This window comes from Aurantibacter crassamenti, from assembly GCF_016811105.1.
In the GTDB taxonomy this organism is placed as follows: domain Bacteria; phylum Bacteroidota; class Bacteroidia; order Flavobacteriales; family Flavobacteriaceae; genus Aurantibacter_A; species Aurantibacter_A crassamenti.
Genome location: NZ_JAFBGM010000002.1, coordinates 288,358 through 403,700, shown reverse-complemented (window position 1 = coordinate 403,700; position 115,343 = coordinate 288,358). Strand labels below are relative to the sequence as shown.

The window sequence follows — 115,343 nt, the reverse complement described above, 5'->3', positions numbered from 1 at the left end:
GGATGTGAAGGTGTGATTAATCATATTCCTGAATATAGTAACTTGTATCTATATTCAATAGTTGTGCGTAAGCTGAAAAAAAAATATGGTACCAATTCAAGAACAAGGAGAAAAAAGTGGAATAGGTTATTCCTATAAACAGTTTTTAAAACGATTTTTTGAAATTTGCGAAAAGCATTTAAGCGATAATCGAGCGAAATCTTTTGCTTTTATATTTTACGAATTTCACAATCAGCAAATACGCGATATTTTTAAAAATCGTGGTGGATTTACCAGATTAGACAGACTTTCCGGAAAAGATTTGTCCGTTTTCTATATTGACTCTGAGAACAAAAGACTTGTCCAAGAATTTAACGAAATATTTTTAGGAGCATTTGAAATACAAGATAAAACAACTTTACCTTGTGTTGTATTTTTCAAAATGGAAGATAGCGATGTTGAAGATGTTCAAATAGTTGAACTATCTGAACCAGACAGAATGTTTGCATTTGAAGAATTATTTTCATCAATCGAAGATTATTTAAAAGATAGCCAAAAAATTATTACGCCAAAAAGAAATATACTACCAGAATTAGTTAAAAAAGCAAAAAAAATTGGAGTGGAACAACTGATGAAAGTAATAATACAGCAAGGTCTAAAAAAAGCTCTCGATATTGATTAATAAACAACTCATCATTAAAACTGAACAAACCGAATGGGATTTTGGAAATGAAATTCTATACAAAATGTGTCAACAGAATTTTGAACACAAACGGATTGACATAATTGTTGGTAAAGTAATATTAATTGGAAGAGCATACGCAGCCGCAATTGAGAGGCGGAAAAATAAAACAGAAGAAAACAACAACTTTTATATCGACAAAGTTGCACCAATGATTAAAAACTCAAAATTGGACGTTTTTATAGGTGAATTAAAATTGGAAACTGAAGTGAACGAAAAAAATATTGCAGATATTCTAAAACTTCACTTGTATTTAACCGAATTGATTAAAGAAATTACCGAACAGAATAAACGTTCTTTTTGCTCAAAATATTTACATTTCCATTTACCCAATCTGTTCTTTATTTACGACACAAGAGCAGTGAAGGGAATCCGCCTATTGAAAACAAAATTGCCGAGAAAGCATAAAACGGAATTGGGCGCTAATGGAATTGATAAAGAGTACGCAACATTTTTTTACAAATGCTACGAACAGAAAAAATTACTGGAAAAGGAATACAGCGGAATGTTATCGATTAGACATTTTGACAATATTTTAATGAAAGTTGTGGAATTTAGAGCGGAAAAGTCTACGCGCAAATATAAATATAAAACATAGCTAATATAGGCTTTCCAAGAGGTTTTTACCTATTTGCTATGACCGCCAAATTTTTAAATTAGGCTTTTTAAGAAATTTAAGATAAAAAGAAAAATTAAAAAATTTGGCTCGTGTATAATCCGAAAAGTTAGCGTCTATTTACACGCTACGTTTCATATTTGAGACCGCTAGGTGCAAGCTAAAGCAACATCACTAATTGAGATAAAAATTATTCTTTAAAGTAAATAAATGGAAAAACTTGAATTACATTATTACTTATCGGAAAAAAGCCATTCAATGGACGCCTTTGTCAAGAATAAAGCAGAAGCTGAATTATTAAAGGTTTTTAAAGAGATTTCTGATATTTTGGAACTCGATTTGAGTTTCGAAATTGAAGCCTTAACCGAAGGCGGTATTAAGGAGTTCATTAAAATCCTAAAAAAGAAAAAAACTAAAAAGCAAATTACCAAAATACTGGCTGTTATCGGAGTTATCTTTTCTGGTGTTTTAACAAATATTATTTCCGACCAATTAACCAAGAACCCAGAACTTGAAAAATCCCAACTAGAGGAGTCTCAACTTAATATTAAAAAACTAAAGAGAGACTTAGAAAAAGAGGATATTTCAGAAGCAGAAAGCACAATAATTATTGAGAATTTAACAATCCTAATATCAAATACTGATAAAATTAGATTTCATCGTTCAAATTTCTATTCTAACTTATTAAAAGAAAATAAAATTGAACAGATTAGTACAACTGAATTAGATGAAAACAATGTTCCTCTTTCAAAAGAGAAAAAAGTTTTGCGAGAGGATTTTAATAAATTCATCGTTCATAAAGTAAAAATTGATTCAGAGTTTGTTGAAGACGCTAATATTGAAATAGTTTCACCCGTTCTCAAAAGCGGAAAAATAAAATGGAGAGGATATTATGATACAAAACCAATTAGTTTCAATCTATTAGATTCAGATTTCAAAAATTCAGTCTTAAACCGTGAGGTAAGTTTTCAAAACGGAACATCAATTAAATGTTTGTTGGAATTTGAAAAGGAAATGGATGATGAAGGAAATATTAAAATAACCGAAATAAATGTTTTTGATGTAACTAATGTATTTGAAGGCGAAACAACAATTATAACAAAAAGAGGAAAAGAAATAATCGAAGAGAAAAAGCAAATCAAATTGGATTTCGGAACGAACGAAGAATAAAGCCTGCACATAACAACGTGTATAAAACATAGCTATTAAGGGCTTTTTGAGAGGTTTATATGTATTTGAGAAGACCGCAAAATTTTTAAATTTGGCTTTTAAAATAGAAAAGATAAAAACAAAAGATAAAAATTCGGCTCTGTGTTAATCCGAAAAGTCAGCGTCTTTTTACACGCTATATTTCATACACCAGACCATTATCCAAAACCAACCACCAACCAAAAATCATCCCTTCCTAAACTCGCCAGGTGCTACGCCCACCCGCTTTTTAAACAAGCGACTAAAATAGGCAGGGTCGTTAAAATTCAAAAAGTAAGCTACTTCTGCTATGGAGTATGAGGTGTTTAAAAGGTATTTTTTGGCCTCGTTTATGGTAAAATCTTGCACCACTTTAAGGGCAGATTTTCCGGTTACGGTATGGCAAACACGGTTAAGGTGGGTTTGGGTAATGCCTAGGGCATCGGCAAATTTCTTTATACTCAACAGGTTCTGCGCATGTTGTCGTATCAATTCTTGAAATTGCTGATAATACGCCAAGTTTTTATTATTAGAAAGTAAGGCATCTGCCGTATTTCTGAATTTTTCACGAAAAAGCGCTAGATACACCAATTCAAAATACCTTCTTAAAGCTAAAAGTTTTTCTGGAGCATCATCAAAAATTTCATTTTGTATTTTGTCTTTAAGATACCGCACATCAGAAAAAGTAGTGGTGTTCTCTAAAAAGGAAAAACAGTTCAATTGGTTACTCTGCTTTTTAATACTGGCTTTATCCTGTAAAAGTGTGTCATAAAAAGATACGGAGAGGGTAATGACCTCCCCAACAATAGAAGGCTCAAAATGAAACCCATGTAATACGTTGGCAGGTACCGTAACCACACAGGGAGCAGCAAGTTCAATACGGTTACCTTCAGAAAGTAAAACACCGCTACCTACTTCTATGACAAACAACTGCACCAAATCTGTATGAATATGCTCGGCAATCTCCCACTCGTAAATTTTACTGCGATCCTCTAAGGGTTCAATATGTATAAAGTCGGTCACCAAAGGCTGTTGATGCTCGCCGTATAAGCCTTGGTATCTTAATATTTCATTCATTAATGTATATTTTAAACAAGTTTAATATAAACCTAAAAATATCATAAATAACTATAATAAAGCATTTTATAGCTATTAATTAGCATACGGACAAATATACGTATTAAATAAATGTTTATTCTGTACAAGTATAAATGGAATTTGTCCAACCTCATTTTGAAATATGCCTTTACCTTCGATGCAACAACCTTCAAATTGAAGCTATGAGTAATATTATTCAATCCGGATTTGATAAAGAGATTCAACCCAGTTATTTGTACGAGGGTTATAAATCAACAATAATTAGAGCACCTACCAAACCCTTAGTGATGCCTAAAAAATCGGAACTAAGCCTAACAGGGCCTGTGTTTAAAGATTTTAAATTAGGCGTATTAGACCATGACCTAACCAAGAATGCGGTTAAAAACGGAGAACCTCTTGGGGAGCGTATTGTGGTTCATGGTAAGGTGACCAATGAAAAAGGACACCCTATTCCATATACCTTACTTGAAATCTGGCAAGCCAATTCATCGGGACGCTATATTCATAAAGCAGACCAACACGATGCGCCATTAGACCCAAATTTTTCAGGTGCGGGTCGCTGTATGACCGATGCTGAAGGAAACTACAAATTCTACACCATCAAACCCGGAGCGTACTCTTGGGGAAACCACCCAAATGCATGGCGTCCTAACCATATTCATTTTTCCCTTTTTGGCGGAGATATTACTAGTCGTTTGATTACGCAAATGTATTTTCCTGGTGACCCATTACTAGAATTTGACCCTATGGTGCAATCCATTCCTTTAAAAGGAAGGGATTTGCTAATTTCAAAATTTGACCTTGCTTTAACAGAGCCTGATTTTGCGCTTGGGTATCGTTTTGATATTGTTTTACGTGGCCATAATGCCACTCCATTTGAAAATCTTTAGACCAATATAGCCATGGATAAAAAACACTTACAAACCCCATCACAGACCATAGGTCCATTTTTTGCATACGGGCTCACACCAACCCAATACGATTATGAATTCAAATCTTGGGTAGATAATAATATGGTTGCAGATATAGATGCACCAGAAACAATAGAAATTTCAGGTACCGTATTCGATGGCGAAGGGCAAGCTATTGATGATGCTATGGTAGAATTATGGCAAGATGATGGCGAGCATAAATTATACGGAAGATTTGGTACGGGTACTGAAGAAAACAACCGTTTTATATTTAAAACAATAAAGCCAAAATCAGTTAATGGTCAAGCCCCATTTATCAATGTAATTCTGTTTATGCGAGGTCAGTTATTACATACCTATACACGTATTTATTTCGCTGATGAAAGCAGTTTGAATGCATCTGATAAAGTTTTAAATTCAGTTGATGCAAAAAGAAGAAACACCCTAATTGCTGAAAAAGTGGGACAAAAATATAGCATTGACATTCATATGCAAGGCCAAAAAGAAACGGTCTTTTTTGACCTTTAATTTAAATCATTGCAATGTCATTATATTCCGAAACATTTTATGCCCGTGAATTGTCTGAGTTGTTTTCAGATAGAAATGCTATTGCGCAACTATTAAAAGTTGAAGCGGCACTAGCTATGGCACAAGGCGAAGTTGGTATTATTCCTGAATCTGCAGCGAAAATTATTTCAGATTGTTGTGTTGTAGATGCAATTGACCAAATCTCCTTGAAGAACGATATTGTTTTGGGCGGAAATGCTGCCATCCCTTTGGTTAAACAACTGACAAAGGTTATTAAAAATCAAGATTTTGAAGCATCAAAACATGTGCATTTAGGAGCAACTAGCCAAGATATTATTGATACTGCCACCATACTTACAATTAAAGAATATGTAGTATGGTTAGATAAGAAATTGAATTCTTTACAGGATGCGTTACTTTCCTTAACCAAAGAACATGTGCAAACCTTAATGATGGGTAGAACCCTTTTGCAGCAAGCTAAACCCATGACCTTTGGCGTGAAGACTGCCGGCTGGTTAGAAAGCATCGCTCGAAGCAAAAATAGACTTTCAGAATTGAAAGACCGTCTTTTTTGTATTCAACTCGGAGGCGCTGTAGGTTGTGGCAATGATTCGATTACCGCTGAAGTACAAGAAGCATTTGCGAAAAAGCTTGACTTAAATCAATCGTTCCCCTGGCAATCACAACGAGATTCGTTAGTTGAATTCGCTTCCTTTTTAGGAATGCTATCTGCAAGTATGGGAAAAATAGCAAAAGATATTTCCCTGTTAATGCAGACTGAAGTTGCTGAAGTTTTTGAAGGTGCCGCAGAAGGTAAAGGTGGTTCTAGTACTATGCCACATAAACGAAATCCTGTTGGTTGCGCACTTATTCTTAGCAATGCCATTCGTACTCCCGGTTTAGTGGCTACAATGCTATCGGCAATGCCTCAAGAGCATGAACGTTCTGCCGGATTATGGCATGCGGAATGGGAAACACTTACCCAATTGATGAATTTGACGAGCGGTTCTTTAGTCAAATCTGTTGATTTAATCAGCAATTTAGAAGTGGACAAAGAACGTATGCTTCAAAATATCGAAATCACAAACGGACTCATTTATGCCGAAAAAGTATCCTTGCATTTATCAAAATCTTTAGGAAAAATGCAAGCGCATGAGTCGGTAAAAAAAGCATGTACTATAGCTATACAAAAGCAAAAACATTTAAAGGATGTGGTGTTAGAAATGCATTCGCAAATTGAAAATATTGAGGAATTATTCAAGCCAGAAAATGCTATTGGCAATAGTGTTTCTTGGGTAGAAACCATATTAAAAAAGTATTCATAAGGGTATGAAAACAAATTATAAAATTCAAGGGACACAAAATAGTCCGGTGCTGATGTTCTCCAACTCTTTAGGAGCCGACTTAACCATGTGGGATGAGCTTGTACCTCATTTATTGCCCTATTTCAGGGTCCTGCAATATGATACAAGAGGACATGGACAAAGTGAAATTACTGAAGGTCCGTATACCATAGAAATGCTCGGCCAAGATGTTATCGACCTATTGGATGATTTAAGCATAGAAAAGGTTTCTTTCTGCGGATTATCTATGGGCGGGTTAATCGGACAATGGTTGGGAATCAATCATCCTGAAAGATTGCACAAGCTTATTATCAGCAATACCGACTCCAAAATTGGCACTGTGGAAGGTTGGGATGAGCGTGTTATAACCATTAATGAACAAGGGATGCAGTCCATTGTAGTTGGCACTATGGAAAAATGGTTTACGACGAGTTATCATAAAACGAATCCATCCCGCGTAGCGGAAATGACCAACATATTTTTAGCGAACAGAACAGCAGGGTACACCGCCTGTTGCGCGGCAATTGGCAATGCTAATTTTAGGGCTACCATAAAAACAATTTCTTCAGAAACTTTAATCATTACAGGCGATGAAGATGCTGTTACCAATGTAGCTCAGGCACAAGTGATGCAAAAAGAAATAGCAGGTGCAAAACTAAAAGTGTTTCATGCCAGACACTTACCGAGCACAGAACTACCTGCCAAATACGCAGAAGCGCTTATTAATTTTATAGTTGGCGAAGACACTTTTGATAGAGGAATGCATGTGCGCCGTACTGTTTTAGGCAATGCTCATGTAGATAAAGCAAACGGCAACAAAAATGAGTTCAATACTGATTTTCAAGAATTTATTTCACATTATGCATGGGGAGAAATTTGGACAAGACCCGGTTTACCAAAACATAGTCGCAGTTTAATAACTCTAGCCATGTTAATTCCTTTGAATAAAAAGGCCGAGTTTAAAATGCATGTTAAAGCCGCTTTTAATAACGGAGTTACAATTGATGAAATCAAAGAAGTGATATTGCAATCAGGTATCTACTGCGGTTTACCCGCAGCCAATGATGCGCTGCATTCTGCAGAAGAAGTATTTGAAAATTTAGGCTTGGGATATAAGTAGTATGATAAGCATCAAAACACAAGTCGGAATTATAGGTGCAGGGCCATCAGGTATGGTTTTGGCCAACTGGTTGAAAAAACACGGAATCTCGGCGGTAGTTTTGGAATTGCGCTCTAGAGCATATGTAGAAGGAAGAGTACGTGCTGGCTTGGTAGAACAGAATACCAAAGATATCTTGAAAGAATTAGGTCTTGATGCTCGAATGAAAAAAGAAGGTATTGTTCATGATGGCGTATACCTAAGTTTTGATGAAGAGCGTATTCATATTCCTTTTGGGGAGTTAACCAGGGGAAGAACCATAACAATTTATGGTCAGCAGGAAATTACCAAAGACCTTACGGATGCTTGGTTGCAAGAGGGCGGAGAACTACACTTTGAAACCAGGGCGACCAAAATAATAGATTTTGATACGAAGCGTCCTAAAATACATTTTGAAAAAGACGGCGAAGAAGGCATTCTGGAATGCGATTTTGTGGTGGCCTGTGATGGTTTTCATGGAATTGGACGTAAGACCTTGCCAAAGAAAAGTTTCCAGTCCTATGATATTACCTATCCGTTCAGCTGGTTGGGAATATTAGCAAATGTAGCGCCTTCAACAGACGAATTGATTTATGCCTATCATGAAAATGGTTTTGCCTTACATAGTTTACGTTCGGAGACCGTAAGCAGATTATATGTTCAAGTAGACAATAATGAATCGGTCGATAATTGGTCCGACGACCGTATCTGGAGTGAACTTTCCAAACGTTTGGCGACCCCAGGGTTTGAACTTGAAGAAGGTCCTATTTTTGAAAAAAGCATTACCCCAATGCGCAGCCATATGATTGATAGTTTACGAAGTGGGAGATTATTATTGGCTGGCGATGCTGCACATATAGTTCCACCAACAGGGGGTAAAGGCATGAATTTGGCCATTGCCGATGTTAAGCATATGGTTGACACCTTTGTGGCCTATTATACAACGAATTCTGAAACGTTACTCGACACCTATACCAATGATGCCCTTCGTAGAATTTGGAGAGCGCAGGATTTTTCGAATTTCATGACGAAGCTATTTCACAAACAAGATGCTCATGGGTCATTTAGCTATCGCTTACAAAAAGCAAAATTTGATTATCTAAAAGTATCTAGAGCATATAAAACCACCATAGCAGAGAACTATGTAGGGCTACCGTTTGAATCGTTTAAAAATTAAATATCAATGAAAACAGTTCCAATAATAAGTGCTGAAAAAGCGGCAAGTTTAGTAAAAGATGGCGACATCATTTTAGGGGGTGGCTTTGGTATGACGGGTAACCCAGTGAATATCATTCATGAATTGGCAAAGACCAAGACCAAAGACCTCACCTTTATTGCAAACAATGTAGGCGAACCTAATATGGGCGGTGGTCGCTTGTTGAACAATGGTCAATTAAAGAAAATGATTGGCTCTTTTTTCACTTCGAATAGAGAAGCCGTTTTAGCGGCACAAGAAGGTCGTGTGGAATATGAATTATTGCCTCAAGGAACTTTGGCAGAAGCTATACGGGCAGGTGGTGCAGGTATTGGCGGATTTTATACGCCCACATCGGCAGGAACCTTAATCGCTGAAGGACGAGAAACTAAAATGCTTAATGGAAAAGAGCAAGTTTTTATAGAAGGTATTAGAGGAAATGTAGCCATCATAAGAGCTTGGAAAGCAGATACGGCAGGAAATCTGCAATACCGCATGACGGAACAAAATTTCAATAGAGCCATGGCAACAGCTGCTGATATTGTAATTGCCGAAGTGCAAGAAATTGTTCCTAATGGGGAAATTGACCCTAATGAGATTCATACTCCAGGTTGTTTTGTAGACTATTTGGTGGAGCGAAAACTAACGGAAGAAGATTTGGGTTCATCAGCATCGGTAGGTTCGTCAAAAGTAATTGATGAAAAACGAATGAATATGGCCAAACGTGCGTTTGCGGAATTAGAAAAAGGCGATGTGGTGAATCTTGGAATTGGCATCCCAACTTTAGTAGCCGATTTGATAAAACCAGAAGACGGCATCATTCTACATACCGAAAACGGAATGCTCGGTGTAGGTCCCGAACCAAAAGATGGTGGCGGCGCTATGTATTATCCTGTAAATGCAGGTAAAGTACCCGTTACGGCGTTGCCTGGAAGCAGTTATTTTGATAGTGCCGATAGTTTTGCCATGATTCGTGGCGGGCATATTGATGTGGCCATTATGGGCGGATTGGAAGTAGATGCGCAAGGAAATCTGGCCAACTGGTCCGTACCCGGAAAACCTTTATTAGGTGTAGGTGGTGCTATGGATTTAGCATCGGGCGCCAAAAAATTAATTATTACATTACGTCATACGGATAGAGACGGCGGTTCAAAAGTAGTTGAAAATTGCACGTTGCCCATTACCGATTTTAACTGTGTAGATATGTTGATTACGGAATTGGCCGTGTTCAAATTTATTGACGGACAGTTGACCCTTATAAAAATTTTACCAGGTAGTACACTGGAGGAGGTCCGTGAAAAAACCGAAGCCAAATTTGTAGAACAGTTACAGTAGAAAAATGAAAGAAGCATATATAGTTGACGCAATAAGAACCCCAATAGGAAGTTTTAGAGGTGCTTTGGCACAAGTGAGAGCAGATGATATGGCGGCAATTCCCATCAAGGCCTTACTCGAAAAATATCCGAATCTACCCAAAGATGCGATTGATGATGTTATACTAGGGTGCCATAATCAAGCAGGTGAGGATAATAGAAATGTAGCCCGTATGGCCTTGCTATTGGCGGGGCTTCCCTATAGTGTACCCGGCGAAACCGTAAACAGATTATGTTCGTCAGGAATGTCAACGGTAGTACAAGCTAATAGAGCTATTAAAGCTGGTGACGGTGACGTCTTTATCGCTGGTGGTTTGGAACATATGTCTCGTGGTCCATTGGTAATTTCAAAATCAACTGTTGCTTTTGGGAATGATTCCAAAATGGAAGATTCTAGTTTTGGTTGGCGCTTTGTCAATAAGAAACTGCACGAAATGTACGGCACCGATGCCATGGGAATCACCGCCGAAAATCTTGCCGAAATGTTTAGCATAAGCCGAGAGGACCAAGATTTATTTGCCTATAATTCTCAAATGAAAGCTACCAAAGCTCAGCAAAATGGAATTTTGGGGGAAGAGATTTGTCCGGTAGAAATTCCACAACGAAAAGGAGATGCAGTCATCGTAGCGCAAGATGAATTTATAAGACCGAGTACAACCTTAGAAAAACTAGCCACCTTAAAAACTGTCTTCAAAAAAGACGGAACAGTTACAGCAGGCAATGCATCTGGACTAAATGACGGGGCAGCGGCCATGTTAGTCGTTTCAGAAGATGCCTTGAAAAAATACAATCTCACACCAAAAGCTAGAATAGTAGCTTCGGCTGTAGTGGGTGTAGAACCAAAAATAATGGGTATTGGTCCTGTGTACGCCACAAGAAAAGTCTTGGCAAAAGCAGGCTTGGAATTAAAGGACATGGATGTACTGGAATTCAACGAAGCCTTTTCCGCTCAAGCATTAGCCTGTACACGCGAGTTAGGCTTGGCAGATAATGACCCAAGAATAAACCCTAACGGCGGGGCAATTGCTATTGGTCATCCATTGGGCATGTCTGGTACACGAATACTTCAAGCGGCAACGAACGAATTAGTTCGCTCCGGAGGAAAATATGGTTTGGCTACCATGTGTGTGGGTGTAGGTATGGGATATGCTACTATTATTGAGAATGTAAATCAATAATATTTTGGGCTTTAAAAAATCTAAGCGAAAAAAAAGTTAGAAGTAATACCGTAAAAATCATTTTATGCAAATCAAAAAATTAAATTCAATAACAACCATCTTGGCTATATCATTACTATTAGGCAGCTGTGGAGAAAAATTTACATCCGTAGAAAAAGATGGTTTTGTTCAGGTTTCAAATACCGACGGAAGCACCTTAGGCTATCATCCGGAATCTGGAGTCAAAATATTAACCGTTGACAGATATGCTTTTAAAGATTTAAATCAAAACGGAACTTTAGATGCCTATGAAGATTGGCGTTTGCCTGTAAATGAGCGTGCTCAAGATTTGGCTAAGCAAATGAGTCTAGAAGATATTGCTGGTTTGATGTTGTACAGTTCGCATCAATCAATTCCTTCTGGAAGTCGCGGTTATGGCTCATCCATGTACAACGGAAAACCCTTTGAAGAAAGTGGCGCTGCAGCCAGCGATTTATCTGACGGACAAAAGAAATTTTTGACGGACGACCATTTACGTCATGTACTCATCACCTCTGTAAAAGACCCAGCAACTGCAGCACAATGGAACAATAATGCACAGTCTTTAGCAGAAGGAATGTATTTAGGAATTCCAATAAATAATAGTTCAGACCCACGTCATGGTAGTGATTCATATGCAGAATTTAATGCTGGTGCTGGTGGTGACATTTCGATGTGGCCGGGCACATTAGGAATAGCCGCAACTTTTGACCCAACTTTGATGAAACAGTTCGGAGAAATCGCATCAAAAGAATATAGAGCATTAGGTATTTCTACCGCATTATCTCCTCAAATAGATTTAGCTACAGAACCGCGTTGGAGTCGTTTTGATGGCACAATGGGTGAAGACCCTGACTTGGCTGCAGATTTAGCAAAAGCCTATGTTGATGGCTTTCAATCTACCGATGGTGGTGACTGGGGGATGGAAAGCGTAAATGCCATGGTAAAACATTGGCCTGGTGGTGGCCCAGAAGAAGGTGGTCGTGATGGTCACTTTGGTTATGGTGCTTATGCGGTATATCCGGGTAAGAATATTAAAGACCACATGAAACCTTTCGTAGAAGGCGCGTTTAAGCTAGATGGACCAACAAAAATGGCTTCGGCCGTAATGCCTTATTATACCATTTCTTCAGGCGAAGGTGAAAAGGTTGCCAATGGCTATAACAAGTATTTAATCACAGAGGTACTAAGAGGAAACTATGGTTACGAAGGAGTTTTGTGTACCGATTGGGGTATTACCAGAGACATGTCCGCTGTTCATAAATTTGAGGGGAAGCCTTTTGGTGTTGAACATTTATCTGAAGCGGCACGTCACTATAAAGCGATTGAAGCAGGAATGGACCAATTTGGTGGCAATAATGATATGGGTCCGGTTTTGGAGGCTTATAAGTTGGGTGTTGCTGAAAGGGGCGAAGAAGCCATGCGTGCTCGTTTTGAAGAATCAGCTGTTCGTTTGTTGACCAATATTTTTAGAGTAGGTCTTTTTGAAAATCCGTATTTAGATGTTGCAGAAACAAAAGCCATCGTAGGGAATAGCGAATTCATGAAAGCTGGTTTTGATGCACAATTACGTTCTGTAGTGCTATTGAAAAACCATGGAAACATTCTTCCACTAAAAGCGAAGCAAAAAGTATATGTGCCACAACGTTATATTGCACCGAGTACGAATTGGTGGGGAATGACTTCCGAAGAGAAAATGGAATATCCGTTTAACATGGAAGTAGTTGCTAAATATTTTGATATAGTTGATACTCCAGAAGAAGCAGATTTTGCTTTGGTGGGCGTTCAAAGTCCAGATGGTGGTGTTGGTTATGATGTTTCTGATTTAGAAAAAGGAGGCAATGGATATATGCCTATAAGCTTGCAATATGATACGTATACTGCTGATACGGCTCGTGAAGTAAGTTTAGCTGGTGGTAGCGATTTAGAAGATTTTACCAATAGAACTTACAAAGGAAAAACGGTAAACACAAATAATACTACGGATATGAAATTGGTAAATGACACCAAAGCTAAAATGGGAGACAAACCTGTAATTATATCTATAAAAGTTGGGAAGCCTATGATATTTTCAGAAATTGAAAAAAGTGCTTCGGCTATTGTAGTTCATATGGGCGTACAAGACCAAGCTTTGATGGAAATCATTACTGGAGCTACGGAACCTTCTGCATTACTCCCTTTTCAAATGCCAGCTGATATGCTGACTGTAGAAGCACAATTTGAAGATGTACCACGCGATATGAAACCATATACAGATGCAGATGGAAACGTTTATGATTTTGCTTTCGGATTAAACTGGAAAGGAAAAATTGAAGACGAGAGGGTGAAAAATTATAAATAGACTAAACCCTTTACTTAATTACGCGTCAAAATAAAACAACGTTTAACCAATATGTACATCATGCTTAAAAAAATCTTAATAGGGTTAGGAATTATACTAATTGTAATTCAGTTCATCTGGCCAGATAAGAACGAATCGAATGATCTTACTCATGACATTTCAACGAAGTATAATGTGCCTAGCGATGTAAACCATCTCATGCAGGTTTCTTGTAATGACTGCCATTCTAATAAAACCGAGTACCCTTGGTATTCAAACATACAACCAGTTGCTTGGTGGCTCGACCATCATGTCGATGATGGTAAGAAACATTTGAACTTTTCGGAGTTTACCCAACTTCCGTTATTTGTTCAAAACCATAAATTTGATGAAATCATCGAAATGGTAGAAGATAAAGAAATGCCATTGCCTTCATACACCAATTTTGGCCTTCATTCAGAAGCGAACCTTTCAGATGAGCAACGTAATAAAATCATGGATTGGGCAAAGGCACAGATGAATTTTCTAAAGGAAACCTATCCTGCCGATAGTCTTAAATTCCCCAAGCGTGATAATCGTGTGCCTAGAGGACAATAACAATAGTTCTATAAAACGAAGGTTTTATAGAACATAATTCAAATTACTAAGTCCAAATAAATCTATGTTCAAAGAAGGGCAATAGCACCCCATTTAGCACCCGAAAAAACAAAGCCCCGTAAACATTAGTTTACGGGGCTTTTTGCGGCGGAAGAGGATTACTCATACTTTCGTGATCCCAGTTAGAAATCCTGGGCAAGCATAGCAACCCACATCGCCAGAAAAAGGCGATGCTTGGTTTTTTGTTTATTTCCACTTCTTTCAAGCCTAATGGCTTGAGAAGTTCCAACAAACAAAAAACCCATAACTTTCGTTATGGGTTTCCTTTTGCGGAGGAAGAGGGATTCGAACCCCCGGAGGTGTGACCCTCGCCAGTTTTCAAGACTGGTGCATTCGACCACTCTGCCATTCCTCCAATAGCGGTTGCAAATATAACAACCTTTTTCAATTAGATAAAAGGTTGTTTCAGTTTATTTCTACTAATGTTGCTAATTTTTTTATCCTCAAAAACAGCATTAGCCATTTATTAGGTCTATATGCTTGGTTTCTAGACGAGAACTGAATCTATATCGGGGTTTTTAGCTAAGGTGAAATAAAATGTGCTACCCTGATTTTTTTGAGATTCTACCCATATTCGACCTTTGTGCATTTCAATAATTTTCTGACAATGCGCTAAACCAATACCTGTGCCTTGATATTCTTTATTAGTGTGTAAGCGTTTAAAGATGGAAAATATTTTAGATTGATGTTCTGGTGCAATACCTATTCCGTTGTCTTTTACACCAAATTTCCAAAAGTTTTGATCATCTTCATAAAATATTTCAACAATAGGTTTGACACCTTTTTTTTGAAATTTCATGGCATTATTTATTAAGTTTTGAAATAATAGCCTAAGTGCTGTTTTGTATCCATTAATGTTTGGTAGTTCATTAAAGATTAGATCAGTATTGGTGTCTTTAATTAGTTCAGATAAATCAGTTTGTACTCCTAAAATTAATTCATCACAATTAATTGTCTCTAAAGATTTGTCATTTCCTAATCGACTATAATCCATTAAATCTTTAACTAAAAATTGCATTCGGCTGGTAGCCTCAGAAATAAAACGAAGACTATGTTCACCTGTATCATCTAACTGACCTTTATATTGCTCTGTAAGTATTTTTGAAAAACTACTAATGGTTCTGAGCGGTTCTTGTAAATCATGAGAAGCTATATAGACAAATTGTTCTAATTCTTTGTTTTTACTATTAATGTTTTCAAAACTCCTACTTAACGAATTGGCCATGTTATTAAAATTGTCCCCAAGTTCATTCAGCTCATCTTTTCCATTTAAAGTTACTCTATGTTCGTAATCTCCTTTACTAATTCTTTTTGCACCATCTTGTAATATCTTAATTGGTTTAACAATTGAATGTATTGTTTTAAAGGCTACTAGTACACTAATTAAAATGGCAACGGTACTCGATATAACAATAATTTTGTTAAGATTGATTAATTGCCGATTAAGTTCTGTTTTTTTAGTTTTGCTTTCTAGATTAAAATTTATCTGCAGGGCAGATACTAAATGGTCAATTTCACTAAACTGTAAGGCTATTTTGTCTTTTAATAATGTTGATGAAACATTTAGTTTTTCAATTTTCGCATAATCGTTATTTGTTTGGAGAATAATAAACATATCCTTCACATTAATTATGGCATTATCTGAGGTGCTAATTATTTTGCTAAAAGATGAGAATTCTGGATCATCCGGAGGAAATGTTGCAATAAGATCAAATGCCCTATTGTTTAGATGTGGCAATTCAACCTCTGTTATAACTTTCATACGGTTGGTTATTTTATCGCTTTTGGTCGATGAAATTTTATTGAGAGCTATTAAGAACAATTCATTATTGAAAGTGCGATATTCATGCAGAATCTCAAGAGCTGGCTCTATTCTAAAATCAATTACTTCTTGTATTGTTTCAGACTTTTTTGAATATTGAGACTTAAGTACCATCACTAATAAGAGTACTGTTATAGTTGTACCGAATGCAAGTATTAATTTACTTTTTATTGTATTCAAATCATCTAATAATTAACGCCTTACCTGTTCTAAATTACCTTTAGACTCGTATCGGTATAGTGAGAAATAGATACCCTTAGAAGATCTATTTTCAGAGATTAATATATTTCCACAGATTCCTTGGTAGTACCTAACGTTTTTCATTTTATTACGTAACCAATCAGAAAATGCCGGATATTCATTTTGCTTAACTTGAAAGTTTCGCAATTCATTAAGTACTAGATTCATTGCATCATAGGCTTGCATAGCCGGCCAGATGGATGTTGGCCGCTCATGATACATGTTATAGTATTGTTCTATAAATTTGTTGGCTAATACAAAATTGCCATCTGCAGGGGTGAAAAAACTGCATTCTGTTCCAATTATAGCACCTTCAGAATTATCGTAAAAAGCGGGGTCAAGTAAAACAGTAGATCCAAAAAATGGAGCAGTAATTTCTAAATCACGTGCCTGCTTCATAGCATAACCTAATTCTTTATATCCGAAGAAGACATAAGCATCGAAACCTTCTGCTTTATATTCGGCCATTTCTTCAGTGAAATCAACTTCACCTATATTTACAGTAACTACTTCATATTCTACATTCGCTTTCTTCAATATATCAATAGCAGCGTTGGTAGCCCGAGTCATATAATCATTAGGGTATTGCATAAAGAGTACTTTCTTTAACCCTAATTCAATAATTCTTATTGCAATTATTCCATTAGCTTCTTCTGTTTTTTTTGCAATTCTAAACGTGTTTTCATTTGTTGTTGAGAGTAAATCATCACTATTTAATGGGTTTACTACAATTACACCATCTTTTAATATTTCATTTTGTACCGCCATTGTGCCGTCGGTATTACTAATAAATAAGACCTTTATGTTGTGTTCTTCTTTCAATTTATGGTAAGCAGGAATAGCATTTTCTTTAAGCCATTGGTCATCTTCAATGAATAAATTTATTTGAGGTTCATTTTTTAATTTATTGGCATTGTATTGACTTACAGCTAGTTTCATTGCATTAGAAGGCCCTATACCCAAATCTGTTGCTCTGGTAGTTAAAGGGCCAATAAAGCCAATATTAACTACTTCTTTTGCAGGACCTTGACAGCCCATACCAATGAATGTTAATAGTACGATACAGAGCCATTTTGACTCAATACTAATATCGATTTCGAATTTGTTTGATAAATAATTTTTTATGCCCATAGCCCCCAACTTTAATAATTAATGAATAACATTAAAAAACAATTTTATATTCTAGTCCATACCCTAATCCGTAATTTTCATCCGAAAGAAAGTCATTGATTCTAAACTCTAAAATAGCGTAAAGCTGATTAATTAATCGAAACCCTAATTGATGTTCACTTACATACTTAAATACAACACCGCCATTGTCTAAATAGCTAAAATTCTGATCAATGAACCCGCCTAAATAAAGCCTGTTCTTAAATGTTTTGGGGGAAATATTTATACGATACACATGTTCTATAATTGACATGTATTTTGTTTTTGCGTTTCTTCTAAATTGAATGAACATTGGGTTTATAGAATAGCTCATATTCAACTTTTTAAAAAATGAACTTAATTTTTTTATAGACTGTAGACGAGCACGAAGACCAAATCTAAAATCATCATTGTCAGCACCATTTCGCATAACATATTGTAATGTTACATCTAGAGGTGAAGTTTTACTTAAACTATATCTTAAATTATGCTCAGCATAATTTGTTTCAAAATCAAAAGATTGCTTACCACTTTTGTAATTGGTGAGTGAAAAATATTGAAACCTGTTCACGTTTGCTAATATGTTGTACGTTAGTACACTAAACTCTCTAGTATCATAATAACCATTGAAGTCTACAAACCCAGTTATTTTGGGTTTTTCAATGGTATTTTGTGCAGAAAGTGAAAAGTTAATCACTATCAGAATAAGGAAATTAATCCAATAAGATTTTTGCATTTATGGTTGGTTAGTACGCTATAAAGAAGCAAAAGATTACAGAATATGTTACTGTAACGCAAAAAATGTAAGAATATTCTTTATTAATGAAGTTTTATGAATACTTATATAAATAGGTTTTGCATTTAGTTATGCCCTTTTATTTTTAGAGCTTATTTTTACCGTATGGAAGAATGGTTTCATTATCCTTTGTTGATATTCGTCGGTTTTATTGTTGGTTTTATAAATACAGTAGCTGGCGGAGGATCACTTATTACATTGCCTGTGCTTATATTTTTAGGGTTGCCACCAAGTGTAGCCAACGGAACAAACCGAGTGGCTGTAGTTGTTCAGAATTTTATGGGAGGCGCAGGATTTAAAAGTAAAGGAGTCTCTACGTACCCATTTAATATTTATTTAGGAATTTCAGCTTTGTTTGGCGCTATTTTAGGTGCCTATATTGCTGTTGATATTAAGGGCGATACATTTAATAAAATATTAGCCATTATCATGATGATAGTGGTTCTCATCATCATTTTTAAGCCGAAACTAAAGACTGAAGATTTGTACGAGAAAATTACAGGTAAACAGCTGTGGCTTGGTATTATAGCATTTTTTTTCTTCGGAATTTATGGTGGATTTATTAATGCGGGACTAGGCTTTATAATTATCTTATTTTTACACTATGTAAATCAGTTAACCCTTGTAAAAGCTAACGCTACCAAAGTTGTTGTTGTATTAATATATTCGCTAGCAGCTTTAGTAGTATTTGTTTTGAATGATAAAGTAATTTGGTTGGTAGGGCTTGTGCTGGCAATAGGTACCGGTTCTGGGGCATGGTTTGCTAGTCGATTTTCAGTGAAAAAAGGAGATGAATTTATTAAGAGCTTTTTGGTAATTATGGTAGTCATAATGGCCATTAAACTTTGGTTTTTTACCTAAAGGATGATTACTTATTTGAAATAGCAATGATCTTTTTCCATTAAGCGATAAGCATATTTAGAGTTATGAAAGATATTATTGAACATATGAAATGGCGTTATGCTGTTAAGAAATTCGATTCTGATAGAATTCTATCCAAAGAAAAAATCGATAAACTTAAAGAAGCTTTTAATCTTACAGCAACTTCTTACGGACTACAACCTATTAGCTTGCTAATTGTAAAGAATAAAGAACTGCAGAATGAGCTAATGACTTATTCGTATCATCAACCACAAGTTGTTCAGGCATCGCATATTTTGGTTTTTTGCATTAAAGACACCGTTGATGCCAATTACATTTCTAAATATTTTGAGCAAATAAAAAAGGTGCGTGAGGTGAGTGATGAAATACTTGAGCCTTTTAAAAATGATTTGCTTGATAGTTTTTCTAAAAAGGATATTGAGCAGATTAAAAAATGGAGTACTAATCAAGCCTATTTAGCCATGGGAAACCTATTGACAGTTTGTGCTGTTGAAAGAATTGATTCTTGCCCTATGGAAGGTTTTCAACCCGAAGCCTATGATAAGTTACTGAATCTTAAAGAAGAAGGACTTACATCAGTTTTAGCTATGCCCATTGGTTATAGAGCAGATGATGATATTTTTGCTGGTTTTAAAAAAGTCAGGAAAGATATGGCTGAAAGTGTCATTGAAATAGATTAATTTCCCAAAATTCTAGTAACAAAAATTATATTTATACATGCCGGGATTCGAATTTTTTGGTGATGCAGAACGAAAACAAGTAGAAGCAGTTTTAGATACTGGCGTATTAATGCGTTACGGATTTGATGGCATGCGCCAAGGCAATTATAAGGCAATAGAATTAGAGAAAGCTTTAGCCAAGCGTATGCAAAGCAAGCATGCACAATTGGTAAGTAGTGGTACTGCCGCAATAACAATTGCATTGGCCAGTGCTGGTGTTGGTGCTGGTGATGAAGTTATAATTCCCACTTTTACATTTGTTGCAAGTTTTGAAGCAGTTTTAGCTTTGGGTGCAATACCAATTTTAGCAGATGTTGATGATACGTTGACTTTGAATGCTGAGGCGGTTGAACGCGCGATAACTAACAAAACAAAAGCCGTTATGCCTGTGCATATGTGTGGGTCTATGGCAGATTTACGGGCGTTGAAAGCTATTTGTAATTCACATGATTTAATATTATTAGAAGATGCCTGCCAAGCGATTGGTGGTAGTTTTGAAGGTATTCCTTTAGGTGCTTATGGTGATTTAGGTGCTTTTTCTTTTGATTATGTTAAAACCATTACTTGTGGAGAAGGTGGGGCTGTTGTAACTAATAACGCTACCTATTTGAAAAATGCTGACCATTATTCTGATCATGGTCACGATCATATCGGCAACGATAGGGGAGCAGAAGCACATCCATTCTTAGGTTATAATTATCGTATTTCAGAATTGAATGCAGCTGTTGGGGTAGCACAAATAGCTAGATTAGACGAGTTTATTGCTATTCAAAAGAAAAATTATTCCATTTTAAGAGAAGCCTTAGAAACAATTCCTGAAGTTGTATTTCGTACAGTACCAGAAGGTGGTGTTGAAAATTATTCATTTCTCAGTTTCTTTTTGCCTTCAGAAGAAATGGCCGTGAAAACGCACTCAGCCTTAGCTGAAGCTTCAGTTGATGCTTGTTTTTATTGGTATTATAACAATTGGCACTATTATAAAAAATGGGAGCATTTAACAGAAAGAAAATCTTTAGGTAAATTGCCACAGGAAGTTTTAGACGGATTACAAGATTTCACTAAAACTGATTTTTCGAAATCTGATCAGTGGGTTTCTAGAAATATTTCCTGTTTAATTAAATTGTCTTGGACTGAATTAGAAGTATATGAGCGGGCACAGAAAATGGTTGCAACTATAAAAAATCTACTATAAATTAATTAAATTCAACTAAATATAAACATTATATGAAACTAAAAGTTATAAGTATTTGCGTTTTTACATTAGTATTTTCTTTTGCTGCCTTAGCGCAAGATGGTTATTCAAGTACACCTCCTGAGGTGTCACCAATGCCCATGAAACCTGAAATGACTGAAATTTGGGAACCTGAAGTTGAAGTAATAACTCCAGCTAAAACTTTAGGCGATGCACCATCTGATGCCATCATTTTATTCGATGGTTCAAATTTAGATCAATGGGTGAGTCAAAAAGATGCTACAAAGCCAGCACCTTGGAAAATAGTTAACGGTGATCATTTTGAAGTTGCTCCAGGTACTGGTGGTATAATGACCAAAATGAAATTTGGAGATGTTCAATTGCACATAGAATTTAGTGCTCCTGATAAAGTAGAAAGTGAAAGCCAAGGTAGGGGAAATAGTGGTCTCTTTTTACAAAACAGATATGAGTTGCAAATTTTAGATTCGTACCAAAATAGAACGTACAGAAATGGTCAGGCAGCTAGTATTTATAAAGATGAAGCGCCCTTGGTAAATGCTATGCGTAGTCCATTAGAATGGAATACCTATGACGTTATTTATACTGCACCAAGGTTTAAAGCTGATGGTCGATTAGATTCTAAAGCAAGAATTACTGTTTTGCATAACGGAGTTCTAGTTCAGAATAACACAGTAATTAATGGTAATACTTTTTATATCGGTTTGCATCATTATCCAGAAGCGCATGGTGATGACGTAATCGCATTACAAGATCACGGTAATAAAACGCAGTTCAGAAATATCTGGCTAAGAAAATTGTAAAGTACAATTCTTAAAAAAAGTAAAAAGGTCTAAAATTTTAATTTTAGACCTTTTTTATTTTATAGTGCTGCTCTGTAATGCAGTTAAACCCTGTATTAAACAGTTACTTCTTAATAAGAAACATATTCTACAATTTCAAGGCCATAGCCTACCATACCAACTCTTTTAACTTGTGAGGAATTGCTAAGTAACTTGATTTTTGAAATATTTAAATCATGCAATATTTGAGCACCTACGCCGAAATCTTTAGCATCCATATCAATTTTAGGAGCTTTAAAAATGCCTTTTTCCTGTAAATCTTTTAGTTCAGATAATCGGTTTAAAAGATTTAATGATTTTGGTTCTTGATTTATGAATACAAAAGCACCTTTATCTGCCTTATTAATTGCCGAAAACATTGCTTCAAGCTGCTCATCTGGGTTGTTTGTGAGCGTACCTAAAATATCATTATTGATTAAGGTAGAATTTATACGTGTTAACACTTCTTCGTTTTTATCCCATGTGCCTTTAGTAAGTGCAATATGTACTTGGTCATTCGTAGTTTGTTTATAGGCACGTAATCTGAAATCACCAAATCGGGTGGTGATATTAAAATCTTCTTTTTTCTCAATAAGACTATCATGCTCCATTCTGTAAGCAATCAAATCTTCAATAGAAACAATCTTAAGATTTAGTTTTTCAGCAACTTTCATCAATTGTGGTAATCGAGCCATGCTACCATCTTCGTTCATTATTTCAACAATAATGCCAGCAGGTTTGAGGCCAGCAAGCCTTGCGAAATCAATGGCAGCTTCTGTATGACCAGTTCTTCGCAATACTCCACCTTCTTTTGCAACTAGCGGAAAGATATGACCTGGTCTGGCCAAATCATGTGGTTTGGTGTCATTATTTACAAGCGCCAATACTGTTTTAGCGCGATCAGATGCCGAAATTCCAGTAGTTACACCTTGACCACGTAAATCTACAGAAACTGTAAAGGCGGTCTCTAATGGATCTGAATTATGCGTAACCATCATTGGTAAACCTAATTCTTTACATCTACCTTCTGTTAAAGGCGCACATATGAGTCCTTTACCACTAGTAGCCATAAAATTTATAAGCTGTGGTGTTACCAATTCTGCCGCAGCAATAAAATCACCTTCATTTTCACGATTTTCATCATCTACTACAATTATTACTTCGCCATTTTTAACAGCCTCAATAGCAGATTCAATGGTGTCTAGCTTTATTTTTTTAACGGTACTTGTACTCATGCGTTTTCTATTTCTTTCTTCTTTCGAAACAATTTTTTAAAATAATCAATGGCGTTTCCAAAGTTCATCATTCCTTTATCGGCTGTGGCTCTTTTAGTTAGAAAAATACCTAAAGGCAACATTATCATTGTAGATAACCAGGCCCCTAATATAGGGTGAATATTACTCTTCTTAGCGTAATTCTCGGCAAAAACACCCAGAAAATAATAGACCAGAAACAGCAATACTGCAATCACTAAGGGTAAACCAATACCTCCTTTTCTAATAATGGCGCCCAAAGGTGCACCAACAAAAAAGAGAATAATACATGATAATGCTAAAGCAAATTTCTTATGTAAAGAGAGTATATGCCTATTATAGATTTCATATCTTTTATCAAGCTCTTCTTTTTTACCTTTAATTGAAGAGATAACATTGGTAATATTGTTTTTTGCAGAAGTGTATAATTGTATTTGTTGCCACTCATTAAAAAGCCCAATAACGTTTGCTGTTGTTTTAATTGAATCGGCAATGACCTTAACTAAATCATCGGGTTGTCGCAACAGATTGGTAGAATCTGCTTTAATTAACTTTTCGTTCAAGTTGATTTTAACGGTATCTTTTTTTATGAACGGAAATGCGCCTGCTCTATGACTGATGTTTTTTGAAAAAGCACGTACAATTTTTAAATTATCATTTCTTAGTGAATCGATATCTTTGGTTAATCGACCAACACTTTTCATCTTATCCGTACTAATTCCACCTTCAGCCTCTAAATCTTCACCACCTAATTCTGGGGCTTCAATATTCATTCTGTAAATTTCGAATTCGGTTTTTAGAAATGGATGTTTTAATTTGTCTCTACTATCTTTTACCTCTACATCTTCATAATGATTACCATCTCGCAATACCAATTGTATAACTTCAGAATCTTCACTACTGATCAATTCACCAGTTTTTGCTTTGATAACTGTCTTATTTATTTGTGTGGCCGTTTTTTGATGAATAATAACATTATTTAAAAACCGATCTTTTTCGCCGTGTTTACTATCGACTTTAATGCTCATGCCCTCAAAATCACTAAAAACACCTTCTTCTATTGCTGCGGCGGGTTTTACCTTAGCAATATTTCTTCTCATGTTGTAGATTTTTTGTTCTGAAGCAGGTATTACGCTATTTGCAAAATAGAATGTTACGCCACCTAAGAATGTTACAAAAACAATGAGACTAAGCATTGAACGTTGCAAAGAGATACCTGAAGCTTTCATGGCAGCAAATTCATAGTTCTCTGCAAAACTTCCGAACGTTAAAATGGAGGATAGTAATACTGTAAGCGGAAGTACCTTTTCAGTAAGACTTGGCATCATGTAGAGAAAAAACTTGCTTATAATAGCAATGTCAAGTCCTTTTCCGGCAAAATCATCAATGAAAAGCCATATCGCCTGAAAGATGAAAATAAACATCAATATGACGAATGAGCTAAAAAAATTATAGAGAAACCTCGATAGAATGTATTGGTCTAGAATTCGCAATTTACCAGGGTTAGATTAAGAACTCAAGACAAGTTCAATACTAGTTTTTAATGATGTAATATCCATCTGCTTCGTACTTGCCTTCGTCAAAGGTAAATAAGGTTTCTGACAATGGCAGATTCGTTTTAAAAGAATTAACAGTTATAGTGGTTTTGGTGCCATTTTTACCAGTCATTATCAATTTTTGAATATGTTTGGTTTCAACATCAATGCCCAATAATTGCGATTCTATTTCAGAATTGGTATCAATCGGAGTGAGTTTTATGAATTGAATTTTTCGACCTTGTACATTTTGCTCAATATCCCATGAATAGGTTTGACCTTGTTTGTAAAATGTAAGTAGCTCTGAAGGGGAGAAGGCATTTGGGTCATCAGATTTGTCTTCAATGGTTACTTCTTCATTTTCTGGAACAACGGTATATACTTTTGCTCCGTCATAAAGTTGTTTTGCACCAAAAAAGTTGGCAACATATTTTTCACCCTTCAAAGTAACATCACCACGTGTTTCTTGGTTGATATCAGCCTCGGCGTTGTTCAGCGTATATTTGAAATCTACAGCTATATTATCATAGCTTTTTACCTTGTTATAGACTTCATCAAGTAAGGTTTTAGCTTTACCAGCATTTTGTGCTGATGCTATTGTTGAAATCGTAATAAGTATTAAAAATAAAAATTTCTTCATTTTTATTGATTTATTCGTTCTTTAACATTTCATCAAGGGCAATTAAATCTGATACATAGACTTGTCTTGCCTTACTTCCTTCAAATGGACCTACTATTCCGGCTGCTTCGAGTTGGTCGATAATTCTACCCGCTCGGTTATAGCCTAATTTCAATTTTCTTTGTATTAATGATGCTGAACCTTGTTGTGCAGTAACAATAACTACTGCTGCGTCTTTAAACATAGCATCACGATCAGCTTTATCATACTCAAGACTCGTGCCAGAGTCTTCACCAACATACTCAGGTAATTCATGTGCATGCGGATAAGCTCTCTGAGATCCAATAAATTCAGTAATTTTCGCAACTTCTGGTGTGTCAACAAATGCACACTGTATACGCGTTACATCATTGCCTTGTGTAAATAACATGTCACCCCGCCCAATCAATTGATCTGCACCTTGTGCATCTAAAATAGTTCTAGAGTCAATTTTTGAAGCTACCCTAAACGCAATACGTGCAGGGAAGTTAGCTTTGATAATACCTGTAATTACATTTACTGATGGTCTTTGTGTGGCAATAATCAAGTGAATACCAATAGCTCTCGCTAATTGTGCTAAACGGGCTACTGGAGTTTCTACTTCTTTACCAGCAGTCATAATTAAATCTGCAAACTCATCAATTACAACAACTATATAAGGTAAAAACTTATGCCCGTCATTCGGATTAAGCTTTCTGGACTTAAACTTAACATTGTATTCTTTAATGTTTCGAACCATTGCTGTTTTAAGCAGTTCGTACCGATTATCCATTTCTATACAAAGTGAATTCAAAGTATGAATTACTTTGGTGTTATCTGTGATTATTGCTTCTGCAGAATCTGGAAGTTTCGCCAAGAAATGACGCTCAATTTTATTGTAAAGGGTTAATTCTACTTTTTTAGGATCGACAAGAATAAATTTAACCTCAGCCGGATGCTTTTTATACAAGAGTGAAGTTAAAACAGCATTCAATCCTACAGATTTACCTTGCCCAGTAGCACCTGCCATTAGCATGTGTGGCATTTTAGCTAAATCGACAACAAAAGTCTCATTACTAATTGTTTTACCAAAGGCTATTGGTAATTCCATTTCAGCTTTTTGAAATTTGCTTGCTGCAATTACTGAACGCATTGATACAACAGTGGCATTTTTGTTTGGTACTTCTATGCCAATTGTTCCTTTACCTGGTATTGGTGCTATAATACGTATACCCAATGCTGCTAGTGAAAGTGCAATATCGTCTTCTAAATTTTTAATCTTCGAAATACGTACACCAGCCTCTGGTACAATTTCATAAAGTGTAACCGTAGGCCCTATGGTTGCCTTTATTTGAGCAATTCCAATTTTATAATTACGAAGCGTTTCAACAATTTTTATTTTGTTTTCTTCAAGCTCTTCTTGATTTATAGTAATACTACCTGAAACGCCATGCTGTTCTAATAAATCAATGGTAGGAAATTTGTAGTTACCTAATTCTAAGGTTGGGTCAAATTCACCAAAATCTTCAACTAGCTTATCCGCTATATTATCAGTTTCTTCTTGTTCAACAATAACCTTTGTTACCTCCATATCAAGAACTTCCTCCTCTTCAACCGGGGTAACTATAGGCATCTCAAGATCTAAGTCTTCCTCAATTTTTGGAATATCTTTTTTGTGGGTATAGGTGTCGACAATTATTGGTTCAATCTTTTCAGGAGTTAGTAATATCTCGTCACTAGCGTCTTCAATCTCACTTTCTGATTTCGGTGTTTTCTTAAATTCAGAAGCAATTGATTTGCTTTTACTGTTTATATAGTTACCGATGCCCTCTGGTGAAAATTTAAAAAGACGAACCATGATAAATACTAATCCAAATAACAATAAAAGAATAACTCCAATTTTGCCAGTATAATCTTGTAGAAAATCATTCATTTCATAGCCTACCATGCCGCCTAGTAATGGACGTTCTATTGCAAAGAAACCGAGACCAATTGAAATCCATATCATGAAAACTAAGCCCCATATCCATTTTTTCCAAAGTCCTTTTTTCTCTAGACTTAAAAATAAATAGAGTCCTGAAACACATAACAATCCAATAAGAATAAAAGATGCTAAACCAAAACCTTTGTACATCACAAAGTGACTTATACTTGCACCAAACTTTCTAAGTAGATTTTCAGCTTCAGCGTTACGGTCGCCAAATTGATTCAGTAGGCTTTGATCAAATTGCCATGTGAAATAAAACGACGCGAAACTAAAGAATAACGCAATGCTAAGTAGAATTAAGAGGCTACCTAGAATGATTTGATTCTGTTTCGAAGGCTTTAATGAAATCTTTTTCTTGGGGGCGGAAGTACTCTTGGTTTTTCTTCTGACCGTCTTCTTTTTTGCCATTAATTCAGGTTGTATTCGTCACAAAAGTACAAATAACCTTTGTTTTAAGATATTTTATATCAAGTGCTTTTTTGTCAATTTTATTTAAGAACGAATTATTGAGATCCAGTTGATTCTTCTGCACTCAAGTGACCATCGATAATACGGTTCATATAATCTTGTTCAAAACCACGTGCCATTTGTTCAATTTGTTGCATATTTTCTGTGGGTTCTGATTTTAAATTGTTTGTTAAACCTTTATCGCTTATATCATAAAAACCAAGCGTATTATCATTTGTAAACACACCAATAAGGCTGTCACGCATAAACATCATATTAGAGCCATTATGTGTAATTGCATACGGTTTTTGAATGCTGTCACTAACTAAACTTCTTCCCCAACTTCTGAAAGGTTTGTTATAACCTGTGAGATCCATTAAAGTCGGAAATATATCTATCTGCATGGCTAAATCATTATTTGAACCAAGTAAATCTCCTTTAGGAGAATAGAATAATATAGGTACTGCAAATCGATTTACCATTTTTAAATATTCGTCATAATAAATCTGGTTGGTGTGATCTGCTGTAATTACAAAAATCGTATTCTCATACCACGATTCTTTTGCTGCAGCTTCAAAAAATGTTTTCAAAGCATGATCAGTATAACCAATACACTTATGCATAGCTACATGCCCTTCAGGAAATTTACCTTCATATTTTTCAGGAATAATATATGGTGTATGAGAGGTGACTGTGAAAACAGTGCCCATAAATGGTTCTTGTTTTTTTGATAATTCCTCGTTTACATAGCCTAGAAAGGGTTCATCCCAAATACCCCAAATTCCGTCATAATCAGCATCATTATTGTATTCGGTTTTTCCATAATAATGATCAAAACCTAAAATATTGGCATAGCCAGAAAATCCCATGGATCCGTTGGGTGCACCATGAAAAAATGAGGTGTCATACCCCATTTCATTGAGGTTTGAAATCAAAGATTGCGTTTTTTGCGTAGCATAAGGTGAAGAAGTATATGCTGTTTTAAATGAAGGAATGCCTGCTAAAATGGAAGACATTGCATGAATTGATTTTCTACCATTGGTATATGCATTGGTAAAAATAAGACTGTGTTGCGCTAACGAGTCGATGAATGGCGTATACCCAACATAATTTTCAATACCCATTTCTTTATTGAAACTACCAACGTATTCTCTACTAACACTTTCTAAAATAATTAATACAATGTTAGGCTTTTGGCTAACCTCACGGGGGTACTCTTTAATAGGATGAAAGGCTTTTTGAATTATGGCTTCAGAAATGCCGCTTTTTTTCTCAAAATTATTATTACCAAAGGTTCTGATGATGCTAAAGGGAGTGTTTAATACAATATTGGCATGTTCGGGCATTTCTACATGTCTACTTGCATCAATTAATGTGATGGGCCGTGTACTATGTTTAAAATCGCCACGAATTCCGCCTATAATGAGCACGCCAATAAGTAGAAAAGCAAAAATTGAAAAAGAAAAGTATCTGGCGCTATTATAATCTTGTTGTTTGACTATCTGTACACGCTTATATAATTTTATCCATAGAAAAGTACATATACCGAAGAGTAGAAATATGTGCCAATAATCGCCTACAAATGAAAATAGTAAACCTGACTTATTAGGTTCATTGTTTATTGATTCTAATGAAGCTACCGAAGCTCGCGCAAAAGTGAATCGATAATATGCAAAATCAATAAAATTTGTGGCGAAGGCTATTAAATTTGGAAAGAAATAAACCCAAAAAAGTAATTTCTGAAATTTTGGTAACGTATTGATAATTAGCGGTAATACGCTAAGAAGTATAAAGAGAAGATTGGTGTAAAGTATTGCCGTTGTATCAAAAGTTAAACCTAATACACACAATTTTAAAAAACTGCCAATAGAATCTATTGCTACTAAATCTTGATTATAAATGTAAAATAAAATTCGCGCTATGAAATAGAAGAAATAGGCTAACAATAGGCGATAGGCCAAAATCTTATATTCGTTTATGCGAAAAGATTTATCCATAATTGATTACTGTCAAAAAAGGTGATTTAAAATAACCTTAAACTATCTTAGGAAGGTAGATTATTAAACCTACTATAACGGCGCCTATAGAAACTAGCATTACGGCTCCGGCAGAAACATCTTTGATAAATCCGATTTTTGAATTAAAATCAGGGTGTATGAAATCGCAGATTTTTTCAATTGCAGTGTTGGCACCTTCAACACCCATAACCATGGCAATTGCAAGCACCTGAAGTATCCATTCTATCCTTGATATTTCAAAATAAAATCCAAGTGCGGTCATAACAATTGCAAGAAACAATTGAATCTTTATACTTGCTTCTGTACGAATCAAAAGTAGTGCGCCTCGCATAGCGAAGCCCACACTTTTAATTCTATTTACTGCAAATGATTCTTTAGGCATTATTCAGTGCGTTGATTGCAGCAGCATAATCAGGTTCATCAACAGTTTCAGCAACTTGTTGCGAATGAATTACAGTACCACTTTCATCTAAAACTACTATTGCTCTAGAGTGCAACGCTTGTAACGGACCATCAACAAATTCAACATTATAGGCTTTACCAAAGTTACCGTCTCTAAAATCAGATAGTAGCTCTACTTTATCAATTCCTTCAGCTCCGCAAAAACGAGCTTGAGCAAATGGTAAATCTTTTGATATACAAAGTACTATTGTATTATCTAGAGCGGCTGCTTGTTCATTGAATTTTCTAACAGATGTAGCACAGGTACCTGTATCAACACTTGGAAAAATATTCAAAACGACTTTTTTACCTGAATAATCAGCTAATGATGCAGTTGATAAATCATTTTTTGTTAATGAAAAATTAGGAGCACTGCTACCTGAAGTAGGTAATTCGCCTATGGTATTAATTGTATTACCCTTTAGTGTTACTGAAGCCATTTATGTGGATTTTAATTTTTTGTGAAATTAAAAAATATTAAGGGAATCTAAGGTCTTCTTAAAAATAAAAGCCCAGCTTAAAATGCTAGGCTTAATTCTATCAATATAAATGTTGATAATTTCTATTTATCAATAGCACCCATTACACGTTGCATGAAATCATTGAGGGCTTCCTTTTTAGGTTTCCCTTCCTTTACAGATTTATGAACTTCCAAGGCTCCATACATATTTGAAATAAGCTCACCAATTACATCAAGTTCTTCATCTTTAAGCGAACTTAGCTCAGTAAGATCTTCTAAAGTTTCTATGGTTTCAACTAAATAATCTTCATCGTTATTTTCAATGAAATTAGTTAAATGCTTAATTACTGGTAACTTCATGTATCAGTTCTTTTAAAACGTCATATTTATTGGTTTGCACCTGATTCTTTAATTCTCCTTTAGTAAAAGCAGCAAAAGTAGGCAGGTTGTCTACATTAGCCATTTTTCTAGACTCTGGAAATTTCTCGGCATCTACAAGTACAAAAGTAATAGCCTCATTTATGGATGCTTCTTTCTTGAATTTCGGTTTCATTATTCTGCAATTTCCGCACCAACCTGCAGAATATTGAACAACTACATTGTTGTGCTTTGAAACGATTTCTTGTAAATTATCTTGTTCTAGTTCTAATACCATTTTTTGCTATTATATAGAATTGTCACCAGCAATAAACTGGTGACAATTACTAGTTGTTTCAATTTAATTTTGGTGTTCTGCTAAGTAGTTAGCAACTCCATTTCTGTCAGCTGTCATTGCTTCTTTACCTTCTTCCCAGTTGGCAGGGCAAACTTCACCTTTAACTTGAACATGCGTATATGCATCAACCAAACGAATAAACTCGTTTACATTTCTGCCTAAGGGCATGTGATTTACACCTTCATGAAAAACGGTTCCTTCTTCATCAATAAGGTATGTAGCTCTATAGGTTACATTATCGCCTTCTACTTCAACTACACCAGTTTCTTCATTATAATTTTCCTCAGAAATATCTAAGATGCCTAATGTAGTAGCCAAATTTCTATTGCTATCAGCTAATAGGGGGTACGTAACACCTTCAATACCGCCATTATCTTTTTCAGTATTTAACCATGCGAAATGAACTTCAGCAGTATCACAAGAAGCACCGATAACAACCGTGTTTCTTTTTTCAAACTCACCTAAAGCTGCTTGAAAAGCATGTAATTCAGTTGGACAAACAAAAGTGAAATCTTTTGGGTACCAAAAAAGCAATACTTTTTTCTTGTTTTTTTGAGCCTCTTCTAACACATTTAATTTAAAAGTGTCACCTAACTCGTTCATTGCGTTTACTGCTAAATTTGGAAATTTTTTACCTACGATACTCATGTATAATAATTTATTGAATGTTAATTTCTAAGCACAAAATTATTTGATTCTGTTCTTAAATTATAGCATTTGCATTCAAAAAATCGATGGGTTGATAAGGTTTTTAGATGCTTACTAGAAGTTGTTTAATTATTGTAAAATTCGCAAAAATGAAGATCGTTTTATATCGAATTTTTAAAATAACACAAGAATTTTAAGAGGAACGAAATTGATGCAATTATTTGAAATATCGAATAAATTTTATTTTGAAATTTTTGATACTAACATGCGGATTTTAATATTAAAAGCAGCAAAAAGAAGGGTCATTATAGGGCTTAGCCAGTTAAAAATAGCGTAAATAAAATATTCACCCACTCCTACACCAAGTACGCTTGATTGATATGCTCCACAGGTATTCCATGGAATTAGCACTGAAGTTACTGTGCCTGAATCTTCTAAAGTTCTACTTAAGTTTTCAGGTGCCAAGCCTTTATCTGCATATGCTTTTTTAAACATTTTACCCGGTATAACTAATGCTAAGTATTGATCACTTGCAATTATGTTTAGACCTAAACAACTTAGCACTGTACTGGCAAAAAGTCCAAAAACAGTTGTAGCTACTGCTAAAAGAGCTTTAGTGATTTTTGATAAGGCACCAATACCGTCCATAATGCCACCAAATACCATGGCGCAACAAATGAGATAGATTGTCCATAACATGCCTGCCATGCCGCCAGAACTGAAAAGTTCATTTAACTTTAAATTGTCTGTTGTAATTTGAATATCCGTAAAAATCGCATTCATCAAGGTTGTGATTTCTGAGTCAGAATGTTGCATCAATATTTCGGTTTGAAAAATCATAGCAAATACAGCAGCTAAACCCACACCAACGCCTAATGCAATCAACGGTTTTGTTTTGAATAAAATTAATATGATAACAAGAGTTGGTACAATGAAGAGATACGGAGTGATATTAAAAGTAGTATCAATTGTAGCAAGTAAGTCGTTCACGTTAGCTGTTCCTGTTGTAGGTATGTTCATACTTAAGATTGTAAAAACTATTAGCGTGATGATAATAGAAGGTACAGTAGTGATTGTCATATAACGTATGTGCGTAAATAAATCAGTGCCTGCCATTGCTGGTGCAAGATTTGTAGTGTCGCTTAATGGTGACATTTTATCTCCAAAATAGGCCCCTGAAATTACAGCGCCAGCAATCATGCCAGGGGGTATGCCTAATGCTGTACCTATTCCAACTAGTGCTATTCCTACTGTTGCAGAGGTTGTCCATGAACTTCCTGTTGCAATAGATATGAGGGCAGCAATTATAACCGATGCAGGTAAAAATATTGAGGGACTTAAAACTTTCAATCCGTAATAAACCATGGCAGGTATTATACCACTAACAAGCCAAGTGCCTGCTAATGCACCTACTAAAAACAAAATCATGATGGGTAGAAAAACGCTTCTTAAGTTTTCCCATATTTCAGAAAGCATTGTTTGAATTTTCACTTTATTAAAAAAGCCAACAATTGCTGCGATAGCACCTCCGAATAATAAAATATATTGATTTGAATACTCACCTAAAACTTCTCCGCCTGCATAGAAAATATTATAAGCTAGCATTAGCATTAAAAACACAACCGGAATAAAAGCTTCCCAAATATTTAATTCTTTGTTTTCAACGATATGTTCATCTTCACGATGTTCTGAAAATTCTTGTTCACTCATATTTAAATGCAGTCTCTTCGTGTAATATTACGATTTTGGCCTTTTGCATGCAAACTTGTAATAGAATTGCGTTAGTACTTTAATAATGCCGTAAATAATAGTAATTTTGAAGTTCAATTAAAATACCAAATTATGAGTCAATACGATGTGGCCATTATCGGTTCTGGTCCAGGAGGTTATGTAGCAGCAATACGATGTGCACAATTAGGAATGAAAACTGCAATAATTGAAAAATATTCAACTTTAGGTGGCACCTGTTTAAATGTAGGGTGTATACCATCAAAGGCAATGCTAGATTCATCACATCATTATGAAGATGCGGTAAAGCATTTTGAAGATCATGGTATTGAGGTTTCTGGTGAAATTAAAGTGAACTTAGAAAAAATGATTGGCAGAAAACAAGCTGTTGTTGATCAAACTTGTTCTGGCGTTAAGTTCTTGATGGATAAAAATAAGATTGACGTTTATGAAGGTGTTGGTAGCTTTAAAGATGCTACACACATTGAAATAAAAGGTGCAAAAACAGAAACTATTGAAGCTAAGAATACCATTATAGCTACTGGTAGTAAGCCTTCAACCTTACCATTTATTAAAATAGATAAAGAACGAATTATAACTTCAACTGAAGCTTTAGAATTGAAAGAAATTCCGAAGCACATGATTGTTATTGGTGGTGGTGTAATAGGTTTAGAACTTGGTCAAGTATACAAAAGATTGGGTGCTGAAGTTACTGTAGTTGAATATATGGATCGCATTATTCCAACTATGGATGCCTCGCTTTCTAAAGAATTAATGAAAGTGTTGAAAAAACAAAAAGTGAAATTTGCACTTTCTCATAAAGTAAAATCTGTGGAGCGTAAGGGCAACGAGATTATAGTTAAGGCGGATGACAAAAAAGGACAAGAAGTTGAGTTTAAAGGCGATTATTGCCTGGTTTCCGTTGGTAGAAGACCGTATACTGATGGATTAAATGCTGAAGCTGCTGGAGTTAAAATTGACGAAAGAGGAAAAATTGAAGTTAATGATCATTTGCAAACGTCAGCTTCTAATATATATGCTATTGGTGATGTGATTAAAGGTGCGATGTTAGCGCATAAAGCTGAAGAAGAAGGAACTTTTGTTGCAGAAACATTAGCTGGACAAAAACCACATATCGATTACAATTTGATTCCTGGTGTAGTTTATACTTGGCCAGAGGTTGCAGCAGTTGGTAAAACTGAAGAAGAATTGAAAGAAGCTGGAGTGGAGTATAAAACAGGACAATTTCCGATGCGTGCTTTAGGACGTTCTCGTGCTAGTATGGATCTTGATGGTTTTGTGAAAATATTAGCTGATAAGAATACAGACGAGATTCTTGGATTTCATATGATAGGTGCAAGAGCTGCTGATTTAGTTGCGGAGGCCGTAGTAGCTATGGAATATCGAGCGAGTGCAGAAGATGTTTCTCGTATGTCTCATGCGCATCCAACATTTGCGGAAGCGATTAAAGAAGCTGCATTAGCTGCTACTGATGATAGAGCTTTGCATGTGTAGTAATACAAAAACACGTTCATAAAAAAAGGCTGTCTTTAAAAGACAGCCTTTTTTTAGTTTTTATGTGTCCCATCGCAATAGGGTGGGTTGCTGGTAAGTTTACAAGTGCATAAATGTGCTTTTTTGTCTTGTTCAACTTCAAATCGCATAGGTGGTGTTGCATTTTTACCTCTATGTGCTCCGTTACAAAAAGGTTGTGTTTCGCTATGGCCACAAGTACACCATGAATATTTTTTACCCGCTTCTAAATCGCACGCAATTGGTGCAAACTTTGTATCACTCATTTATTTTTTATCTAGTATGAAGGTTAAAAGTAGATTAAACTTTTTAAATCTCTTTTAATAATTGACTTTCGGTCTTGTAAAAAAAATATACCGAATCAATGGGTTCGAAACTTTTTTCTATTTGTCTTACCTTGGTTCTTTTTACGGGTTACTTAAAATAATGAATACCCAAATATTATTGATACGGTTCTATAATATGCCTCCCAATGTAAATAATCACTTAAAATATCTCTACTTGTTTGGTATCTTGCTTCTAAACTTAATTTAGAAAGTTTGTAACCAAAGCCGAAAGCTAGATTAGTTCTAGATTTAATATCCACCGATTCTAAGCTTGAACCATCAGCTCTAGTAAATTCAAAAGACGATTTTCTAGTTAAATCAGCTATAATGGATGCATTAAGAAATAGTTTCGATTTTTCACTTAAAAACATATAATGTCTGAGACCTACTGGAATTTCAATGGAGCTGTATTTTAATGCAGCTTTTAGTACACCACCCTGCACATTTCTTACATTTGTTTCTTTTTCACCTTTAAAATTTTGATATGTAGGTTCAATAGCAATTGCCCATTTATTTTTATTAAAAGGCAAAATATATTCAGCTTCCAATCCAATTCCAAACCCTGTTTTATTATTAAATGCCGTCGTTTTGGTATTATTGGCATTATTATCTGCTCGAAATGAAGAATTTCTTAAACGAGGCCGTATTGCTAAATTGAAAGCGTTTCGTTTTTGCTTTGTTTCGAAATTTTTGAATTCCGCATTATGGCATTCACTGTAATCAACAAAAAGTCGCACTAAATTATTTTTATCATAATCTATATTTTCAATTTTGTTTTTTTTAAAATTGGGGCATTTTAAATTATTCCACAATTGTTGCCTAAATGCATTGTTTTCAGCAATAATATACCAAAAGGGTTTATAAGATTTAAAAATTAATTGTTCAATATTAGAGTCTGCATTTGTATAAAAGTACCTTTTCAAGTTGCCATCTACATATTCATATAAATTTGATTTACCCTCAACTAATACTTTTAAAAAAAGTTCTTCTTCATTGAATATTGGGTTTTTGTCAGTGCTTAAATTATGAACGTCATTCATAGACCTATCGATATTTACAGTAGTTCTGACATATTTTGAAATACTGTCAATTCCAAACTCTTTTATTAATGGTATTGTAGCCCTTTGAGATTCACTATTTTCTGATAGTTTATATTCAAATTTGGTTGGATTATTTTTCCAATCAATATTTTTTATCAAACAAGTAGTTTTGTGATTTGCATTATCAATGTAATATCCTTTTTCAAAAGAAATTTGCGAATAGCCATTAAGACTTAAAATTGCTGTTATAAAAAAAAGTACGACTTGTTTTTTCATATTCTATTAAATCTTTGATAATTACCTAGTGGAGTAACGAGAAATAATAGTTAATAGTATTGTGTAAGCAGCTCGGTGTGAATTAATTATTTCATTAAACGAATGAACTAATTTATGTGATTCAATCTTCGGAATTTGGAATGTCTAATTCTTAGCGAAGCCTAATAGTTGTAGTATTTTGTTTAAAATGCGTTGAAGAAACAATACGGTACTTTCTATAAAATTCCAAAGATATTTTTTTGCTTGCGATAACTTTGATTTGATAACAACTTCATGTTTGTCATAGACTAAGGCTAAATAGGCACAAGCAATCATAAATAGAATTGCGCCAGAAATTGCAATAGCCGGACTCAATGAATGTTGATAAAAACGATAAAGTCCTAATCCTGTAAAACTTCCGTAGAGAATAATAAAATGAATTACATAAATAGACAAGGTATTTTGACCGATGCGTAATAATGTTTCATTCAATAACAATTCACGAATTGCCATAAATAGTGCAAATACAACGAGTACATCACCCAAACGAATGAAAAGATAATTATTTAATGAGATCGCATTGAAAAGTTGAATTTCCGTTTTATTATATAGTATATCAAATAAAGGAGATGACACGAATATTAGAAACAAACCAATCCCTACACAAAGTGCAATGGCTACAGCATATAATTTTTTATAATCTCTAAATCGATAAAAGAGTACAGATAAAAACCCTCCAAAATTAGCATAACCAAACCATGGAATTATTGTAAATACTGAACCATTGGCTCTGCTAAAATAATTTGATAGGGCCACAGGTAGCTGACTATAGTTTGCTGCTTTATATAAAGGTTCAAATGTAAAAAGTAGACAAGTTGTTAGTACCAATAATGTAGGTAAAATGAATTTTCTGCTTTTACTTGTCAATAAATAAATGGCAATAATACCTAGTATTGAAAGACCGATACAATGTAAAACGTCAATTAAAAAGAAAGAACTGTAAACTTTACCTTTAAATAATCCGAATAAATTTGAACGTAATAAATAACCAATAAATAGTAATTGAAATCCTCGTCGAACTCCTTTTTTAATACGTGGATTTTCAAAACCCTTTTGCGGAACTCGAATCAAAAGATATGTGAAAATAAAACCTGATACCGTAAAGAATACTGGGGCTGTGATTCCTCTAAAATATTTCCAAATACTGAAAGTGATATTTGAATTGTCGCGAAAAGCATCGGCTAAAAGTCCATCAATAAAATGACCTTGTAACATCATTAGTATCGCCCAAGCACGCATGGCATCAATAAAGTACAATCTGTTTTTATTCTTTTCCACAGAATAGATTTAATTCTTTACGGGTAATGTTTATTGACAGTTCGACTAAACTTTTCTTATCGTATAAAATTTACTCGAAATATTTTATAAGCAAAACTATATAAATTAGTTCATCTTTGTTTCTAATCAATTAATTTTGCATTAAGCAATAAAACGAAAATATGGCAACTATATTGGCCTTTGCAGGCAGTAACTCAAGTACTTCAGTGAATTATAAATTGGTGCAATACACGGTTTCCTTGCTAGAAAATCAAAATGTGCAACTTTTGAATTTAACAAATTATCCGTTTCCAATGTTTAGTGAAGATGTTGAAAAGGAAAAAGGTTTTTCAAATTCTCTTGTTGAGTTCAAAGGGTATATTGGTCAATCTGATGGACTTATTATTTCAGTAAACGAACATAATGGCAATGTTTCGGCTTATTTCAAAAACCTTACCGATTGGTTATCTCGATTAGATATTAAGTTTTTAGAAGGCAAGAAAGTACTGCTAATGAGTACTTCACCTGGTAAAAGAGGTGCAATAGGTGCTTTAACTGTTACCGAACAGATTCTTCCTCGTTTTGGTGCTGAAGTTGTGGCTACGTTTTCATTACCTAGTTTTTATGATAATTTAGATGCCGACAATGGTATTGTGGATGCTGATTTGGCAACTGCGCATGCGCAGGCATTAAATCAATTTATAGAAAGTATTTAGGACTAGGCTCTTAGACTTTTGGTAACTTTGGCATTATGTTAGCCAACTTCAAAAAGCATCTACAAGATAACTTTGCATTTTTAAAAGACGACACTTTTTTGCTGGCCATTAGTGGTGGTATTGATAGTGTGGTTCTAGCGTACTTGATGTACAAAAGTGATTTGAAGTTTGCTATGGCGCACTGCAATTTTCAAATGCGTGGTGAAGAAAGCAATAAAGACGAAATTCTTGTTCGCGAATTAGCTGATAAATTCAACTGTAAAATTCACATAACTAACTTTGATACAGTTAGTTATTCGGAGTTGAATAAGGTTTCAATACAAATGGCAGCACGTGAATTGCGATATCCATGGTTTGAAGAAATAGTGAATGAATTTGGTTATAAAACGGTAGTTACTGCCCATCATGCTGACGACAATATTGAAACCTTTTTAATTAATTTGTCAAGAGGCACAGGATTAGAAGGTTTGACAGGCATGCCTGAAAGTACAGATGCAATTTTACGACCTTTACTTATTTTTTCAAGGGAAGAAATTGCTGCTTATGCTAACTCTGAAGATTTGATATGGCGTGAAGATGCAAGTAATGCTGATACCAAATATTTGCGTAATAAAATAAGGCATGAACTACTACCAACGCTAAAAACGTTACATCCCACTTTTGAAAGTAATTTTAAAAATACATTAGAACATTTAAAGGGTAGTGCTGCAATTATTCAGAATCACATTACCGAATTGAAAAAAACCTTGTTCATTGAAAAAGAAGGAGTGTACCATATTTCAATTCAAGAATTAAAGCGTTTACAACCCTTAGAAGCGTATATATACGAACTTTTTAAGGATTATGACTTTACTTCATATCAAGATATTTGTAGTTTAATTTCTGCCTTGAGCGGTAAAGAAGTTTATTCAAAAACACACCGATTGTTGAAAGACAGAGATTATTTGTTACTTCAAAAAATTAAACCTGTTGAGCATCAAATTTATCGTATTGAAGAAAATACTAATGAAATTTATCATCCGATTAAATTAACCGTGCAAACCACTGAAAACGTTGAAATAAGTAACGATTCAAATATACTTTTTGTAGATAAAAAAACGTTAAAATATCCATTGCTGTTAAGAAAGCGTCAAGAAGGCGACTACTTTTATCCTTTAGGGATGAAAGGAAAGAAAAAAGTATCTAAGTTTTTCAAGGATGAGAAGATGGATATGATTTCAAAAGAAAAGCAATGGTTGCTATATTCTGACAACAAATTGGTTTGGATTATTGGTAGAAGAGCGGATGAACGTTTTAAGGTTACTGATACAACAACTACTATTTTAAAATTTACCGTGCATTGATGCAGTATAAAATATTTTACATAGTATTTTTTTTAATTGGCTTTAGCACATTTGCGCAATCTGATGAAGAGCCTGTGTTATGGTCACATGAATTAAATAAAATTTCAGATACTGAGTACGAATTGGTGATGACCGGTAAAATTTTTGAAGGTTGGCATGTGTATTCTCAGCATACACCAGATGGTGGGTCTCAGCCTAGTATATTTACTTTTACGAATGTCGGGAAGGATTATGATTTTATTGGTGAGACGCAAGAGAGTAAAACTGATTCTGAATATGTTGAAGTTTTTGATTTAGAAGAAGTGTTCTTTAAGAATGAGGCCATATTCACACAACGGATAACGCTTTTAAGTTCGACTGTTCAACAAATAGATGTAAATCTTTGGTACCAGGTGTGTAAAGAGGTTTGTATACCTGCAGAAATTGATTTTAATTTTGTGCTGGATGGGGGTGAAGTTGTAAAAACCGAACAAACTGTAGACGAAAGAAGTCAAGCTATGGGTGCTGCCTTAAAGCTTAATTTACAGCACAAAGACAGATTGATTTCAGTTGATGATATTGTTGATCATAACTCAAGTATTTGGGTCATTTTTGGATTGGGATTTTTAGGCGGATTAATCGCACTATTAACCCCATGTGTATTTCCAATGATTCCGTTAACGGTTTCGTTTTTCACCAAACATACCGCCAATAAGCGAAAAGGCATTGCCAATGCAATCTTATATGGTTTTTTCATAGTTGTAATTTACTTTTTACTAAGTCTACCATTTCATTTATTCGACTCTGTTGACTCTCAAATTTTAAACACTATTGCTACCAATATTTGGCTCAACTTGGTCTTCTTTTTAATTTTCGTGTTTTTCGCCTTTTCTTTTTTCGGATATTATGAATTAACACTACCCAGTTCATGGGCAAATAAAATGGATTCTGCGTCTTCTAAAGTGGGCGGCATATTGGGCATCTTTTTTATGGCCGTTACCTTGGCGATTGTCTCATTTTCATGTACTGGTCCTATTTTAGGGGGCTTATTAGGAGGCACTGTTTTAGAAGAAGGAGATGTAGCTATGAATCTTTCCGCAGGAATGACAGGCTTTGGTGTGGCATTGGCCTTACCATTTGCCTTATTTGCATTGTTTCCTGCATGGCTAAATTCGTTACCAAAATCGGGTGGGTGGATGACAACCGTGAAAGTAGTTTTAGGATTTTTAGAATTAGCGCTTGCCTTCAAATTTTTATCAAATGCCGATTTAGTTGGCGGATGGGGCATCCTAAAAAGAGAAGTATTTATTGGGATTTGGATTATCCTTTTTGTGTTATTAGCTCTTTATTTATTTGGCATTTTTCGTTTTCCGCATGATGGTCCAAAGCAAAAATTATCAACGCCGAGAAGGGCGGTTGGAGTTTTGAGTGTTGGTTTTGCCTTGTACTTATCACTTGGATTGCTAAATACTGTAAAATTAAAGTTATTCGGATTTTTGCCTCCAGATTTTTATACACTGGCTGAAAAGGAAACAGATTGCCCTTTAGGTCTTAATTGCTTTAAAGATTTTGATGAAGGCGTTGCCTTTGCAAAAAAGGAAAACAAACCCATTCTATTAGATTTTACAGGTTGGGCCTGTGTGAATTGTCGAAAAATGGAAGAAAATGTTTGGAGTGAACCAGATATTTTTTCAATTATTAATGATGAATATGTGCTGATATCACTTTATGTTGATGACCGAAAGGATCTTGCTGATGCGCAGAAATTTAACTTTCAGTTTGATTCAGGAAGAGTGAAATCAATTGAAACAATAGGGCAGAAGTGGGGTACTTTTCAGACCATAAATTTTAATGCTGCTTCACAACCTTATTATGTTTTGCTGTCTCCTGATTTTGAAGTGTTAAATACAGCTGTACAATATACTGATGCATTAGTATATAAAAAGTGGCTTGAGAAGGGATTACAACAATTCAATTCTTCCAAAGACAAGTAATTCCAGATGGCATTTTTGCTTTTTTATCCATAGAAATAGTTTTACCTTTCCTGTAAAACTGACTTAATGCGAATACTAAAAAAAATTGGCTGGATTATCTTAGCCTTGGTTGCAGTTTTAATTGTAACTGCATTTTATTTTTCGAATTCTTTGGCACCAAATTATAGTGGAAATCAAGATTTAAATGGAATTTCTAAGGAAGTAAAGGTTCATTTTGATACCTATGGAATTCCTCATATTTATGCGGAAAATGAAGAAGATGCCATGCGTGCTTTGGGTTATGTGCATGCACAAGATCGACTTTGGCAAATGGAATTATTACGACGTGTAGGTACTGGTCGATTATCAGAGATTTTTGGTGCTGATTTATTAGATACGGATAAATTATTTTTATCATTAGGTATCGATGAAAATACAAATCAGACTATTGCTAAACTTGACATGCATAGTCCCACTACCCAAATGGCAAATGCCTATATAGACGGTATAAATCAATTTATTGAAGAGGGACCAACACCCGTTGAATACTATTTAACAGGTTTAGATAAAACACCTTTTGAGTTGAAAGACGTTTATAATTCTTTGGGGTATATGGCTTTCAGTTTTGCCATGGCGCATAAGACGGATCCGTTACTAACAAATATTAAAGATAAATTAGGTGTTGAATACCTTAAAGATTTAGCCATTAATGTTGATACCACTTCCGTTTTAATAGAAAATAATCCTAGTGTTCCGTATAATTCAATCTCAAATTCAATTACAGCTCTTGCGGCTAAGGCATTAGATAAATTGCCTTTGCCTCAATTTGAAGGCAGTAATAGTTGGGCAATTGCACCCGATAAAACAAAAAATGGAAAAGTAATTTTTGCGAATGACCCTCATATTGGTTTTGCGCAACCATCGGTGTGGTATGAAGCTCATGTGGTAACAACTGCTTATGAAATGTATGGATATCATCTTGCCGGAATGCCATACGCATTATTGGGGCATAATCGTGATTTAGCCTATGGTGTTACTATGTTTGAAAACGATGACATTGATTTCTATTATGAAGAATTGAGTGATGATGGCACAAAATTTAAGACAGAAAGCGGTTGGAAAAATATGGAAACTGTTTCAAAAACTATAAAAGTTAAAGATGCTGAAGATGTTGATTTTGAATTTAAGAAAACGCGTCATGGCCCTATTGTAAATGCTATTTTTGAAGGAATAAAAACAGAACGCCCCGTGAGTATGTCATGGATTTATACCCAAACTGAAGGTAAGGTTCTCGATGCTGTTTATGGAATTTCACATGCTAAAAACTTGAATGATTTTAAAATGGCATTACCTAACATTCATGCACCTGGTTTAAATTTTATGTATGGCGATGCTAAGGGCAATGTAGGTTGGTATGCAAGTGCTAAACTGTATGAAATGCCAGTTAGTACAGATACCAAGTTTATTTTAGATGGAACAACAGGAAAAGATGAGCGTCTCGCTTTTTATGATTTTTCTCAAAATCCTCAGGCTGAGAATCCAACAATTAATTACGTGTATTCTGCAAACAATCAACCAGATTCTATTAATGGTCGTTATTATCCAGGGTATTATTTGCCAGAGAATAGAGCAAAACGAATTACGCAATTGTTAGATGCAAAAAATGATTGGGATATTGCATCTGCCAGTGAAATGATTAATGATGTTACTTCTGCGGTGAATCCGTCAATAATTAAAAGTTTAGAAAGTGTTCTAGATTCAGAACAATTGTCTGAGGGCGAAACAGTGGTTCTTGATAAATTAAAAAATTGGGATGCAAATTATACAATAGAAAATACGGAAGGAGCCCTGTATCACCGTTGGGTTTATTTGCTAATGAAAAAATCTTTACAAGATGAAATTGGCTCAGAGCAGTTTTCACAATTATTATCAACCCATTTCTTTAAACGAATGATTGATGGGTTTATAGCGAATGAAAGTTCTATTTGGTGGGATGATGTTAGCACTTCTGATATAAAGGAAACTCGACAAACAATTGTAACCCTTGCTTTTAAAGAGGCTTTTACTTCGCTGGTAGAAGATTTTGGTACAGATTCTACTACATGGACATGGGATAAAGTTCATACCATAGAACACGGTCATCCATTAGGACAAGTTGAAGCATTACGAGAATATTTTAATGTTGGGCCTTTTCCTATCAATGGAACCCGAGAAGTTATAAATAATTTAGGTTTTGGGTATTCTGATGATGGTTTTTACAAAGTTAGTTCTGGGCCATCTACTAGAAGAGTTATCGATTTTTCAGATATTGAAAACAGCTTAAGCATATTACCTACAGGGCAATCAGGCAATCCGTTAAGTGAACATTATAAAGATCAAGCTGAAATGTATGCTAAGGGAGAATTCCGTAAAATGATGCTGAATAAAGCCGAAATTGAATCAACTTCAAAATCTTTACTTACATTTAAGCCTACAGAACACTAACATGTATGCTTACAAAAGTCTTCGGAAGCGCTGTTTTTGGGGTTGAGGCAACAACTATAACAGTTGAAGTAAATATCGATATAGGTGTGGGTTACCATTTGGTTGGTCTGCCCGACAATGCCATTAAAGAGAGTAATTATAGAATTGCTGCAGCTCTTTTGAATAACGGATATAAAATTCCGGGTAAGAAAATTACAATCAACATGGCGCCTGCCGATATGCGGAAAGAAGGTTCCGCTTATGACCTTACCTTGGCTTTAGGAATTTTAACAGCTTCAAATCAAATTCAATCTAAAGATTTAGAGAAATATATAATTATGGGTGAGCTTTCATTAGACGGAAGTTTACAACCCATAAAAGGAGCTTTACCTATTGCTGTAAAGGCTAGAGAAGAAGGTTTTACTGGTTTTATTTTGCCTAGCCAAAATGCTAAGGAAGCTGCCATTGTTGGAGATTTAAAAGTATATGGGGTTGATAATATTAAGCAGGTGATTGACTTTTTTGATACGGAAACTCCCTTAGAACAGACTATTGTTGATACACGGGCAGAGTTTTATAAAAATCTAGATTTTCCTGAATTTGATTTCTCAGATGTAAAAGGACAAGAAAGTATCAAACGTTGTATGGAAATCGCTGCGGCAGGAGGTCACAATATCATACTAATTGGTCCCCCAGGGTCTGGAAAAACAATGTTGGCCAAAAGATTACCTTCTATTTTACCACCAATGACCTTGCATGAAGCATTAGAAACCACAAAAATTCATAGTGTTGTGGGTAAGGTTAAGAACACAGGATTAATGAGTCAGCGACCATTTAGAAGTCCTCATCATACAATTTCGGATGTTGCGCTCGTCGGAGGTGGCGCCTATCCACAACCAGGTGAAATTTCACTCTCGCATAATGGAGTATTATTCTTAGATGAATTACCAGAATTTAAGCGTGGTGTTTTAGAAGTCATGCGACAGCCACTAGAAGATCGTGAAGTGACTATTTCTAGGGCACGTTTTACAGTAACCTATCCTAGTAGTTTTATGTTAGTGGCTAGTATGAATCCGAGCCCTGGCGGTTATTTTAATGACCCTGATGCTCCTGTAACCTCATCTCCCGCAGAAATGCAACGGTATTTAGGAAAAATATCAGGACCATTATTAGATCGAATTGATATTCATATTGAAGTTACGCCGGTGCCTTTTGAAAAACTTTCAGAAGAACGAAAAGGAGAGGGGAGTGTTGAGATTAGGAAAAGGGTAACAGCAGCGCGTGAATTACAGACGGTTCGATTCGCTGAGTTAGAAAACGTGCATTATAATGCTCAAATGAATACCAAGCAAATTCGCGAATACTGTAAGTTAGATGCTGCTTCAAAAACATTATTAAAAAGTGCCATGGAACGACTAAATCTATCTGCTCGGGCCTATGACAGAATTTTAAAAGTAGCCCGTACAATTGCGGATTTAGAAAATACTGCATTAGTAAATGGTATACATATTGCGGAAGCTATTCAGTATAGATCACTTGATAGAGACGGTTGGTTGGGGTAGTTTAATTTATATTTAGAATTAAATCATCCATGGCTCTGGCAATAGCATCCGGATTTACACTTTCTTTTATGGATACAATGGTGTGCTTTTTGTTTAATTGTTGTTCGCCAGCATTCCATTTGTTACTACCATCTTTTGCTACTGATACTAACCCATTCGAATTGAATTCAAAATATTTAGATGTAGTATTTTCATCTAAAAGCATTATAGCCACTTGATCCCAAGCAGGTCTTCCCGCAAAATTATTATACAATTCGTATCCTAGGTAAATAGGGTTGTTTTTGTTTAAGTTGGACTTTAAATAAGCCCCACCGGTTATTATTTTATTACCAACTTCCCAACCACAGAAAATAACCTCTTTTTTCCAATTATCAATACAATAGACAGTTGAAGCTGGGTCTGGTCGATAGAAGTTAGCTTCTTTTCCTTCAGGATAATTTCCTCCCATACATAGCCATTTATTCACTTTTTTTGCTACCAATTCTTTTCCACTCAAAGGTGATAAATCGTCACCTTCAGATTGTAATAAATTTTGGAGGCTAGTTAAATGCCCTATAGTTACAATAACAACTGAACCATCTTCACTTTCCAATAAAAGCTTTCTATATAGTCGAGCAGATTCTGTGGTTTGTTTTATAGAAGTAATATTTTTCGAAAAACTAGAACTTAACTGTTTGGTATATTTAGAGAAGTTTTCAATTTTATCTTGTTGTTTTAGAAATCCTATTGGAATATTAGTTTGACCATAAAATGTATTTATGGCATCAACACATTGGTACGAATACGAATCGTTGCTGGTAGTTACAACACCAATTAAATCTATTATTCCTAATTTTTGATAGGCATGAAGCATGGCCAATGCTTGGACATCATCTACATCGGAGTCAATATCAGTATCGAGGATAACTTTAGTTTGTGCAATACAGGTTGCTGTAATAAATAGTAATAGAATATTAAAAAGAGTTTTCATGGTAATGATTGATTTGGAGCCACTTTTAGTTTTGTAAGCCTCAATTTTGGTTTTGTGTTAAAGTTTTTATCGGCAAATCATAAACACGTTTTCCAGATGCCTTAAAAACGGCATTAGCAATTGCCGCACTAGTGGGTGGCATCGGAACTTCGCCAGCACCATATACAGGTTCATTGGGGCGGTCAATTATGGCTACTTCAACTTCTGGTATTTCAGAATAACGAAGAATAGGATATGTATTCCAATCGGTACTTGTTATCTCGCTGGCGTTGAAAGTCACTTGTTCTTTTAGTGTCCAACTAGTGGCTTGAATCATTCCGCCTTCAATTTGATTGATAATACCATCGAGATTAATAACTTCGCCCACATCAATGGCTGCCCATAATTTTATTACGCTGACCACACCATTATCAGAATTTATAGCTACTTTGGCCGCTACTGCTGCGTATGCATCCGTATTTTTATAGCGCATAAATCCGTAACCGATTCCTTCATTTTCAATAGTAGTTTGCGACTCTGTGAGTGTTTGTATTTTAGTAATAACAGCTATCGCTCTTTGGTCATCAGTATGCTCTAAACGGAAATTCAATGGATCTTTTCCAGCTTTTTCAGCTAATTCGTCCATAAAAGATTCCACAGCAAATATGTTTGCAAAGGACCCTAAACTGCGCAATGATGAAACGCGTAACGGACCTTCATAATAATGTGCGTTCAATTGCATATTAGGAATATTGTAATATGGGTCTGCGTTTCGATGCCCACCTGCTAGATAGCCTCTAGATTTCATATGGAAAGGTTTTTCCAAATATCGGGCTGCCAATATAGTGCCCGTATCTTTATTGGGTCTGGTGCTGTGCGAGTCCGTCCAAACATCAGATTTCCAAGAATTTATTTTACCTTTTTCATCTAAACTAGCCTCAAATTCTGTAATAATTGCTGGGCCATAAGGATCCCATTTCTGATCATCGTTTCTAGACCATTGCACTCTAATGTGCTTTTTAGGATATTCAAAAGCTAAAAGCGCAGCGTCAGTAGCTGCATCATCGGCAGTACTATGTCCATAACATCCTGCTCCAGGAGCACTTTTAATATGAATTTTTTCAACCTCCATATTCAGCATTGATGCTATTGCATCTCGTAAGGGATAAATTCCTTGGCTATGTGACCAAATATGTAAAATTTCACCATCGTACATTGCTATACCACAGGCTGGCCCCATAGATCCGTGCATTATATACGGTTTGTTATACCTCGATTTTATTGTTTTTACACTTTTGGTTACGTTATCAAAATCGCCATCATTACGAATGTTTTCCGGAGGATTGGCAATTTTTTTTATGTGTTCAAATTGATTTTCTGATTCTGGTAACGGTGTAGCACTTGACCATTTTGTATTATTTTTCAGGAATCGTTCGGCTTTTACGGCTTGGTACTCCCTTTCAGTAATCACTGCTACAAAACTTCCATTAACCACTGTTTTAAGAACTCCTGATACTGCTTCTTTTAACCCTGATGTATCAATTTGAAGTAATTTAGAATCATATCCTGCAGGACGTATGACTCGAGCATGCACCATTTCAGGAAAACGTAAATCATGAATATAGGTGACTTCACCTTTAACCATTTTTTCAATGTCGGTTCTAGGAATTGCCTTACCCACATAACGATAATCCGTTTTTTTCTTTAGTTGGATGGGAATTGCAACTTCTTTTTCGAATTGAACACCTTCAAGAATATCAGAATATGTAAGAACCTTATTAGTCCCTTTTTGTGTAACACGCCCATTGTACAATTGTAGTTCTTCTATTGTTACGCCAAGTTTTTTACTTGCAAGCTCAAGTAGTTCAATTCTTGCTGTTGCTGCTGCATATCGAACCGACATAGCACTGTTTTGAATTGATGCACTGGCACCGGTATATCCTTCATTTGGCGTAACCCCAGTTTCAGCTAATAAAACATCAACGTTCTCAATATTCATATCAAGTTCTTCAGCGGCAACTTGTCGAATAGCTGTTCTAATTCCCTGACCTAATTCTACTTTTCCTGATAAAACTTGAACTCGTCCGTTTTCTAAAATTTTTATCCAAGCATTGATATTAATTTCGCGTTTCAAACTACCGGGCAAATCACCATTGTATGGAATTCTTTCTGCTATTATTTGGTCTTCTGTTCTCAAACAAGAGCTAAATAATGAAAAGCCAATACTTATATAGCCTAGGTCTTTTAGAAATCGTCTTCGTGAAGGTGTTGATTCTGCTTTCATTGCTGTTCTAGTCTTTAGTATTGGCCGCAATTTTAATAGCACGTATAATTCGAGTATGGGCTCCGCATCGGCATAAATTCATCTCTAATGCATTTTTTATCTCTCGCTCATCAGGATTTGGATTTTTATTTAACAAGCTTACGGCGGCCATCACCATACCATTTAAGCAATAACCGCATTGTGCTGCTTGTTCTTTTATTATGGCTTCTTGCACTGCATGCAGTTTTCCGGAAGGGTTTTCTAATCCTTCTAACGTCGTTATTTCAGCTTGCCCAATATTTGAAACTGGCAACATACAGCTCGTTCTTGAACTACCGTCTATCAATACGGTACATGCACCGCACTGTGAAAGTCCACACCCAAACTTAGGGCCACTCAGTTCAAGGTAATCCCTTAAAACATACAGTAAGGGGGTATCAGGTTCAGTCTCAACAGTTTTTTGAGACGTATTGATGTTCAATGTATATTTAGGCATGAAATAGAAGTTTATGCTCTAATATAATTAAAGTGTTCTCAATTGAGAATGAATGATTGAAAAACTCTTAATTACGATGACAACTAATCCATAACCCTAAGTCAATTTATTATTAAGTTATTGACTGTATAAGAGATTTTTAACATCAGTCTTTGCATGAAAATTTAATTTTAAAGTTATAAAGGTAGACTGTTGAAAACAATGTTTTTTAAACAAAACTAATGTGCAAAGCATGCTTATATTTGTTTTAATAAGAAACAAGTCGAATTCTACTACAAATTTGTTTGAGAAATGAGTCGGAAGACCAATATTTATGCAATTTATGCTTGGGAAGATAAAAATGTTTTATTGCAAATAAAACAATCTTTAAGTGCATTAGAAGAAAATCAAAGTATTACTATATGGGATGATGACCCTATTCTTACAGGGCAAGATTGGAAGCCGAAAGTTCATTCGCGAATGGATTTTGCAGATATATTCCTATTATTAGTCAGTACTGATTTTATGAAATCGAAATTTATTCAACAAATCGAATTCAAAAATATAATAGACCAGTATAAAGCTAATGATGCAGTTGTTATTCCCGTATTGGTAGATGACTGTCAATGGCAAATTGATTTTAAATCAGATGAGTATGATTTTAATTTAAATGAATTACAAGTTTTACCTCATCAAAGAAAGTCTATTGAAAATTGGAGTTTACCAGAAGAAGCTTTTTCTGATATAGCAAAAGATTTTAGGCAAATAATTGCTGATGTTCGTGGAGAAACAGTTGAAAATGAAGTAGTAGAAAAAGAACCTACTACAAATGCGGTAGAAGATCAGCTTGCCCTAAGTTTTTTGGAAGATGTTGGTATGAGTGAAATTGAATTAGCAGAACAAAATCGTGAAGCTGAGGAAAAGCGAGCTATTGCAGAGGCAGAGGCCAAAAGAAAAACCGAAGAAGCCAGACAGAAAGCTGAAGAAGAACAGCGTTTAATTGATGAAGCGGCATTAAAAATAGCAGCTGAAAAAGAAAAGCGATGGTTAGAAGAACAAGCTGCCAAAGCGAAACATGAAGCTGCTGAAGAACAACGCATTTTACAATTAGAACTCAAACGAAAAGCGGAAGAAGAAAAGCGCCAATTAGAAAAGGCTGAAGCAAAAGCTAAAAGAGAAGCTGAAGTAGAGCAAAGGTTATTAGAAGAAAGGCAAAAAAAGGCTGAAGCGGAAAAAAAACTGCTTGAAGAAGAGGCCCAACAACTGAAAGTAGAACAACAACGATTACTTGAAGAGGAAGAAGCAAATAAGGCATATCAACAACATGATGAAGTTTTTGATCAAGAGGTAGAAGAAGTTGTAGAAAAAAAGGAAACATCAAATAAAAAAGGTTTAATAATTCTAGGCACCATATTGCTTATTGCTGCAGGTATCTATACTTTTTCTGAGTTTAATAATGCTAGCGAAAAGCCTGCTCCAATGATTCCAGAAAAAAATGCTGGAGTGAATCAAGATTTATTAGATGGAGAAACTACTGAACCAGAAAGTGCTTCTGAAGTGAAACCTGAATCTGAGCCATTGGTTGATAAGAATGCTTTTTCTGATTTAGCTATTGGTGATCGTTATGAAGATGGAATTATTTTTTCGATTGACCATCAAAGAGGGTCTGCAAAAATTGCGTATGCCACAGATGCGGGACAGATGCCGTGGAAAAAAGCCATGCAAATTCATGAAGAATTAGGTGAAGGATGGCGATTACCAACATTTGACGAGTTGAAAGTCATGTACAAGACTATTGGTAAAGGAAATAACAATAGTGGTAATTTTAAAGATGAATTGTATTGGAGTTCAACATTATACCAAAAAATTCAATCACGACTTGTACGATTTAGTGATGGTAATACTTCATTTCATTATAGTAATGTTAAGGCCAGTCGAAAATTTAATGTGAGGGCTATTAAAGATATTAATGAATAATTTAAGTATTTATATTATTTTAAAGTGCTGAAATAGTAACAGATACAAACTTTAAGAACCAATTATGAGAAACAGTAATTTCACCATACTTTTTATAATAGCTACGTTGTTTACACAATCAAATTTTGCTCAAGATAATTCAAAGACATTATTGTTTGCTGGTTCATATACTGATAATGTGCCCGGTGAAGCCATACATGTATTCGAATTTAACTCAGAAAATGGTACTCTAAAGGAAATAAATAAAGTAGATGATGTAGTCAATGCATCGTATTTAGCGGTGGCAAATGGTGGTAAGTATTTATACTCGGTTACAGAATCAAAATTAGCTACAAATGGTTCTGTATCGGCATTTGCAATTGATAATGAAACCGGAGCACTCAATTTTTTAAATAAACAAACAACGTCGGGTAGAAATCCTGCTCATATTAATATTCATGATAGTGACAAATATATTGTAAGTGCTAATTATTCAGATGCTGTAGTCAACTTATATGAAAGTAATTCAGATGGAAGTTTAAAACCTTCAGATCAATTTATTGAATTGAAAGGTAGCAGTATTTTATTGCCCAATCAAGAACAGGCGCATGCACATTCTAGTAATTTCTCTCCTGATAATAAATATTTATATGTCATGGATTTGGGTTCCGATAAAATAAACGCCTATAAATTTAACCCTAAAAAAACAACAAAACTAAAGTTTAAAAGTAGCAAAACGTTTAAATCAATTCCCGGGAGTGGTCCAAGACATTTCGCGTTTCATCCAAACGGTAAGTATGGTTATTCGGTAAACGAACTAAACGGAACCGTATCTTCATTTGCTTATAAGTCCGGTAAATTAATGCGAATAGACAATGATTTTTCATACAAGAATAAGCAAGAAGGCTATGGGGGGGCGGACATTCATGTTTCAAAAGATGGCAAGTTTTTATATGCTTCTAACAGAGGAGAGAATACCTTATCAATATTTGAAATAAAAAATGATGGAAGTCTTGCTTTAGTCGGACATGAATCTACTTACGGTGATCACCCAAGAAGTTTTGTTATTGACCCAACAAATAAATTTTTATTGGTAGCAAATCAAATATCAGGAAATATCGTTGTTTTTAAAAGAGATATTAATTCGGGTAAATTAACTAAACTTGATAGTGAAATTCAGTTAAAAGCACCAGCAAGTTTAAAAATGAAGGCTTATTAATTGAAAGGTCTAGAGTACTGCTTTTATTTTTTTGAAGATTTATTGAACTACTTTTAATTCAACTAACTTTATTTATTTTAATATTTTGTTCTTTATCGGTGGGCATACGTAATTTATTGCGTAAACCTCTTCCCATATCAAACCATTCTACTATCATTTCATCATCTTGTTCTAACGCAATTCCTTCACCAAAACTAAAGGCATCGGCACCGAAAAAGTGAATATGTGCCTGATGTGGAATTAAATGATTTTGATATTTAAAATGATGGTATTCTAGATTTTCTAGGCTGTGTGACATGTTGGTTTCCCCTGTTTTTATGTCCTTTTCCCAAAGCGTAGTTCCGTTTCTTATGACTTGTACTTTTCCTGAAATAGCTTTAAAATCGTCTGTTATGACTAATTCTGGTCCAATAGAACAATTTCTAATTTTTGATGGCGCCAAGAATAAGTAATTTTTACGTTCCATTACATGGTCTGAAAACTCATTTGCCGTTGCAAAACCTATACGCCAAGGTTTTCCATTTTTATCATTCAAATAAATGCCAGCAATTTCAGGTTCTTCGCCACCATCATTACCGTATGCCGGAATCTCTAAAACCTCACCATGAGCCTTTAAAATAGAGCCATTTCCCTTATAAAACCATTCAGGTTGTACACCTATATTTCCTTTTTCGGGTTTTCCACCTTCAACGCCCATGAAATAAATCTTCATACTATCAGTCAAATCGCTTTCAGCTTCAGCCTCATGCATTTTTTGACGATTTTCAGCGCTAGCCTTATGTGTAAGCCCAGTACCAGCAAGCATTAAGTCATTTACATTAGTTGGGTGGTCAAAAGCTGGCAATAGTTGCCATTCAGAATTACCTTCATAAACTGCATCATAATCTAAAACTGTATCTGAAAGATTTTCTTGTATTACTTTTGTCAAAGAACCACCGTTTTCAATTGCATTTGCAGCAAGTTTGTAAATGGAAGTGAAATTGTGGATTAAACGCAAATTTGGTTCTTCAACAAGCGCAACTTTTCTACCATCATTTGGGTGATGTATCTGTACTAACCTCATTAACTAAGAAACTTTTAGTGTTAACTAATGCTTTAAGGACTAATGCATTTGCCTTAAATTTTCACTTGACAATTTTGCGCTGCGGATTTATAAACTGCTTCTACAACTTTAATATCACGCAAGCCTTCTTCACCAGGTACAATTAAGTCAGTACCATTTATTAAAGCCAGTGCGTCATCATCCATTTGTTTGGCTTGTTGATTCTCTATTGGATAGTTAATTATTGTGCCATCAGACATACTACCCTTGTTTCCATTATATGAAGAGTGTGGCTCCATTTGCAACCAACCTTTTTCATAGGTAACTTTTAAATGATTCATATTAATGCCGTAACTGGTATGGCATGATGCTCTTGCACCACTAGGAAACTCCAACAAGAACATTGCAGATTCTTCAACTTCATGGTATACCTCAGGTCTTGTAGTAAACGTATTTGCTAATACAGAGATTGGTTCTTCACCAGTTGCTAGGCGTGCGCCTTGAATTGCGTAAACACCCATATCACCCATAACACCACCGCCCATAGCTTTTTTCTGTTTCCAATGTGTGGTTCTTCCATCAAAATAACCAGCTGCTGAAGTTACCATACGAACTTTGCCAAATGGTTGTTCTTTACCAGCTTTCATATACGCCTGAATATTTGGGTCATGTTGGCAACGATACCCAATTGACAATTTCACCTTATTTTCTTTACAGGCTTTTATCATTGCTTCACATTCTGCAACTGATGGCGCCATAGGTTTTTCGCACCAAACATGTTTACCTGCTTTGGCAGCTCTAATAGTATATTCGGCATGCATAGAAGGTGGCAGTACCACATAAACTACATCAATTTCTTTATTGTTGGCTATTTTGTCGAAATCATCATAGGTATAAATGTTTTTATCATTTAAACCATATTTTTCTTTCCAAACAGGAATTTTTTCAGGACTACCAGTTACAATTCCTTTTAACTCACAGTGTTCGGTTAATTGTAAGGCAGGTGCTAGAAGATCTTGACTATAATAGCCTAGACCTACTAATGCAATTCCTAATTTTTTCTGTTGTGGTTTTATTCCGCCGAAGGCGAAATTTGGAAGTATTGTTGTTGATGCCGCAATAATACCGGCTTGTTTGATGAAGTTTCTGCGTTGTTTTTCCATTTTGTGTTAAATTGAATGGAAAATTTACAACAATGAATTCAATTAAACAATTCAAAAATTATTTTGAAGAAATAGAGGTTATAATGTGTTATTTTTTGGAATAATACTATTCTTTCACATTTATTAATACAGCTTCACAGCTTTTTAAATCTGAATTTAATACTATATTTTCTGATGTTTTACCATCGGTAATTTCAATAGAAACCGTGTTGGGCGGAAATTTCCCTAAGTTATGTGCATATAAAAAAAGGTCATTAGATTTTGTTGGGTCTAAGGTTAGCTCAACTTTTTTCTTGTAGTATTCTAAGGAATATTTTGATATTACTGCTTCACCATTTAAATATATAGAAACAATATCACCATCTTTTCTACTATGATCCCATATATAGATGTTGATTTTGTCACTTACCACAGACATTTCGTTTACATAGGTCAATTTTCGACCGTCAAACGTGTCTCTAATTTTAGGTTCTTCTACTATTGTTTCTGATTTTGGTTTTTCAGGACGCGGTAATTTTTTAATTGTAAAAAAAGGAGTTGCAAATTTTGCTATACTGAATTTGTCGTCTGGAAAAAGCTCAATACCAATTACTCTATAATTATCACCGTCTTGTAAACCGCTATCTAAAATTATGTTATTGACAAATCCGTTGTTTTTAAAAATACCTAACTCTTGTACAACCATATCATCTTTAGAAAGATAGAATTTTATAGTCTTATCTGAGGGGATGTTTTTACTGTCCCATTTTAATTCAACCGGGCTTGGTGCTTTCCATACAGTACCCGTAGTGGGGTAGTTTATTTTTATAGCTGTTTTAGGAGGGGTTATATCTAATGCAGAATTAATGGCATGATTTGCCTGCAGTGATAAGCAACCGCCTAATTTAAATACTAAGAGTAGAATAAGTACGTGTTTCATTTTAATGTAATACACTTATAACGTTACTATAGAAACGTCAAATTCTATACCATATTGCAGTTTTAACTTTCGTATTTATTGATCAATAAACTTAGAAAGTTTGTTGGGGCCGAGAATTAAAAATCCTCGACCGGCCCAACAACCTAATATTATATGAATGGTGTTTTACCTCAATGGCTATATTCAGAAAAAGAGAATATAAAGTGACCAGCAAAAACAAAATCCGCAGAATGAATAAACCAAGTAATCGTTAAGTTCAAATTTATTTTCCATAACAAGTATATTTATATATAGAAAACTATGAATGCACGTTTTTTAAGTTTATCAATCTATGTAATGGATAAATACTCGTTTTGTGGAGCTAAGTACCGTTGAACGGTTTTTTTAATCTATAAAGGGGAATTTAGAAATCTCCATAAAACCCTATTATACGGCGCTTAATCGATGAACGGAGGAAACGAAAATGTACTATTTTACTTAAATGAGGTAATTAATTCAATTTTTCAATTGCTAGATTGGTACCCAATAGGATGATTTTTTCGCTAAATAAGAGAACTAATGGTAAACCTAAGTTTTAGGATTACTGACGCTAGAAATAGTATGGTAAGTGTTTATTGAAAAGATAAGAGAAATAGCAGAAGAGTACGTTGTGAACATACAAACTTGATGTGCTATGTATTCTTGAGTTTAATTTAAATGAACTTCGTAAGCCATCAAAATGTGTACTATGGTAAAATAGGGGAGATAACTTAATAGGATTGCTTAAGTCAGCTAAGAACAACTTATGTAAGATTGTTGATGTAAAAGCTTTAAATCACTGAAATTGATTTTGTGATGTACGTAGCGGTTTTAAAATACTATATTAACGACCTATAATTGATATTCTCCATTATTACCTTCTTCATTTTCAATATTAGATACTGAAAAAGCGTCTTTAAGAATATAAGCTGCTACTATTAAAATGCCCATTATTAATAATGGTATAGCGAATTGCCATTGTAAAATATGTAATAAACTACCGGCTATAATTGCCAATGTGCCTGCTACCATTGCACAATTCCAAATTATTTGGGTCAAACTATTTCGAGCCCTTCTGTCTTCATCTAAAAAGTAAGCGGTGCCTTCTAAAAAGAACCAAGTTAAAAATGAGACTGCAATTATCACCTGAAATACAACTGTATATGGGAATTCCATAATGCGTAATATTCCATTAGCACTCCAGAAAACAATTAGGGTTAGTTTTACGTAGTCTACAAATCGCTTTTCACTTTTTGTATAAAACCGAACGGTGTATAAAGTACCAATTCCGACAAAAGCAATAAGTAAAATTTCACTCGCATATTGCCAATGCAATACTTGAAACAAAACACCAATTAAAAATAATGCAATTAATATGCGTAGTGGTGTACGTAAAATTTTCTTTGCGAGTGCCATATTTTTAGATTTTAGATAGCTTTTATATTTGCACGTAAGCCTTCCATTATTCCTATAATATTTTCTACTGTTTCTTTAAGATAGAAGGTGACAAGATCATGAGGTATACGGATTGTTGTAAATCCGTTTTTGAATGAATGCATGGCTTCTTCAAGGTCATTGATGGCCTGTTCATGGGTTAGCATATGATACTCTGTATCAATTTCAATGTTAAGTTTAACACGTGATATTGCTAAATCGATAGACTTTTTTCCATCCCACCATTCAAGCATTGCATTTACGCCAGCTTCTTTTAAGCCGTAGTACAATTGTATTGCTTCGACGGGGGTGTCATGTTTATCTTGAAGCTTAAGCATTAGATCCGTGTGTTTTTCACACAACTCAACTTCAAATATGTCCATTGAGTTTCTATGATCAAAGTAGCTTAGCTCTTTTTTACATTCCAAGCATTTCATTAAATAGGTATTAAGATTTGGGACTATTATAACCACATATCTTTAGAGTTATTATATGCCACCGTTCTAAAACACCCCTATTTTAGATGAACTGCAATTTATTAGATGAAATGCATCAAATAATGTTAAAATCGTTGTGAAATGATCTCAGTTTAAACGTCTATTTATCGAGCTTAACGTTTATATTTACCTAAGGCATATTTTATAACTTGTTAAGCAATTACAGCTAGTTATTTTAATAACAGTGACTTACGTTTTTAATGATGTATTTATTTAAAACTACTTTGATAAAGATTAATATGGTTAGGATTGTTTTTGAAAACGAATTATCGCAAATTTTTAAATAAAATGCATATAGAAATTGTATGAATGAAGCTATTTATATAGACATTAATTGTGATGTTGGTGAAGGTATTGGAAATGAGAATTTATTGATGCCTTTGGTGAGTTCTTGTAATATTGCATGTGGTGGCCATGCAGGGGATAACAATTCAATGTTGGCTGTTGCTAAACTAGCTAATATGCATTCGGTAAAGGTAGGTGCGCATCCATCATATCCTGATACCGATAATTTCGGAAGGGTTTCAATGAAAATAAGTAGTGTTCGGCTAATTGAAAGCATTAAAAATCAGTTAGCCAATTTTGCATCCATATTAAAAAGAGAACACATTGCCTTAAATCATATTAAAGCTCATGGTGCTCTTTATAATGATATTTCTAGTAATTCTGATTTGGCGAAGATTTTTATTAAGTCAATAGAAAACTATAAGGATACCGCAATATTGTATGTGCCTTATGGATCTGCTATAGCTGAAGAGGCGCAAAAAAAGCGATTTAAATTTGTGCAAGAGGCTTATGCTGATAGAAATTATAATATAGACCTGAGTTTAGTGTCAAGACTACGTTCTGATGCAGTTATTAGTGAGCCCAAAAGGGTGTTAGAACATCTTGTGCGAATGGTAAAGGAGAAGCACATTTTATCTCAAGATGGTAATAAGGTGTATATTGAAGCAGAAACCTTTTGTGTTCATGGTGATACACCTTCGGCAATAGAAATATTAAGTTATCTTACTTTAGAATTGCCAAAAATGAATATTTATATCAAGAAATAATGTCTTATTCAATTTCAATACGACCCTTCGGAATTCATGCTGTTCTAATAGAATGGCCAAATGAGGTAGATGAAAGTATTTTAAACGATATTCTTCATTTTAAAAATTTCCTTATATCTAATTGTTTACAAAATGAGGAATGGGAGCTCATACCTGCTTACAATTCTCTGACCTTGGTTCGATTGAGTGAATCTATAGATTTTAAAGACTTTACCAATAAACTTAGTAATTGGTATGATCAAAAAAAGGATGCCTCTATTAAGTTTCAAAGATATCTATGTAGGTTACCAGTTTGTTATGATCTTAATTTCGGAATTGATTTGTTAGAAATTTCAGAAAGATTACAATTGAGTACTGACGAAATAATTAAACAACATACCAAAAGCACGTATCGAGTATACGGAATTGGGTTTTTACCAGGGTTCATGTATTTGGGGGGCTTACCAGGTTCATTAGAAATTCCAAGAAGGGCAGAACCTCGGTTGAAAGTGGCCTCCGGTTCTGTTGGATTAGCGGGTAAGCAAACAGGTATTTATCCGCAAGAATCTCCTGGCGGATGGAATATAATAGGCAATTGTTCGGTTCCAATTTTTAATGTAGAACGCCCAGTGCCATGTATTGTAAACGTTGGTGACCAAGTACAATTCTATTCAATTTCAAAGGCAGAATACGATTTGCATAAAATTGAAAGCGAAGTAGGTATTTATAAAATTGAAAAAATAGCGATAGATGCTTAAATTATTAAAATCAGGTTTCTTCACTACGGTACAGGATAAAGGACGATTCGGTTTCCGAGATATCGGTGTTCCAGTAGCTGGTGTTATGGATAATTTAGCATTAGAAAAAGCAAACGGATTACTAGAAAATAATGTAGATGCCGCAGTTCTTGAGATAACCATGACAGGACCAACAATTGTTTTTAATGAGCCTACTTACATAGTGTTGTCAGGAGCAAAAATGTCTGCTACATTGAACTCGGAACCTATTTTAAATTATAAAGTTTATAAAATTAAAAGTGGTGATAAATTGTCATATGGAAAATTAGAGAAAGGCATTCGTTGCTATTTAGCTGTAAAAGACGGTTTTAAGACTAAGAAAGTTTTAAACAGTCGATCATTCTCAAATGCCATAACTAAAGTAAATTATCTAAAAGATTCTAGTGAAGTTATATATGAACCTTGTACTGTTTTTAAACCTAAAATATCAGAATTAAAGGTAAACTCTTATTTTGATGAGGTTAGGTTGGAAGTTGCAAAAGGTCCGGAGTATGATATGCTTCAAGACAAACAATTAGAAAATATATTTGGTAAAGACTTTACCGTGTCAAAAGAAAACAACCGAATGGCTTATCAGTTGAATGAGAAAATTCAGGGTCATGATACATCTATGTTAACTTCAGCTACTTTACCTGGAACCATACAATTTACACCTGCTGGCAAATTAATTATTTTAATGAAAGATGGCCAAACTACTGGTGGTTATCCTAGAATATTACAATTGAATGATAAAGCAATTTCCATATTAGCTCAAAAAAGAGCTGGCGATAAAATTTCTTTCAAATTACTTTAGAATGATTTGTAAAGGACACTAAGATTTTCAAAAAAAACAATTAATTTTGTAGTAATGAAAAATAATAGCAACATACTAAGAAAGGTCGTAGTCATTCGTAATAATGAATGATATAGATTTTCATGTTGTAAAATAAGAAAGCCTGTATCAGATAAAATGTGATACAGGCTTTCTTATTTTTAGTACTATTGAATATGATAAAAATATCAACTTAAGGTGTTGATATTTAGGTTTTTATGTAAATAATAACAAAATTGACTTTAGACAGGGTACAAACGTTAAAAATATCAATTTTTGTAAACTTCTATATTTGATTAGGAAAACTGATTTTGAACTAGAAAGAATACTTATAAATAGATAAATGGAACTGAATAAATACAGTAAAGCCGTAACACAAGATCCAACACAACCAGCAGCACAAGCAATGTTGTATGCTATTGGTTTTAAAGATGAAGATTTTGAAAAACCATTGATTGGTATTGCTAGTACTGGTTACGAAGGTAACCCGTGCAATATGCATTTGAATGATTTGGCAAAATTGGTGAAAGAAGGTGTTAATTCTGAAGAAACGGTCGGACTTATTTTCAATACCATTGGTATTAGTGACGGTATATCTATGGGTACACCAGGTATGCGTTTCTCTTTGCCCTCTAGAGATATTATAGCAGATTCTATGGAAGCTGTAGTTCAAGGGATGTCTTATGATGGTTTAGTGACTGTTGTTGGATGTGATAAAAACATGCCTGGCGCTTTAATGGCAATGCTACGGTTAAATAGACCTTCAATTTTGGTTTATGGCGGTACTATTGCTTCCGGATGTCATAATGATAGAAAATTAGATATTGTTTCTGCTTTTGAAGCCTGGGGAGAAAAGGTTGCAGGAACAATGGAAGAATCTGAATTTAAAAGTATAATTAAAAAATCGGTTCCTGGTGCAGGTGCTTGTGGTGGTATGTATACGGCTAATACCATGGCTTCAGCAATTGAAGCGTTAGGAATGTCAATGCCTTATAATTCATCTAACCCCGCAGTTGGTAATGATAAAGAAGCTGAGAGTATCGCTGCAGGTAAACAAATGCGATATCTTATTGAAAATGATATTAAGCCTTTAGATATTGTAACACGTAAATCGCTTGAAAACGCTATACGTTTGGTTACTATTACTGGTGGGTCTACAAATGCTGTATTGCATTTCTTAGCTATAGCAAGAGCCGCTGATATTGACTTCACTTTACAAGATTTTCAACATATTAGTGATACCACACCTTTTATTGCAGATTTAAAACCTAGTGGTAAATATTTGATGGAGGATGTTCACCGTATTGGTGGAATTCCTGCATTATTAAAATATCTTTTGAAAAATGGACTTTTACATGGCGATTGTTTGACTGTTACTGGTAAAACTTTAGCCGAAAATCTTGAAAATGTTCCTGATTTAGAGGAAGGTCAAGATGTAATTAGACCTTTAGATAATCCAATTAAAGCTACCGGACATTTACGTATGCTATATGGAAACTTAGCTGAAAACGGTTCTGTAGCTAAAATAACAGGAAAAGAAGGTTTGCTTTTTAAAGGAACAGCAAAAGTATTTAATGGTGAGTATGCTGCTAATGAAGGAATTAGAACTGGATTGGTGAAAAAGGGTGATGTTGTGGTTATACGTTATGAAGGTCCAAAAGGAGGTCCAGGAATGCCTGAAATGCTAAAGCCGACTGCAGCTATTATGGGTGCAGGCTTAGGTAAAGAAGTTGCATTAATAACAGATGGTCGTTTTTCAGGAGGTACTCATGGTTTTGTAGTTGGACATATTTCACCAGAAGCTCAAGATGGCGGTGCAATTGCATTAATTGAAGATGGTGACATAATTACAATTGATGCTGAAACTAATTCGATTAATGTATCCGTTTCTGATGAGGTTTTGGCAAAACGAAAAGAAAGTTGGGTACAACCAGAATTGAAATTTAAAAAAGGTGTTTTATACAAATATGCGCGATCAGTATCTTCTGCAGCGCAGGGTTGTGTTACAGATGAGTTTTAAAATATTAGGTATAGAATGTTAATCAGCATATTTGAGTTTGGCATTTGAATTTGAGTTTTATTATGGAAACAATTAAAGAAAAAAAAGCAGCAACGAATACGAAATCTACTATCAATATTTCTGGAGCAGAAGCGATAGTTAGATGTTTGTTAGCTGAAGGGGTTGATTTGTTATTTGGTTATCCGGGTGGTGCAATTATGCCTGTCTATGATGAATTGTATAAGTTTCAAGATGAATTAACACATATCCTAACACGTCATGAACAAGGTGCAACACATGCTGCACAAGGTTATGCTAGAGTTTCTGGTAGAGTGGGTGTGGCAATGGCAACCTCTGGACCGGGGGCAACAAACCTAGTAACAGGTTTAGCTGATGCGCAAATAGATTCAACACCAATGGTCTGTATTACGGGGCAGGTAACACGAGAATTGTTAGGTTCTGATGCTTTTCAAGAAACCGATATTATTGGTATTTCTACACCTGTAACTAAATGGAATTATCAAGTAACTCGCGCTTCAGAAATACCTGAAATCTTGGCAAAAGCATTTTATATTGCAAGATCTGGGCGACCAGGGCCTGTTTTGGTTGATATTACCAAGAATGCACAAATTGAAGCATTTGACTTTTTATATAAAAAATGCAAAGGAGTACGTAGTTATAATCCGACACCAAAACCTAATTTAGGTTCGATTGAGGCTGCTGCTGAATTGATGAATACAGCGAAGAAACCACTTATTGTGTGGGGGCAAGGTGTTATTCTAGGTCAAGCAGAAGAAAAATTAAAGGCAGTGATTGATAAAGCCGGAATTCCAGCTGCATGGACAATTATGGGTGAATCTGCTATTCCAACAAGTCATCCGCTAAATGTTGGTATGGTTGGTATGCACGGTAACTATGGTCCCAATGTATTGACAAATGAATGTGATTTGTTAATTGCTATTGGTATGCGCTTTGATGACCGAGTAACTGGTAGTTTGAATACCTATGCCAAACAAGCTAAGGTGATTCATTTTGAAATTGACCCAGCTGAAATAAACAAAAATGTGAATGCAGACGTAGCCGTATTGGGTAATTCTAAAGAAACCTTAGAATTATTATTACCGTTACTAACTGAAAATAAGCACGAAGATTGGCACAATGAATTTAAAAAGCATCATCAAATAGAGTTTGATGCGGTAATCAAAAATGATATTCACCCAACCAAAGAAGGTTTAACAATGGGTGAAGTTATTGAAGAGATAAATATTGCCTCAGGTAATAAAGCAGTAATTGTTACTGATGTAGGGCAGCATCAAATGATTGCATGTCGTTATGCGAAATTTGAACAATCAAAAAGTAATATCACTTCTGGTGGATTAGGTACTATGGGCTTTGCATTGCCTGCGGCTATCGGTGCCAAAATGGGTGCAATGGATAGAGAAGTAGTTGCAATCATTGGTGATGGTGGTTATCAAATGACTATTCAAGAATTGGGGGTAATTTTCCAACATGAGGTGCCAGTGAAAATAGTAGTCTTAAATAATGACCATTTGGGTATGGTACGTCAATGGCAAGAATTGTTTTTTGAAAGACGCTATGCTTCAACGGTAATGGTTAATCCTGATTTCGTAAAAATTGCAGAAGGGTATCATATTGAAGCAAAAAGAGTTAGCGAACGAAAAGACTTAAAGGCGACAATTCAAGAAATGATTGCTTCTGATAAACCGTATTTCTTAGAAGTTAAAGTTGAAAAAGAAGATAATGTATTTCCAATGATTCCTTCTGGTGCTTCGGTATCTGAAGTTCGTTTGAAGTAATAATGTGTTTTCGCTTTAAGGATTAAAATTAGAGAAAGAATAATGAACGATTCTGACATACAAGATATTCCGGTTAAACATGATGAGATAGTTCGTAAATCTGATGAAATCGGATTTACAATGCCATCTGATTTGTATATCGGTACATTATTGAAAACTTTGATTAGTTCAAAACTTGGCGGACATTTTTTGGAATTGGGTACAGGTATCGGACTGTCATTATCTTGGATGATTGATGGAATGGACTTAAACTCATCACTTATTACTGTAGATAATGACCCAGAATTAATTGAAATAGCAAAACAATATTTTGGGCAAGATAAAAGAGTCGAAATTGTTTGTGAAGACGGGTCAAATTGGATTAATAATTACCAAGGGGGTAAATTTGACTTAGTATTTGCTGACGCATGGCCCGGAAAATATAGTGAGATTGATAAAATTTTAGATACTATTGCTATTGGCGGTTTTTATATCATTGATGATATGACAGCGCAACCCAATTGGCCAGAAGGTCATGATGAAAATGTAGTGAAGTTAGTAGCTTATTTAGAAGAACGAGTAGATTTTAACATAACAAAAATGGATTGGTCTACTGGCCTGATACTAGCAGTTAAAGTAAAATAAATATAAGTAACCCTCGAGCGCAGTCGAGCGGTTTTTATTGAAGTAATTTAGTTCTCGACTGCGCTCGAACGAACAGAGCCGAAAGGCTGATAAGTAGTAACAATGGAAAAAGAATGGTTCACCATATCAGTATACTCCGAAAATAACGTGGGTTTATTGAACAGAATATCAGGTATATTCTTAAAAAGACACATTAACATTGAAGGTTTAAATGTTTCTAAATCAGAAATTGATAATGTTTCTAAATTTACTATCGTAGTTAATACTACAGAAAAGTGGGTTAAGAATATTGTCGGTCAAATTGAAAAGCAGATTGAAGTGATAAAAGCTTTTTATCATACTGATGATGAAACCATTTATCAAGAATCTGCCTTGTTTAAAATAGATTCTGCTTTGTTGTTTGATGAACGTCAAATTCAGAATATTATAAAAGAAAGTAATTCGCAGATTGTTACCGTTGCAAGAGAATTTTTTGTGCTTGCAAAATCAGGTAGAAGAAATGAAATTGATGAAATGCATGAGCAATTAAAGCCTTTTGGTATTATGCAGTTTGTGCGATCAGGTCGTATTTCAGTTTCTAAAGATGAAATGCAAATTTCAAACATGCTTAAAGAATTTCAACCAAATTATAATTAATACTTAGAATCAATAAATTTCTCATTTTAGAGAAAATACTTAAAAACACTATTTAAATGGCAAATTATTTCAATACACTATCACTTAGAGATCAACTAACACAATTGGGAAAATGTAGATTCATGGAGTCTAGTGAATTCTCAGATGGTGTAAATGCATTAAAAGGAAAAAAAATTGTGATTATCGGATGTGGAGCGCAAGGTTTAAACCAAGGTTTAAATATGCGTGACTCAGGCTTAGATATTTCATATACGTTAAGAGCTGCTGCAATTCAAGAAAAACGTCAGTCTTTCTTAAATGCAAGTGAAAACGGATTTACTGTTGGCACTTATGAAGAATTAGTGCCTGATGCTGATGTTGTTATAAACCTTACGCCAGATAAACAACATACAAATGTTGTTAGTACGGTTATGCCATTAATGAAAAAAGGTGCTACTTTATCGTATTCACATGGATTTAATATTGTGGAAGAAGGAATGCAAATTCGTGAGGATTTAACCGTAATAATGGTGGCTCCAAAATGTCCAGGTTCAGAAGTTCGTGAAGAATATAAAAGAGGCTTTGGGGTACCAACATTAATTGCTGTACACCCGAATAATGACCCTCAAGGAAAAGGTTTAGAACAAGCAAAAGCTTATGCTGCCGGAACAGGTGGAAATAGAGCAGGTGTATTAATGTCTTCGTTTGTTGCTGAAGTGAAGTCTGATTTAATGGGTGAGCAAACCATTCTTTGTGGTTTATTACAAACAGGAAGTATTCTTTGTTTTGATAAAATGATTGAGAAAGGTATTGACGCTGGTTATGCTTCTAAATTAATTCAATACGGATGGGAAACCATTACTGAAGGTATGAAATATGGTGGTATCACTAATATGATGGATCGTCTTTCAAATCCTGCAAAAATCAAGGCTTTTGAATTATCTGAAGAATTAAAAGATATTATGCGTCCGTTGTTTCAAAAACATATGGATGATATCATGACAGGTCATTTCTCAAAAACAATGATGGAAGACTGGGCAAATGACGATAAAAACTTATTAGGATGGCGTGCAGCTACTGGTGAGACTGCTTTTGAAAAAACACCGGCTGCCGATGTTGAAATTTCTGAGCAAGAATATTACGACCATGGTGTATTAATGGTGGCAATGGTAAGAGCTGGTGTAGAATTAGCGTATGAAAGTATGACTGAATCAGGCATTATCGGGGAGTCTGCTTATTATGAGTCTTTACATGAAACTCCATTAATTGCAAATACTATTGCCAGAAAGAAACTATTTGAAATGAATCGTGTTATTTCTGATACAGCAGAATATGGTTGCTATTTGTTTGATCATGCTTGTAAGCCATTATTAGCTGATTTTATGACAAAAATTAATACGGATGTTATTGGTAAAGCATATACAGAAGGTAAAGATACTGGTGTTGATAATGCTAAATTAATTGCCGTAAACAAGGCGCTTAGAACGCACGATGTTGAAGTTGTCGGTACTCGTTTAAGAGAGTCTATGACTGCAATGAAGCCTATAGTATAATTTTTTATCTATGGGATTAACAACTTTTGAGACTTAGTTTCTATGAGCTATTTTCCCAATATTGAGGATATAAAAAAAGCGGCGTTGAAAATTCAGCAAATTGCTGAGCCAACGCCGCTTATGCATTCCATTCGTTTATCAAAGAAATTTGATGCAAATATACTTTTGAAAAGAGAAGATTTGCATCGAGTACGATCCTATAAAATTAGGGGAGCTTATAATAAAATTAGTTCACTTAATGCTGAAGAACGTAAGAAGGGAACTGTTTGCGCCAGTGCCGGAAATCACGCTCAGGGAGTAGCTTTTGCTTGTAAATATTTGGGTATTGAAGCCACAATTTATATGCCTTCTGTTACGCCTAAACAAAAGGTTGAACAAACTAAAATGTTTGGTGAATCTTGGGTAACTATTGTTTTAGAAGGTGATACGTTTGATGATTCATTTAAAGCAGCAAAAACATTTTGCAAAACGAATGATAAAATTTTCATTCACCCATTTGATGATCCCAAAATTATTGAGGGTCAAGCTACAGTAGGAATTGAATTAATAGAACGCTCTAAAGACCCAATAGACTATGTTTTTGTGGCGGTGGGTGGTGGTGGTTTGGCATCAGGTTTAATAGCTACGTTTAAAGCACTTTCACCAAACACAAAAATTATTGGAGTTGAACCAGAAGGGGCACCTTCGATGAAAACATCCATAGAAAATAATGTAAATACGGAATTAACAACAATCGATAAGTTTGTTGATGGTGCTGCTGTAAAACGAGTAGGCGATTTAACTTTTAATATCTGTAAAGATCATCTGAGTGAAATGGTGACAGTACCTGAGGGTAAGGTTTGCGAATCAATATTAGAATTATATAATAGAGATGCAATTGTAGTTGAACCAGCAGGGGCATTAACCATTGCTGTATTAGACCAATTTTCAGATAAAATTAAAGGTAAAAATGTAGTATGTATTATAAGCGGAAGCAATAATGATATTACTAGAACTCCAGAAATTAAAGAAAGAGCCTTATTATATGCGAAACTAAAGCACTATTTTATAGTTCGTTTTCCGCAGCGCCCTGGGGCATTAAGGGAGTTTGTTGTAGAAATTTTAGGAGATACCGATGATATCACGCATTTTGAATATTCAAAAAAGTCGAGCAAAGAAACGGCTCCCGCTATTGTCGGTATTGAATTGAAAAGTCCAGATGATTTGGCACCTTTAATTCAACGAATGAAAGAAAACAATTTTTATGGCGACTATTTAAATGACAAGCCAGATTTGTTTCAATATTTAGTTTAAACGCTTGCAATATAGTGTAGAAATAATTTCAGTATTAACTAGAAATCAAACCTAATGAATAATAAAATACCAGCAGAATTCGAAATCACGGAACAAATACATCAGCAACGCTACTTGCTAAATGGTGAGTTAAAAGCATGGGCTGGTGATTCAACAACAGTTTATTCTACCATTTCTTCTACCGAAGAATATCAACCAACGGCTTTAGGTAGTATTCCTGATATGGGAGAAAAAGAAGCACTAGAAGCTTTAGATGCTGCTGTAAAAGCTTACGATCGTGGTCAAGGTGTGTGGCCTACAATGCAGGTTAAAGATCGAATTGAGTGTATGGAGAAGTTTGTTAAGCAAATGGAAACTAAGCGCGATGTGATTGTAAAACTTTTAATGTGGGAAATTGGTAAATCACTACCTGATTCTCAAAAGGAGTTTGATCGTACTGTTGAATACATCTATGATACAATAGAAGATTACAAACAATTGAGCCGCGATGCTGCTAAATTTCATAAACATGATGGTGTTTATGCGCATATTAAACGAGGTCCGTTGGGTGTTGTTTTATGCTTGGGGCCTTACAATTATCCGTTAAATGAAACATTTGCTTTATTGATTCCTGCTATAATAATGGGTAACACGGCAATTTTTAAGCCTGCAAAGCACGGTGTATTATTGATAACACCTTTATTAGAAGCTTTTCAAAGTAGTTTTCCCAAAGGCGTAATTAATATCATATTTGGTAGAGGTAGAGCAGTAGCTGCACCAATTATGCAAAGTGGTAAAGTTGATATTTTAGCACTAATCGGAAATAGCAAATCTGCAAACGCACTGCAAAACCAGCATCCAAAAAGTAATCGCTTACGATTAGTTTTAGGTCTAGAAGCTAAGAATCCGGCAATTGTTTTGCCTGATGCTGATATGAAATTGACAATCAATGAGGTTGTTGCTGGTACTACTTCTTTTAACGGACAGCGCTGTACGGCTTTAAAAATTGTTTATGTTCACGATAAAATAAAGGATGTATTTATAAAGGAATTGGCTACTTCTGTCGATGCTTTAAAGTTTGGTAATCCATGGGATGCAGAAGTAAAATTAACACCGCTACCTGAGCCTCAAAAACCAGATTACATTCAAGAGCTAATTGATGATGCTTTAGCAAAAGGTGCTAAAATAATGAATAAAAAGGGTGGTCAGCGTTTTGATAATTATATTTGGCCAGCAGTATTATATCCGGTTACTAAAGATATGCGGGTTTATCAAGAAGAACAATTTGGTCCGGTAATTCCAGTAGTTTCTTTTACTGATATCGAAGAGCCTTTAGATGATATGGCTGAGAGTAATTATGGACAACAAGTAAGCCTTTTTGGTAAAGACGTTTATGCGCTTTCCCCATTAATTGATGCACTAGTTAATTTAGTGTGCCGTGTGAATTTGAATAGTTCTTGTCAACGTGGGCCTGATGTTTATCCTTTTACAGGAAGAAAAGATTCTGCACAAGCTACTTTAAGTGTTCATGATGCGTTGCGTTCTTTTTCTATTCGAACTTTTGTTGCATTTAAAGACAACGATTTGAATAATGAGACAATAGAGCATTTATTAGATGCAAAATTGTCAAACTTTATTAGCACTGATTATTTGTTATAAATTATGGTTAAAGCACTCTTTTACAGTAGGCCTGCACAATTTATATGATTGTGCAGGCCTATTATCTTTATTGAATTACTAAATACCTTTTTGTTCGCCTTTTTATCAAATCTTGTTGTTTCTGCTTAAAAGCTTTACACATCCTTCAATATGTAATCAAAAAGTTGTCAATACTGTACTATATGTGCTTATTTACCCCAATTATGTTTATTGTTAAAAATGAAGGGTAATATGGAATATATATTGGATAATTACCTATACCAACGTAGAGCAGAAGCAGGCTAACTTTGTACCGACAATTATAAATGTTTTCAAATATCAGTGAAGCGTATTGTTTTATCGAATTGCAAAACTTTTAAAAATGTTAGCTATGAAATTAAAAACATCAAATAGAAAGCCATTAATAGCCTTAGCCCTTGGTGGCTTCGGAATTGGTCTAACCGAATTTGTAATCATGGGCATATTGCCTGATGTAGCATCTGGATTAAATATTACTATACCACAAGCGGGTCACTTTATTGCTGCTTATGCACTAGGCGTAGTTGTTGGTGCACCGTTATTTACAAAATTTGCTAGTAAAATGAATGCTGAAAAAGTATTGTTATATCTAATGCTTTGGTTTACTGCTTTTAATACATTATCAGCTTTCGCTGATGGATACGGTACTTTACTATTTTACCGTTTTCTATCTGGCTTACCACATGGTGCATTTTTTGGTATTGGTGCTGTGGTTGCAGGTAAATTGGCTAAACCAGGTAAAGCTGCACAGGCCATTGCCACAATGTTTGCAGGATTAACGATTGCCAATGTTATAGGTGTACCCTTAGGAACCTATTTAGGCCACCACTTTGGATGGAATATTTCATTTTTAATGGTAGGCGTTGTAGGATTAATTACTATGGCTAGTATATACTTCTGGATGCCTAAATTTGAGCCTGAACCACCAAAAACACGTGAAGAAGGTAATCAAGGTCTTAAAAACACTGAACTTTGGATACTTATCTTACTAACAACTATTGGTACTGGTGGTTTCTTTGCTTGGTATAGTTATATAGCACCACTTATTACTAAGGTTGCCGGTCACCCCGAAAGTATGGTAGGATACGCTATGATTATTGCCGGATTAGGAATGGTTGTTGGTAATTTTCTTGGCGCTAAAATGGCTGAAATATTTTATCCATTAAAAGCGGTGGCAATTAGTTTGTCAGTAATGGTTATGGTGTTGCTTATAAATGCTTTTGTTGCGACAAACCCTTATTTGATATTGGGATTAACATTTATAATAGGAATTGTTTCTTTCAGCGTATCAACACCTATTCAGATGGCAATTATTAATTCTGCAAAAGGATCTGAAATGTTAGCATCTTCGATGAATCAAAGTGCTTTTAATATGGGTAATGCTTCTGGTGCATATCTTGCGGGACTTCCAATTGCCTTGGGTTACGGTTACACTTCTGCTGGTTTAGTTGGTTCGGTATTAGCAGGAATGGGTGTGCTAATGGCTGTATCTATTATATTGGTTAGAAAGAAGAAAAATGCTAAAAGAAGAAGTATGGCTTATGGTGGTCATTAACTAATCAGAATTTTATAAAATAAAAACCCAGAATTAGTATAATCTAGTTCTGGGTTTTTCTATCTAATTAGTTATACTATAATTTACTTTTCTGAAACCATAAGTATCGAATTTCTAGCTGTTTTTGGTGTAGCATCTCTATTAAAAAGCAAAGGGTAATTTGTTCTTCCAGGAATAGGATATCCGTTTTTCCAAGACATGTCATCTTTAATTCCCCAGAAAGTTACACGATCGATCTTGTTTTTTCTTCCGTAGAAAATACCAAATAATTCTGCATAGCGGTCTGCTAATTGTTGCGATACTGTATCAGGTAATCCATTTGCGTAGGGATCCAAAAAGGTTTTGAACTCTTCCAGTTGAAATTGTGATTCCATCATACTTACGCCAATAATTTGACCTTCTTTTGTCAATGGTAATACATCAACATCGAGCTCTGTAATCATAACTTTAATGCCTAACGCAGCGTATGCATCAATGGCTTGTTCAATGTATTCGTTTTTCGGATAATTTAATCCCCAATGTCCTTGTATTCCAATTCCATCAATACGAATGCCTTCGGCTTGTAACATTTTCACCATTCGAACAATACCATCTCTTTTTTCAGGTCGCCATGCATTAAAATCATTATAATACAGTTCGGTGTCTGGTGCGTACTCACTTGCATATTTAAATGCTAATTTTACTAGTTCATCACCGTCACCAATGCCTTTAACCCATGTGGTTGGGCGATATGACCCATCATTATCAATTACTTCATTAACTACATCCCAAGCATGAACTTTGCCAGCATATTTTCCAGCAATAGCTTCAATATGACTACGAAGTCTTTCTTTTTGTGCTGCGGGTGTATTTGGATTGCCTTCTGAGTCTGTAAAAAACCAATCTGGTGTTTGATTATGCCACACCAAAGTGTGTCCAATAATAAAAAGATTGTGCTTTTTTCCAAACGCCACAAATTCATCGGCTGGCTCAAAATTGTAAACTCCTGGTTTAGGATTTATCAATGCAGCCTTCATACAATTTTCAGGCGTTATGGCATTAAAATCATTTAATAATATTTCTTGTGACGATTTATCTTCACCAGATATAATTGACGGATTTACCGCTGTCCCAATTAAAAAAGCATCTTTATAGGCTTCATGCAAAGTTGTAGCTGAAGGATTTACGTTTGTTTTTGCTTGAGCATTCTCTTTAGTTTCATTTTTGCAAGAAATTATTAAGCATAAAAATAGTAATGCTCGTATACCATGTTTTAAAATAGAGGCATTTGTTTTTTTCATTTTAGGTTGTATTAGTTTTTTATAAACTTGTTCATTTTCTGCGCATAGCGTTTGCCCATTTCTCGCTGACCATTTGCGTTAAAATGAATATAATCTCCTTTATGCTCTAGATCTTGTGTGGTTATAAAAGAAGTTAAACTGTCTTTTTGTGTATAACTATGAATTGCAGAATTTATTTTTTGCCAAGATTCATTGTCTTTAGAATAACCACCTAGCTCTCCAAGAATTATTGGTAGTTGGTTATTGCCAACTATCGTTCTAAATTCATTAAATAAATATGAAAGCCTATTTGAATACTCTTTTATGTTTAACTCGTTAGAGGTGTCAGATTCGCCTTGATGCCATAAAATACCCTTTATAGTTCCGTATTTTTTTCCAATGGAAACTTTTTCTTTAAAATTACTAAGTAGTGGTACATCTCTATGAATGCTATCTTTAATCCATTGTTGAATGGAACTTCCACCAACTGCCGTAGGTAGCAGTAAAACGTAATCTTCATTGTTGTTTTCGAGTATTGTTTTACCAAATGAAACTCCACAATCTAGTCCGGTTAGTTGGGATTCGTAATAGTGTAGTGGTTCTTTTGCTAAAATAAGCTGTCCGTTTTTGTTAACGCTAAAAAGTTTTTCATTGGGTATGGTATCACTTGGTTCTACAAAACCTCTGCCGGCCATATTAGATTGTCCCGCTAAAATATAAACCGATACATTTTCTTTTTTCGGAATGTTGGTAACTACAATTTCACTTTTAGGGAAGTTTATTTTATTGTTATCCTCAACTGTTTCTTTACATGAAATAGTTATAATCAAAAGTATTAAAAGAGTGATGTATTTTTTCATGTGATTCAGTTTTTACGTAGTTGCAATTTATAAAAACTAATTACATTTCATTGATTATATATTATGGAGGAAATTGAATCAGACTTCAAGACACAAAAAAAGCCTTTTGATAATTTTCAAAAGGCTTTTTTAAATTACTTTGTTTCATTATACGTTTTTAGCCAACCAATCACCGACTTCACTGGTCTTGTAGGCTTTTCCACCTTCGGCTAAATCTTCAGTTACATAACCTTCAGCTAATGACTTATTAACCACATCACGAATGGCTTGAGCCTCAGCATTTAAATCCATATCTTCAAATAACATGGCCGCTGACAACACAGTTGCTAACGGATTTGCGATGTCTTTTCCAGCTGCTTGTGGGTAAGAACCGTGTATTGGCTCATACAAAGAAACTTTACTACCTACAGATGAAGAAGGCATTAGACCCATAGAACCTGCGATTACCGAGGCTTCATCCGTTAAAATATCACCAAATAAATTTGCCGTAATTATTACGTCATAATCTTTTGGCCATTGTACCAATCGCATTGCAACGGCATCAATAAATTCATATGATACTTCAACTTCTGGATAATCTTTTTCCATAGCCTGTACTGTTTCTCTCCATAATCTTGAAGATTCTAATACATTGGCTTTGTCTACACAACATAATTTTTTAGAACGTTTCATTGCCATTTCAAAGCCTTTTGCCGCTAAACGTTCAATTTCAAAACGTTGGTACGTCATGGTGTCAAAAGCTGTATTTCCGTCGTCTTTTCTGCCACGTTCTCCAAAATAAACGCCTCCAGTTAATTCACGAAGAATTATTAAATCTGTTCCTTCAATACGTTCTCTTTTTAATGGTGATTTATCAATTAAAGAAGGAAAAGTAAAGGTTGGACGCACATTAGCAAATAAGCCAAGTTTTTGACGCATTTTTAATAAACCTTGTTCTGGACGAACTTTTGCAGTTGGATCGTTATCAAATCTTGGGTGCCCAATTGCACCGAACAATACAGCATCTGCATTTGCACAAACTTCATGCGTTGAATCAGGATAAGGCTCTCCGACAGCATCAATTGCAGCAGCACCAGTCAAAGCAGGTTGCCAATTGATTTCATGATTGTACTTCTTTGATATAGCATCACAAACTTTTACAGCTTGGTCGATTACTTCTGGTCCGATTCCGTCACCGGCTAATAATGCAATGTTTAATTTCATGTTTTTCTCGCTTTACGCTATACGCTTTTCATAGTACAGTTGTACTTCGCTTTACGTTTTTAATTAATTATATTTATTAAGTTAACTGATGTTTTCTTCTTATTTGTTCAACCATTTTTGTGGTTTACTTAAATAATATTCAACATTTTTTCTGTTGCCTTTATCGCACTTACTGTTTGATCAGAATCTAACCCTCTTGAGATAAACTCCTTTCCATCAGCATCTTCCCATGTAATAATTGTTTCACAAAGGGCGTCAGAGTTACTGCCTGGTGGTATACGAACTGCATAATCAACCAAACTAGGTAATTCTATTTTTTGAGACGAATATATTTTACGTAGTGCATTCATGAATGCATCGTATTGTCCGTCTCCAGATCCAATTTCCTCATACACTTTTCCATTTATTTCTAAGGAAAGGGTAGTGGAAGGTTTTAATCCTTTTGAGTGTGTTAATACATATGATTTTACAAAAACTTTCTGTTGAAAGTCAGTATCTAATACATCTGAAATTATATAAGGTAAATCTTCTTTTGTTACTCGTTCTTTTTTGTCACCTAATTCAATAATCCGTGCGGTTACTTTTTTAAGTTCGTCATCATTTAGGGTTAGGCCAAGCTCTTGTAAATTCTTTTGAATATTCGCTTTCCCTGACATTTTTCCCAATGCATATTTACGCTTTCTTCCGAAACGTTCAGGCATTAAATCACTAAAGTAGAGATTGTTTTTGCTGTCTCCATCTGCATGAATACCAGCGGTTTGCGTAAAAACGCTGTCGCCAACTATGGGTTTATTTGAAGGAATACCAACTCCTGTAAAAGCTGAAACTAGTTTACTTACTTTAAAAAGCGCCTTTTCATTTACATTGATTTTTACTTCAGGTAAAAAATCATTGATAACCGCAATGGCACTAGCCATAGGTGCGTTACCAGCGCGTTCACCCATTCCGTTTACCGTAAGATGCAATCCATGACACCCAGCTTTAATAGCTTCCATAGCATTCGCAACTCCTAAATCGTAGTCATTATGACCATGAAAATCGAAATGCATCTTTGGATATCGTTCTACTATTTCCGAAATAAAATCATATGTTTCTTTATAGGTGATAACCCCTAAAGTATCAGGAAGTAGTACACGTTTTATAGGTTGGGTTGCAAGAAAATCTAAAAATTCGAAAACGTATTCTTTAGAATTTCGCATTCCATTACTCCAATCTTCTAAATAAACATTGGTTTGAATACGTTGCTTTTTTGCCTGTTCAATTACCTTTTGAATGGCATTGAAATGTTGTTTTGGAGTTTTCTTAAGCTGATGTGTTAGATGATTTAAAGAACCTTTAGTCAATAAATTCTGAACTTTAGCCCCAGCTTTTTTCATCCACTCTAAAGAAACCCCGCGATCTACAAAGGTTAATACTTCAATTCGGTCTAAATATTTTTGAGATTTAGCCCACGAAGTAATTTGTTTAACCGCTTCAAGTTCACCATCAGAAACCCTTGCTGACGCCACTTCAATTCGATCTACTTTGAGTTCGTCAAGTAATAGCTTTGCTAAGGTTAGTTTTTCGGAAGCCGAAAAAGACACGCCAGATGTCTGTTCACCATCCCGTAAGGTGGTGTCCATGATTTCAATGGTTCTTTTCATGATGAACTCAATTCAATATCAATAGGGTTACAACGGAGTACTTTTAGCAAACTCTTGTATGTTCTCCTTGATGTTTAATAAATAGTCAATGTCATCAAAACCATTCGTCATATTCCCTTTCTTGTAATCGTTGATGTCAAAAGGTTCACTTTCACCAGTTGCCAAAATCGTCACTTTCTGATCTTCAAGACTTACTTCAAATTCTGCATTTGGATCAGCTTCAATAGCCGCAAAAATTTTCTGTAAGAATTCCGCACTAACCTGTACTGGTAATACGCCAATGTTCAGGCAGTTACCTCTAAATATATCAGCAAAGAAACTAGAGATTACGCAACGAAAACCGCAATCATAAACTGCCCACGCTGCATGTTCTCTTGATGAACCAGAACCAAAGTTCGCACCTCCAACTAGAATTTTACCCTTATATTTTGGATTGTTCAAAACAAAATCTTCTTTCGGAGTGCCATCTTGGTTATAGCGCCAATCACGAAATAAGTTATCACCAAAACCTTTACGCTCTGTTGCTTTTAAGAAACGAGCAGGAATGATTTGGTCAGTATCTACATTCTCTATAGGAAGTGGAACCGCCGTTGTTCTAAGTATATTGAATTTATCGTATGCCATTTTTTTAGCTTTTTGCTATTGGCTTTTAGCCATTAGTCTTATTTTTTATACAATTGCTAGAGGACAAATAGCCCATAGCTTTAAGCAACTAGCTATGCTAATTCCTTTTCCATTAATTCTCTTGGGTCAGTAACTTTACCAGTAACCGCTGCGGCTGCTGCAACAAGTGGACTAGCCAATAAAGTTCTAGAACCTGGACCTTGTCGGCCTTCAAAGTTTCTGTTCGATGTACTGACTGCTAATTTTCCTGGAGGAACTTTATCGTCGTTCATCGCTAAACATGCTGAGCAACCTGGTTCTCTAAGTTCAAAACCTGCATCATTCAGTATTGCTAAAATACCTTCTTCTTTGATGGCCGCTTCAACTTGATGACTACCTGGCACCAACCATGCTGTAACATTATCTGCTTTCTGTTTTCCTTTTACAATAGATGCAAATGCTCTAAAATCTTCAATTCTACCATTGGTACAGCTTCCTAAGAAAACGAAATCGATAGACTTCCCAATCATGGAATCACCTTCACCAAATTTCATGTATTGTAATGATTTCTTATAAGTAGAGGCTCCTCCTTGAACATCAGCAGCATTCGGAATATCCTTAGATATACCCATGCCCATTCCTGGGTTTGTACCATATGTTATCATTGGTTCAATTTGTGAACCATCAAAAGTCAATTCTTTATCGAATTCGGCACCTTCATCAGTATATAATGTTTGCCAGTAATTCATTGCAGTATCCCAAGCTTCACCTTTTGGAGTGAATTCACGACCTTTTACATAATGAAAAGTAGTTTCATCAGGAGCAATCATACCACCACGAGCACCCATTTCAATACTTAAATTACAAACAGTCATACGACCTTCCATAGTCATACTTTTGAAAACATCACCAGCATATTCAACAAAATAACCAGTAGCACCAGAAGTAGTCAATTGCGATATAATGAAAAGTGCAACGTCTTTTGGCGTTACTCCGTATTGTAAATCTCCAGTAATGTTAATACGCATGCTTTTTGGTTTCGGCTGCATTATACATTGCGTTGCCAATACCATTTCAACTTCAGAAGTACCAATACCAAAGGCAATGGCTCCGAAAGCACCGTGTGTTGAAGTATGTGAATCTCCACATACAATTGTAGCACCTGGTTGTGTAATTCCGTATTCCGGACCTACAACATGTACAATTCCGTTTTTCTCATGTCCTAATCCCCAATATGAAATACCATATTCATTGGCATTTTCTTCCAACATTTTTAACTGATTTGCAGAAAGTGGGTCTTCTACAGGTAGGTGTTGATTGATTGTTGGGGTATTATGATCCGCAGTTGCAAAGGTCTTTTCAGGATGCATTACCCGAATGCCTCTGTTCTTCAAACCTAAAAATGCAACAGGGCTCGTTACCTCATGAACCATGTGGCGGTCGATGAACAATACATCAGGGCCATTTTCAATTTGATGAACAACGTGTGAATCCCACACTTTGTCAAATAAAGTCTTTTTCGTACTCATAATCTTTGAATTGTAAGCTAGCAAAGCTAATGAAAGAAGGTGTTTTTAAGAAATTCTAGTAGTTTAAAATTACGATGTTCAACACATTTGTGTTATTTCGTGATTAACTAATATACGTCCAAATATTTTTATGCTTAACCAATTGTGCATAAGCATGTCTAATTACTAAATGTTCTGGTTTTTCCAAAGTGGGATCAGCCTTTAACAATTGTATGGCATAAAAACGGGCAGTTTTTAAAATATCATTGTCTTTAACAATATCCGCTATTTTTAGATTTAGAACACCACTTTGCTGTGTTCCCATTAAATCTCCAGGACCTCGTAATTTAAGGTCTACTTCAGCAATTTCAAATCCATCATTAGTACTAACCATAGTTTCTAACCTGGTTTTCGCTTCTGCCGAAAGTTTGTGACTCGTCATCAGTATACAATAACTTTGGTCAGCACCACGGCCAACTCTACCGCGAAGTTGATGTAATTGCGATAAACCAAAGCGTTCAGCACTTTCAATAATCATGACCGAAGCATTGGGTACATTTACGCCAACTTCAATTACGGTTGTTGCAACCATAATTTGTGTTTCACCTTTTACAAAACGATCCATTTCATAATCTTTATCTGCAGGTTTCATTTTACCATGTACTATGGAAATTTGATAATCGGGTAGTGGGAAGTCTCGTGCAACACTCTCATAACCATCCATTAAATCTTTATAATCTAAAGCCTCTGATTCTTGAATTAATGGGTAGACCATATAAATCTGCCTTCCCTTTTTTATTTCATCACGAATAAATTGGAAGACCTTTAGGCGATTTGCGTCATATCGATGTACCGTTTTTATAGGTTTTCTGCCTGGCGGAAGTTCATCAATTACCGAAATGTCTAAATCACCGTACAAGCTCATGGCCAAAGTTCTCGGTATTGGTGTTGCCGTCATTACTAAAATATGTGGCGGAAATTCATTTTTGTGCCATAATTTAGATCGCTGCGCTACACCAAATCGATGTTGCTCATCAACAATTGCTAAGCCTAAGTTTTTATATTGCACTTTGTCTTCTAAAAGGGCATGTGTACCAATTAAGATTTGTAATTCTCCACTCTCTAATTGTTCATGAATTGGTCTTCTTGCTGATTTTTTAACTGAACCTGTTAAAAGGGCACATGTAATTCCGGTACCTTCTAACAATTCTATGATACCAGTATAATGCTGATTTGCCAATATTTCAGTGGGTGCCATTAGGCAGGCTTGAAATCCGTTGTCAATAGCTAAAAGCATCGTCATCACCGCTACAATTGTTTTTCCTGAACCTACATCACCTTGTAGAAGTCTATTCATTTGTGCATTACTTCCTAAATCGGCACGTATTTCTTTTATTACCCTTTTTTGGGCATTTGTCAATTCAAAAGGCAAATGGTTTTGATAGAATTCATTAAAAAGCACGCCTACTTGATCAAAATTGAATCCTTTAATTTTTTTCTTTCGTACCATTTTCTTAGAAATGAGCTGCAATTGAATATAAAATAGTTCTTCAAATTTTAATCTAAATTGAGCTTTGGCTAATAATTCTTGACTTTTTGGAAAATGTATGTTGAATAGCGCCTCAGCCTTGGGTAGTAATTTTAAATCGTCTAAAAGCGGTTGTGAAAGAGTTTCTGAAAACCGCCCCTTTGTATCTATGAATAGTTGTTGTACTAGTTTGTTAATAACGCGATTGGTAATGCCCTTGTTGCTAAGTTTTTCAGTTGATGGATAAACAGGTTGCATCGAAATTTTAAGCCCTTTTTCATGGTCTTTTAAAAGTTCCATTTCGGGGTGTGGCATTGAAAATTTTCCGCTATACCAATTGCATTTGCCGAAAATCACATAGGGTTCATTGAGTTTTAAATTATCTCGAATCCATTTTTGACCACGAAACCAAATTAATTCCATTTCTCCGGTGTCATCAACAAATTTGGCAACCAAGCGTTTACCCTTCTTTTGTTCAACAGTTTTTATATGAACAATTTTTCCTTTGATTTGAACATCAGCACTGCTGCGTTGCAATTGCGCAACTTTATAATACTGGGTTTTATCAATATATCGATTCGGAAAAAGATTTAATAGATCTTGAAAGGTATGAATGCCCAATTCTGATTGTAAGGTTTCGGCTCTATTTGGGCCAACTCCTTTTAAATATACAATTGGTGTTTGAAGATTAACATTCATTCGACTAAATTAGTTGTTAGACCTTAACACGACAAACTAAAACCTTAAATTTGGTGCACACTTTGTAGTTATTATCTATATGAATCGAATTTTTATACTTCTTTTTCTCTCGCTTTCTTTCTCAGTAATTGCGCAGCATCAAGATAAAGTAGACTTTATTCTTGCTACGGTTTCTTTAGAACCTATTCCTGAGAAAAAGCAAATTACAGCAAGTGTTACGTATGATTTCAATGTTTTACAAAATGTAGATTCCATTTTTTTAGATGCCAAAAAAATGAATTTTTCTGCAGTTTTAATTAATGATAAAAAGGTTGATTATGTTAATGATAGTAGCACAATTTCAATTTTTAAAAAGTTTAAAAAAGGGAAGCATTATAAATTAAAATTGGATTATACCTGTACTCCAAAACAAACGGTTTATTTTTTAGGATGGGATGATGCTATAGCGGGTAATGAACAAATCTGGACACAAGGACAAGGTAAATACACAAGTCATTGGCTACCCAGTTTTGATGCGATGGAAGAAAAAGTGGAGTTTGATTTGAATATTACTGCTAAGTCAAATTTTCAAGTAATTGCAAATGGTAATTTGGTGGGTACTTCAAATGAAAAAAGCCAAATGAAAACTTGGCATTATGATATGCAAAACCCAATGAGTAGCTATCTTCTAGCTTTTGTTGTTGGTGATTATAAAAAGCAAGAATTGAAATCAACAAGTGGAGTTTCAATAGAAAACTACTATTACCCTAAAGATAGTTTACGAGTAGAACCAACATACCGATATACTAAAGAGATTTTCGATTTTCTTGAAAACGAAATAGGAGTAGCTTATCCTTGGCAAAATTACAAGCAGATACCAGTTCATGATTTTTTGTATGCTGGCATGGAAAATACAAGTGCTACTATTTTCTCAGATCAATATATGATTGATTCTATCGCCTTTGTAGATAAAAATTATATTAATGTTAATGCACATGAATTAGCACACCAATGGTTTGGTGATTTGGTTACCGAAAAAAGTGGTAGTCACCATTGGTTACAAGAAGGTTTTGCAACGTATTATGCTTATTTATCAGAAAAACATGTTTTTGATGATGACCATTTTTATTGGAAATTATTTAAAACTGCAAAAGAACTACAGAAAATATCAGAAGACGGCGCTGGTCAAGCACTAACAGACCCAAAAGCTAGTAGTGCCACTTTTTATGAAAAAGGGGCTTGGGCGCTTGTAATGTTAAAAGAACAAATAGGAGAGGAGGCTTTTAAAAAAGGAATTGTATCCTATTTAAATAAATATAAGTTTAAGAATGTGACAATTCCTGAATTTTTAAAAGAAATGGAATTGGCATCTGGTAAAAGTCTAGATGCTTATCAATCTAAGTGGTTACTTTCAACTGAGTTTCCATGGATAGCGGCTAAAACTTATTTAAAAGAAAAAAATCCATCCATAAAAAAATATCTAAATTTAAAAGAAAATGGAATTACACTTGGTAATTGGAAGCTTAATGCAGTTGAGCCTATCGCATTCAAAGAGGCTTTATTAGATGAATTAAGTGAAAAACTTTCTGTAGCTGATTTAATTGAAGCTTTAGAGCATACCAATATTAAAATAAGACAGAAGGCTATTCAATTAATGACTGAAATTCCGGTTGATGCAAGACATGAACTAGAGAAATTATTGAATGATAAAAGTTATCTGACTCAAGAAGCGGTACTGTATAAGCTTTGGTCTACTTTTCCTGAACAACAGAATAATTATTTAGATCAAACGAAAAACATAGAAGGGCTTCCTAATAAAAATGTAAGGCTCTTATGGCTAACTTTAGCTATTTTAACGGATGGATATGATTCATTAAAAACAAAAGAATATTTTCAAGAATTGAGTGGATATTCAAATGCGGAATATTCTTTTGAAATTAGACAGGGTGCTTTCTTTTATCTTAAAGAAACGTTTGGATATAATCAAGAGGCATTATCTAATTTGGTAAAAGCTACAAGTCATCATTCTTGGAGATTTAGAAATTTTGCTCGAAATCTTTTAGATGAATTAGTTAAGGATGAGGAATATAAACCAAGATTAATAGCACTTTCAGAGAAACTAAATTCTCAAGAAACTCGTTATCTAAAAAGTAAACTCAAAGAATAATGCGCGCATTAGTCATTTCAGGTGGTGGCAGCAAAGGTGCCTTTGCAGGTGGTGTTGCACAGTTTCTTATACAAGAAGCTGGTAATAAATACGACCTTTTTGTGGGTACCTCTACAGGTAGTTTACTTATATCACATTTGGCCTTAGGTAAACTTGATAAAATCAAGGAAATTTATTCTAATGTAGATCAAAAAACCATTTTCAGTAGTTGTCCCTTTGTTATCACAAGAAAGTATGGAATTGATGAAATATCTATTAATCATTGGAATGTTGCTAGAAATTTAATAAAAGGTAAAAAGACATTTGGCGAAAGCGAGAACCTTAGAAAACTTATTCGTGAAAGTCTTACAGTGGCTGAATTTGAAGAGTTGAAAAACGGACCAAATGATGTTGTGGTTACTGTTTCAAATCTATCACTAAATCAAGTAGAATATAAATCGATAAACGATTGTACCTACGATGAATATTGTGATTGGATTTGGATTTCATCTAATTACACCCCATTTATGAGTTTGGTTCGTAAAAACGGTTGTGAATATGCTGATGGTGGTCTAGGTAGTATTGTACCAATAGAAGAAGCTATTAGACGCGGTGCTACTGATATTGATGTAGTTGTGTTGCATACAGAGGTAAATTATATGAACAGAATGCCCTCTAGAAATCCGTTTGAGCTATTAACAACTATGTTGAGTTTTATTCTGGATCGAATTGAAAATCAGAATATTAGAATAGGAAAGTTAGTAGCCAATCAGAATAATGCGATAATAAATTTGTATTACACGCCCACAATTTTAACTACAAATTCACTTATTTTCGATAAAAAGAAAATGACCTTATGGTGGAAAAGAGGTTACCTCTATGCTAAGAATAAAAATGAAGAGACAAATCCTATTCAACCTAATGAATTGGAATAAGAAAAAAGTCTTAAGTGTTACATTTTAAGTATAGAACTCTAAAATGTAACACTTAAAACTAAATTTTGTTGCTTACCAAAGTTGTCCGATTTCTTTTTTAACAAATGCTAAAGCAGTACCAGATGGTGATGATTTATCCATTGTTTCTGTTAAAACATCTTCACGAAGTTTATCAGCAGAGTCGGTTTCACTTAATCCAGCTTTTCGTATCATCTGAATTGTTGCGCTTTTGGCAGCTTTTATGATATTCCAACATTCATCAGTTAAATAAATTTGTTGCGAAAGGTTATGCTCAAATTCATTTTCGATGGTTTTGATTAGCAAAGTTTCATATGCGGCTTTATCAGCATTTTGTGGCGCAATGCGTACCACAAGATTAGGTATGGCAATACGTTCTAAAAATAAAGCCATTCGCTCATATGCTTGCAACCGTATGGGTAACGTACTAGATTGAGTGTCTTTTTGTAAAAGATAACGACGACGGCCTTCTTCATTATTTGTGTGCATTTTAAAAAAGTAAAAAGCAACAACACCAGTTACGACAGCTGGTAATAAAAAACCGAACATTTGTAGAATTCCTTCTTCTTGCATTTTTGGTTGTGGTTAATTGGTTTCTGAAAATAGAACGATGATTTTTTTCAAAAAGTATTTATCCAACTACATGCAATTAAAACAACAACATTTAATTCTTCATCTCTTCTTTAACCATATCATAGAAGTCTAGATAATTTGGGTGAATCTTGATAATTACTCCTTCTTTTAGATTACCGTCTCTACCTGATGAAGACAACCGTTCTGGAGCAATTTCGAATTTATCTTTTAAAATATCTTCTATGGCCATAGCCTGTTGTGCAGGTGTTTTTAAATCCCCCGTCATACTTAAACCTTCAATGGTTATTGATGATTTAGGATTCGCTTTTAATATTGCAGCAATTTTACCTAACCATTCTTCTGAACTAGCCGTAACAGTTGTTCCTGTATCATCACCAAATATTGAGGCTAATTTTGATGAAATAATTACCGCGCCGTTAGCTACACCAATTTTTGCATCTTCACCTAAAGTTTGCTTAGCGTTTGTTAAAACAACAAGTGCCGTAGAATCATGGCTTGAGAGAGCTGCCTTTATTTTTTTCAATTGTGCTTCTTTTGCTTCTATGGTAGCCATTGCCGTATTAACGATACTGGTGTTTTTGTTTGAAACTTCAGCAAAACTGTTCAAGTTTTTCATTAATGTAAGATTTGCATCTTGTAACTCTGTGACTTGCTTCTTATAAGATTCAGCTTCAGACAGTCCAATTTTTTCATTATTCTTGGCTTCAGCTACTACAGCAGAAACTGAGTCTAATTGAGTTCTTAACGTGGCAACCTCTGCAATTAAATCGCTTTTTCTTTGTGCATTAGAAAGATTGCAAAGAAAAAGTACAGCACAAAAAGTAAGTATTAGTTTATTCATAGTATTGATACTAGTTTAATTTAATGAAATCTATTGTACAAATATACAATTGTAAATTATTCAAGAGATTCACTTTTTTTTAATTTAAGCTATTTAACAAAAGCGAAGCTTCTTGTCGTTATTCTTCTAACGGTATGGAATAGCTTTTCATATAAAGTGTATAACGCTTATTTTTTATTCAAATAATCTAAGCTCATTTCAGTCAGTGTTTTTACACCTAAAATCATACCCTTGTCATCTATTAAAAAGTCAGGAGTGTGGTGCGGAAATGATTCGGTAGAACCAGGAGTCATTCCTCCTAAGAAAAAGAAAAAACCAGGGGCTTCACGCTGAAAATATGAGAAATCTTCAGCGCCAGTAGTAGCTTTCCTCAATTGTACGTTTTCATTACCAGCAACGCGTTGCATGGTAGGTAGCATTTGTTCAACTAAAGCGGGATCATTAAATGTAATATCTGTGGCATCTTTAATTTCACAAGTTGCTTCACCGCCATAAGCTTTGGCAATATCACGTACCATTTCTACCATTCGCTTGTTGAGTTTTTCTTTCATTTCATAGTCTAGGGTTCTAATGGTACCAATCATTTCAGCAGTTTCAGGAATTATATTAAAGCGAATTCCACTATTTATTTTTCCTACTGTAATTACAGCAGCCTCTTCAGTTAATTCTGTTTCTCTACTGATAATTGTTTGAAGACCGTCAATTATTTTTGCGCTTATTAATATAGGATCTACACCCGACCATGGCTGTGAACCATGACTTTGTTTCCCTTTCACCTTGATAGTGAAAATCTGTGCTGCAGCCATTATGCCCCCTGGTTTATACAAAATAGTGCCAACAGGTGTTTGTGAATTAATGTGTAGACCAAAAATAGCGTCAACTTTCGGTTTTTCCATTACACCTTCTTTAACCATTAACAAGGCTCCACCTTCTTCACCGGGTGGTGGCCCTTCTTCTGAAGGTTGAAAAATAAATTTAATGGTACCTTTTATCTTGTCTTTATGTTTTGATAATATTTCAGCAACTCCCATTAAAATCGCGGTATGCGTATCATGTCCACAAGCATGCATAACACCAACTTTTTCACCTCTAAATTCTGAAGTTACGGTTGATTTAAAAGGCAAATCATTTCTTTCAGTTACTGGCAAAGCATCTATATCAGCACGTAGCGCCAAAACTTTACCCGGTTTATTGCCTTTTAAAAGGCCAACCACACCCGTATGGGCTACGCCAGTTTGTACCTCAATACCTAATGACTTTAGATGTGTGGCAATTTTCTCAGCTGTTTTAAACTCTCGGTTTCCTAATTCCGGATTTTGATGAAAATCATGCCGCCATGCAATAACCTTAGATTCAATTTTGGCATATTCATTATCTAGTTTTTGACTTTGTACTGTGCTTAGAATTCCAAATAAAAGAATTCCTGTTACTACTAGTTTTTTCATACAGGTGGTTTTATACGTTACTGTAAAATTTAATTATTTAGTGAAATGCATAAAATATACAGTCATTGGATTTATGATTAAACTTTAAAGTGCCTCTAATATATTTAAATTCATATGAAATTGATGGGCTATTGTTTATAATTATTAGCAAGTTACCAAAGCCAAGTATGCAATTATGGCTAAATTTATCATCCATAATTTATCAAGTTAGATTATGGCTTGACCCGAATAATATTATTTCATTTTGCTTTTAGAAAATATTAGTAGAAAAGGTTTTATTCAGAGTTAATTACCACATAAATCAATTTAGGAAAAACACAAATTTGGAACAATATTTAAGTCTACTTAACGAAGCACAAAGAGAACCTGTTTTACACAAAGAGGGTCCACTAATGGTTATAGCTGGTGCTGGTTCTGGTAAAACAAGGGTTTTAACGTATAGAATTGCATACTTGATGGATCAAGGTGTAGACGCCTTCAATATTTTGTCTTTGACATTTACCAATAAGGCCGCGCGTGAAATGCAAAAGCGTATTTCAGATATCGTTGGTGCAGAGGCTAAAAATCTTTGGATGGGAACTTTTCACTCCGTTTTTGCCAAGTTGTTACGTTATGACGGTTCTAAACTGGGCTACCCCAGTAATTTTACTATTTATGATACCCAAGATAGTCAGCGCCTTATTTCTGCTATTATTAGAGAAAAGGCCTTGGATAAAGATGTTTATAAATACAAACAGATACAGAATAGAATTTCTTCATTAAAAAACAGTCTGATTACGGTTAAAGCTTATTTGCAGAATCCTGATTTAACTGAAGATGATGCAATGGCTAAAAGGCCTCGATTGGGAGAGATTTATCAAGAATATGTGGATCGCTGCTTTAAGGCGGGTGCAATGGATTTTGATGATTTACTTTTAAGAACAAATGAATTGCTGACACGTTTTCCAGAGGTTTTAATGAAGTACCAAGAACGTTTTAAGTATATATTGGTAGATGAGTACCAAGATACCAATCATTCGCAATACCTCATTGTAAAGGCTTTGTCAGACCGTTATCAGAATATTTGCGTCGTTGGTGATGATGCCCAGAGTATTTATTCATTTAGAGGTGCTAACATTAGTAATATTCTGAACTTTCAAAGAGATTATGATAATGTTGGTGTTTATCGATTGGAGCAAAATTACCGCTCCACAAAGAATATTGTAAATGCAGCGAATTCAATCATTGCTAATAATAAAAATCAACTAGAAAAGGTAGTTTGGACAGCTAATGATGATGGGCCATCTATAAAAGTACATAGAAGTGTTACTGATGCTGAAGAAGGGCGTTTTGTTGCGGGTTCAATATTTGAGAATAAAATGCAGCATCAATTGCCAAACGGTAATTTTGCTATTTTATATCGAACAAACTCGCAATCACGTGCAATGGAAGATGCTTTGCGCAAACGTGATATACCGTATCGTATTTATGGTGGACTTTCATTTTACCAACGTAAAGAAATAAAAGATGTACTTTCTTATTTACGTCTTATAATCAACCCAAAAGATGAAGAGGCTTTAAAAAGAGTTATCAATTACCCTACGCGTGGTATTGGGCAAACTACAGTTGATAAATTAGTGGTTGCTGCTAATCATTATGGGCGTTCAATGATTGAAGTGATGCAAAATCTAGATAAAATAGATTTACGCATTAATGGTGGTACAAAACGTAAATTACAAGATTTTGTCACCATGATTCAGAGTTTTCAAATTATGAATGAAAGTGCTGACGCTTTTACTCTTGCTGAACATGTAGCTAAAAAGACTGGAATTCTAATTGAATTTAAAAAAGACGGCACGCCCGAAGGTATTGCTCGAATGGAAAATATTGAAGAACTCTTAAACGGAATTAAAGATTTTGTTGAAGGTCAAAAAGAAATTGCTGATGCCACGGGTAATATTTCTGAATTTCTTGAAGATGTAGCCTTAGCAACAGATTTAGATAATGATACTGGTGATGATGACAGAGTTGCTTTGATGACCATTCACTTGGCAAAAGGACTTGAGTTTCCGTACGTGTATATTGTAGGGTTAGAAGAAGATTTATTTCCTTCCGGTATGAGCATGAATACCCGTAGTGAGCTCGAAGAAGAAAGAAGACTTTTTTATGTTGCCTTAACGAGGGCTGAAAAGCAAGCGTATCTAACTTATGCTCAAACACGATATCGATGGGGTAAACTTATAGATTCTGAACCTAGTCGATTTATTGAAGAAATTGATGAAAAGTATATAGAACAGCTGACACCGATAAAAAATACATATCGCTATAAATCTTTAATTGATGCTGATATTTTTGGGGATGTAGATAAATCGAAGTTACGTCAAGTTAAACCAAAAAGTGGTTCAGCGCCCACAATAGGAACACCAAATTCCGCACAATTACGAAAACTTAGAAAATTGAAACCACAATTAGCACAACCCGTTGAAAACACGAATGTTGTTGATTCTAATTTAGCCGAAGGGTCATTGGTGAATCACACTAGATTCGGTAGAGGTAAGGTGTTGAAAATAGATGGTGTGGGTAATGATAAAAAAGCTGAGATACAATTTGATCAAGGTGACATTAAAAAATTATTACTCCGATTTGCAAAATTAGAGGTACTTTAGTGAGGATGGTTTTTAGCAGAGAATCATAACCTAATTTGATTATTAAATATTGAACGCTAAAAAAGAAGTTCTTACTAGAGTAGTTGGTGTTTTTGGTCTTAGTGCTAATATTATTAATATTATTGTTGGTTCTGGGATTTTTGTACTACCCGCAATTGTTGCTGCGGCACTTGGCGCTTCTAGTATTTTCGCATATTTATTTTGTGGTGTACTTATTGGATTAGTTATGTTGTGCTTTGCGGAAGCAGGGAGCAGATTAACAGCCTCTGGCGGAGCATATATTTTTATCAACACTGCGTTCGGACCTTATTTTGGATTCCTTACTTCTGTACTTTTTATTTTAGCATCTATATCAGCAGATGCTGCCGTAGCAAATGCCGTGGTTGATATTGCAGGCTCCATATTTCCTATTTTTAAACTTGAAAGCATAAGAATTCTTATGTTTTTGCTATTTTTTGGTGGTTTTGGTTATATAAATGTAATCGGGGTTGATAATGGAATTAAAGTAGTTAAGTTTATTACGATTGTAAAGCTAACTCCATTACTAATACTACTATATTTTTCTTGGGGAGAGATATCTTTAACGAATCTTACTATAACCACCATCCCTACATTTAGCGAAGTCTCTGAAATTTCATTAATTCTATTTTTTGCATTTCAAGGTGCTGAATCTAGTTTGTCAATTGGTGGAGAAGTGAAAAATCCGAATACTACTATTCCCAAAGCAATATTCTTTAGTATTCTTATAATTTTATTATTATATATACTTATTCAAACGGTATCCCAAGGAGTACTTGGATCATCCTTACCAACTTTTACAGAAAATCCTTTAGGTGAGGTGGCTAAGAAAATTTTCGGACCTATTGGTTTTACTATACTAACAATGGGTGCAGCTGTTTCAATGATAGGATATTTATGTAGTGCCATTTTGAGCATGCCAAGAGTATTGTATCAATCTTCTATAGACAAAGTGCTACCAATTACGTATTTGACAAAAATTCATTCTAAGTTTAAAACACCTTATATTTCTATAATCACATATGCAGCAATGGGATTATTGTTTGCAACCTTAGGTGGATTTGAACAGCTTGCGATTATTTCAAGTGCCACAATTTTGCTGATTTATTTAGGCGTCTCTTTATCGGTGGTTAAACTAAGGAAGATAAAAGGTAATCAAAAGAATGTTTTTAGAATTCCGGGTGGTATTGTGATTCCAATATTATCTAGTTTGCTTATTATCTATTTGTTAACGAATCTTGCTCAAAATGAATTCGTGGTTATTTTAAGCGTTATTATTGTTTTATCGCTATTGTATTTTATAAAAAGGAAGTCACCAATTAAAGGGTAATAATGGGTTCAATTCTCATTATAGATTAGCTTCTATAAAGGTTTTTAATTTTATAGAAGTGTCTAATAAATCTAGCCCTAACCACCCATGCCCTCCATTTTCATAATGTGTAAATTCATGTTTTACATTTAATGAATCAAGTTTTAAATTTAAATCTATGCCTTGCGAATTTGGAATTAATGGGTCTTTTTTTCCGTAAAATAATTGCGTTGGTGGTGAATTTGCTTCAACATTAAATAAAGGACTAACTTCTTTTAAAACTTCAACATCAGTACCAAATTGAAATATTAGGTTTTGTAAATCTTCATTTGAAGAATTTATATAGGCATCATCTGAAAGATTAGTTGGACCAACAATACTAGTCACCATATTTACTTGATTGTTACTGTCAAACGCATATGACCATAATAGAGATAAATGACCGCCAGCACTAACACCTAAGAAACCTAGTTCGGTTCCGATTTGATATTCATTTTGTTTTGTTTCTAAATGATTCACAACTGCAGAAATGTCGTCGATTTGCATAGGGTAAGGCGGATTGTTCTCATCGGCTAACCTGTAGTTCATGTTTACAACTGCAATCGAAGGTAGCTGCTCACTAATAAAGTTCTTAAAATCATTCGTATCTGCTTTATCACCTTCATTCCATCCACCGCCATGAACTAAAACCATTATTTTAGTATCTAATGTCCTATTTTTAGGAAGATAGATGTCGTACACCTGTTTTGAATGATCCCCATATGAAACATTAGTTAATTGTTTTGATTCTGTTGTGTCAATTGGTGGATCTTTTATTTCCGATACATCAGAGCAAGAAGTGAAGATTAAAAATGAACTAAAAATGAAAAGTATGATGTTTTTCATGATAATAAATATTCCTTACTTTGTAATAACGTATAAATCAGGTAAATAATATGGCTGAATTCATAAAGATATATGAAGAAAACCCTAATCCGAAGGAAATAAAAAGGGTAGTGGATGTGCTTCAAAAAGGCGGCATTGTTATTTACCCAACTGATACGGTGTATGGTATGGGTTGTGACATTACTAATAATAAGGCTTTAGAAAAACTTGCCCGTATAAAAGGCGTGAAACTTGCTAAAGCAAATTGGTCTTTTGTTTGTTCAGGTTTGAGTAACCTTTCAGATTATGTTCGTCAAATTGATTCAAGTACGTTTAAGATTCTAAAAAGATCGTTACCAGGACCCTATACTTTTATTTTACCAGGAAATAATAACCTTCCAAAAGCTTTTAAAAAGAAAAAAACCGTTGGTATTCGTGTACCGGATAATGCCATTATTTTGGCTTTGGTTGAAGCATTAGGTAACCCGATAGTTTCAACATCAATTTATGATGAAGATGAATTACTTGAATATACTACGGATCCAGAACTGATTCATGAAAAGTGGGATAAGCTTGTTGATGTTGTTATTGATGGTGGCTATGGTGACAATGTCGCGTCAACAGTGATTGATCTTTCTAATTATGAGCCAGAAGTAATTAGAGAAGGAAAAGGTAGTTTAGATATTTTCTAACACCGGTTTTAATTTTCACCAAAATAGTAATTACAACTAAATTTTAGGCAATAAAAAAACCCTGACTGTTACGTCAGGGTTTTTATATAAATTATAATAACTCTTAGTTGTTGATAGCAGGATCTTTCATTCCTTCTTCAATCATACTATAGAATTGATCAATTTTAGGAAGAACAACAATTCTTGTTCTTCTGTTTTTAGATTTCTGTGTTTGAGAAACTGGAATAAACTCAGCTCTACCGGCAGCAGTCATACGCTTAGGATCAACATTGTAATCATTCTGAAGAATACGTACTACAGCAGTTGCTCTTTTAACACTTAAATCCCAGTTGTCTAATAAAACACCGTTCTTTCTGTAAGGTACATCATCAGTATGACCTTCAACCATAAATTCAAAATCAGGTTTGTTATTCACTACTTGTGCAACTTTACCTAAAACAGTTTTTGCTTTACTAGTTACATTGTAGCTACCACTGCTGAATAAAAGTTTATCAGAAATAGAAACGAATACAACACCTTTTTCAACACTGATTTCAATATCCTCGTCATCTAAGTTTCCAAGAACACCTTTAAGGCTCTGAACCAATGATAAGTTAACTGAATCTCTACGTGTAATTGCATCTTGCAACTTTCTTATTGTCAAATCTTTTTCTTGTAAGCTCTCTAAAGACTTCTCAAGGTTCTCAGCACCTTTTGTTGTAAGGGTAGTTAAATTACCCATGTTGTTAATCAACTCTTGATTGTTAGCCTTTAAGAATGAATTTTGATCTGTTAAAGTTTTTAATCTAGAATCTGCACTTGCTTTTTCCTCTAAACAGTCATTCAATTTAACTGTAGCAGAGTTTAATAAATCTTTTGCTTCTGCGGCTTGCGCTTGCGCATCTTTAAATTTTTTCGAAGATACACATGACCCCAACATAAGTGTCAACCCTAAGCAACCTAAAATGATTTTTTTCATAATAATTGTCCTTGAAATTAATGTTTGTTATTTGTTTTGTTTGATGGTTTTGCCATTTAATCATGCTAAGTTATATAATAGCAGATTTATGTGTTGGCAAAATTAGTTAATCTTTTACTAATGCGTTAAAATTATTTATCTGATGTACGAAGTGAGACCACACAATGGACTTTATTAAATAGTATTTTATCATAAAATTAGCTTTTTCCCTTTTCCGATACATCTTTCTAAATTGCCTATAAAAACTAAGATGAGCTCTTAATATAGCGAAACAATGGTCAAATTCTAATTGAAAAATAAATCGGATAGCAGCAATGCCATCAAGGAATAAGCGCAAGAAAATTATCACAAAAGCCTTTCTTCTTGGTAAATTTTTTGTGATAGAAAAAAGTGAATTTCTAAAATTGAGATAGGTTTTTTTAGGATTTACATTGTTTAATGTTGAACCGCCTAAATGAAATACATGAGATTTGGCTGTATAATAAACGGTATGGCCTAAATTCTGTGCACCCCAACAAAGATCAACTTCTTCTTGATGTGCAAAATAATCTTCATCAAAACCACCTAAATCGTTAAACACCGTACTTCTGATAAACAAACATGCACCTGTTGCCCAAAATATTTCACGATCATCATCATATTGACCTGTATCTTTTTCTAGTGATTGAAAAACTCGGCCTCTACAGAAAGGGTAGCCCAATTGATCTATAAAACCACCTGCAGCTCCAGCATATTCAAAGTATTCTTTATTTCTAAGGTCAAGAATCTTTGGTTGAATAATAGCAACTTTCTGTTTTGTTTCAAATAACTGCTTTATAGGGTCTATCCAATTTTCAGTGACTTCAACATCAGAATTCAAAAGACAATAAATATCAGCGTCAATTTGTTTAAGACCATCATTATAACCCTTAGCAAAACCACCGTTTTCATCGTTTTGAATGACACCAATGGTGGGATAGCGTTCTTTAAGAAAAGCTACAGAATCATCTGTAGATGCATTATCTACGACATAAATTGCTGAACCTTCAGAATAGTTTAATACAGATGGAAGATATTTCTCCAGAAGTGATTTTCCATTCCAATTTAATATGACGATTGCTATTTTCAAGATGCTGGCAAATTAACGGCTAAAATCAGGAATTTGCCTCAAAAACTCATACTTTTCTTCGTCATAATTCATTTGGCAGTAAAAATGGTCGTGACCATTTGTGACCATTAAATAAGTTGAACGTAATTGCATATTGTACCTGGCAATCTGATCAAAAGTATTTTGATCAATTTTAATATTAGGCGCTTTACACTCTACTAATAAGTGAATTGTTGCATCATTATTATAAACAACAATATCATACCGTTTTTTTAAATTGTTGACTGTCAGTTGCTTTTCTACATTTATATGATTTTTTGAGTACCCCTTTTCAGTAATAAGTTTGTGCACAACATGTTGGCGCACCCATTCTTCAGGTTGTAGCACGACAAATTTTTTACGTATGACATCAAAAATTTGGACTTTATTTTCGCTACTTTTAAAGCGAAAATCATATGAAGGAAAGTTTAGTTGTTCCACATGGTAAAATTGATGATTTTTTTTGAATGGATGAAGTAAAACGTATTGTAGCAGATATTCGCTCGGGGAATATAAAACCTATTTATTTTCTTTTTGGGGAAGAACCATATTATATTGATAAAATTTCAGAGTTTATTGAAAACAATGTGCTTTCTGAAGAAGAACGTGGTTTTAATCAAATGGTTTTATACGGAAGAGACGCTAGTATAGATGATATTGTTTCGAATGCGAAACGATTTCCGATGATGGCTGAAAGACAAGTTTTGGTCGTTAAGGAAGCACAAGATTTATCAAGAACCATAGAGAATTTGACTTCTTATGTAAATAATTTACAACCTAGTACTGTTTTGGTGGTTTGTTATAAATACAAGAAGTTAGACAAGCGCAAGAAATTATATAAAGCGGTTCAAAAAGAGGGAGTAATCTTTGAAAGTAAGAAACTTTATGAAAATAAAGTTGCTGAATGGATACGTAAAGTGCTGTTAGGTAGGGGGTATGGGATATCTCCCAAAGCGGCTATTCTTTTAGTTGAGTTTTTAGGAAATGATTTAGGGCGAATTGAAAAAGAGCTTGATAAATTGCAATTAATACTTCCTCAAAAAACCGAAATAACTCCTGAACTTGTTGAGGAGCATATTGGTATAAGCAAAGACTACAATAATTTTGAATTAAAAAAAGCTATAGGCGAACGTAATATTCTAAAAGCAACACGCATAATTAATTATTTCGCTCAAAACCCCAAAGCAAACCCTTTTGTGTTGACCGTGAGTTTATTACAAAGTTTTTTCACACAGCTTTTGCAATACCATGGACTAAATGATCATTCACAAAAAAGCGTAGCTAGTGCATTAAAAATCAATCCGTTTTTCGTGAAAGAATTTCAAGTTGCAGCACGTAATTACCCTATGAAAAAAGTAAGTGGTGTCATTTCTAGCCTTCGAGAACTAGATTTAAAAGGTAAAGGGGTAGGGGCTACTAATATTTCACATGGTGATTTATTAAAAGAACTTCTAGTGAAAATTATATAATCCTCATTTTACATTAATTAGGCGGGTATTATTTATTTTCTATCAATGCTATATTTACCAGGCCCCATTATTAAAATTACTGTAAAGATTAGTAAATAGACTAGAGCCTTTTCCATTTTTCCAAATGGGTCAGCAAAATGCACAAATATTAATGCAACAAGCATGGTGATTAATATGGGAATTGTTGCCCAACGCGTTTTATAGCCAATTAATACAAAAATTGGACAAACAAATTCACCTATGACAGCAAGAAATAAACTGACCGGAGCACCCAAGCCAATTGGGTCACCAAATTCTAAATCACCAGAAATAAGTTTTGAAAATTTAGGAATTCCATGTGTAAGCATTAAAACAGCAGAACCTATTCTTAAAATGCCTAGGCCAATATCTTTTTTCATCATCATAACATTTGGGACGTTAATTGGTTTTTGGTAAAAATATAAATTTTTAGACGTTTTTCTATTTAAATCTTTTGACGCACGCCTTAAATTAAGTTTAAATGTGGGTGTTAAGACACATTTGTGCCTTGTTGTTTAGCACTTTATGAAAACAAAGTTGCTATTAATAAAAACGAAGTTTTCTTTTAAAAAGTACCGTATTTAAATTATCAACTTCATAGGTTACCTAACTTCACGCTCAAAATGTGCTGTTTTTTGCTTCTAAATTAAAGGTAATATCTACTATGAATCGATAGTGGCGTTTGCGTTTATTTAACTACCACTATCGTAACTTCGGATAATTATCAGGGTCCGTTTCGTGTATGATTGCATAAACCCTTTCAAATATGTCTTCGGCATTGGGTTTTGAGAAATAGTCACCATCTGAGCTATAAGCAGGTCTGTGGGCTTGAGCAGATAAAGTTTGGGGTGCACTGTCAAGATATTGGTAGCCCCCTTGTTTTTCAACAATTTCTTGTAGTATATAGGCTGAACAACCACCAGGTACATCCTCGTCAATTACCAACAATCTGTTGGTCTTTTTTAGACTTTTTATCGTGTCATGGTTTAAGTCAAAAGGCAATAAAGTTTGTGCATCAATTACCTCAGCATCAATACCCACCTCTGTCAATTCTCTTGCTGCTTGCATAACAATACGCAGGGTAGACCCATAAGACACTAAAGTAATGTCTGTACCTTGTTTTAGAGTCTCAACAACACCTATTGGTGTGCAAAATTCACCAAGATTAGTGGGCATGGTTTCTTTAAGGCGATATCCGTTAAGGCTTTCTATAATTAAAGCTGGCTCATCACTTTTCAATAAAGTATTGTAAAAACCAGCGGCTTGTGTCATATTTCTTGGTGATAAGATATAAATACCCCGAAGTACGTTTATTAGTCCGCCCATAGGTGAGCCAGAATGCCAAATACCTTCTAATCGATGCCCTCTTGTTCTAATAATTAATGGTGCTTTTTGTTTGCCGAATGTACGGTAACGCAACGTAGCCAAATCATCAGTCAAGGTTGCTAAGGCATAAAAAATGTAATCTAAATACTGAATTTCAGCAATTGGCCTTAATCCTCTTAATGCCATGCCTATACCTTGTCCAATTATGGTCGTTTCTCTGATACCTGTATCCGAAACTCTAACTTTACCATATTTCTTTTGAAGTCCTTCTAATCCTTGGTTTACATCACCTATTGCACCACTGTCTTCACCAAATATTAATGTTTCAGGGTATTTACTTAATAGCTTATCAAAGTTATCTCTTAAAATAACTCTTCCGTCTACTTTTTGCGCATCTTTTTCATAAATTGGACCAATTGCAGCTACGTTGGTTGCTTTGTTCGGAAATTCACTGTGCAATGATGAACTATACATGGGTTGCATATCACCCAAGAATTTTGTGACCCAATTTTGTAATGCCAATTTCTCAGCAGATTCTTCACCTAATAAATAGCGCAAAGCCTTACGGGAGTTAGATGCCAAGTCTTTTTTGATAGGCTCATCTATTGCGATAAGATCGTTTTTAATACGAGTCAAATGGTTTCTATTTGAACTTTTGATTGCCGCAGCATCAAGTAGTTCTATAAGTGCTCTTTTTAATTCTTTATGTGGTGCTAAATATTCTAACCACGCTTCTTTTTTGGCGGTTCTAACATCCTTTTTTATGGATTTCTCTAATTCAGATAATTCTTCTTCTGAAGTAATACCTGATTCTATTATCCATCCTCTAAAACGTTTGTTGCAATCGTTATCACGTTCCCATTGTAATCGCTCATCACTTTTATAGCGTTCATGCGAACCAGAAGAAGAATGCCCTTGTGGTTGGGTTAAATCTACTACGTGAATGACTACTGGTATGTGATTTTCTCTAGCTAAATCAGAAGCATGTTCATAGGCATGCATCAAGGCTGTATAATCCCAACCATTAACTTTTATAAGCTCATAGCCATTGCTGTTTTCATCGCGTTGAAAACCGCTGAGTATTTTAGAAATATCTTCACCTGTAGTATGATATTTTGCAGGAACCGAAATTCCATATTCATCATCCCAAATACTTATTACCATAGGTACTTGCAATACACCACCGGCATTTATTGTCTCTAAGAACATGCCCTCACTTGTACTCGCATTGCCAATAGTACCCCAGGCAACTTCATTTCCTTTTACTGAAAAATTAGCACCATTTAAATCTTCGAGCTGTCTATAAACTTTTGAAGCTTGTGCTAAGCCCAATAATCTGGGCATTTGACCAGCTGTACATGAAATGTCACCACTACTATTTTTTTGCTGGGTTAAGTCTTTCCAACTTCCATCTTCATTAAGACTGTGGGTAACATAATGTCCACCCATTTGGCGTCCGGCGCTCATAGGCTCTTTTTCAATATCTGTAGTTGCATAAAGCGAATGAAAAAGTTGCTTTGGCGTTAATAAGCCCAAAGCCATCATGAAAGTTTGATCCCTATAATAACCACTTCTAAAATCTCCGTTTTCAAAACTACGGGCCATAGCCAGCTGCGGTAGTTCTTTACCATCGCCAAATATTCCGAATTTGGCTTTACCAGTTAAGACTTCTTTTCTTCCTAATAAACTAACGGTTCTACTTAAAAAGGCGATTTCATAATCCTTTAGGATCTGTTCTCTAAAATCTTCAAATGAAATCTCGTTACTTGTTTTGGAAGTTATCTTCATTAAGCTGTGCGGAATTTGCCACAAAAGTAACACAACAAATACTTTTTTGCAATGTACATACAGCTATATCCTTTGAAATATTCCTAATTAATAGTTCAAAAACACACTTATTTGTTTTGTTATTTTTAATAAAAACAGAATAATTTAAGAATTTAATAACTGATTAGAACCATTTTCGAGTGAAAAGGCCTATTAGTGTTCGCGGGCTTAAAGTAACTACAAAACGAATTTTTTCACCGTAATTCGGTTGTGAAATTTCCCAACCGTTGTTTGAATGTAGGGGTAAATACAATTCAAAATAATCGGTTAATAGATTTAATCGAATACCTGAATCGTAAACAAACTTCTCATTTTGATTTTTGTTTTTAACGAAGCCTATATCTCCGTATACTTCTATCCATCGCCATAAGTTGACACTAGCATTAACCGTAGCAATCCAATCGTTAGAGAATCTGTAGCGTTCATCTAAAAATGATTTAAACCCACCTTCTGCTATAATTATTTGTTGACTGTAAATTCCTGAATTTTCAGATCTTCCTAAATACCCATAATCAAATAAATAATCTGTAGGGCGGTCAAGTGCAAAATTGAAAAAGTCAACCCCCGGATCTATTTTGTTCCTTAGAAATTTACCTGCAAAAAAGCGTAGATTTAATTGTCTATTGCTTTGAAATAATTTTCGGTATTCCCATTCAAAAGAAAGTTTCGTAAAAATACTTGATTGCTGCGCATCTATTAACCATGAAGAATAATCGATAATACCGTTATTCGAATTGTAAAAACGAGCGTTAAGTACACTGTAATCTGGATTTGTATCTAAATCATCTAAACTTTCATCTATGGTTCTAAATACGTTTATATATCTAAGGTTCAATACTTTTCTTTTATTAGACATTAGATTTTTTGGTCGCCAACCGAAAGTAAGTGATGGTGTTATTGTAGAATACCTAGAATTTATTTGAAAATGTGATGTTGATCCACCCAAAGAATAACTCGTAACATAGTGGCCGCTTTTACGATGATATTTTTTATAAGATACTCTACCCGATCCTACAAAAGACTTATCTCTCATGGCATATGATGGAGAAAAGTCATATACAAAAGGCCTTTCTAATAAAGTTTTATTGTAAATGCGAAGACCTGGTGACCAGCCGTCATATATATTAAAACCAAGTACTGGCACATAAAAAATTTGATTGTAATAAGGGTCTTCAGCGTCTTTTAAGAATTGAAATTTTAGCTTTTTATTACTGGATAGAAATCCTTTTAAAGATTTCCAATTATCACGTTGATTGAATTCTGGTATTTTTTGATCATAATTGAGTACTAATCTTTGCGCATCATTTCTTGCAATTATTACGGTGCTATCAGAGGTGATATTTGAAAACCAATATTTAGAAACTACAGAATCTTTCTTTAAACCAAACAATGAAATAGGAACATTACTACCTGTTTTGTTTCTTAGTGTAACTTTAACTGAATCTGCCGATTTTTCTACTTTTTTTATTTTGAAATCAATGCGTTCATCAGTACTGACATAATCATTAAAGAACCAATCTATGTCGGTGTTTGCAGACCTTTTCATGATAGACTCAAAATCTAAAATTTTTACGTCGTTCAATTTATAATATCTGAAAAAGGTTTTAATGCCTTCATCTACTTTTTCTTTCCCTATATAATTTGCCAAATACGCTAAACCAAGCCCTGCCTTATAATTATTTGCTATTTTTTGATTGAATTTTAAAAGCGAATCATTTGGTGTATTTAATGGTTGATCAATATTCTTTCGAGCCATTAGCATGTAAAGCAGTGGGTATTGTTCATTAAAATCCATTTGAGCTAAATGAAAACTTCGCACTCCCCATATTTTACTCAATTTTCCTAATAATTTTTGATCTGGATAATATTCTTCCACATACATTATCATCAAGTAGTTGGCAATTGCACCAGACAACCACTTTTCCTTTCTAGGGTTTAGATAAAGTGATTCATTTAAAATAACGTTTAGCGCCGTTTTAAGAAATTTCATTTCATACTGAAATTGCTCTCCGTATGGCCTTATAAACGAGGGCAATTGATTGATACCATAAAGTGGATTCTTACTGTATTCTAATTCGCTTACTAATAAATCATCATGAGGGTATTCTCCTAAATTTTCTACAATAAACTTCGATACTTTTTCTATTGATAAGCCTTGAGAAAGCTCATCATATCTTTTTGCTTCAATATCAGTAGTTACCGTCATGTAATCATTTACATGGGTTGTAAATCTTTTTTCTGGTGTTAATATTAACTCGCCACTTTTTTGATTTTCGCTTTGTAATTGAACCTGCTGTCCATTTGGAAATTGTGTGCTACCTAAAACCTTGTAATTTGATTCTATGAATAAACCGTCAGGGCAAACTAGATTAATAGTTGTTTCTGTAACATCGGTATATAAATCTTCTAAATTTTTATTTGAGTACAAATGCCATTTGCCATCGTAAACGGCAGGGGTGAGGTACCAATCTTTTAAATAATAGCCCCCTTTATTGTTATAGCCGTACTTGGTAAATTTATTTGGAGGCAAATTTACGTTGTAGGTGAGAAATACTTTTACAGAAGAACCCGGTTTTAAAGGCTCATTAAGGTACATTTTTAAGATATCTCTTTCGCTGGTGCGATCTAATCTTATGCCTCTATATTGGTCATCTACAACAGTTAGAATTTGTGTGTAACCACGTTCTTTTTTCTTAGCCAAATGTAGACTTCTGTTGAATTCTTCAGCAAAACGTTTTGCTAAACCGGTATTTTTATCAGAATAAGCGTGCGCCCAATCATTAAAATAGAGAAGCTCTAATGTGTCATCAGAATTATTTTTATAGGTAAATTCTTGTTGAACGTTAATTGTTTTGGTATCGCCATTGAGCTTGGCAGTTATTTGATTTTCATGCTGCGCAGACATATGTATTGCTCCCATAGAATAGAGCAAGGCACATAGTACAAATTTTATTTTCACAGCTGTATTCAAATGCGTATCGATTAAAAGTTCGGACTAAGTTGATGCCCTTTATAAAATGAGTTAATTATATCTACAACTTCATCTTCATTGTCAGCAATGGTAATAAGATTTAAATCTTCAGGACTTATATTACCTGCTTTCAACATTGTTGCTTTAACCCAGTCAACTAATCCTCCCCAAAACTCAGAACCTACCAAGATAATTGGAAATTTTTCAATCTTATGCGTTTGTATTAAAGTTATTGCTTCAAAAAGCTCATCTAAAGTTCCAAAACCACCTGGCATTACTACAAAGCCCTGTGAATACTTTACAAACATTACTTTTCTAACAAAGAAATAATCAAAATCAAGACTCTTATCACTGTCAATATAAGGGTTGTCATGTTGTTCAAAAGGAAGATCAATATTCAAACCCACAGAAGTACCACCTGCTAATTTTGCGCCTCGGTTACCAGCTTCCATAATTCCAGGTCCACCACCAGTGATGACACCGTAACCTGCTTCAGCAATTTTCTGAGCAATGCTTACCGCTAATTGATAATATTCATTGTCTTCTTTTGAACGAGCAGAACCGAAAATTGAAACACATGGGCCAATTGCGCTCATTTTTTCATAGCCATTAACAAACTCACCCATGATTTTGAACAATGCCCAAGAATCATTAGTTTTTATTTCATTCCAACCTTTGTAATGTTTTTCATTTCTCATGAACTATATTTTATATTATTTTAGAATAATTACTTCGATATTGCCCTTTTCGGAAATAATTCATCTTTTAAAAACTTAGCAGTATAACTCTTTTTGTCTTTCGCCACTTCTTCCGGTGTTCCTTTTGCAACTATCATGCCGCCACCGCGTCCGCCTTCATAACCGATATCAATGATATAATCTACCATTTTAATGACATCCATATTGTGTTCTATTACTAAAACAGTATTCCCTTTGTCTGCCAATCGATTCAAAACTTCCATAAGAACTCGAATATCTTCAAAATGGAGTCCTGTTGTTGGTTCATCTAAAATATAAAAAGTGTTGCCAGTATCTCTTTTAGATAGTTCTGTTGCTAGCTTTACTCGTTGCGCTTCACCTCCAGAAAGAGTGGTAGATTGTTGACCCAATGAAATATAACCCAAACCTACATCTTTTATCGTTTTGAGTTTTCTATGGATTTTAGGGATGTTTTCAAAGAAGTCTACAGCCTCATTCATTGTCATTTCAAGCACATCTGCAATAGATTTACCTTTGTAGCGAATTTCTAACGTTTCACGATTAAAACGTTTACCATGACAGGTTTCACATTCAACGTAAACATCTGGTAGAAAATTCATTTCAATAACCCGAAGTCCACCACCTTGGCATGTTTCACATCTACCGCCTTTTACATTAAAACTAAAACGACCAGGTTTGTACCCACGTATTGCTGCTTCTGGAGTTTTAGTAAATAATGATCGTATTTCACTAAATACCCCTGTATAGGTAGCAGGATTTGATCTTGGTGTTCTACCAATTGGCGATTGATTAATGTCTATTACCTTATCAATATGTTCTAACCCTGTAATTTTTTTATAAGGCATTGGCTTCTTTACGCCATTGAAGTAATAAGCGTTCATAATAGGGTAGAGGGTCTCATTAATAAATGTTGACTTGCCACTGCCTGAAACGCCTGTAATACCAATCATTTTACCCAAAGGAAATGAAGCGCTAATGTTCTTTAAATTGTTACCTGTACAGCCCGTAAGTTTTATTTCGTGACCATTACCTTTTCTACGCTTTTTAGGAACTTCAATTTCTTTCTTTCCCGTAATATAATCGGCCGTTAAAGTGTTGTACGTTGGTAATTCTGAAGGTTTGCCTTGTGAAATTATTTCTCCACCATGTTTGCCTGCTTTTGGCCCAATATCAATAACATGGTCAGCCCGCTCTATCATGTCGCGATCGTGCTCAACTACTATTACAGAATTACCAATATCGCGTAAAGCTTCTAAAGATTTAATTAGTCGATCATTATCTCTTTGATGCAAACCAATGCTTGGCTCATCTAAAATATAAAGTACACCTACTAATTGCGAACCTATTTGTGTTGCCAAGCGAATTCTTTGGGCTTCGCCACCTGATAAAGATTTTGAACTTCTATTTAAGGATAAATAATCAAGACCAACATCTAATAGAAACCGTAGGCGGGTACTTATTTCTTTTACTATTTCTTCAGCAATCTTCTTTTGATTTCCTTTTAGGTTATGCGCTAATTCATCAAAAAAATCTGCAAGCTCTGCAATGTCTAAATGGGCAAGCTCAGCTATATTTCTATCTGCTATTTTAAAGTAAAGTGAGGCCTTTTTTAAACGTGCGCCCCCGCATTCACGACATTCCTCTTTATTCATGAAGTCTTTGGCCCAACGTTTTAAGCTAGTTGATCCTGATTCTTCATATTGTGATTTTATAAAGTTTGATATGCCTTCATAATCAATTTTGTAATTACGTTTAACACCTAAAGTTTTAGAGTCTACTTCAAAACTTTCTTGACCACCAAACAGTAAAATTTGAATTGCTTCTTCAGAAATAGCTTTTATTGGATCATTTAATGTAAACCCATACCGTCGCCCAATGGTTTCAATTTGTCTAAAAGCCCATGAATCTTTATAGTCACCCAAAGGTGCAATACCACCAGATTTTATGGTTAATTTTTTATCAGGAAAAATCTTGTCAATATTTACTTCGTACACATGCCCCAACCCATTGCAATGCGGACACATGCCTTTTGGTGAATTGAATGAAAATGTATTGGGTTCAGGTGATGGATAGGAAATGCCAGTAGTAGGGCACATTAAATCTCGACTGAAGTAACGCGGTTCTGTGGTACCTTCCTCTAAAACCATTAAAACATTTTCACCGCTGTACATTGCAGTATTTATGGTTTCAGATAATCGTTTGTCTAAATCTTCTGTGTTACTGACTTTCAATCGGTCAATTACAATTTCAATATCATGAGTTTTGTAGCGATCTACTTTCATGCCTTTGACAATATCTTCAATTTTGCCATCAACACGCACTTTTACAAAACCTTGCTTGCCTACTTGTTCAAAAAGTTCACGGTAATGTCCTTTTCTAGATTTAATAATTGGAGCCAGAATATTGATTTTTTTTCCATCAAAATCCTTTTTAATTAAATCTTTTATTTGCTCATCACTATAACTAACCATTTTTTCACCGGTGTTATAGCTATGTGCATCACCAGCACGTGCAAATAGTAATCTTAGAAAATCATAAATTTCGGTTATAGTACCAACCGTAGAACGAGGTGATTTTGAAGTTGTTTTTTGTTCAATAGCGATTACAGGTGAAAGACCATCAATTTTATCAACATCAGGGCGTTCTAAACCTCCTAAAAATTGTCTGGCATAGGCTGAGAAGGTTTCAATATAACGCCTTTGTCCTTCAGCATAAATGGTGTCAAAAGCTAATGAAGACTTGCCACTACCCGAAAGACCAGTAATCACTACTAGTTTATTGCGAGGTATGGTAACGTCTATGTTTTTGAGGTTATGAACACGGGCGCCCTTAACCTCAATATTTTCTTCGTATTCTGTCATGAATTTGGCAAAACCGCAAAGGTATGGTTTTGAGCGGTAACCAAAAACCTGAGTGTATTTATTACATATTTGTTTTCATCAATTACTTTTTATGAATTATACTGCTTCTCGCTTTAACTGCGTTTTCTCATGTTTAGGTTCAGATACTTTTTGATGAAGAAGTTTTTTATTAATTAATGCCTTAACGGATGTAGACTTGAAGTAATTGTCAAATACTTCTAGAGAATTATAATCTAATTCAGATAATAATCCTTTTGAATAATTATTATTGGAATAGAATTCTTGTAAATCAAGTGAAATGATTTCTACTTTTTCTAAATCATAGAAAATTCCATAATTGCGTTTAATATCGTAAATCAACCATTCTTGTTCATTGTACTTCGAACGATAATGTTTTGATATTAAAGGTAAGATGTCAAAATTAGGCTCTAGGTTAATAAACTTAATATGATCTTGGGTATTTTGAAAACGTGCAAATGCCTCAACTCGTTGTTTTTCACGACTGACATTTTTCGCAATTAGCTCAATTTTTAATTCAATAGGGTTTGATAATGCTTCAGGAAAGACTTCTTGCTGGTCATACATATTTCTGATATACTTATAAAGAATCAGTTCAATACCTTTTGATTCACTTTGAAAGGCGAAATAAATATTCTTGATTGCAGTATTGCTCTTTTTTTGAACTCCATTCCACACACGCTTCGCTTTGTCAAGGTTTGTGAAAATTGTTTTGGTTTGCACAAAAAGGCCATTTTCAGTAGTTGAGTTCTTTTGAATATCAGTTATTGGCATGTTTAATTCAAAAGCCATGAATACAGTTGTTAGAAACCCATTGAAACTTCCATCATAAATTAAAATTCTTGAATCTGCCATAACTTGTAATTAAAGTGAATAATAGTGCTATTATGTAATTAATCCAAAAATATGGAAATATTCCTAATTATGGAAATAATCCATAAATATTTTGGATATATTCCTAATTTACTATCTTTGAGAGTATTCAAATGAGTCGATTTAGTAAGTTTTCAAAGGCAAGTAGTTGATATTTAATTGTTTTTGTGACTTTAGTTAATTCTATAGATTCATAGTATGGTTTCCGCTTTAGCCGAAATGACAAAATAATATTCTTTATATGGAAAATGAATTGACACTTAAGCGCTTTACTGATGTGCGAAGAGAATTGGGGTATACGCAGGCAGAATTTGCGAAATTGTTGGGTATTTCAACTACTACTGCCGATATTGAAAGAGGGCGTACCAAACTTTCTGGTAAGGTAGTAGCAGAGCTTTTAAAACAATTTAAAATTAACCCGCTTTGGTTGTTTGGTGCTAGCGAACAACAACATTTAGAAACTTCAAAAACAAGTGTAATACCTAAGGTAATTACGGTTGATTCATCTGATAATGAAAATATAGTGTTGGTTAATGCAAAAGCGGCTGCAGGTTATCCGCAGAATATACAAGATGTTAGTTGGTATCGTGAGTTGCCTGCTTTTGACTTGCCAATTCCGGAGTTTAGAAATGCCTCTTATAGAGGTTTTCAAGTTGAAGGTGATAGTATGGTGCCTAATTTAAAACCTGGTGAGTGGGTAATTTCAAAAGCAATTGAGCATATAGACGATGTTAGTGCTAATAAAATGTATGTAGTGGTCTTAGAGGATGCTGTACTTGTAAAGAAAGTTATTCGTAAGCCCAATTCTAATAATGTGACTTTGGTCTCGTTGAATGAGGCATATCCGCCGTATGAAATAAAACCTTTTCAAATTCAAGAAATATGGGAGGTGAGTAGTAAAATTACCTTTGGGGTGGATGCAACTACTGAAAATGGACTTCTAAAACAATTGCAAGAGTCTATGGAAGAATTAAAGAGTCAGTTTACCAAACAACAAGCGAGTTAATCAAATATTAAACGGTAAAGTCCGCTGTCTTTTAATTGGAATCCTAGGCTTTTATATAAGCTAATAGCAGCTGTTCTATGGTGGCCAGAGAATAATATAATTTCATTCAGCTCCATATTTTTAGCTTCATCAAGTAGTTTTTCCATTAGTTTTCTACCCAAACCCTTACCGCGTTGATTTCCGCTAACTATAACATCTTCAATCATACCTTTATGACCAGAGATAACTTTATAGGTAACCATTGCTGCCATTGCAATAAGAGTATTATCCTCTTTACAAACAGCCAAAACAATATTGTTATTGTTTTTAAGTGTTTCTGTTAATGATAGTTGTTTGATGTTGGAATTCAGTTCATTAAATAAATCTTTAACTTGTTGTTGGATGTCATTATTGATAACATCATGACGTAGTATTTCAATTTTCATTTCTAGAATTATTTATAGTGTTCTTTTAAAAGGATGCTATTAATTATAGGCTTTTACTTCGCCCATATCGAGCGTCATTTTATCAATTTTATGCCTTACTGGTAATAATAGGCCATTTTCCATTTTTTTCCAATCATTCCATGTGGCTTCAAGGCCACCTATCGGAATAATTTTTACCCACATTTTATAACTTTCAGGAAAACCATTCGCATTTAATTTCCATAAGTATGAGTCCCCTGGAGTAGAACCACCAGTTGAATATGTAATAAGTAATCCATCTGACCCATCTTCTAATTTTACAATACTACGAGTGGTTCCCTTATCAAAAATTTTAAATGGAGCAACCAACCAATATGAATCATTATTGAAATAGTCTAAAGCTGTATCGACCGTTTCTACTGATTGTTCATTATTTAATGGCTTTCCGTTTTTTGTAGCTGTGCTTTTTGAAGTTTTATTGAGATTAAGAATAACTTCAATGTCCTCCCATTTGACTAGTACTTCCCCATTTTCTTTGTCCCATTTATAATTGTGTTTTCCACCAGCAAAAGACCATTCTAAAAAACGTGTTTGTTGGTACAAATCATAATTTATGGCAGTCAACATTTTTTCGGCTAAGACATCAGCATGGACTCCTTGTTCTGATTGGGGTAATGGTTGATTATAAATAAGGTACACAGCTAAGAATCCTATAAAAATAAGTCCTAACAAGACACTAGCAATTTTCAGTAATTTTTTAAATAGTTTCATAATATTAAAATCCTACTGCAGTGTCGTCTCCTCTTTTATCTGCGCCGCCTTCTAGGCTGCCATCAGGCAATACGCGAATAGCATCTACTTTACCAATAATTGGTGTGCGTTCTTCATTAATTAAGTAGCCTTTAGTTTTAAGATTTTCTTTAAGTTCTAATGGAAAGCCTTCTGGTTCAAAAATGACCGCATCAGGAAGCCATTGATGATGAAAACGAGGTGCATTAACAGCTTCTTGCATGCTCATATTGAATTCATATACGTTAAGTATGGTTTGTGCTACCGCCGTAATAATTGTTGAACCACCTGGCGTACCAACTACCATATATAATTCACCATTTTTTTCTATTATAGTGGGAGTCATACTACTAAGCATTCGCTTTTCCGGAGCAATAGAATTCGCCTCTGCACCAACAAGTCCGAACATATTTGGCACACCTGGTTTCGCACTAAAATCATCCATTTCATTATTTAAAAAGAATCCCAATTCATTGGAATATAATTTTGAACCATAGCCTCCATTAATTGTTGTGGTTGCAGAAATAGCATTTCCTTCAGAATCTACAATAGAGTAGTGGGTAGTTTCCATACTTTCTACAATTTCAACGTTTCCATGGGAAACATCGGCCGATTTTGTCGCCTTATTCCATGAGAAACTTTTCATTCGGTCTTCTAAATATGAATCGCTTAGTAATTCATCTAGCGGAATAGTTACAAAATCAGGATCGCCCAAATAATAATTTCGATCCGCATAGGCTCTTCTTGAAGCTTCAGTAAATAATTGTACAGTTTTTTCAGAATTATGACCAAAAGATGCAACATCATAGGGTTCCATCATTTTAAATATTTGATTAATTGTGAAACCTCCGCTACTGGGTGGACTCATTGAAATAATCTTGAGATCTTTATAATTAAAAGCGATGGGAATACGCCATTTTGCTTCATATTTAGCCAAATCTTCCACAGTGACAAAACCGCCTTTACGTTGAATAAATGCAGCAAGTTTTGTAGCCGTTTCACCTTTGTAAAAACCGTCACGACCATTTTTTGCAATACGTTTTAATGTATTTGCCAAGGCATCATATTTTATAGTGTCACCTGCCTTACAAACCAAAGGAAAAGCCAAACTATCGCCATTTACCTTTAAAATAATTTCTCGGTAACTCTCTAAACGACTGTCTTGTTTTTCAGTTACAACTACCCCTCTTTCAGCTAAAGCTATTACCGGTTTTAAGATTGTTTCAAAAGGTAGCGTTCCGAATTTTTTATGTACTTCAAACACACCGGCAACAGTGCCAGGTACTCCTACTGCAGTTGCACCAACAGTGCTCATTTCAGGAATTACATTTCCGGTAGAATCTAAATACATATCTGCATGCGCTGAAAGTGGTGCTTTTTCTCTATAATCAATTGCTCCTGTGGTGCCATCTGCTTTGCGATACACCATGAAACCGCCACCACCTAAATTTCCAGCAAATGGATAGGCTACAGCTAAGGCCATTTCTGTAGCAATCATAGCGTCGAAAGCATTGCCGCCTTGCTTTAAAATATCAGAACCTATTTTTGAAGCTTCTACTCTTGCAGAAACTACCATTGCCTTTTGGGTTACCAAACCTGTAGGTACTATTGGAGCTTTTTTGCAATTGAGAAATAATACTATCGTAAAGGAAATCAAGAATGCTTTTCTCATATTTGGTAGTTTGTTTATAGGTCTTAATTCACCTTAAAGTGAGATAAATTTTTGCTTTGCATAAACTCTTAATTCTTCAAAAAAATCTGTGAATTCTTGTTCAAATTCATCGTAATGTTCTTCAAGGTCTATAATTGCAAAGTTCATTTTAGACTTGTTTTTTGTTCTTCTATTTACTCCGTTTAAAACCCTGCCAATTCCTTCCATTTTAGAATAGTTATACAGCCAGTTATCCGTAATCATATAGGGCATCATATGCTGTACGCCATGTGGCAATATTTCAAAATTATCTTCTAAAAGGTCATAAAATCTGTCAACAAATACATCTAAAGGCACATCAGAATATTTCGCCCAATTTTTAGCTAAAAAATGATCGTAAAATATATCAACAATAACCATACTGTAATGACTATAGTTTTTATGTAGCCGTTTGCTACTCATCTTCGGAATGCGATGCGCATCAGTATAAGTATCTATTTTTCGATGCAGCATTATACCTTTTTGAATTTGTTCCGGTAGATGTTTGTATTTGTTTCCGCGAATACTATCAGCAATGAAGTTTCCTATACTGATTTGGTCATCACCGAAAGAGAGGTATATATGGGCTAAAAAATTCATATGGTCGAATTTACAAATTAGTTCTGACGGAATAATATTGGTACTTGTATATTTGCACAAAAATTACACGTACCTATGACATTAATAAAATCGATTTCAGGAATAAGAGGAACCATTGGCGGAAAACCCGGAGATAACTTAACTCCGCTTGATGCTGTGAAATTTGCAGCTTCTTATGGTATTTGGCTTAAAGAGTATTCAAAAAAAGATAAATTAAAGGTAGCTATTGGTAGAGATGCACGCTTGTCTGGCGAAATGGTTCAGAATTTAGTGGTTTCTACTTTGGTAGGCCTCGGAATTGATGTTATAGATTTGGGACTTTCAACTACTCCAACAGTTGAAATAGCTGTTCCTCTTGAAAATGCTGATGGGGGCATCATTCTTACTGCAAGTCATAACCCTAAGCAGTGGAATGCATTGAAGTTATTAAATGAAAAAGGTGAATTTCTTGATGCTGCCCAAGGTGCTAAAATACTTGAGATAGCGGAAAGAGAAGATTTTGATTTTGCAGAAGTTGATGATTTAGGAGAAATTTTAAAAAACGATGCTTATATCGATATTCATATTGATGAAGTTTTAAATTTACCGCTAGTTGATGCCGATACTATTAAAAAAGCCAAATTTAAGGTTGTTGTAGATGGTGTTAACTCAACAGGTGGAATTGCTATTCCTAAATTACTTGAAGAATTAGGGGTAGAAGTTGTAAAATTATATTGTGATCCTACGGGTCATTTTCCGCATAACCCAGAGCCCTTAAAAGAACATTTGGGTGATATATGTGAATTGGTGTTAAAAGAAAAAGCCGATTTCGGTATAGTAGTAGATCCTGATGTCGATCGTTTGGCTTTTATTAGTGATGATGGTGAAATGTTCGGTGAAGAATATACTTTAGTTGCATGTGCTGATTATGTATTAGGTAAGACCAAAGGAAATACTGTTTCTAATTTATCGTCATCTAGAGCATTGCGCGATATTACTGAAAAGCATGGAGGTACCTATGAAGCATCGGCTGTAGGTGAAGTAAATGTTGTGACTAAAATGAAGGCAAACAATGCCATTATTGGTGGTGAAGGTAATGGTGGTATTATTTATCCAGAAAGCCATTACGGTAGAGATTCTTTAGTGGGTACAGCTTTATTTTTAATGTTGATGGCGGAAAAAGGCGGTACTGTTGCTGAACTAAGAGCCAGCTATCCATCGTATTTTATGGGGAAGAAAAAAATACAATTGACTCCCGGTTTAGATGTTGATGCTATTTTAAAAGGCATGGCTGAAAAATATAAAAATGAGGATATTTCAACTATTGATGGCGTGAAAATTGACTTTGCTGAGAATTGGGTACATTTAAGAAAATCTAATACAGAACCGATTATCAGAATTTATACAGAAGCTAAAAGCCAACAAGAAGCTAATGATTTAGGTGATCGTATTATTTCTGAAATCAAAGAAATAGCTGGAATTTAATATGTCTAAACATTATTTATTTGAAAATTATAGAAAACCACTATATGCATTAGCATTAGTGGTTTTTTTTATACAATTAGAAGTTAAATCTCAAAGTTCGCCTGATACGTTACGGGTGATGAGTTTCAATATTCTGCATGGTGCAACGGTTAGAAATGATTTTAATCTAGATACTATTGCTGGTGTAATCAATACGTATAAACCGCATTTAGTGGCAATGCAAGAAGTTGATTTTAAGACTGCACGTGCAAAAGAGTATGATTTGCCAACTGAAATAGGGTATCGAACTAAGATGACCTCATTATTCGCAAGGGCTATGTATTATGATGGTGGTGAATATGGTGAAGCTGTGCTTTCAAAATATACTTTTGTTGGTAGTGAGAATTTAGCATTACCACATTTAGAAAATTCAGAACCAAGGGCAGCACTCATCACTAGAGTTAAAACGGATAAGGGCAATACAATTCAATTTGTTGCAACACATTTAGACCATCAGAAAGACGATACTGACCGAAAAATGCAGGCAAACGCTATTTTAGTAGGTTTGAAAAATACAAAATATCCAACGCTAATTGTTGGTGATTTAAATGATGGGGTCGATAGTAATACCTTGCAAATTCTTAAGTCTAAATTTACTAAAACTAACCATAAATCGGCTTTTAAAAATACATGGCCTGCAGATGACCCACGAGTCGACTTAGATCATATTTTGTATAACATGCCAGAAAAATGGCAGGTGTTAGATTATGAAGTATTATGCGAAAATTATGCGAGTGACCACTGTATTGTAATCGCTACTTTAGTTTTTACTCCTTAACTACTTGTTGTTTAAAATAGGCAGACCTAACAACTTTTGAAGTTTGATGCGCTCCGGTATGATGCCATCCTGGAGGCATAAAAATATATAAGAATTTGTTTTTTATACCAGGTGCGTTAATTACATCCTTGAAAAGCGCAATGAATTCACCAAAATATACATCTACAAAGTTTCCTGAATCCATTTCTCTTGTAATTCCGTATTCGATTTTTACTTCCTTGTTTTCTTCTTGATAAGTTCCGAAAACATGATCCCAGATATTGAGTAAGTTACAGAAATTTGTATCCATATATAAAGGATTTCTAGCATGATGTACTCGATGATGTGATGGTGTTAGTATGATTTTATTCAAAGGCCCAAAGCGCGCATCTTTAATCAAATTTTCACCCACATGTATGAAAGCGCCATAGGTGCCATCAATAAACATAATTAGAAATAGTAATTCAGGTTGAATTCCTAAAAGTATACAAACGGTTGTTCTAATAATATCAGCATATGGTGCTTCTAGAAAAAAATGGGCATATGTGACCGACAGATTCATGTTTTCTGGCGCATGATGTGTGGAATGTAAACACCAAAAAAGCCGCACTTTATGTCCGAAATAATGATAAATAAAATGCCCAAATTCCCAAACTATATATCCGTAAATAAACCAATACCATGTCATTTCGGTTTGAAAAGGTGCGTATTTTTGAAAAAGGCCAATACTTAAAGTAGTCATCGCAATAGCAATGAATCTACCTACAAAGCGATTGAATATGTAAATTAAAAAATTGACCTTGTAAACCTTGGTGTCTGGCTTCTTGTATATCAAACCCAAGATTAATTCTAAAATTACTAGAAGTGGAATTAGAGGGTAAATTAATGATACTATGCCATCATAAGTTCTAAATTTACTGTAATCTCCTGTTTGTAGTATTTCCCAGGCTTGTGAGATACCAAGAAAACCAATAACTTCACTGTATATTGTTTCTAGTACTTCCATTTAGTTTGGTTGATTATTTGGTCGAATTTATAAAAAATACCCCATCATTAAAAGTGATTCGAGTCCTGTCTTTAGCCTTCTTTTAAAAATTCAGGAGGTACTTTATCACGGTGTTTCCATCGTTTATGTGTCCAAAAATAATGTTCAGGTTTTTCTCTTATTTGTTCTTCGGTAAGTGCAATAAACTTTTTGGTAATCTCATTTGGGGCGGTTTCTTTACCAGATAGGGTTATCGGAATAAACTCGGCTTGATAATACCCTCTTTTAACTTTTGAAACCTTCAAGAAAACCACCGCTAAATCTAATTTTCTTGCTAATGTTTCAGTGCCAACAAAAATGGGTACTGTTATACCCATAAATTTATCCCAGTAATGCGCATGAACAACCATAGGTGATTGATCACTAACCATACCATATATTGAGTTTACACCTTGCTTGTGGTTACGTATTACTGTTTTTACTGTTTCATTTTGAGTAATTAGAGTGGTATTCCATCTAGACCTAAAATCTTTGACCATTTTATCAAAATATTTATTGGCGACTTTCTGATATACAGCATACCCTTTGCTCTGTACGTACAGGTTTAAACTGACATTCCACTCCCAATTCGCATAGTGTGAACAGGGTATCAAAATACTTTTATCTTTT

Annotated in this window: 96 protein-coding genes and 1 tRNA gene (1 of these 97 running past the window's edge); 44 read left to right on the top strand and 53 right to left on the bottom strand. The window is 34.7% G+C overall.

Annotated elements, in window-relative coordinates:
• The first annotated feature begins 85 nt into the window (after window positions 1-85).
• The 3 genes from JQC67_RS14340 to JQC67_RS14330 all read left to right on the top strand — a co-directional run bounded on the left by JQC67_RS14340 (window position 86) and on the right by JQC67_RS14330 (window position 2,507).
• Entirely contained in the window at window positions 86-661 is a 576-nt protein-coding gene (locus JQC67_RS14340; RefSeq protein WP_203253607.1) for a hypothetical protein, read from the top strand.
• Window positions 654-1,319, top strand: coding sequence for a hypothetical protein (locus JQC67_RS14335; protein ID WP_203253606.1), 666 nt, complete (start codon window positions 654-656; stop codon window positions 1,317-1,319). Before JQC67_RS14340 ends, JQC67_RS14335 begins: the two co-directional genes overlap by 8 nt.
• Before the next feature lie 228 nt (window positions 1,320-1,547).
• Window positions 1,548-2,507: a hypothetical protein gene (locus JQC67_RS14330; RefSeq protein WP_203253605.1), complete on the top strand. Its 960-nt coding sequence runs from the start codon at window positions 1,548-1,550 to the stop codon at window positions 2,505-2,507.
• Window positions 2,508-2,732: 225 nt separating this feature from the next.
• On the opposite strand, the gene JQC67_RS14325 is transcribed toward JQC67_RS14330, so the two are convergent.
• On the bottom strand, window positions 2,733-3,602 hold the full coding sequence (locus JQC67_RS14325) for a helix-turn-helix domain-containing protein (protein ID WP_203253604.1): 870 nt from the start codon (window positions 3,600-3,602) through the stop codon (window positions 2,733-2,735).
• Window positions 3,603-3,805: 203 nt separating this feature from the next.
• Here JQC67_RS14325 and pcaH point away from each other — a divergent pair, with 203 nt between their 5' ends.
• From pcaH to JQC67_RS14280, 9 genes are all read left to right on the top strand, one after another.
• Entirely contained in the window at window positions 3,806-4,513 is a 708-nt protein-coding gene (pcaH, locus tag JQC67_RS14320; RefSeq protein ID WP_203253603.1) for a protocatechuate 3,4-dioxygenase subunit beta, read from the top strand.
• Between the two features lie 12 nt (window positions 4,514-4,525).
• Window positions 4,526-5,062: a protocatechuate 3,4-dioxygenase subunit alpha gene (gene pcaG, locus JQC67_RS14315; protein WP_203253602.1), complete on the top strand. Its 537-nt coding sequence runs from the start codon at window positions 4,526-4,528 to the stop codon at window positions 5,060-5,062.
• 14 nt (window positions 5,063-5,076) lie between these two features.
• Window positions 5,077-6,387 carry a 3-carboxy-cis,cis-muconate cycloisomerase gene (pcaB, locus tag JQC67_RS14310; protein ID WP_203253601.1) on the top strand — a complete coding sequence of 437 codons (1,311 nt, stop codon included), beginning with the start codon at window positions 5,077-5,079 and terminating at the stop codon, window positions 6,385-6,387.
• 4 nt (window positions 6,388-6,391) lie between these two features.
• Complete coding sequence (pcaDC, locus tag JQC67_RS19075) at window positions 6,392-7,525, top strand: bifunctional 3-oxoadipate enol-lactonase/4-carboxymuconolactone decarboxylase PcaDC (RefSeq protein WP_238934802.1); 1,134 nt, start codon at window positions 6,392-6,394, stop codon at window positions 7,523-7,525.
• A 1-nt stretch (window position 7,526) separates the two neighbouring features.
• A complete protein-coding gene (locus JQC67_RS14300; RefSeq protein ID WP_203253600.1) occupies window positions 7,527-8,720 on the top strand; it encodes a 4-hydroxybenzoate 3-monooxygenase in 1,194 nt (397 codons plus the stop codon).
• 6 nt (window positions 8,721-8,726) lie between these two features.
• Window positions 8,727-10,073 carry a 3-oxoacid CoA-transferase gene (locus JQC67_RS14295; RefSeq protein WP_203253599.1) on the top strand — a complete coding sequence of 449 codons (1,347 nt, stop codon included), beginning with the start codon at window positions 8,727-8,729 and terminating at the stop codon, window positions 10,071-10,073.
• Window positions 10,074-10,077: 4 nt separating this feature from the next.
• Window positions 10,078-11,289, top strand: a complete 1,212-nt coding sequence (gene pcaF / locus JQC67_RS14290; RefSeq protein ID WP_203253598.1) for a 3-oxoadipyl-CoA thiolase — start codon at window positions 10,078-10,080, stop codon at window positions 11,287-11,289.
• 64 nt (window positions 11,290-11,353) lie between these two features.
• On the top strand, window positions 11,354-13,648 hold the full coding sequence (locus JQC67_RS14285; RefSeq protein ID WP_203253597.1) for a glycoside hydrolase family 3 protein: 2,295 nt from the start codon (window positions 11,354-11,356) through the stop codon (window positions 13,646-13,648).
• A gap of 60 nt (window positions 13,649-13,708) precedes the next feature.
• The gene (locus tag JQC67_RS14280; RefSeq protein WP_203253596.1) at window positions 13,709-14,224 is read left to right on the top strand and encodes a heme-binding domain-containing protein; all 516 of its coding nucleotides are present in this window, start codon (window positions 13,709-13,711) and stop codon (window positions 14,222-14,224) included.
• A 330-nt stretch (window positions 14,225-14,554) separates the two neighbouring features.
• On the opposite strand, the gene JQC67_RS14275 is transcribed toward JQC67_RS14280, so the two are convergent.
• From JQC67_RS14275 to JQC67_RS14260, 4 genes are all read right to left on the bottom strand, one after another.
• Window positions 14,555-14,639, bottom strand: a tRNA-Ser gene (locus tag JQC67_RS14275).
• 132 nt (window positions 14,640-14,771) lie between these two features.
• Window positions 14,772-16,286: a sensor histidine kinase gene (locus JQC67_RS14270; protein WP_203253595.1), complete on the bottom strand. Its 1,515-nt coding sequence runs from the start codon at window positions 16,284-16,286 to the stop codon at window positions 14,772-14,774.
• Window positions 16,287-16,298: 12 nt separating this feature from the next.
• Window positions 16,299-17,477, bottom strand: coding sequence for an ABC transporter substrate-binding protein (locus tag JQC67_RS14265; RefSeq protein ID WP_203253594.1), 1,179 nt, complete (start codon window positions 17,475-17,477; stop codon window positions 16,299-16,301).
• A gap of 31 nt (window positions 17,478-17,508) precedes the next feature.
• Window positions 17,509-18,231, bottom strand: coding sequence for a hypothetical protein (locus tag JQC67_RS14260; protein WP_203253593.1), 723 nt, complete (start codon window positions 18,229-18,231; stop codon window positions 17,509-17,511).
• A gap of 165 nt (window positions 18,232-18,396) precedes the next feature.
• Here JQC67_RS14260 and JQC67_RS14255 point away from each other — a divergent pair, with 165 nt between their 5' ends.
• From JQC67_RS14255 to JQC67_RS14240, 4 genes are all read left to right on the top strand, one after another.
• A complete protein-coding gene (locus JQC67_RS14255) occupies window positions 18,397-19,152 on the top strand; it encodes a sulfite exporter TauE/SafE family protein (RefSeq protein ID WP_203253592.1) in 756 nt (251 codons plus the stop codon).
• A 65-nt stretch (window positions 19,153-19,217) separates the two neighbouring features.
• Window positions 19,218-19,853, top strand: coding sequence for an NAD(P)H-dependent oxidoreductase (locus tag JQC67_RS14250; protein WP_203253591.1), 636 nt, complete (start codon window positions 19,218-19,220; stop codon window positions 19,851-19,853).
• Between the two features lie 37 nt (window positions 19,854-19,890).
• Window positions 19,891-21,084, top strand: coding sequence for a DegT/DnrJ/EryC1/StrS family aminotransferase (locus JQC67_RS14245; protein ID WP_203253590.1), 1,194 nt, complete (start codon window positions 19,891-19,893; stop codon window positions 21,082-21,084).
• 32 nt (window positions 21,085-21,116) lie between these two features.
• A complete protein-coding gene (locus JQC67_RS14240) occupies window positions 21,117-21,905 on the top strand; it encodes a 3-keto-disaccharide hydrolase (protein ID WP_203253589.1) in 789 nt (262 codons plus the stop codon).
• A gap of 110 nt (window positions 21,906-22,015) precedes the next feature.
• Here the strand turns inward: JQC67_RS14240 and ribB are convergent, their stop codons facing one another.
• The 11 genes from ribB to nhaC all read right to left on the bottom strand — a co-directional run bounded on the left by ribB (window position 22,016) and on the right by nhaC (window position 33,774).
• Complete coding sequence (gene ribB, locus JQC67_RS14235; protein ID WP_203253588.1) at window positions 22,016-23,158, bottom strand: 3,4-dihydroxy-2-butanone-4-phosphate synthase; 1,143 nt, start codon at window positions 23,156-23,158, stop codon at window positions 22,016-22,018.
• Window positions 23,155-24,600: an LptF/LptG family permease gene (locus tag JQC67_RS14230; RefSeq protein ID WP_238934800.1), complete on the bottom strand. Its 1,446-nt coding sequence runs from the start codon at window positions 24,598-24,600 to the stop codon at window positions 23,155-23,157. The genes ribB and JQC67_RS14230 overlap by 4 nt, the downstream gene beginning before the upstream one ends.
• A 109-nt stretch (window positions 24,601-24,709) precedes the next feature.
• Window positions 24,710-25,351 (bottom strand): LolA family protein, encoded by a 642-nt coding sequence (locus JQC67_RS14225; RefSeq protein ID WP_203253586.1) that lies wholly within the window; start codon window positions 25,349-25,351, stop codon window positions 24,710-24,712.
• 10 nt (window positions 25,352-25,361) lie between these two features.
• Complete coding sequence (locus JQC67_RS14220; protein ID WP_203253585.1) at window positions 25,362-27,743, bottom strand: FtsK/SpoIIIE family DNA translocase; 2,382 nt, start codon at window positions 27,741-27,743, stop codon at window positions 25,362-25,364.
• A 95-nt stretch (window positions 27,744-27,838) separates the two neighbouring features.
• On the bottom strand, window positions 27,839-29,779 hold the full coding sequence (locus JQC67_RS14215; protein WP_203253584.1) for an LTA synthase family protein: 1,941 nt from the start codon (window positions 29,777-29,779) through the stop codon (window positions 27,839-27,841).
• 37 nt (window positions 29,780-29,816) lie between these two features.
• Window positions 29,817-30,182 (bottom strand): diacylglycerol kinase, encoded by a 366-nt coding sequence (locus JQC67_RS14210; protein WP_203253583.1) that lies wholly within the window; start codon window positions 30,180-30,182, stop codon window positions 29,817-29,819.
• Window positions 30,175-30,681, bottom strand: coding sequence for a thiol peroxidase (gene tpx, locus JQC67_RS14205; protein ID WP_203253582.1), 507 nt, complete (start codon window positions 30,679-30,681; stop codon window positions 30,175-30,177). The genes JQC67_RS14210 and tpx overlap by 8 nt, the downstream gene beginning before the upstream one ends.
• 122 nt (window positions 30,682-30,803) lie before the next feature.
• Window positions 30,804-31,061 (bottom strand): DUF6952 family protein, encoded by a 258-nt coding sequence (locus tag JQC67_RS14200; RefSeq protein ID WP_203253581.1) that lies wholly within the window; start codon window positions 31,059-31,061, stop codon window positions 30,804-30,806.
• Window positions 31,042-31,356 (bottom strand): thioredoxin family protein, encoded by a 315-nt coding sequence (locus tag JQC67_RS14195; RefSeq protein WP_203253580.1) that lies wholly within the window; start codon window positions 31,354-31,356, stop codon window positions 31,042-31,044. Before JQC67_RS14195 ends, JQC67_RS14200 begins: the two co-directional genes overlap by 20 nt.
• Before the next feature lie 63 nt (window positions 31,357-31,419).
• Window positions 31,420-32,064 (bottom strand): peroxiredoxin, encoded by a 645-nt coding sequence (locus JQC67_RS14190; RefSeq protein WP_203253579.1) that lies wholly within the window; start codon window positions 32,062-32,064, stop codon window positions 31,420-31,422.
• A 240-nt stretch (window positions 32,065-32,304) separates the two neighbouring features.
• Window positions 32,305-33,774 carry a Na+/H+ antiporter NhaC gene (nhaC, locus tag JQC67_RS14185; RefSeq protein WP_203253578.1) on the bottom strand — a complete coding sequence of 490 codons (1,470 nt, stop codon included), beginning with the start codon at window positions 33,772-33,774 and terminating at the stop codon, window positions 32,305-32,307.
• A 132-nt stretch (window positions 33,775-33,906) separates the two neighbouring features.
• Between nhaC and lpdA the strand changes: the two genes are divergently transcribed.
• Window positions 33,907-35,307: a dihydrolipoyl dehydrogenase gene (gene lpdA / locus JQC67_RS14180; protein WP_203253577.1), complete on the top strand. Its 1,401-nt coding sequence runs from the start codon at window positions 33,907-33,909 to the stop codon at window positions 35,305-35,307.
• 53 nt (window positions 35,308-35,360) lie between these two features.
• Here the strand turns inward: lpdA and JQC67_RS14175 are convergent, their stop codons facing one another.
• From JQC67_RS14175 to JQC67_RS14165, 3 genes are all read right to left on the bottom strand, one after another.
• Window positions 35,361-35,591: a CDGSH iron-sulfur domain-containing protein gene (locus JQC67_RS14175; protein WP_203253576.1), complete on the bottom strand. Its 231-nt coding sequence runs from the start codon at window positions 35,589-35,591 to the stop codon at window positions 35,361-35,363.
• 152 nt (window positions 35,592-35,743) lie between these two features.
• Entirely contained in the window at window positions 35,744-36,967 is a 1,224-nt protein-coding gene (locus JQC67_RS14170) for an autotransporter outer membrane beta-barrel domain-containing protein (protein WP_203253575.1), read from the bottom strand.
• Window positions 36,968-37,111: 144 nt separating this feature from the next.
• Window positions 37,112-38,284: an acyltransferase family protein gene (locus JQC67_RS14165; protein WP_203253574.1), complete on the bottom strand. Its 1,173-nt coding sequence runs from the start codon at window positions 38,282-38,284 to the stop codon at window positions 37,112-37,114.
• Window positions 38,285-38,445: 161 nt separating this feature from the next.
• Between JQC67_RS14165 and JQC67_RS14160 the strand changes: the two genes are divergently transcribed.
• The 5 genes from JQC67_RS14160 (at window position 38,446) to JQC67_RS14140 (ending at window position 46,299) form a co-directional block, all read left to right on the top strand.
• Window positions 38,446-38,979 (top strand): NADPH-dependent FMN reductase, encoded by a 534-nt coding sequence (locus JQC67_RS14160; protein ID WP_203253573.1) that lies wholly within the window; start codon window positions 38,446-38,448, stop codon window positions 38,977-38,979.
• Window positions 38,980-39,014: 35 nt separating this feature from the next.
• Window positions 39,015-40,322: a tRNA lysidine(34) synthetase TilS gene (tilS, locus tag JQC67_RS14155; protein ID WP_203253572.1), complete on the top strand. Its 1,308-nt coding sequence runs from the start codon at window positions 39,015-39,017 to the stop codon at window positions 40,320-40,322.
• Window positions 40,322-42,295: a protein-disulfide reductase DsbD family protein gene (locus tag JQC67_RS14150; RefSeq protein WP_203253571.1), complete on the top strand. Its 1,974-nt coding sequence runs from the start codon at window positions 40,322-40,324 to the stop codon at window positions 42,293-42,295. Before tilS ends, JQC67_RS14150 begins: the two co-directional genes overlap by 1 nt.
• A 66-nt stretch (window positions 42,296-42,361) precedes the next feature.
• Window positions 42,362-44,758: a penicillin acylase family protein gene (locus tag JQC67_RS14145; RefSeq protein ID WP_203253570.1), complete on the top strand. Its 2,397-nt coding sequence runs from the start codon at window positions 42,362-42,364 to the stop codon at window positions 44,756-44,758.
• Window positions 44,759-44,763: 5 nt separating this feature from the next.
• Window positions 44,764-46,299, top strand: a complete 1,536-nt coding sequence (locus tag JQC67_RS14140) for a YifB family Mg chelatase-like AAA ATPase (RefSeq protein ID WP_203253569.1) — start codon at window positions 44,764-44,766, stop codon at window positions 46,297-46,299.
• Window position 46,300: 1 nt separating this feature from the next.
• On the opposite strand, the gene JQC67_RS14135 is transcribed toward JQC67_RS14140, so the two are convergent.
• From JQC67_RS14135 to JQC67_RS14125, 3 genes are read right to left on the bottom strand one after another with little or no spacing between them, the layout of a single operon-like run.
• Window positions 46,301-47,269, bottom strand: coding sequence for a nucleoside hydrolase (locus JQC67_RS14135; RefSeq protein WP_203253568.1), 969 nt, complete (start codon window positions 47,267-47,269; stop codon window positions 46,301-46,303).
• Between the two features lie 40 nt (window positions 47,270-47,309).
• Window positions 47,310-49,532, bottom strand: a complete 2,223-nt coding sequence (locus JQC67_RS14130; RefSeq protein WP_203253567.1) for a xanthine dehydrogenase family protein molybdopterin-binding subunit — start codon at window positions 49,530-49,532, stop codon at window positions 47,310-47,312.
• A gap of 7 nt (window positions 49,533-49,539) precedes the next feature.
• The gene (locus JQC67_RS14125) at window positions 49,540-50,007 is read right to left on the bottom strand and encodes a (2Fe-2S)-binding protein (RefSeq protein WP_203253566.1); all 468 of its coding nucleotides are present in this window, start codon (window positions 50,005-50,007) and stop codon (window positions 49,540-49,542) included.
• 291 nt (window positions 50,008-50,298) lie between these two features.
• Between JQC67_RS14125 and JQC67_RS14120 the strand changes: the two genes are divergently transcribed.
• Complete coding sequence (locus JQC67_RS14120) at window positions 50,299-51,963, top strand: TIR domain-containing protein (protein WP_203253565.1); 1,665 nt, start codon at window positions 50,299-50,301, stop codon at window positions 51,961-51,963.
• A gap of 64 nt (window positions 51,964-52,027) precedes the next feature.
• Complete coding sequence (locus tag JQC67_RS14115) at window positions 52,028-53,161, top strand: lactonase family protein (protein WP_203253564.1); 1,134 nt, start codon at window positions 52,028-52,030, stop codon at window positions 53,159-53,161.
• Window positions 53,162-53,219: 58 nt separating this feature from the next.
• Here the strand turns inward: JQC67_RS14115 and araD1 are convergent, their stop codons facing one another.
• The 5 genes from araD1 to JQC67_RS14090 all read right to left on the bottom strand — a co-directional run bounded on the left by araD1 (window position 53,220) and on the right by JQC67_RS14090 (window position 58,174).
• On the bottom strand, window positions 53,220-54,224 hold the full coding sequence (gene araD1, locus JQC67_RS14110) for an AraD1 family protein (protein WP_203253563.1): 1,005 nt from the start codon (window positions 54,222-54,224) through the stop codon (window positions 53,220-53,222).
• 53 nt (window positions 54,225-54,277) lie between these two features.
• On the bottom strand, window positions 54,278-55,366 hold the full coding sequence (locus JQC67_RS14105) for a Gfo/Idh/MocA family protein (protein WP_203253562.1): 1,089 nt from the start codon (window positions 55,364-55,366) through the stop codon (window positions 54,278-54,280).
• A 106-nt stretch (window positions 55,367-55,472) separates the two neighbouring features.
• On the bottom strand, window positions 55,473-56,285 hold the full coding sequence (locus tag JQC67_RS14100) for a hypothetical protein (RefSeq protein WP_203253561.1): 813 nt from the start codon (window positions 56,283-56,285) through the stop codon (window positions 55,473-55,475).
• Window positions 56,286-57,155: 870 nt separating this feature from the next.
• A complete protein-coding gene (locus JQC67_RS14095) occupies window positions 57,156-57,719 on the bottom strand; it encodes a hypothetical protein (RefSeq protein ID WP_203253560.1) in 564 nt (187 codons plus the stop codon).
• A gap of 11 nt (window positions 57,720-57,730) precedes the next feature.
• A complete protein-coding gene (locus tag JQC67_RS14090; protein ID WP_203253559.1) occupies window positions 57,731-58,174 on the bottom strand; it encodes a hypothetical protein in 444 nt (147 codons plus the stop codon).
• 365 nt (window positions 58,175-58,539) lie between these two features.
• Here JQC67_RS14090 and pxpA point away from each other — a divergent pair, with 365 nt between their 5' ends.
• The 11 genes from pxpA to JQC67_RS14035 all read left to right on the top strand — a co-directional run bounded on the left by pxpA (window position 58,540) and on the right by JQC67_RS14035 (window position 71,985).
• Complete coding sequence (pxpA, locus tag JQC67_RS14085) at window positions 58,540-59,286, top strand: 5-oxoprolinase subunit PxpA (RefSeq protein WP_203253558.1); 747 nt, start codon at window positions 58,540-58,542, stop codon at window positions 59,284-59,286.
• Window positions 59,286-60,023 carry a 5-oxoprolinase subunit PxpB gene (gene pxpB / locus JQC67_RS14080; RefSeq protein ID WP_238934797.1) on the top strand — a complete coding sequence of 246 codons (738 nt, stop codon included), beginning with the start codon at window positions 59,286-59,288 and terminating at the stop codon, window positions 60,021-60,023. The genes pxpA and pxpB overlap by 1 nt, the downstream gene beginning before the upstream one ends.
• Window positions 60,016-60,855, top strand: a complete 840-nt coding sequence (locus JQC67_RS14075) for a 5-oxoprolinase subunit C family protein (protein WP_203253557.1) — start codon at window positions 60,016-60,018, stop codon at window positions 60,853-60,855. The genes pxpB and JQC67_RS14075 overlap by 8 nt, the downstream gene beginning before the upstream one ends.
• Window positions 60,856-61,216: 361 nt before the next feature.
• Window positions 61,217-62,893 carry a dihydroxy-acid dehydratase gene (gene ilvD / locus JQC67_RS14070; RefSeq protein WP_203253556.1) on the top strand — a complete coding sequence of 559 codons (1,677 nt, stop codon included), beginning with the start codon at window positions 61,217-61,219 and terminating at the stop codon, window positions 62,891-62,893.
• Between the two features lie 62 nt (window positions 62,894-62,955).
• Window positions 62,956-64,689 carry a biosynthetic-type acetolactate synthase large subunit gene (gene ilvB, locus JQC67_RS14065; RefSeq protein WP_203253555.1) on the top strand — a complete coding sequence of 578 codons (1,734 nt, stop codon included), beginning with the start codon at window positions 62,956-62,958 and terminating at the stop codon, window positions 64,687-64,689.
• 42 nt (window positions 64,690-64,731) lie between these two features.
• Window positions 64,732-65,313 (top strand): O-methyltransferase, encoded by a 582-nt coding sequence (locus tag JQC67_RS14060; protein WP_203253554.1) that lies wholly within the window; start codon window positions 64,732-64,734, stop codon window positions 65,311-65,313.
• A gap of 102 nt (window positions 65,314-65,415) precedes the next feature.
• The gene (gene ilvN / locus JQC67_RS14055) at window positions 65,416-65,949 is read left to right on the top strand and encodes an acetolactate synthase small subunit (RefSeq protein ID WP_203253553.1); all 534 of its coding nucleotides are present in this window, start codon (window positions 65,416-65,418) and stop codon (window positions 65,947-65,949) included.
• Window positions 65,950-66,005: 56 nt separating this feature from the next.
• A complete protein-coding gene (ilvC, locus tag JQC67_RS14050; RefSeq protein ID WP_203253552.1) occupies window positions 66,006-67,481 on the top strand; it encodes a ketol-acid reductoisomerase in 1,476 nt (491 codons plus the stop codon).
• 42 nt (window positions 67,482-67,523) lie between these two features.
• Entirely contained in the window at window positions 67,524-68,774 is a 1,251-nt protein-coding gene (gene ilvA, locus JQC67_RS14045; RefSeq protein WP_203253551.1) for a threonine ammonia-lyase IlvA, read from the top strand.
• A 54-nt stretch (window positions 68,775-68,828) separates the two neighbouring features.
• On the top strand, window positions 68,829-70,412 hold the full coding sequence (locus JQC67_RS14040) for an NADP-dependent glyceraldehyde-3-phosphate dehydrogenase (RefSeq protein WP_203253550.1): 1,584 nt from the start codon (window positions 68,829-68,831) through the stop codon (window positions 70,410-70,412).
• Between the two features lie 370 nt (window positions 70,413-70,782).
• Window positions 70,783-71,985, top strand: a complete 1,203-nt coding sequence (locus JQC67_RS14035; RefSeq protein WP_203253549.1) for an MFS transporter — start codon at window positions 70,783-70,785, stop codon at window positions 71,983-71,985.
• A gap of 83 nt (window positions 71,986-72,068) precedes the next feature.
• Here JQC67_RS14035 and JQC67_RS14030 read toward each other — a convergent pair whose 3' ends face one another.
• The 7 genes from JQC67_RS14030 to recG form a co-directional block, all read right to left on the bottom strand.
• The gene (locus JQC67_RS14030; protein ID WP_203253548.1) at window positions 72,069-73,265 is read right to left on the bottom strand and encodes an endo-1,4-beta-xylanase; all 1,197 of its coding nucleotides are present in this window, start codon (window positions 73,263-73,265) and stop codon (window positions 72,069-72,071) included.
• 11 nt (window positions 73,266-73,276) lie between these two features.
• Window positions 73,277-74,104, bottom strand: coding sequence for a sialate O-acetylesterase (locus tag JQC67_RS14025; protein WP_203253547.1), 828 nt, complete (start codon window positions 74,102-74,104; stop codon window positions 73,277-73,279).
• Between the two features lie 147 nt (window positions 74,105-74,251).
• A complete protein-coding gene (leuB, locus tag JQC67_RS14020; protein ID WP_203253546.1) occupies window positions 74,252-75,307 on the bottom strand; it encodes a 3-isopropylmalate dehydrogenase in 1,056 nt (351 codons plus the stop codon).
• A gap of 128 nt (window positions 75,308-75,435) precedes the next feature.
• Complete coding sequence (locus JQC67_RS14015; RefSeq protein ID WP_203254491.1) at window positions 75,436-76,953, bottom strand: alpha-isopropylmalate synthase regulatory domain-containing protein; 1,518 nt, start codon at window positions 76,951-76,953, stop codon at window positions 75,436-75,438.
• Between the two features lie 24 nt (window positions 76,954-76,977).
• Window positions 76,978-77,574, bottom strand: coding sequence for a 3-isopropylmalate dehydratase small subunit (leuD, locus tag JQC67_RS14010; RefSeq protein WP_203253545.1), 597 nt, complete (start codon window positions 77,572-77,574; stop codon window positions 76,978-76,980).
• A 92-nt stretch (window positions 77,575-77,666) separates the two neighbouring features.
• The gene (leuC, locus tag JQC67_RS14005) at window positions 77,667-79,082 is read right to left on the bottom strand and encodes a 3-isopropylmalate dehydratase large subunit (RefSeq protein WP_203253544.1); all 1,416 of its coding nucleotides are present in this window, start codon (window positions 79,080-79,082) and stop codon (window positions 77,667-77,669) included.
• Window positions 79,083-79,185: 103 nt separating this feature from the next.
• On the bottom strand, window positions 79,186-81,288 hold the full coding sequence (recG, locus tag JQC67_RS14000; protein ID WP_203253543.1) for an ATP-dependent DNA helicase RecG: 2,103 nt from the start codon (window positions 81,286-81,288) through the stop codon (window positions 79,186-79,188).
• A 79-nt stretch (window positions 81,289-81,367) separates the two neighbouring features.
• On the opposite strand from recG, the gene JQC67_RS13995 reads away from it, so the two are divergent.
• The gene (locus tag JQC67_RS13995) at window positions 81,368-83,434 is read left to right on the top strand and encodes a M1 family metallopeptidase (protein WP_203253542.1); all 2,067 of its coding nucleotides are present in this window, start codon (window positions 81,368-81,370) and stop codon (window positions 83,432-83,434) included.
• A complete protein-coding gene (locus JQC67_RS13990) occupies window positions 83,434-84,348 on the top strand; it encodes a patatin-like phospholipase family protein (RefSeq protein ID WP_203253541.1) in 915 nt (304 codons plus the stop codon). Before JQC67_RS13995 ends, JQC67_RS13990 begins: the two co-directional genes overlap by 1 nt.
• Window positions 84,349-84,420: 72 nt before the next feature.
• On the opposite strand, the gene JQC67_RS13985 is transcribed toward JQC67_RS13990, so the two are convergent.
• The 3 genes from JQC67_RS13985 to JQC67_RS13975 all read right to left on the bottom strand — a co-directional run bounded on the left by JQC67_RS13985 (window position 84,421) and on the right by JQC67_RS13975 (window position 87,246).
• Window positions 84,421-84,939: a DUF7935 family protein gene (locus JQC67_RS13985; RefSeq protein WP_203253540.1), complete on the bottom strand. Its 519-nt coding sequence runs from the start codon at window positions 84,937-84,939 to the stop codon at window positions 84,421-84,423.
• Window positions 84,940-85,030: 91 nt separating this feature from the next.
• Window positions 85,031-85,801, bottom strand: coding sequence for an OmpA family protein (locus JQC67_RS13980; protein ID WP_203253539.1), 771 nt, complete (start codon window positions 85,799-85,801; stop codon window positions 85,031-85,033).
• Window positions 85,802-85,968: 167 nt separating this feature from the next.
• Window positions 85,969-87,246, bottom strand: coding sequence for an amidohydrolase (locus tag JQC67_RS13975; protein ID WP_203253538.1), 1,278 nt, complete (start codon window positions 87,244-87,246; stop codon window positions 85,969-85,971).
• A gap of 323 nt (window positions 87,247-87,569) precedes the next feature.
• Between JQC67_RS13975 and JQC67_RS13970 the strand changes: the two genes are divergently transcribed.
• Window positions 87,570-89,891 carry an ATP-dependent helicase gene (locus tag JQC67_RS13970; RefSeq protein ID WP_203253537.1) on the top strand — a complete coding sequence of 774 codons (2,322 nt, stop codon included), beginning with the start codon at window positions 87,570-87,572 and terminating at the stop codon, window positions 89,889-89,891.
• Between the two features lie 49 nt (window positions 89,892-89,940).
• Window positions 89,941-91,239: an APC family permease gene (locus tag JQC67_RS13965; protein ID WP_203253536.1), complete on the top strand. Its 1,299-nt coding sequence runs from the start codon at window positions 89,941-89,943 to the stop codon at window positions 91,237-91,239.
• A gap of 18 nt (window positions 91,240-91,257) precedes the next feature.
• Here JQC67_RS13965 and JQC67_RS13960 read toward each other — a convergent pair whose 3' ends face one another.
• A complete protein-coding gene (locus JQC67_RS13960) occupies window positions 91,258-92,103 on the bottom strand; it encodes an alpha/beta hydrolase (protein WP_203253535.1) in 846 nt (281 codons plus the stop codon).
• 50 nt (window positions 92,104-92,153) lie between these two features.
• On the opposite strand from JQC67_RS13960, the gene JQC67_RS13955 reads away from it, so the two are divergent.
• Complete coding sequence (locus tag JQC67_RS13955; RefSeq protein WP_203253534.1) at window positions 92,154-92,774, top strand: L-threonylcarbamoyladenylate synthase; 621 nt, start codon at window positions 92,154-92,156, stop codon at window positions 92,772-92,774.
• Between the two features lie 103 nt (window positions 92,775-92,877).
• On the opposite strand, the gene JQC67_RS13950 is transcribed toward JQC67_RS13955, so the two are convergent.
• The 3 genes from JQC67_RS13950 to JQC67_RS13940 form a co-directional block, all read right to left on the bottom strand.
• Window positions 92,878-93,732, bottom strand: a complete 855-nt coding sequence (locus JQC67_RS13950; protein WP_203253533.1) for an OmpA/MotB family protein — start codon at window positions 93,730-93,732, stop codon at window positions 92,878-92,880.
• 106 nt (window positions 93,733-93,838) lie between these two features.
• Window positions 93,839-94,843, bottom strand: coding sequence for a glycosyltransferase (locus JQC67_RS13945; protein ID WP_203254490.1), 1,005 nt, complete (start codon window positions 94,841-94,843; stop codon window positions 93,839-93,841).
• Between the two features lie 9 nt (window positions 94,844-94,852).
• Window positions 94,853-95,299, bottom strand: a complete 447-nt coding sequence (locus JQC67_RS13940) for a type I restriction enzyme HsdR N-terminal domain-containing protein (RefSeq protein ID WP_203253532.1) — start codon at window positions 95,297-95,299, stop codon at window positions 94,853-94,855.
• A 26-nt stretch (window positions 95,300-95,325) separates the two neighbouring features.
• Here JQC67_RS13940 and holA point away from each other — a divergent pair, with 26 nt between their 5' ends.
• Window positions 95,326-96,327 (top strand): DNA polymerase III subunit delta, encoded by a 1,002-nt coding sequence (gene holA / locus JQC67_RS13935; RefSeq protein WP_203253531.1) that lies wholly within the window; start codon window positions 95,326-95,328, stop codon window positions 96,325-96,327.
• 32 nt (window positions 96,328-96,359) lie between these two features.
• Here holA and JQC67_RS13930 read toward each other — a convergent pair whose 3' ends face one another.
• The 6 genes from JQC67_RS13930 to JQC67_RS13905 form a co-directional block, all read right to left on the bottom strand.
• Window positions 96,360-96,731 (bottom strand): DoxX family protein, encoded by a 372-nt coding sequence (locus tag JQC67_RS13930; protein ID WP_317198378.1) that lies wholly within the window; start codon window positions 96,729-96,731, stop codon window positions 96,360-96,362.
• 316 nt (window positions 96,732-97,047) lie between these two features.
• Window positions 97,048-99,459 carry an alpha-ketoacid dehydrogenase subunit alpha/beta gene (locus JQC67_RS13925; RefSeq protein WP_203253529.1) on the bottom strand — a complete coding sequence of 804 codons (2,412 nt, stop codon included), beginning with the start codon at window positions 99,457-99,459 and terminating at the stop codon, window positions 97,048-97,050.
• Window positions 99,460-99,622: 163 nt separating this feature from the next.
• Entirely contained in the window at window positions 99,623-102,403 is a 2,781-nt protein-coding gene (locus JQC67_RS13920; RefSeq protein WP_238934931.1) for a gluzincin family metallopeptidase, read from the bottom strand.
• A 77-nt stretch (window positions 102,404-102,480) separates the two neighbouring features.
• On the bottom strand, window positions 102,481-103,167 hold the full coding sequence (locus JQC67_RS13915; RefSeq protein WP_203253528.1) for an LOG family protein: 687 nt from the start codon (window positions 103,165-103,167) through the stop codon (window positions 102,481-102,483).
• Between the two features lie 29 nt (window positions 103,168-103,196).
• Window positions 103,197-106,049, bottom strand: coding sequence for an excinuclease ABC subunit UvrA (gene uvrA, locus JQC67_RS13910; protein WP_203253527.1), 2,853 nt, complete (start codon window positions 106,047-106,049; stop codon window positions 103,197-103,199).
• Window positions 106,050-106,145: 96 nt separating this feature from the next.
• On the bottom strand, window positions 106,146-106,922 hold the full coding sequence (locus JQC67_RS13905) for a TIGR03915 family putative DNA repair protein (protein ID WP_203253526.1): 777 nt from the start codon (window positions 106,920-106,922) through the stop codon (window positions 106,146-106,148).
• A 259-nt stretch (window positions 106,923-107,181) separates the two neighbouring features.
• On the opposite strand from JQC67_RS13905, the gene JQC67_RS13900 reads away from it, so the two are divergent.
• The gene (locus tag JQC67_RS13900) at window positions 107,182-107,946 is read left to right on the top strand and encodes an XRE family transcriptional regulator (protein WP_203253525.1); all 765 of its coding nucleotides are present in this window, start codon (window positions 107,182-107,184) and stop codon (window positions 107,944-107,946) included.
• On the opposite strand, the gene JQC67_RS13895 is transcribed toward JQC67_RS13900, so the two are convergent.
• The 4 genes from JQC67_RS13895 to JQC67_RS13880 are packed head-to-tail and all read right to left on the bottom strand — an operon-like array spanning window position 107,943 to window position 111,429.
• On the bottom strand, window positions 107,943-108,371 hold the full coding sequence (locus tag JQC67_RS13895) for a GNAT family N-acetyltransferase (RefSeq protein ID WP_203253524.1): 429 nt from the start codon (window positions 108,369-108,371) through the stop codon (window positions 107,943-107,945). The genes JQC67_RS13900 and JQC67_RS13895 overlap by 4 nt on opposite strands.
• A gap of 39 nt (window positions 108,372-108,410) precedes the next feature.
• Window positions 108,411-109,121: a hypothetical protein gene (locus tag JQC67_RS13890; protein ID WP_203253523.1), complete on the bottom strand. Its 711-nt coding sequence runs from the start codon at window positions 109,119-109,121 to the stop codon at window positions 108,411-108,413.
• Window positions 109,122-109,125: 4 nt separating this feature from the next.
• On the bottom strand, window positions 109,126-110,811 hold the full coding sequence (ggt, locus tag JQC67_RS13885) for a gamma-glutamyltransferase (RefSeq protein ID WP_203253522.1): 1,686 nt from the start codon (window positions 110,809-110,811) through the stop codon (window positions 109,126-109,128).
• A 33-nt stretch (window positions 110,812-110,844) separates the two neighbouring features.
• Complete coding sequence (locus JQC67_RS13880; protein WP_203253521.1) at window positions 110,845-111,429, bottom strand: acyl carrier protein phosphodiesterase; 585 nt, start codon at window positions 111,427-111,429, stop codon at window positions 110,845-110,847.
• Between the two features lie 75 nt (window positions 111,430-111,504).
• Between JQC67_RS13880 and glmM the strand changes: the two genes are divergently transcribed.
• On the top strand, window positions 111,505-112,893 hold the full coding sequence (gene glmM / locus JQC67_RS13875; protein ID WP_203253520.1) for a phosphoglucosamine mutase: 1,389 nt from the start codon (window positions 111,505-111,507) through the stop codon (window positions 112,891-112,893).
• Between the two features lies 1 nt (window position 112,894).
• Window positions 112,895-113,710: an endonuclease/exonuclease/phosphatase family protein gene (locus JQC67_RS13870; protein ID WP_203253519.1), complete on the top strand. Its 816-nt coding sequence runs from the start codon at window positions 112,895-112,897 to the stop codon at window positions 113,708-113,710.
• On the opposite strand, the gene JQC67_RS13865 is transcribed toward JQC67_RS13870, so the two are convergent.
• On the bottom strand, window positions 113,700-114,695 hold the full coding sequence (locus tag JQC67_RS13865; RefSeq protein WP_203253518.1) for a sterol desaturase family protein: 996 nt from the start codon (window positions 114,693-114,695) through the stop codon (window positions 113,700-113,702). The genes JQC67_RS13870 and JQC67_RS13865 overlap by 11 nt on opposite strands.
• 71 nt (window positions 114,696-114,766) lie before the next feature.
• A protein-coding gene (locus JQC67_RS13860; protein WP_203253517.1) for a lysophospholipid acyltransferase family protein crosses the window boundary here: on the bottom strand, window positions 114,767-115,343 show its 3' portion. It continues 320 nt past the right edge of the window; 577 of the gene's 897 nt are visible here — the last part of the coding sequence; its start codon lies off the right edge, out of view — the gene reads right to left on this strand; it ends in the stop codon at window positions 114,767-114,769.

Coding starts and splice junctions, on each gene's coding strand:
- nhaC (WP_203253578.1), bottom strand. CDS start 33,774: ATGAGTGAACAAGAATTTTCAGAACATCGTGAAGATGAACATATCGTT.
- JQC67_RS13895 (WP_203253524.1), bottom strand. CDS start 108,371: ATGAAAATTGAAATACTACGTCATGATGTTATCAATAATGACATCCAA.
- JQC67_RS14090 (WP_203253559.1), bottom strand. CDS start 58,174: ATGAAATGCTTGGAATGTAAAAAAGAGCTAAGCTACTTTGATCATAGA.
- JQC67_RS13915 (WP_203253528.1), bottom strand. CDS start 103,167: ATGAGAAATGAAAAACATTACAAAGGTTGGAATGAAATAAAAACTAAT.
- JQC67_RS14285 (WP_203253597.1), top strand. CDS start 11,354: ATGCAAATCAAAAAATTAAATTCAATAACAACCATCTTGGCTATATCA.
- uvrA (WP_203253527.1), bottom strand. CDS start 106,049: ATGACAGAATACGAAGAAAATATTGAGGTTAAGGGCGCCCGTGTTCAT.
- JQC67_RS14100 (WP_203253561.1), bottom strand. CDS start 56,285: ATGAAACACGTACTTATTCTACTCTTAGTATTTAAATTAGGCGGTTGC.
- JQC67_RS14095 (WP_203253560.1), bottom strand. CDS start 57,719: ATGGCACTCGCAAAGAAAATTTTACGTACACCACTACGCATATTAATT.
- JQC67_RS14030 (WP_203253548.1), bottom strand. CDS start 73,265: ATGAAAAAAACAAATGCCTCTATTTTAAAACATGGTATACGAGCATTA.
- JQC67_RS14250 (WP_203253591.1), top strand. CDS start 19,218: ATGAAAGATATTATTGAACATATGAAATGGCGTTATGCTGTTAAGAAA.
- JQC67_RS14190 (WP_203253579.1), bottom strand. CDS start 32,064: ATGAGTATCGTAGGTAAAAAATTTCCAAATTTAGCAGTAAACGCAATG.
- JQC67_RS14295 (WP_203253599.1), top strand. CDS start 8,727: ATGAAAACAGTTCCAATAATAAGTGCTGAAAAAGCGGCAAGTTTAGTA.
- JQC67_RS13890 (WP_203253523.1), bottom strand. CDS start 109,121: ATGAAACTATTTAAAAAATTACTGAAAATTGCTAGTGTCTTGTTAGGA.
- ilvA (WP_203253551.1), top strand. CDS start 67,524: ATGAGCTATTTTCCCAATATTGAGGATATAAAAAAAGCGGCGTTGAAA.
- JQC67_RS14175 (WP_203253576.1), bottom strand. CDS start 35,591: ATGAGTGATACAAAGTTTGCACCAATTGCGTGCGATTTAGAAGCGGGT.
- JQC67_RS14340 (WP_203253607.1), top strand. CDS start 86: ATGGTACCAATTCAAGAACAAGGAGAAAAAAGTGGAATAGGTTATTCC.
- JQC67_RS14160 (WP_203253573.1), top strand. CDS start 38,446: ATGGCAACTATATTGGCCTTTGCAGGCAGTAACTCAAGTACTTCAGTG.
- JQC67_RS14145 (WP_203253570.1), top strand. CDS start 42,362: ATGCGAATACTAAAAAAAATTGGCTGGATTATCTTAGCCTTGGTTGCA.
- pxpB (WP_238934797.1), top strand. CDS start 59,286: ATGTCTTATTCAATTTCAATACGACCCTTCGGAATTCATGCTGTTCTA.
- leuB (WP_203253546.1), bottom strand. CDS start 75,307: ATGAAATTAAACATTGCATTATTAGCCGGTGACGGAATCGGACCAGAA.
- JQC67_RS14300 (WP_203253600.1), top strand. CDS start 7,527: ATGATAAGCATCAAAACACAAGTCGGAATTATAGGTGCAGGGCCATCA.
- JQC67_RS13980 (WP_203253539.1), bottom strand. CDS start 85,801: ATGAATAAACTAATACTTACTTTTTGTGCTGTACTTTTTCTTTGCAAT.
- JQC67_RS14195 (WP_203253580.1), bottom strand. CDS start 31,356: ATGGTATTAGAACTAGAACAAGATAATTTACAAGAAATCGTTTCAAAG.
- JQC67_RS14225 (WP_203253586.1), bottom strand. CDS start 25,351: ATGAAGAAATTTTTATTTTTAATACTTATTACGATTTCAACAATAGCA.
- JQC67_RS13905 (WP_203253526.1), bottom strand. CDS start 106,922: ATGGCAGATTCAAGAATTTTAATTTATGATGGAAGTTTCAATGGGTTT.
- JQC67_RS14120 (WP_203253565.1), top strand. CDS start 50,299: ATGAGTCGGAAGACCAATATTTATGCAATTTATGCTTGGGAAGATAAA.
- JQC67_RS14255 (WP_203253592.1), top strand. CDS start 18,397: ATGGAAGAATGGTTTCATTATCCTTTGTTGATATTCGTCGGTTTTATT.
- lpdA (WP_203253577.1), top strand. CDS start 33,907: ATGAGTCAATACGATGTGGCCATTATCGGTTCTGGTCCAGGAGGTTAT.
- JQC67_RS13920 (WP_238934931.1), bottom strand. CDS start 102,403: ATGTCTGCGCAGCATGAAAATCAAATAACTGCCAAGCTCAATGGCGAT.
- pxpA (WP_203253558.1), top strand. CDS start 58,540: ATGAATGAAGCTATTTATATAGACATTAATTGTGATGTTGGTGAAGGT.
- JQC67_RS14230 (WP_238934800.1), bottom strand. CDS start 24,600: ATGTTTATTTTCATCTTTCAGGCGATATGGCTTTTCATTGATGATTTT.
- JQC67_RS13960 (WP_203253535.1), bottom strand. CDS start 92,103: ATGAAAAACATCATACTTTTCATTTTTAGTTCATTTTTAATCTTCACT.
- leuC (WP_203253544.1), bottom strand. CDS start 79,082: ATGAGTACGAAAAAGACTTTATTTGACAAAGTGTGGGATTCACACGTT.
- JQC67_RS14200 (WP_203253581.1), bottom strand. CDS start 31,061: ATGAAGTTACCAGTAATTAAGCATTTAACTAATTTCATTGAAAATAAC.
- JQC67_RS13995 (WP_203253542.1), top strand. CDS start 81,368: ATGAATCGAATTTTTATACTTCTTTTTCTCTCGCTTTCTTTCTCAGTA.
- JQC67_RS14135 (WP_203253568.1), bottom strand. CDS start 47,269: ATGAAAACTCTTTTTAATATTCTATTACTATTTATTACAGCAACCTGT.
- JQC67_RS14035 (WP_203253549.1), top strand. CDS start 70,783: ATGAAATTAAAAACATCAAATAGAAAGCCATTAATAGCCTTAGCCCTT.
- JQC67_RS14210 (WP_203253583.1), bottom strand. CDS start 30,182: ATGCCTAAAGAATCATTTGCAGTAAATAGAATTAAAAGTGTGGGCTTC.
- pcaH (WP_203253603.1), top strand. CDS start 3,806: ATGAGTAATATTATTCAATCCGGATTTGATAAAGAGATTCAACCCAGT.
- JQC67_RS14220 (WP_203253585.1), bottom strand. CDS start 27,743: ATGGCAAAAAAGAAGACGGTCAGAAGAAAAACCAAGAGTACTTCCGCC.
- ilvD (WP_203253556.1), top strand. CDS start 61,217: ATGGAACTGAATAAATACAGTAAAGCCGTAACACAAGATCCAACACAA.
- recG (WP_203253543.1), bottom strand. CDS start 81,288: ATGAATGTTAATCTTCAAACACCAATTGTATATTTAAAAGGAGTTGGC.
- JQC67_RS14240 (WP_203253589.1), top strand. CDS start 21,117: ATGAAACTAAAAGTTATAAGTATTTGCGTTTTTACATTAGTATTTTCT.
- JQC67_RS14060 (WP_203253554.1), top strand. CDS start 64,732: ATGAACGATTCTGACATACAAGATATTCCGGTTAAACATGATGAGATA.
- JQC67_RS13870 (WP_203253519.1), top strand. CDS start 112,895: ATGTCTAAACATTATTTATTTGAAAATTATAGAAAACCACTATATGCA.
- JQC67_RS14330 (WP_203253605.1), top strand. CDS start 1,548: ATGGAAAAACTTGAATTACATTATTACTTATCGGAAAAAAGCCATTCA.
- JQC67_RS14130 (WP_203253567.1), bottom strand. CDS start 49,532: ATGAAAGCAGAATCAACACCTTCACGAAGACGATTTCTAAAAGACCTA.
- ilvN (WP_203253553.1), top strand. CDS start 65,416: ATGGAAAAAGAATGGTTCACCATATCAGTATACTCCGAAAATAACGTG.
- JQC67_RS14040 (WP_203253550.1), top strand. CDS start 68,829: ATGAATAATAAAATACCAGCAGAATTCGAAATCACGGAACAAATACAT.
- JQC67_RS13930 (WP_317198378.1), bottom strand. CDS start 96,731: ATGATGATGAAAAAAGATATTGGCCTAGGCATTTTAAGAATAGGTTCT.
- tilS (WP_203253572.1), top strand. CDS start 39,015: ATGTTAGCCAACTTCAAAAAGCATCTACAAGATAACTTTGCATTTTTA.
- JQC67_RS14260 (WP_203253593.1), bottom strand. CDS start 18,231: ATGCAAAAATCTTATTGGATTAATTTCCTTATTCTGATAGTGATTAAC.
- JQC67_RS13985 (WP_203253540.1), bottom strand. CDS start 84,939: ATGCAAGAAGAAGGAATTCTACAAATGTTCGGTTTTTTATTACCAGCT.
- JQC67_RS14245 (WP_203253590.1), top strand. CDS start 19,891: ATGCCGGGATTCGAATTTTTTGGTGATGCAGAACGAAAACAAGTAGAA.
- holA (WP_203253531.1), top strand. CDS start 95,326: ATGGATGAAGTAAAACGTATTGTAGCAGATATTCGCTCGGGGAATATA.
- JQC67_RS14325 (WP_203253604.1), bottom strand. CDS start 3,602: ATGAATGAAATATTAAGATACCAAGGCTTATACGGCGAGCATCAACAG.
- JQC67_RS13950 (WP_203253533.1), bottom strand. CDS start 93,732: ATGAAAAAAATCATTTTAGGTTGCTTAGGGTTGACACTTATGTTGGGG.
- leuD (WP_203253545.1), bottom strand. CDS start 77,574: ATGGCATACGATAAATTCAATATACTTAGAACAACGGCGGTTCCACTT.
- JQC67_RS14265 (WP_203253594.1), bottom strand. CDS start 17,477: ATGGGCATAAAAAATTATTTATCAAACAAATTCGAAATCGATATTAGT.
- JQC67_RS14140 (WP_203253569.1), top strand. CDS start 44,764: ATGCTTACAAAAGTCTTCGGAAGCGCTGTTTTTGGGGTTGAGGCAACA.
- ggt (WP_203253522.1), bottom strand. CDS start 110,811: ATGAGAAAAGCATTCTTGATTTCCTTTACGATAGTATTATTTCTCAAT.
- JQC67_RS14125 (WP_203253566.1), bottom strand. CDS start 50,007: ATGCCTAAATATACATTGAACATCAATACGTCTCAAAAAACTGTTGAG.
- glmM (WP_203253520.1), top strand. CDS start 111,505: ATGACATTAATAAAATCGATTTCAGGAATAAGAGGAACCATTGGCGGA.
- pcaB (WP_203253601.1), top strand. CDS start 5,077: ATGTCATTATATTCCGAAACATTTTATGCCCGTGAATTGTCTGAGTTG.
- JQC67_RS14115 (WP_203253564.1), top strand. CDS start 52,028: ATGAGAAACAGTAATTTCACCATACTTTTTATAATAGCTACGTTGTTT.
- JQC67_RS14215 (WP_203253584.1), bottom strand. CDS start 29,779: ATGGATAAATCTTTTCGCATAAACGAATATAAGATTTTGGCCTATCGC.
- ribB (WP_203253588.1), bottom strand. CDS start 23,158: ATGAGTACAAGTACCGTTAAAAAAATAAAGCTAGACACCATTGAATCT.
- ilvB (WP_203253555.1), top strand. CDS start 62,956: ATGGAAACAATTAAAGAAAAAAAAGCAGCAACGAATACGAAATCTACT.
- JQC67_RS13990 (WP_203253541.1), top strand. CDS start 83,434: ATGCGCGCATTAGTCATTTCAGGTGGTGGCAGCAAAGGTGCCTTTGCA.
- JQC67_RS13880 (WP_203253521.1), bottom strand. CDS start 111,429: ATGAATTTTTTAGCCCATATATACCTCTCTTTCGGTGATGACCAAATC.
- pcaF (WP_203253598.1), top strand. CDS start 10,078: ATGAAAGAAGCATATATAGTTGACGCAATAAGAACCCCAATAGGAAGT.
- pcaDC (WP_238934802.1), top strand. CDS start 6,392: ATGAAAACAAATTATAAAATTCAAGGGACACAAAATAGTCCGGTGCTG.
- pcaG (WP_203253602.1), top strand. CDS start 4,526: ATGGATAAAAAACACTTACAAACCCCATCACAGACCATAGGTCCATTT.
- ilvC (WP_203253552.1), top strand. CDS start 66,006: ATGGCAAATTATTTCAATACACTATCACTTAGAGATCAACTAACACAA.
- JQC67_RS13865 (WP_203253518.1), bottom strand. CDS start 114,695: ATGGAAGTACTAGAAACAATATACAGTGAAGTTATTGGTTTTCTTGGT.
- JQC67_RS14105 (WP_203253562.1), bottom strand. CDS start 55,366: ATGGAAAAACAACGCAGAAACTTCATCAAACAAGCCGGTATTATTGCG.
- JQC67_RS14170 (WP_203253575.1), bottom strand. CDS start 36,967: ATGAAAAAACAAGTCGTACTTTTTTTTATAACAGCAATTTTAAGTCTT.
- JQC67_RS14025 (WP_203253547.1), bottom strand. CDS start 74,104: ATGAAAAAATACATCACTCTTTTAATACTTTTGATTATAACTATTTCA.
- JQC67_RS13975 (WP_203253538.1), bottom strand. CDS start 87,246: ATGAAAAAACTAGTAGTAACAGGAATTCTTTTATTTGGAATTCTAAGC.
- JQC67_RS14075 (WP_203253557.1), top strand. CDS start 60,016: ATGCTTAAATTATTAAAATCAGGTTTCTTCACTACGGTACAGGATAAA.
- JQC67_RS13925 (WP_203253529.1), bottom strand. CDS start 99,459: ATGAAGATAACTTCCAAAACAAGTAACGAGATTTCATTTGAAGATTTT.
- tpx (WP_203253582.1), bottom strand. CDS start 30,681: ATGGCTTCAGTAACACTAAAGGGTAATACAATTAATACCATAGGCGAA.
- araD1 (WP_203253563.1), bottom strand. CDS start 54,224: ATGAGGTTAGTACAGATACATCACCCAAATGATGGTAGAAAAGTTGCG.
- JQC67_RS14150 (WP_203253571.1), top strand. CDS start 40,322: ATGCAGTATAAAATATTTTACATAGTATTTTTTTTAATTGGCTTTAGC.
- JQC67_RS13955 (WP_203253534.1), top strand. CDS start 92,154: ATGGCTGAATTCATAAAGATATATGAAGAAAACCCTAATCCGAAGGAA.
- JQC67_RS13900 (WP_203253525.1), top strand. CDS start 107,182: ATGGAAAATGAATTGACACTTAAGCGCTTTACTGATGTGCGAAGAGAA.
- JQC67_RS14280 (WP_203253596.1), top strand. CDS start 13,709: ATGCTTAAAAAAATCTTAATAGGGTTAGGAATTATACTAATTGTAATT.